Origin of the sequence: Nocardioides sp., from assembly GCF_964229035.1 — a bacterium.
In the GTDB taxonomy this organism is placed as follows: Bacteria; Actinomycetota; Actinomycetes; order Propionibacteriales; family Nocardioidaceae; genus Nocardioides.
Genome location: NZ_CAXRAZ010000026.1, coordinates 1 through 82,815, shown reverse-complemented (window position 1 = coordinate 82,815; position 82,815 = coordinate 1). Strand labels below are relative to the sequence as shown.

General features: G+C 72.9%; 82 protein-coding genes and 1 other RNA gene. 27 read left to right on the top strand and 56 right to left on the bottom strand.

What is annotated here, in order from left to right; translation table 11 throughout:
* Positions 1 to 249 precede the first annotated feature (249 nt).
* The 6 genes from ACERUN_RS08620 to ACERUN_RS08595 all read right to left on the bottom strand — a co-directional run bounded on the left by ACERUN_RS08620 (position 250) and on the right by ACERUN_RS08595 (position 5,759).
* Positions 250 to 2,034, bottom strand: a complete 1,785-nt coding sequence (locus ACERUN_RS08620) for a DEAD/DEAH box helicase (protein ID WP_370289483.1) — start codon at positions 2,032 to 2,034, stop codon at positions 250 to 252.
* Positions 2,031 to 2,330, bottom strand: a complete 300-nt coding sequence (locus tag ACERUN_RS08615) for a DUF3039 domain-containing protein (RefSeq protein ID WP_370289484.1) — start codon at positions 2,328 to 2,330, stop codon at positions 2,031 to 2,033. The genes ACERUN_RS08620 and ACERUN_RS08615 overlap by 4 nt, the downstream gene beginning before the upstream one ends.
* A 39-nt stretch (positions 2,331 to 2,369) precedes the next feature.
* Positions 2,370 to 3,854 (bottom strand): MFS transporter, encoded by a 1,485-nt coding sequence (locus tag ACERUN_RS08610; protein WP_370289482.1) that lies wholly within the window; start codon positions 3,852 to 3,854, stop codon positions 2,370 to 2,372.
* On the bottom strand, positions 3,851 to 4,411 hold the full coding sequence (locus ACERUN_RS08605) for a TetR family transcriptional regulator (RefSeq protein ID WP_370289481.1): 561 nt from the start codon (positions 4,409 to 4,411) through the stop codon (positions 3,851 to 3,853). The genes ACERUN_RS08610 and ACERUN_RS08605 overlap by 4 nt, the downstream gene beginning before the upstream one ends.
* 78 nt (positions 4,412 to 4,489) lie before the next feature.
* Positions 4,490 to 5,077: a YqgE/AlgH family protein gene (locus ACERUN_RS08600; RefSeq protein WP_370289480.1), complete on the bottom strand. Its 588-nt coding sequence runs from the start codon at positions 5,075 to 5,077 to the stop codon at positions 4,490 to 4,492.
* A gap of 127 nt (positions 5,078 to 5,204) precedes the next feature.
* Entirely contained in the window at positions 5,205 to 5,759 is a 555-nt protein-coding gene (locus tag ACERUN_RS08595) for a hypothetical protein (RefSeq protein WP_370289479.1), read from the bottom strand.
* A gap of 188 nt (positions 5,760 to 5,947) precedes the next feature.
* Here ACERUN_RS08595 and ACERUN_RS08590 point away from each other — a divergent pair, with 188 nt between their 5' ends.
* A complete protein-coding gene (locus tag ACERUN_RS08590; RefSeq protein WP_370289478.1) occupies positions 5,948 to 6,832 on the top strand; it encodes a TetR/AcrR family transcriptional regulator in 885 nt (294 codons plus the stop codon).
* A gap of 18 nt (positions 6,833 to 6,850) precedes the next feature.
* On the opposite strand, the gene ACERUN_RS08585 is transcribed toward ACERUN_RS08590, so the two are convergent.
* From ACERUN_RS08585 to ACERUN_RS08565, 5 genes are all read right to left on the bottom strand, one after another.
* The gene (locus ACERUN_RS08585) at positions 6,851 to 7,900 is read right to left on the bottom strand and encodes a DUF3048 domain-containing protein (protein ID WP_370289477.1); all 1,050 of its coding nucleotides are present in this window, start codon (positions 7,898 to 7,900) and stop codon (positions 6,851 to 6,853) included.
* A 257-nt stretch (positions 7,901 to 8,157) separates the two neighbouring features.
* The gene (locus tag ACERUN_RS08580; RefSeq protein ID WP_370289476.1) at positions 8,158 to 8,928 is read right to left on the bottom strand and encodes an SDR family NAD(P)-dependent oxidoreductase; all 771 of its coding nucleotides are present in this window, start codon (positions 8,926 to 8,928) and stop codon (positions 8,158 to 8,160) included.
* An 84-nt stretch (positions 8,929 to 9,012) separates the two neighbouring features.
* A complete protein-coding gene (locus ACERUN_RS08575; protein WP_370289475.1) occupies positions 9,013 to 9,432 on the bottom strand; it encodes an HIT family protein in 420 nt (139 codons plus the stop codon).
* 32 nt (positions 9,433 to 9,464) lie between these two features.
* Complete coding sequence (locus tag ACERUN_RS08570; RefSeq protein ID WP_370289474.1) at positions 9,465 to 10,916, bottom strand: M15 family metallopeptidase; 1,452 nt, start codon at positions 10,914 to 10,916, stop codon at positions 9,465 to 9,467.
* 125 nt (positions 10,917 to 11,041) lie between these two features.
* A complete protein-coding gene (locus ACERUN_RS08565; protein WP_370289473.1) occupies positions 11,042 to 12,274 on the bottom strand; it encodes a glycerophosphodiester phosphodiesterase in 1,233 nt (410 codons plus the stop codon).
* 102 nt (positions 12,275 to 12,376) lie between these two features.
* Between ACERUN_RS08565 and ACERUN_RS08560 the strand changes: the two genes are divergently transcribed.
* The gene (locus ACERUN_RS08560) at positions 12,377 to 13,180 is read left to right on the top strand and encodes a thioesterase family protein (protein WP_370289472.1); all 804 of its coding nucleotides are present in this window, start codon (positions 12,377 to 12,379) and stop codon (positions 13,178 to 13,180) included.
* A gap of 105 nt (positions 13,181 to 13,285) precedes the next feature.
* On the top strand, positions 13,286 to 13,951 hold the full coding sequence (locus ACERUN_RS08555; RefSeq protein ID WP_370289471.1) for an SDR family oxidoreductase: 666 nt from the start codon (positions 13,286 to 13,288) through the stop codon (positions 13,949 to 13,951).
* 89 nt (positions 13,952 to 14,040) lie between these two features.
* Here the strand turns inward: ACERUN_RS08555 and ACERUN_RS08550 are convergent, their stop codons facing one another.
* The 10 genes from ACERUN_RS08550 to ftsE all read right to left on the bottom strand — a co-directional run bounded on the left by ACERUN_RS08550 (position 14,041) and on the right by ftsE (position 24,510).
* Positions 14,041 to 15,831 (bottom strand): sulfatase, encoded by a 1,791-nt coding sequence (locus ACERUN_RS08550; RefSeq protein ID WP_370289470.1) that lies wholly within the window; start codon positions 15,829 to 15,831, stop codon positions 14,041 to 14,043.
* A gap of 171 nt (positions 15,832 to 16,002) precedes the next feature.
* Positions 16,003 to 17,523, bottom strand: a complete 1,521-nt coding sequence (locus ACERUN_RS08545) for a hypothetical protein (RefSeq protein ID WP_370289469.1) — start codon at positions 17,521 to 17,523, stop codon at positions 16,003 to 16,005.
* 167 nt (positions 17,524 to 17,690) lie between these two features.
* Positions 17,691 to 17,912 carry a hypothetical protein gene (locus tag ACERUN_RS08540; protein ID WP_370289468.1) on the bottom strand — a complete coding sequence of 74 codons (222 nt, stop codon included), beginning with the start codon at positions 17,910 to 17,912 and terminating at the stop codon, positions 17,691 to 17,693.
* 119 nt (positions 17,913 to 18,031) lie between these two features.
* A complete protein-coding gene (locus ACERUN_RS08535; RefSeq protein WP_370289467.1) occupies positions 18,032 to 19,138 on the bottom strand; it encodes a TerC family protein in 1,107 nt (368 codons plus the stop codon).
* A 282-nt stretch (positions 19,139 to 19,420) separates the two neighbouring features.
* Positions 19,421 to 19,790, bottom strand: a transfer-messenger RNA (tmRNA) gene (ssrA, locus tag ACERUN_RS08530).
* Positions 19,791 to 19,866: 76 nt separating this feature from the next.
* The gene (locus ACERUN_RS08525) at positions 19,867 to 20,835 is read right to left on the bottom strand and encodes an amidohydrolase family protein (protein ID WP_370289466.1); all 969 of its coding nucleotides are present in this window, start codon (positions 20,833 to 20,835) and stop codon (positions 19,867 to 19,869) included.
* Entirely contained in the window at positions 20,828 to 21,337 is a 510-nt protein-coding gene (gene smpB, locus ACERUN_RS08520) for an SsrA-binding protein SmpB (protein ID WP_370289465.1), read from the bottom strand. Before smpB ends, ACERUN_RS08525 begins: the two co-directional genes overlap by 8 nt.
* A 69-nt stretch (positions 21,338 to 21,406) precedes the next feature.
* Complete coding sequence (locus ACERUN_RS08515; RefSeq protein WP_370289464.1) at positions 21,407 to 22,705, bottom strand: murein hydrolase activator EnvC; 1,299 nt, start codon at positions 22,703 to 22,705, stop codon at positions 21,407 to 21,409.
* A 90-nt stretch (positions 22,706 to 22,795) separates the two neighbouring features.
* Positions 22,796 to 23,743, bottom strand: coding sequence for a permease-like cell division protein FtsX (ftsX, locus tag ACERUN_RS08510; RefSeq protein ID WP_370289462.1), 948 nt, complete (start codon positions 23,741 to 23,743; stop codon positions 22,796 to 22,798).
* 77 nt (positions 23,744 to 23,820) lie between these two features.
* Positions 23,821 to 24,510, bottom strand: coding sequence for a cell division ATP-binding protein FtsE (ftsE, locus tag ACERUN_RS08505; protein WP_370289461.1), 690 nt, complete (start codon positions 24,508 to 24,510; stop codon positions 23,821 to 23,823).
* A gap of 135 nt (positions 24,511 to 24,645) precedes the next feature.
* Here ftsE and ACERUN_RS08500 point away from each other — a divergent pair, with 135 nt between their 5' ends.
* Both ACERUN_RS08500 and ACERUN_RS08495 read left to right on the top strand, forming a co-directional pair.
* Complete coding sequence (locus ACERUN_RS08500) at positions 24,646 to 25,296, top strand: hypothetical protein (RefSeq protein WP_370289460.1); 651 nt, start codon at positions 24,646 to 24,648, stop codon at positions 25,294 to 25,296.
* A gap of 181 nt (positions 25,297 to 25,477) precedes the next feature.
* Positions 25,478 to 27,226 carry a zinc-dependent metalloprotease family protein gene (locus ACERUN_RS08495; protein WP_370289459.1) on the top strand — a complete coding sequence of 583 codons (1,749 nt, stop codon included), beginning with the start codon at positions 25,478 to 25,480 and terminating at the stop codon, positions 27,224 to 27,226.
* A gap of 117 nt (positions 27,227 to 27,343) precedes the next feature.
* On the opposite strand, the gene prfB is transcribed toward ACERUN_RS08495, so the two are convergent.
* The 3 genes from prfB to ACERUN_RS08480 all read right to left on the bottom strand — a co-directional run bounded on the left by prfB (position 27,344) and on the right by ACERUN_RS08480 (position 30,327).
* Positions 27,344 to 28,462 carry a peptide chain release factor 2 gene (gene prfB / locus ACERUN_RS08490; RefSeq protein WP_370289458.1) on the bottom strand — a complete coding sequence of 373 codons (1,119 nt, stop codon included), beginning with the start codon at positions 28,460 to 28,462 and terminating at the stop codon, positions 27,344 to 27,346.
* A 90-nt stretch (positions 28,463 to 28,552) separates the two neighbouring features.
* On the bottom strand, positions 28,553 to 29,839 hold the full coding sequence (locus ACERUN_RS08485; protein ID WP_370289457.1) for a hypothetical protein: 1,287 nt from the start codon (positions 29,837 to 29,839) through the stop codon (positions 28,553 to 28,555).
* 56 nt (positions 29,840 to 29,895) lie between these two features.
* Positions 29,896 to 30,327: a hypothetical protein gene (locus ACERUN_RS08480; RefSeq protein ID WP_370289456.1), complete on the bottom strand. Its 432-nt coding sequence runs from the start codon at positions 30,325 to 30,327 to the stop codon at positions 29,896 to 29,898.
* A 255-nt stretch (positions 30,328 to 30,582) separates the two neighbouring features.
* On the opposite strand from ACERUN_RS08480, the gene ACERUN_RS08475 reads away from it, so the two are divergent.
* Positions 30,583 to 31,185, top strand: a complete 603-nt coding sequence (locus ACERUN_RS08475) for a hypothetical protein (protein WP_370289455.1) — start codon at positions 30,583 to 30,585, stop codon at positions 31,183 to 31,185.
* 96 nt (positions 31,186 to 31,281) lie between these two features.
* Here ACERUN_RS08475 and ACERUN_RS08470 read toward each other — a convergent pair whose 3' ends face one another.
* A complete protein-coding gene (locus ACERUN_RS08470) occupies positions 31,282 to 31,410 on the bottom strand; it encodes a hypothetical protein (RefSeq protein WP_370289454.1) in 129 nt (42 codons plus the stop codon).
* Positions 31,411 to 31,438: 28 nt separating this feature from the next.
* Here ACERUN_RS08470 and ACERUN_RS08465 point away from each other — a divergent pair, with 28 nt between their 5' ends.
* Both ACERUN_RS08465 and ACERUN_RS08460 read left to right on the top strand, forming a co-directional pair.
* The gene (locus ACERUN_RS08465) at positions 31,439 to 31,894 is read left to right on the top strand and encodes a hypothetical protein (protein ID WP_370289453.1); all 456 of its coding nucleotides are present in this window, start codon (positions 31,439 to 31,441) and stop codon (positions 31,892 to 31,894) included.
* A 68-nt stretch (positions 31,895 to 31,962) separates the two neighbouring features.
* Positions 31,963 to 32,595 (top strand): hypothetical protein, encoded by a 633-nt coding sequence (locus ACERUN_RS08460; protein WP_370289452.1) that lies wholly within the window; start codon positions 31,963 to 31,965, stop codon positions 32,593 to 32,595.
* A 17-nt stretch (positions 32,596 to 32,612) separates the two neighbouring features.
* Here ACERUN_RS08460 and atzF read toward each other — a convergent pair whose 3' ends face one another.
* The 8 genes from atzF to ACERUN_RS08420 all read right to left on the bottom strand — a co-directional run bounded on the left by atzF (position 32,613) and on the right by ACERUN_RS08420 (position 41,240).
* Positions 32,613 to 34,403: an allophanate hydrolase gene (atzF, locus tag ACERUN_RS08455; RefSeq protein ID WP_370289451.1), complete on the bottom strand. Its 1,791-nt coding sequence runs from the start codon at positions 34,401 to 34,403 to the stop codon at positions 32,613 to 32,615.
* Positions 34,400 to 35,110, bottom strand: coding sequence for a cysteine hydrolase family protein (locus ACERUN_RS08450; protein ID WP_370289450.1), 711 nt, complete (start codon positions 35,108 to 35,110; stop codon positions 34,400 to 34,402). Before ACERUN_RS08450 ends, atzF begins: the two co-directional genes overlap by 4 nt.
* Positions 35,111 to 35,159: 49 nt before the next feature.
* Complete coding sequence (locus tag ACERUN_RS08445) at positions 35,160 to 35,720, bottom strand: isochorismatase family protein (RefSeq protein WP_370289449.1); 561 nt, start codon at positions 35,718 to 35,720, stop codon at positions 35,160 to 35,162.
* Between the two features lie 22 nt (positions 35,721 to 35,742).
* The gene (locus tag ACERUN_RS08440; RefSeq protein WP_370289448.1) at positions 35,743 to 36,903 is read right to left on the bottom strand and encodes a BMP family ABC transporter substrate-binding protein; all 1,161 of its coding nucleotides are present in this window, start codon (positions 36,901 to 36,903) and stop codon (positions 35,743 to 35,745) included.
* Between the two features lie 78 nt (positions 36,904 to 36,981).
* Complete coding sequence (locus tag ACERUN_RS08435; protein WP_370289447.1) at positions 36,982 to 37,902, bottom strand: ABC transporter permease; 921 nt, start codon at positions 37,900 to 37,902, stop codon at positions 36,982 to 36,984.
* On the bottom strand, positions 37,899 to 38,999 hold the full coding sequence (locus ACERUN_RS08430; protein WP_370289446.1) for an ABC transporter permease: 1,101 nt from the start codon (positions 38,997 to 38,999) through the stop codon (positions 37,899 to 37,901). Before ACERUN_RS08430 ends, ACERUN_RS08435 begins: the two co-directional genes overlap by 4 nt.
* Positions 38,996 to 40,507 (bottom strand): ABC transporter ATP-binding protein, encoded by a 1,512-nt coding sequence (locus tag ACERUN_RS08425; protein WP_370289445.1) that lies wholly within the window; start codon positions 40,505 to 40,507, stop codon positions 38,996 to 38,998. The genes ACERUN_RS08430 and ACERUN_RS08425 overlap by 4 nt, the downstream gene beginning before the upstream one ends.
* Positions 40,508 to 40,511: 4 nt before the next feature.
* On the bottom strand, positions 40,512 to 41,240 hold the full coding sequence (locus tag ACERUN_RS08420; protein ID WP_370289444.1) for a GntR family transcriptional regulator: 729 nt from the start codon (positions 41,238 to 41,240) through the stop codon (positions 40,512 to 40,514).
* Positions 41,241 to 41,407: 167 nt separating this feature from the next.
* Here ACERUN_RS08420 and ACERUN_RS08415 point away from each other — a divergent pair, with 167 nt between their 5' ends.
* Entirely contained in the window at positions 41,408 to 42,079 is a 672-nt protein-coding gene (locus tag ACERUN_RS08415) for an alpha/beta fold hydrolase (RefSeq protein ID WP_370289443.1), read from the top strand.
* Here the strand turns inward: ACERUN_RS08415 and ACERUN_RS08410 are convergent.
* Positions 42,048 to 42,281, bottom strand: coding sequence for a hypothetical protein (locus tag ACERUN_RS08410; RefSeq protein WP_370289442.1), 234 nt, complete (start codon positions 42,279 to 42,281; stop codon positions 42,048 to 42,050). The two genes, ACERUN_RS08415 and ACERUN_RS08410, sit on opposite strands and share 32 nt — an antisense overlap.
* A 179-nt stretch (positions 42,282 to 42,460) precedes the next feature.
* Between ACERUN_RS08410 and ACERUN_RS08405 the strand changes: the two genes are divergently transcribed.
* Together ACERUN_RS08405 and ACERUN_RS08400 are read left to right on the top strand one after the other, a co-directional pair.
* Positions 42,461 to 42,751 (top strand): DUF1778 domain-containing protein, encoded by a 291-nt coding sequence (locus ACERUN_RS08405; RefSeq protein ID WP_370289441.1) that lies wholly within the window; start codon positions 42,461 to 42,463, stop codon positions 42,749 to 42,751.
* Positions 42,748 to 43,251, top strand: a complete 504-nt coding sequence (locus ACERUN_RS08400) for a GNAT family N-acetyltransferase (RefSeq protein WP_370289440.1) — start codon at positions 42,748 to 42,750, stop codon at positions 43,249 to 43,251. Before ACERUN_RS08405 ends, ACERUN_RS08400 begins: the two co-directional genes overlap by 4 nt.
* 50 nt (positions 43,252 to 43,301) lie before the next feature.
* Here ACERUN_RS08400 and ACERUN_RS08395 read toward each other — a convergent pair whose 3' ends face one another.
* From ACERUN_RS08395 to ACERUN_RS08370, 6 genes are all read right to left on the bottom strand, one after another.
* Positions 43,302 to 43,745 carry a Tad domain-containing protein gene (locus ACERUN_RS08395; RefSeq protein ID WP_370289439.1) on the bottom strand — a complete coding sequence of 148 codons (444 nt, stop codon included), beginning with the start codon at positions 43,743 to 43,745 and terminating at the stop codon, positions 43,302 to 43,304.
* Positions 43,742 to 44,161, bottom strand: coding sequence for a hypothetical protein (locus ACERUN_RS08390; RefSeq protein ID WP_370289438.1), 420 nt, complete (start codon positions 44,159 to 44,161; stop codon positions 43,742 to 43,744). Before ACERUN_RS08390 ends, ACERUN_RS08395 begins: the two co-directional genes overlap by 4 nt.
* A gap of 62 nt (positions 44,162 to 44,223) precedes the next feature.
* The gene (locus tag ACERUN_RS08385) at positions 44,224 to 44,610 is read right to left on the bottom strand and encodes a TadE family protein (protein WP_370289437.1); all 387 of its coding nucleotides are present in this window, start codon (positions 44,608 to 44,610) and stop codon (positions 44,224 to 44,226) included.
* Between the two features lie 221 nt (positions 44,611 to 44,831).
* Positions 44,832 to 45,758 carry a type II secretion system F family protein gene (locus tag ACERUN_RS08380; RefSeq protein WP_370289436.1) on the bottom strand — a complete coding sequence of 309 codons (927 nt, stop codon included), beginning with the start codon at positions 45,756 to 45,758 and terminating at the stop codon, positions 44,832 to 44,834.
* Positions 45,755 to 46,621: a type II secretion system F family protein gene (locus ACERUN_RS08375; protein ID WP_370289435.1), complete on the bottom strand. Its 867-nt coding sequence runs from the start codon at positions 46,619 to 46,621 to the stop codon at positions 45,755 to 45,757. Before ACERUN_RS08375 ends, ACERUN_RS08380 begins: the two co-directional genes overlap by 4 nt.
* 7 nt (positions 46,622 to 46,628) lie before the next feature.
* Positions 46,629 to 47,933 carry a CpaF family protein gene (locus ACERUN_RS08370; protein ID WP_370289434.1) on the bottom strand — a complete coding sequence of 435 codons (1,305 nt, stop codon included), beginning with the start codon at positions 47,931 to 47,933 and terminating at the stop codon, positions 46,629 to 46,631.
* A gap of 456 nt (positions 47,934 to 48,389) precedes the next feature.
* On the opposite strand from ACERUN_RS08370, the gene ACERUN_RS08365 reads away from it, so the two are divergent.
* On the top strand, positions 48,390 to 48,716 hold the full coding sequence (locus ACERUN_RS08365; RefSeq protein ID WP_370289433.1) for a DUF4333 domain-containing protein: 327 nt from the start codon (positions 48,390 to 48,392) through the stop codon (positions 48,714 to 48,716).
* A gap of 108 nt (positions 48,717 to 48,824) precedes the next feature.
* Here ACERUN_RS08365 and ACERUN_RS08360 read toward each other — a convergent pair whose 3' ends face one another.
* The 3 genes from ACERUN_RS08360 to ACERUN_RS08350 form a co-directional block, all read right to left on the bottom strand.
* Entirely contained in the window at positions 48,825 to 49,217 is a 393-nt protein-coding gene (locus tag ACERUN_RS08360) for an SRPBCC family protein (protein ID WP_370289432.1), read from the bottom strand.
* Positions 49,218 to 49,227: 10 nt separating this feature from the next.
* The gene (locus ACERUN_RS08355; RefSeq protein ID WP_370289431.1) at positions 49,228 to 49,749 is read right to left on the bottom strand and encodes a TspO/MBR family protein; all 522 of its coding nucleotides are present in this window, start codon (positions 49,747 to 49,749) and stop codon (positions 49,228 to 49,230) included.
* A 125-nt stretch (positions 49,750 to 49,874) separates the two neighbouring features.
* On the bottom strand, positions 49,875 to 53,093 hold the full coding sequence (locus tag ACERUN_RS08350; RefSeq protein ID WP_370289430.1) for a lamin tail domain-containing protein: 3,219 nt from the start codon (positions 53,091 to 53,093) through the stop codon (positions 49,875 to 49,877).
* A gap of 314 nt (positions 53,094 to 53,407) precedes the next feature.
* Between ACERUN_RS08350 and ACERUN_RS08345 the strand changes: the two genes are divergently transcribed.
* Together ACERUN_RS08345 and ACERUN_RS08340 are read left to right on the top strand one after the other, a co-directional pair.
* Positions 53,408 to 53,842 (top strand): SRPBCC family protein, encoded by a 435-nt coding sequence (locus ACERUN_RS08345; RefSeq protein ID WP_370289429.1) that lies wholly within the window; start codon positions 53,408 to 53,410, stop codon positions 53,840 to 53,842.
* Positions 53,843 to 53,853: 11 nt separating this feature from the next.
* A complete protein-coding gene (locus ACERUN_RS08340; protein WP_370289428.1) occupies positions 53,854 to 55,374 on the top strand; it encodes a cryptochrome/photolyase family protein in 1,521 nt (506 codons plus the stop codon).
* Positions 55,375 to 55,387: 13 nt separating this feature from the next.
* Here ACERUN_RS08340 and ACERUN_RS08335 read toward each other — a convergent pair whose 3' ends face one another.
* The 7 genes from ACERUN_RS08335 to ACERUN_RS08305 all read right to left on the bottom strand — a co-directional run bounded on the left by ACERUN_RS08335 (position 55,388) and on the right by ACERUN_RS08305 (position 64,290).
* On the bottom strand, positions 55,388 to 55,996 hold the full coding sequence (locus ACERUN_RS08335) for a MazG nucleotide pyrophosphohydrolase domain-containing protein (RefSeq protein ID WP_370289427.1): 609 nt from the start codon (positions 55,994 to 55,996) through the stop codon (positions 55,388 to 55,390).
* A 3-nt stretch (positions 55,997 to 55,999) separates the two neighbouring features.
* Positions 56,000 to 56,719 carry a hypothetical protein gene (locus ACERUN_RS08330; RefSeq protein ID WP_370289426.1) on the bottom strand — a complete coding sequence of 240 codons (720 nt, stop codon included), beginning with the start codon at positions 56,717 to 56,719 and terminating at the stop codon, positions 56,000 to 56,002.
* Between the two features lie 184 nt (positions 56,720 to 56,903).
* A complete protein-coding gene (mfd, locus tag ACERUN_RS08325) occupies positions 56,904 to 60,485 on the bottom strand; it encodes a transcription-repair coupling factor (protein ID WP_370289425.1) in 3,582 nt (1,193 codons plus the stop codon).
* A 121-nt stretch (positions 60,486 to 60,606) separates the two neighbouring features.
* Positions 60,607 to 62,058: a serpin family protein gene (locus ACERUN_RS08320; protein ID WP_370289424.1), complete on the bottom strand. Its 1,452-nt coding sequence runs from the start codon at positions 62,056 to 62,058 to the stop codon at positions 60,607 to 60,609.
* A gap of 76 nt (positions 62,059 to 62,134) precedes the next feature.
* Positions 62,135 to 62,620: a DUF3817 domain-containing protein gene (locus tag ACERUN_RS08315; RefSeq protein ID WP_370289423.1), complete on the bottom strand. Its 486-nt coding sequence runs from the start codon at positions 62,618 to 62,620 to the stop codon at positions 62,135 to 62,137.
* Complete coding sequence (locus ACERUN_RS08310; protein WP_370289422.1) at positions 62,617 to 63,414, bottom strand: siderophore-interacting protein; 798 nt, start codon at positions 63,412 to 63,414, stop codon at positions 62,617 to 62,619. Before ACERUN_RS08310 ends, ACERUN_RS08315 begins: the two co-directional genes overlap by 4 nt.
* 102 nt (positions 63,415 to 63,516) lie before the next feature.
* The gene (locus ACERUN_RS08305) at positions 63,517 to 64,290 is read right to left on the bottom strand and encodes an isoprenyl transferase (RefSeq protein WP_370289421.1); all 774 of its coding nucleotides are present in this window, start codon (positions 64,288 to 64,290) and stop codon (positions 63,517 to 63,519) included.
* Positions 64,291 to 64,445: 155 nt separating this feature from the next.
* Between ACERUN_RS08305 and ACERUN_RS08300 the strand changes: the two genes are divergently transcribed.
* The 3 genes from ACERUN_RS08300 (at position 64,446) to ACERUN_RS08290 (ending at position 67,303) form a co-directional block, all read left to right on the top strand.
* Complete coding sequence (locus tag ACERUN_RS08300; protein WP_370289420.1) at positions 64,446 to 65,360, top strand: AIM24 family protein; 915 nt, start codon at positions 64,446 to 64,448, stop codon at positions 65,358 to 65,360.
* Between the two features lie 136 nt (positions 65,361 to 65,496).
* Positions 65,497 to 66,237: a hemolysin III family protein gene (locus ACERUN_RS08295; protein ID WP_370289419.1), complete on the top strand. Its 741-nt coding sequence runs from the start codon at positions 65,497 to 65,499 to the stop codon at positions 66,235 to 66,237.
* A gap of 13 nt (positions 66,238 to 66,250) precedes the next feature.
* On the top strand, positions 66,251 to 67,303 hold the full coding sequence (locus tag ACERUN_RS08290; RefSeq protein ID WP_370289418.1) for a CPCC family cysteine-rich protein: 1,053 nt from the start codon (positions 66,251 to 66,253) through the stop codon (positions 67,301 to 67,303).
* Positions 67,304 to 67,306: 3 nt separating this feature from the next.
* On the opposite strand, the gene ACERUN_RS08285 is transcribed toward ACERUN_RS08290, so the two are convergent.
* The 4 genes from ACERUN_RS08285 to ACERUN_RS08270 form a co-directional block, all read right to left on the bottom strand.
* Entirely contained in the window at positions 67,307 to 68,488 is a 1,182-nt protein-coding gene (locus tag ACERUN_RS08285) for a methyltransferase domain-containing protein (RefSeq protein WP_370289417.1), read from the bottom strand.
* A gap of 23 nt (positions 68,489 to 68,511) precedes the next feature.
* Positions 68,512 to 70,005, bottom strand: a complete 1,494-nt coding sequence (locus tag ACERUN_RS08280) for an aldehyde dehydrogenase family protein (protein WP_370289416.1) — start codon at positions 70,003 to 70,005, stop codon at positions 68,512 to 68,514.
* Between the two features lie 72 nt (positions 70,006 to 70,077).
* Positions 70,078 to 70,830, bottom strand: a complete 753-nt coding sequence (locus tag ACERUN_RS08275) for a matrixin family metalloprotease (RefSeq protein WP_370289415.1) — start codon at positions 70,828 to 70,830, stop codon at positions 70,078 to 70,080.
* Positions 70,831 to 70,949: 119 nt separating this feature from the next.
* On the bottom strand, positions 70,950 to 71,768 hold the full coding sequence (locus tag ACERUN_RS08270; protein WP_370289414.1) for a hypothetical protein: 819 nt from the start codon (positions 71,766 to 71,768) through the stop codon (positions 70,950 to 70,952).
* Between the two features lie 226 nt (positions 71,769 to 71,994).
* Between ACERUN_RS08270 and ACERUN_RS08265 the strand changes: the two genes are divergently transcribed.
* The 8 genes from ACERUN_RS08265 to ACERUN_RS08230 all read left to right on the top strand — a co-directional run bounded on the left by ACERUN_RS08265 (position 71,995) and on the right by ACERUN_RS08230 (position 78,874).
* The gene (locus ACERUN_RS08265) at positions 71,995 to 72,417 is read left to right on the top strand and encodes an SAV_915 family protein (protein WP_370289413.1); all 423 of its coding nucleotides are present in this window, start codon (positions 71,995 to 71,997) and stop codon (positions 72,415 to 72,417) included.
* Positions 72,414 to 72,854, top strand: coding sequence for a hypothetical protein (locus ACERUN_RS08260; RefSeq protein WP_370289412.1), 441 nt, complete (start codon positions 72,414 to 72,416; stop codon positions 72,852 to 72,854). Before ACERUN_RS08265 ends, ACERUN_RS08260 begins: the two co-directional genes overlap by 4 nt.
* Positions 72,851 to 73,981, top strand: coding sequence for a hypothetical protein (locus ACERUN_RS08255; RefSeq protein ID WP_370289411.1), 1,131 nt, complete (start codon positions 72,851 to 72,853; stop codon positions 73,979 to 73,981). Before ACERUN_RS08260 ends, ACERUN_RS08255 begins: the two co-directional genes overlap by 4 nt.
* A gap of 4 nt (positions 73,982 to 73,985) precedes the next feature.
* Complete coding sequence (locus ACERUN_RS08250; protein WP_370289410.1) at positions 73,986 to 74,744, top strand: hypothetical protein; 759 nt, start codon at positions 73,986 to 73,988, stop codon at positions 74,742 to 74,744.
* Positions 74,745 to 74,786: 42 nt separating this feature from the next.
* Complete coding sequence (locus ACERUN_RS08245) at positions 74,787 to 75,458, top strand: TetR/AcrR family transcriptional regulator (protein ID WP_370289409.1); 672 nt, start codon at positions 74,787 to 74,789, stop codon at positions 75,456 to 75,458.
* A gap of 125 nt (positions 75,459 to 75,583) precedes the next feature.
* A complete protein-coding gene (locus tag ACERUN_RS08240; RefSeq protein ID WP_370289408.1) occupies positions 75,584 to 77,053 on the top strand; it encodes a flavin-containing monooxygenase in 1,470 nt (489 codons plus the stop codon).
* The gene (locus tag ACERUN_RS08235) at positions 77,050 to 77,919 is read left to right on the top strand and encodes an SDR family NAD(P)-dependent oxidoreductase (RefSeq protein ID WP_370289407.1); all 870 of its coding nucleotides are present in this window, start codon (positions 77,050 to 77,052) and stop codon (positions 77,917 to 77,919) included. The genes ACERUN_RS08240 and ACERUN_RS08235 overlap by 4 nt, the downstream gene beginning before the upstream one ends.
* A 43-nt stretch (positions 77,920 to 77,962) precedes the next feature.
* A complete protein-coding gene (locus ACERUN_RS08230; RefSeq protein WP_370289406.1) occupies positions 77,963 to 78,874 on the top strand; it encodes an alpha/beta hydrolase fold domain-containing protein in 912 nt (303 codons plus the stop codon).
* Positions 78,875 to 79,006: 132 nt separating this feature from the next.
* On the opposite strand, the gene ACERUN_RS08225 is transcribed toward ACERUN_RS08230, so the two are convergent.
* Positions 79,007 to 79,834, bottom strand: coding sequence for an enoyl-CoA hydratase-related protein (locus ACERUN_RS08225; RefSeq protein WP_370289405.1), 828 nt, complete (start codon positions 79,832 to 79,834; stop codon positions 79,007 to 79,009).
* Positions 79,835 to 79,890: 56 nt separating this feature from the next.
* Here ACERUN_RS08225 and ACERUN_RS08220 point away from each other — a divergent pair, with 56 nt between their 5' ends.
* Positions 79,891 to 80,655, top strand: coding sequence for a PaaI family thioesterase (locus ACERUN_RS08220; protein WP_370289404.1), 765 nt, complete (start codon positions 79,891 to 79,893; stop codon positions 80,653 to 80,655).
* Positions 80,656 to 80,678: 23 nt separating this feature from the next.
* Here ACERUN_RS08220 and ACERUN_RS08215 read toward each other — a convergent pair whose 3' ends face one another.
* Positions 80,679 to 82,016, bottom strand: coding sequence for an oxygenase MpaB family protein (locus ACERUN_RS08215; RefSeq protein WP_370289403.1), 1,338 nt, complete (start codon positions 82,014 to 82,016; stop codon positions 80,679 to 80,681).
* A 79-nt stretch (positions 82,017 to 82,095) separates the two neighbouring features.
* On the opposite strand from ACERUN_RS08215, the gene ACERUN_RS08210 reads away from it, so the two are divergent.
* Positions 82,096 to 82,695 (top strand): TetR/AcrR family transcriptional regulator, encoded by a 600-nt coding sequence (locus tag ACERUN_RS08210; protein ID WP_370289402.1) that lies wholly within the window; start codon positions 82,096 to 82,098, stop codon positions 82,693 to 82,695.
* The last annotated feature ends 120 nt before the right edge of the window (positions 82,696 to 82,815 follow it).

Sequence of the window (82,815 nt, the reverse complement as noted above, 5' to 3'; positions counted from 1 at the left end):
AAGGAGTGCGGCGGGCCGGCGGCGGCCGTGGCCAACGCCGAGCAGCTGCAGAAGCGCATCGACCGCATCCGCGAGTGGTCGGTGCGCAAGAGCTCCTGAGGGACGTGGCTGCGGCGCCTTGGTGGGTGCTGAGCGGTCGACTGGGACGACGAAACTGGCACTGGGACGACGGACTTCCGTCGTCCCAGTGCCAGTTTCGTCGGCCCAGTCGACCGCTCAGCACCCACCCAGGCGCCGCAGCCACGTCCCTCAGGAGCTCTTGCGCACCGACCACTCGCGGATGCGGTCGATGCGCTTCTGCAGCTGCTCGGCGTTGGCCACGGCCGCCGCCGGCCCGCCGCACTCCTTGCGCAGCGCGGCATGGGTGATGCCGTGGGCCTGGCCGGTGCGGTGGTGCCAGCTGGCCACGAGGCCGTTGAGCTCGCGGCGCAGCACGGCGAGGTGCTCGTGCGTGGTGATGTCGGCCAGGGCCTCGGCAGCGCGAGCGTCGGCGCGATTGGCGCCTTGGGCGTCGTCCGCGCCCCGTGGACGACGGCGGTCGGCCTGCCGCTGCTGCAGCAGGGCGCGCATCTGGTCGGGCTCGAGCAGGCCGGGGATGCCGAGGAAGTCCATCTCCTCCTCAGAGCCGATGTGCACCTCGCCCTCGTGGCCGAACTGCGCGCCGTCGTAGAGGACGTGGTCGAAGCGCGCCTCGGAGCCGAGGGCCTCGAAGGGCAGCGACTCGAGGTCGGAGGAGGCCGCCTCGCTGGCGTTGGCCTGGTTCATGAGGTCCTCCTCGGCGGCGAAGATGTCGCCGTCGCTGCTGACCTTGCGCTTGAGCACGTGGTCGCGCTGCACCTCGAGCTCGGAGGCGTAGGTGAGGAGGGTCGGCACCGAGGGCAGGAAGACCGAGGCGATCTCGCCGCGCTTGCGGGCCCGCACGAAGCGGCCCACCGCCTGGGCGAAGAACAGCGGGGTGGAGGTGTTGGTGGCCCACACACCGACGGCCAGGCGCGGCACGTCGACGCCCTCGCTGACCATGCGCACCGCCACGAGCCAGCGGCTCTCGCCCGCGCTGAACTCCGAGATGCGCTTGGAGGAGGCCTTCTCGTCCGAGAGGACGACGGTCGCCGCCTCGCCCGTGATCGCCTTCAGCTGCTTGGCGTAGGCGCGGGCGGAGTCCTGGTCGGAGGCGATGACGAGACCGCCGGCGTCCGGCACGTGGCGCCGCACCTCGGAGAGACGCTTGTCGGCGGCGGCGAGCACCGAGGGGATCCACGACCCGTTGGGGTCGAGTGCGGTGCGCAGCGCCTGGGCGGTCATGTCCTTGGTGAGCGGCTCGCCGAGGCTGGCCACGACCTCGTCGCCGGCGCTCGTGCGCCAGGTCATCTGACCGGAGTAGGCGAGGAACAGCACGGGGCGCACGACGTGGTCGGCGAGCGCCTCGGCGTAGCCGTAGGTGAAGTCGGGCACCGACATCGGCACGCCCTCGGGCCCGGGCTCGTAGCGCACGAACGGGATGGGGTTGATGTCGGAGCGGAACGGCGTGCCCGTGAGCGCGAGACGGCGGGCGGCGGGCTCGAAGGCCTCCCGCACGCCCTCGCCCCAGCTCATCGAGTCGCCGGCGTGGTGGATCTCGTCGAGGATCACGAGCGTGCGGAAGCGCTCGGTGCGGATGCGCAGCGCGAGCGGGTTGACGCCGACACCAGCGTAGGTGACCGCGACGCCCACGTAGTCGCTGGCGATCTTGCCCTTGCCTGCCGAGTAGGTGGGATCGATCGGCAGGCCCGCGCGGGCGGCCGCCTCGGCCCACTGCATCTTCAGGTGCTCGGTGGGCGCCACGATGATGAGGCGGTCGACGACGCGTCGTCCGAGCAGCTCGGCGGCGACGGTGAGCGCGAACGTCGTCTTGCCGGCGCCGGGGGTGGCGACGGTAAGGAAGTCACGCGGGTTGCGCGCGAGGTAGTCCGAGAGCGCAGCAGACTGCCAGGCACGCAGCGACGGCGCCGTGCCCCACGCTGCCCGCTCCGGCCAGGCCGGACCGAGCGAGCTCATGCCTGCGGACCGGACCCTCCGTCGGGACCGCCACCGGATCCACCGGGACCACCGGACCCGCCCTCGTCGCCCAGCCCCTCCCAGATCTCCTTGCAGTCGGGGCAGACGGGGTACTTCTCCGGGGCCCGCGAGGGCACCCACACCTTGCCGCACAGTGCGACGACGGGCGTGCCCATGACCATCGCCTCGGTGAGCTTGTCCTTCTCCACGTAGTGGCTGAACCGCTCGTGGTCGCCCTCGTCGGTCGGGACGGTACGGCGGTCCTCCCGGACGTCCGTGCTTGTCGAGAAGCCGATCGTGGTCACCGGGTCACTCTAACCGCCGCGGGCGCGGGATCAGTGTTCGCCGGAGACGTCGAGATCGGCCGGCAGGTCGCGGTGCACGAGGACGGCGACGACCAGCGTGAGCGCGGCCGCAGCCAGGCCCACGACCCCGAAGGCGGTGGAGTAGGACGCCATCGCCGCGGCCTGCACCGGCCCACCCAGGGCGCCCGTGAGCGACTCCACGGCGGCGCTCGGAGCCGTCTCCGGCAGGCCTGCGCGGTAGACGATGCCGGCCAGGCTGCCGAGCAGCGCGATGCCCAGCACACCGCCCACCTCGTACGACATCTCCTCCACCGCGGCGGCCGAACCCACCTGGTGGGCGGGCGCCGCGCCGATGATGAGCGCGGAGGCCAGGCCCAGTGCGGCCGAGCCGCCGCCGATGAGCAGCAGCGAGACGGCCACCGTCGCGTAGGTGAGCTCGCCGGGCACCAGGCCCAGCACGCCCACCCCCGCAGCGAGGACGACGAGTCCGCCCACCAGCACCTGGCGAGCGCCGACCCGCGCGGCCAGCGCCGGGGCGAGTGGCGGCCCGATGAGGCCGCCGAGCGCCATCGGCAGCAGCGCGACACCAGCCATGAGCGGGCTCCACCCGCGCACCAGCTGGAGCCACTGGGCGCCCACGAAGAGCACCGCGACCATCACCGTGCTGCTCACCAGTGCGGTGAGCACGCCGGCGCGGAAGACCGGCAGCAGGAACAGCCGGACGGCGAGCATCGGGTCGCTCTGGCGGGCGCAGCGGCGCACGAAGGCGGTGAGCATGCCGACTCCCAGCACGGCGGTGACGACGGCCAGCGCGTCGAGCCCCTCCTTGCCGAGGTGCTTGATCGCGAACACCGCGAACACCATGCCGCCGACCGAGAGCAGCACGCCCGCGGCGTCCACGCGACCGGGCCGGTCGCTGCGGCTCTCGGGGAGCAGCAGCAGGCCCGCGGGCAGCGCGACGAGCATCAGCGGCACGTTGACGAGGAAGGCGGCGTGCCACGTGAAGGCCTCGAGCAGCGCTCCGCCGACGATCGGGCCGACGGCGCCGCCGACCGCGGCCGTGGAGGCCCAGAGCCCGAGGGCGAACGCCCGCTCGCGCGGGTCGGGGAAGAGGGCGCGGATGAGCGAGAGCGTGGCCGGCATGATGAGCGCGCCACCCATGCCGAGGAGCACGCGCAGCGCGATGACCTCGCCGGGGCTGGTGGCCACGAGCGCGCCGGCGGAGGCGCCGGCGAAGATGCCGAAGCCGACCAGCAGCGCCCGGCGTCGTCCGAAGCGGTCGGCGAGCGCGGAGAACGGGATGAGCAGGCCGGCGAGCACGAGCGAGTAGACGTCGACGATCCACAGCTGCGAGAGCGCTCCGGCGTCGAGATCGGCGGCGAGGTCGGGCAGCGCGACGTTGAGCACGGTCATGTCCATGACCACGACGAGCAGGCTCGCCGAGAGCACGGCGAGACCGGCCCAGCGGCGCGGATCGGCGGGTGCGGTGGTGCGGGGGGTGGTGAGGGCGCTCATCGCGCGGCACTTCCTTCGAAGAACGTGGTGGTGATCAGGTCGACGGCATCGCGACGTGCGATGTCGCCTTCGATGAGGGCGTCGCGCACGGCCACGAGCAGGCCGTAGACGGTGTGCCCGAGCCAGCGGGCGGGCACGTCCGAGCGCAGGACGCCGGTGCGCTGGCCCGCGGCGTAGAGCTCGACCTCGCGCACGAAGATCTGCTCGCAGCGCTCGCGCAGGGCCGGGGCCGCGACGATGTTGGTGTCGGTGAGGGCGATCGCGAAGTCCTGGGCGTCCACCACGAAGCGGGCGAGCATCGCCTCGAGTGCGGCCCGCACCTGCGCGGCGTCCTCGGACGCGACGGCAGCGGCCGCGCCGACGGCCTCGAGGCTCTCCTCCCACCGATCTAGCGAGCCGACGCCGATCTCGTGCAGCAGCTCCTCGCGGGTGGCGAAGTGGCGGTGCACGGTGGCGCGGCCCACGCCCGCGGCCGCAGCGACCTGGGCCATGGACGCCGTGGGCTCGGTGTTGAGCAGGCGGGTGGCGGCGGCGAGCACCGCTGCACGGGTGGACATGGGACCTCCGAGTCTCGAATGAGACATCAATGTCTCACACGAGACAGACAAGTCTCAAACCGGCGCAGGTGTTCGGCGTCAGTTCAGCTCGGGATCGGTCGGGCGGGTGGCGTGGAACGCCAGCTCGCCGGGCTGGCGGCGCATCACGCGGCGCCACAGGTCGCGCACGTCGTCGGAGAAGACGTCGCCGATCTCGCCGCCGACGACGTACCAGCTGCCCTCGGCGATCTCCGCCTGCAGCTGCCCGGGGCCCCAGCCGGCGTAGCCGGCGAAGATGCGCAGCCGGTCGACGGTGCCGGTGACGAGCTCGCGCGGGGTGTCGAGGTCGAGGAGGCCGAGTCGGCCCCACACAGCGCGGAAGCCCGCGGCGCCCTCACCGCCAGGGGTTGCCAGAGCGACGGCGAGGGCGCCGTCGGTCGACACCGGACCACCCTGGAAGAGCACCTCCGGCTCGTCGACGACGTCCTCCCACTCCCCCAGCACCTCGCCGACGGGGAGCACGCTCGGCCGGTTGAGGACGACGCCGAGGGCGCCGCCGTCGTCCACGTCGAGGAGGAGGACCACGGTGTCGGCGAAGTTCGGATCGAGCAGCTCGGGCGAGGCGAGCAGGAGGCGACCGGGCGCGAGCGGGAGCACGTCGCGAGCCACGCGTCGGTCGGAGGCCATGGCCCCATCATGCCGCGCGCCCGCGCTGCAGGACGCGCGGTCCGATGATCCGGACACGCGCGCCCCGCCTCGCGGGCGCGGACGAGTGCTGTGCTGTTGTGGCGGTTGCGCTGGCGTGTTGCTCGGGTCAGGCCGCGAGCACCGCGCGGAGGCGGTCGAGCAGCGTGCGCGGCTCGGCGACCTCCTCGTAGGCCTCCTCGGCGGGAAGCATCGGGATCCCCTTGTGCAGGGCGCGAGCCCGCTCCTCGATCTCGGCACCCACGCGGGCGGCGGCGTCGGCGCCGATCCCCGAGCGGCCCGCCATGACGGCGAGCAGGTGGTGCTCCTTGCCCGTGGCGGCGGCCATGGCGGTGGCCATCGCGTCGTCCACGGGGTGGGCGCGGTAGTGGTCGATGATCAGGCGGATGCCCGGCAGCTCGTGGGCGGTGTTGCTCCACGCGATCGCGACGGCCTCGTCGAGGTCCATCGGCTGGTGGGCGAGCATCCGCTCGATGTGGCCGGAGAGGCGGGTGTGCCACTTCAGCGTGAGCGCGGCGAGCAGGTCGAGCTCGTCGCGGAAGGTGGCGGCGACGCCCTCGACGTCCATCGGGAGGAGCCCGTCGCGGCGCACGGCGGAGGTGGCGATGACGGCGCGGAGGGTCTCGCCGCGGTTGTGGTAGGCCGTCCAGGTCATGGTCAGCATTCCTGTCTCGTGTCGGCGGCTGCCGGTTCAGGGGAGCGCTGCGCGAACCGACATACCGCTGGTACGTACTTCGAGTATGTAGCCCGTAGGGCCCGCTCCACACCCGTGCGAGGCGTGATCCCGCCCACGCCTGCGCAGCGACGTGACCGGGCTCACCCGCGGTGCGCCGGCACGCCTATGCTGAGCGCGTGTCGAAGGCGTCGGTGTCGAAGCTCGTCCCCAAGGTCCCCGGCGTTCCCGGCACGCGGCGCGGCGCCTACTCGGCGTCCACGAAGCGGGCCCTGGTCGACGTGGCCGAGAAGCTCTTCGCCGAGAAGGGCTACGCCTCCACCTCGCTCGACGCCATCGTGGCTGGCGCCCGCGTGACCAAGGGCGCGCTCTACCACCACTTCAGCGGCAAGCAGGCGCTCTTCGAAGCCGTCTTCGAGCGCATCGAGGCCGACTCGGCCAAGCGCATCCAGAAATCGCTGCGCGGTCAGCGCGACCCGTGGCAGAAGGCCACCGAGGGGCTGCGCTCCTTCCTCGACGTGGTGCAGGAGAACACCTACCGGCGCATCGTCATCCAGGACGGCCCGGCCGTGCTCGGTTACGAGCGCTACCGCGAGCAGGAGGAGCGCTCCACCTTCGCCAACATCGTCGAGATCGTGCGCGCCACCCTCGACGCCGGCCACTGGGACCTCGACGAGGAGATGCTCCAGACCTTCTCGCGCATCTTCTTCGGCGCGCTCTCCTCGGCCGGCGAGTCGGTGGCCACCGCCGCCGACCCCGAGGCCGCCGCCCGGCGCGTCGAGGGCGCGATCGGCTTCCTCCTCGCCGGCGTGCAGAGCCTGGTCGAGCAGGGCGCGGACGTCGGCTCGTTGCTCGGCACGCTTCCCACCACCTCTCCCCTCGGGCCCGACGCAGGCGAGGACGACGGGGAGCCGAGCGACGCGGAGGTCGAGGAGATCGAGGGCGTCGAGGACGCCGAGCTGGTCGACGACGTGGCCTCGGACGAGCCGGACGAGGACACCGAGCCGGCCGAGGACGCTGAGCCGGCCGCACCCCGCTCCGGCCGCGGCCGGCGCCGCTCCTGACGCGTCAGGCGCGAGGCGTCAGCGCCCCAGCGTCACCCGACCGCCGAAGCGGTCGGCCGGGGTGAGCTCGATCCAGGTCTTGCCGGCCGGCACGGTCAGCGGCGCGCCGGTGGTGTCGGTGAGGGTGAGCTCGGAGGACTTCTTCGCCTTCGACCACACGGCGTCGACCACGCGGCCGTTGCTGAACAGCTGGGCGCGCCCCTTGCCCACGAACCGGCTCTCGGGCACGAAGTTGCCGGCGGGGTCCTTGTAGCCGGCGTCGACGACGCCGACGCGGATCACGAGCACGTTGGTGGGCGTGAAGCGGTCGCCCTTCGCGGCGTTGGAGTTGGTGTTGACGTAGCGACCGCCCCGGAAGACCCAGTCGGTGCGGTGCCCGCCGCTGAAGGCCACGGTGAAGCGTGCAGCCGGCTTGCCGGCCGGCAGGTCGGCGGCCGTGCCCCAGGGCAGGTAGTCGCGGGGACGCTCGAGCTTCTTGTCCTGGGTCGCGCGGGCGACCTTCTTGAGGCTGGTGAAGAGGTTGTAGGGGGCGTAGCGCCCGCCCTTGCGGTAGAAGCCGGGGCCGCCCTCCTGGAAGAAGGTGATGCCGGCCTTCTTGACGCGGTCGATGGTGAAGCCGGCCGCGCCGCTGGTGGTGATGACACCGCCGGTGGGCCCGACGATGCCGATGTCGGTGGCGCGCATCGAGCGCACCGGGCCGATGTCGCCCGGGAGCTGGGAGTAGTAGAAGGCCGCCAAGCGGGTGATGCCACCCTCGACGAGCTCCTCGACCACGAGATCTGCCTTGCTCAGGCCCACCTGGGGCGAGCTCGCCCGGGAGTTGTCGATCTTCGTCACGATCACCGGGTGGTCGAGCTCGACCGACGTGCCCGCCGGAGCCTGCAGACCGGTGAGCGGCCACGTGGCGGGCGGCGCCGGCGTGGGCGTGGCTGACACCGAGGACGACTCCTTCTTGGACGCGCCGGACGAGGCGTCGTCCCCGCCTCCGCCGCAGGCGGCCAGCGAGAGGCTCAGGCTGAGGGCGAGGAGCGAGGCCGGCAGGGCCCGGCGGGTTCGAGGCGTGCGCACCGCCCCAGTGTGAACGCTCGCCGCCGCGGACGACGAACGCCGCCCCCGCGTGTCGCGGAAGCGGCGTCCGAACGACTGGCTGTACCCAGGACGTCGTCCTCGATACCTCGCCCTGATCGGCCCCTCGCCGTGCGAGCCCACTTGTAACTCGGTGTTCGGTGCACTGCCACGGTGTTGTGACTGGTCACAACACCGTGGTGGACGACCGAACACTGAGTTACAAGCGGCGGCGGGCGGCCAGGCACCCGGCGACGAGCTCAGGTGCCGAGGGAGATGCCGCCGTCGACGTAGAGCGTCTGGCCGGTGATGTAGCTGGCCTCGTCGGAGGCGAGGAAGGTGACGGCCGCGGCGATGTCGTCGGGCAGGCCGACGCGCTTGACGGGGTTGGCCTCGGCGTTGAGGCGGCGGAACTCCTCGACGTCCAGCTTGAGGCGGGCGGCGGTGGCGTCGGTCATCTCGGTGGCGATGAAGCCCGGCGCCACGGCGTTGGTGTTGATGCCGAAGGGGCTCAGCTCGATGCCGAGGGTGCGCGTGAAGCCCTGGATGCCCATCTTCGCGGCCGAGTAGTTGGCCTGGCCGCGGTTGCCGAGGGCGGAGATCGAGGAGATGTTCACGACCTTGCCGTACTTCTGCTCGACGAAGTGCTTCTGGGCGGCCTTGGTCATGAGGAAGGCGCCCTTGAGGTGGACGCCGATCACGAGGTCCCAGTCGTCCTCGGTCATCTTGAACAGCAGGTTGTCGCGCGTGATGCCGGCGTTGTTGACGAGGATGTGGATGCCGCCGAGCTCGGTGACGACGCGCTCGATGGCGGCCTCGACCGAGGCGCCGTCGCTGACGTTGGCGCCCACACCGACGGCCTTCGCGCCGTCGACGAGCGGCAGCTTGGCAGCGGCCTCAGCGGCGGCGGCCTCGTCGAGGTCGACGATCGCGATCGAGGCGCCCTCCTGGGCGAAGCGGGTGGCGGTGCCGAACCCGATCCCTCGTGCTGCTCCGGTGATGACGGCGACGCGCCCGTCGAAACGACCCATCTGATGTGCCTCTCAGTTCGGTGGAGTGCGATCCGGCCCGCTCCCCGTTGGGGTGCGAACCGTCACAGCGGAGCCTACGCAGGCTCACGCCGAGCGCTGGAGGGCGTCCCTCAGGCGGGCGGCGTAGTCGGCGCGCTCCCCCGCGGCGTACTTCGTGCGGGGCCAGAAGAAGCCGCGCAGGCCGTCGCCCTTCGTGCGCGGGACGACGTGCAGGTGCAGGTGCGGCACCGACTGGCTGACCGTGTTGTTGATGGCCACGAAGCTGCCCTGCGCGCCCAGGCCCTCGACCACGGCGGTGGCCAACCGCTGCGCGGCGGCGAGGAAGCCGTCGCGGTGCTCGGCCGGCAGCTCCGGCAGCGTCACGACGTGGGTGCGCGGCACGAGCAGCACGTGGCCCTTGAACACGGGGCGCTGGTCGAGGAAGGCCGCGAACGCCGGCTCCTCGAGCACCAGGTCGGCCTCGAGGTCGCCGGCGAGGATGGAGCAGAAGACGCAGTCGGCCACCGCTCCACCCTAGGCGCCCGACGGAGTGCCGGTCAGTGGCAGACCGGCAGCCCGCACGACGGCGGCGCCATCACCCGGCCGCGGCGCACGGCGGTGTCGAAGTGCTGGGAGTCCGAGACGCCGTAGGTCCAGCGCAGCCCGTGGCGGGCCATGATGCGCACGACGGCGTGGTTCGACGAGCGCCAGGCGTAGCGGGGGTTCGAGTGCGCAGGCCACCAGCCGTTCGGCGTCCACCCGTGGGAGGAGCGGAACGGGTTCTCCCAGGGGTTGATGTCGAGCGCGCGGCCGGACGCGTGCGGGCTCATCACACCGGGGCGGCCCACCACCCAGCGGCAGTTGAAGGCCGAGGTGTTGTCAGCGGCCATCGAGGCGTAGTCGTCGCCCCCGCGAACGCGCGACGAGTAGCCGAAGCGGTCGACGCGGTACATCGAGCGGATGGGCAGCTTGGCGTTGTACATGTCGGTGAGGGCTCGGGCCATCTGACCGATCGCGTTGGCGGCCGCGACCAGCTCGCCGCGGCGGCGGTAGCCGGAGAAGTCCCAGTAGTTGATGCGGAGCAGTCGCAGCGACGAGCGCGCGAGACATCCCGGGCGCCAGGAGCGTCCGACCATCGAGCGCCACACGCTGTCGGGGATCGTCGTGATGCGGGCATCGGCGCCGGGGGTGGTGGCACGGGCCTGCGCGGGAAGGGCCCGCGGGCGCGGCGATCGGGCAGGCAGGACGACGGGCCGCGCCGCGGGCACGTTGTCGACCCGCAGCATCGTGCTCACCGATCCGAGCGCCCACGGCACCGGGCTGCTCACCGCGCGGAAGCGGGTGTCGGTGCGGGGGCGCACCCGCACGACCACGCGGCCGTCGGAGCCGGCGTTGGCGGTGAGCACCCGCACCCAGGCCGAGCCGTTCCAGCGCTGCAGCGTCACGGGGCCGGGCACGCCCACGCCGGTGCTGGTGCGGCGCAGCAGGGCGAGGCTCAGCACCTGCTCGTCGACCACCCGGGTGGGGCCGCCGAGCCACGTGCGGGTGGGGCGCTGGCGCAGCGGCAGCGTGTACTCGGTCGTGGACGCCGCGTGGTCGGCGTCGCCGGCGAAGGTGGCCCGCACGCGGTTGCGGGCGGGATCGCGATCGACGACGACCTCGACATCGAGCGACCCGGCGGCGTCGGTGGTGCCCACCCCACCGGGGCCGGCGGTGGTGAGCGGGGCCCACGCGCTGCCGTTCCACCGCTCGACGGTGACGGCGGCACCCGCGACCGGCTGTCCGCCGTCGGTGAGGACGACGCCCAGCGTGGTCGACTGCCCCGCGAACTGCACCGGTGCGCTCAGCGCCAGCACGGTCGGGGCGGGAGCGGCCGAGGCGGGTGCGACGACGGCGAACACGGCCGCCACGAGGCTCACCACGGTGGCCAGCAGCGCGCCACCGCGCCCGCTGCTCACGACACGACGACGGCGGGCAGGGGCGAGGGGAGGCTGCGACCCGAGTGGCATGGGGGTCATCCTGCGCCCTCCTCGTCCGGTTCGCCGCATGGCAGCGGCGTGTCGTCGTCCACGAAAACGAGGACACCGGCCGCACGCGGCGGCCGGTGTCCTCGCCCGAGAGGGACAGCGGTACCTCAGGCGACCCGGCCGCGACCGCGACGCTGCTCGGCCACCCACGCGTCCCGTGCGGCGACGGCGATGTCCGGCTGGTCGGCGAACACGGCGTCGACCCCGGCGTCGAGCAGCGCTCGGGTCTCGCCGGCCATGTCGCCGTAGGCGTTCGGGTCGGTGCCGCGGCGCAGGTTGGCGGGCAGGAACTGGTTCTCGGCCCGCTGGGTCCAGGTCACCACGCGCAGGCCGGCGCGGTGGGCGTCGCGTGTCACCGCGCTCGGGGCGCCGATCGCGCCGGCAGCGTCACGGGGCAGCAGGAGGTTCTTGTTGGCCGCCAGCCAGGTGGCGTAGCGCGCCGTCGCGCGCAGGCCCGCCGGCGTGACGAGGTCGGCGTAGGTGACGCCGGTGCCGGCGACCACCTGGTCGTACGGGGCGCCCGCGGCGTCCACGAGCTGGGCGAGCGGCACCCGGGTGAGCCGGTGCAGCTGCTTCAGGTTGCCCACCTCGAAGCTCTGGACGACGACCGGCGCGTTCGCCCGGTCGAGCCCGTTGCGGCGCAGCACCTGCACGAGTCGCCGCTCCAGGGGCAGGCCCACGGAGGCGAAGTAGGTGGGGTGCTTGGTCTCGGGGGCGATGCCGATGGTGCGGTGCAGGCGGCGCGACTCGCGGCGGGCGAGGTCGATGACCTCCTGCAACGTCGGCACCTCGAACCGGCCGTCGTAAGCGGTGTTGGCCGGACGCACCTGCGGCAGCCGCTCGATCGCGCGCAGGGTCTTGAGCTCGGCGAGGGTGAAGTCCTCGGTGAACCAGCCCGTCTCGCTCACGCCGTCGACGACCTTGGTGGTGCGACGGTCGGCGAACTCGGGGTGCTGCGCGACGTCGGTGGTGCCGCTGATCTCGTTCTCGTGGCGGGCCACGAGCTGGCCGTCCTTGGTGGGCACGAGGTCGGGCTCGATGTAGTCGGCGCCGAGGTCGACGGCGAGCTGGTAGGCGGCCAGGGTGTGCTCGGGCCGGTAGCCCGAGGCGCCGCGGTGGGCGAACACGAGCGGGCGCACCCGGCCGCGGTCGCGGTCGACCGGCTTGGCCGGCTTGGCCGGTTGCCCCGGCCCGGCGGTCTTCGCGGGGGCCGTCGCCGGACGCGCCGTAGGCGCCGCAGTGGCGGCGGTGGTGCCGGCGCCGAGGGTCAGGGCGGCAGCGGTTCCGAGCAGGACGAGCGGTCGCAGGGCGCGCGTGATCGATGGGTTCCGAGATGTCATGCCCCCACGGCAGCAGACGCAGGTGGCGAGGCGGCGAGCCCGAGTTGAACACTCCTCCCTTCGGAGGTGGGTGCGTGCTCACCCGCACGGCAGGATGCTCCGGTGGCCTACTGGATCCGAACGTCCCCCACCACGCTCGCCCCGACCGCCCACGTGGGCGGCGCGTGGAGCGAGTCGCAGCAGCACATCGCGCCGGCGTTCGGCGTCCTCGTGCACGAGGTGGAGCGGCACCTGGCAGCGCGACGCGAGGCGCCCCTGCCCGTCGTCTCACGGCTGAGCTTCGACATCCTCGGCCCGATCCCGCTCGAGCCGCTCGAGATCGAGGTGGAGGTGCTGCGACCGGGGCGCAGCATCGAGCTGGTGCAGGCCACCGCGCGCCACGACGGCCGTGCCGCAGTGCTGCTGCGCGCCTGGCTGTGCGCCGAGCACGACACCGCGGGCCTCGCCGGCACGCACCTGCCGCCCGTGCCGCGCGCCGACGAGCTCGACGCCTGGGACGGCACCGCCACGTGGCCGGGCGGCTTCATCGCGTCGGTGGAGCTGCGCCGCCGCGAGCTGGCCGCCGGCCGCTCGCACACCCGCGTGCGCACCCACCACCCCCTCGTGGACGACGAACCGGCGAGCCCCCTGGCCGCCACCGTCGGCCTGGTCGACATCACCAACGGCGTCGCCGTCCGCGTCGACCCCCGCGAGGTCGCCTTCCCGAACCTCGACCTCACGATCCACCTCCTGCGCGCGCCGCAGTGGTCGGGGAACGAGCGCACGGAGTCCGGCTCGGGCGGCTGGCTGGGCCTCGACACGCAGGTGTCGTTCGGGCCGGGCGGCCTGGGCATCACGCAGTCGGTGCTGCACGACGACCTCGGGCCCTTCGCCATCTCCGCGCAGACCCTCACCGTGCGCCCGTGAGCACGCGCCCCTGATCCGACTCCCCCGCCCGCGACGTGCGCGGGCTCACCCCGCCGCCGACCGGCGCGGCCGTATCGGTGACCGAGGCGCGGGTACGGCGGGAGCATGCGTATCGCCATCGTCGGAGGAAACGGCCAGATCGCCCGTCTGCTGCACCCGCTGCTCGTGAAGGCCGGGCACCAGCCCGTGGCCCTCGCGCGCAAGGAGGAGTACCGCGCGGACCTCGAGTCGCTCGGCGCCGAGCGGCGCCTGCTCGACCTCGAGAACGCCGACGACGCGGCGTGGGACGCCGCGCTGGAGGGTGCGGACGCCGTGGTCTTCGCTGCGGGCGGTGGCGGCGACGGCAGCATCGAGCGCAAGAAGACCGTCGACCTCGGCGGCTCGCTCGGCGCCATCGCCGGCGCGACCCGCCTCGGCATCCGCCGCTTCGTCCAGATCTCCGCGATCGGCGTCGACCGCCCGGCCGACCCCGACCTCGGCGAGGTGTGGGCGGCCTACGTGGCGGCCAAGCGCGACGCCGACGTAGCTCTGCGCCAGAGCGAGCTCGACTGGACCGTGCTCCGCCCGGGCCGCCTCACCGACGACGCCGCCACCGGCCTGGTCGACCTCGGCCCCGAGGCGCAGCGCGGCGACGTGACCCGCGCCGACGTCGCCGCCACCGTGGCGGCGCTGCTCGAGCGCGACGAGACGATCGGGCGCCAGTGGAACGTGGTCGGCGGCGAGACCCCCGTGGCCGAGGCCGTGGACGCCGCGCTGGCCGCCGACAGTTGAGACTGCACCCGCGCCGGGCCTGCACCGGGCCTGCACCGGGCCTGCACCGGGCTTGACCAGCACACGCCCGATCAGGCAGGGCGGCCGGTTCAGCCGCCGTAGATCCCGGCGATCCCCCGCCAGTACTCCTCGACGAGGTGCGTGGCCTCGGCCGGCGTGGCCGCGAGGTCGTCGGGCAGCGGCGTGCGGCATACCGTGCCCACGCAGTCCTTGACCGCGAGCCAGAGGCGGTCCAGCTCGGCCCGCACCGAGGCGTAGCCGGGGTCGCTGAAGCGGTTCTCGAACTCGCCGGGATCGGCGAGGAGGTCGTAGAGCTCACCCTGACCGTTCATGTAGCGGGTGAAGGAGTAGCGCGGCGTGCGCAGGCCGATCGAGCTGCGTGCGTCGCCGGCGCGGAAGTTCGGGTCGGTGCGCCGCCCGGTGATCGACTTGTAGGCCTCGGTGACCACGGGCGTCGTCCAGCCTTGGTCGCCCTGGACGATGCTGCGCCAGCGCGAGGTGCCGTCGGCGACGTGGGGCGCGCGGGCGCCGGCGATGTCGAGCACGGTGGCGGTGAGGTCGACGGTGGAGATGGGGTCGCTGCGACGCTCGCCGCCCCGGACCCCCGGCCCGGTGACGAGGAAGGGCACGCGCAGCGACGGCTCGTGCGCGAGCACCTTGCCGTCGGGCTTGCGGTGCTCGCCGAGGAAGTAGCCGTTGTCGGAGGTGAAAATCAGCACGGTGTTCTTCCAGGCGCCCGTCCTCTTCAACGTCGCCACGATCCTGGCGACCTGACGGTCGAGCACGTAGACGGCCTCGGCGCGCTGGCGGGTGACGTTGAGCAACGCAGCCCGCTCGGCCGCGTTCGGCTCGGGGAAGCGCGTGAGGTTGGTCGGCTTGTCGCTCATGTCGGCCTCGGCCGGACCGCCGTCCTTCGGCAGGCCCGGGGCCTGGGTGATAACGCCGTTGAAGCGGCCCTTCACCCAGTCGGGGCGGGCGGTCGTGTTGAGCTTGCGCACGTGGTTGTCGGCGTCCAGGAAGGGCGCCGGGTCGTCGGGTTCGCGCGGGCCGCCGTGATGGGGCGCCACGAACGAGGTGTAGAGGAAGAACGGCTGCTTGCCGGCCGCGTAGCGGGTGATGAGCCGCCGCGAGAAGGCGCCGATCACGTCGGTGCCGTACTGACCCCGGTGGGTGTTGTCGATGCGCCCGTTGATGTTGAAGGGCACGTCGAAGAAGTTGTAGGTCGAGCCGTGGATGCCGACCTCCTTGCCGCCGTCGACCGAGGCGTACCAGTCGCTCCACCCCTTCGGCACGTAGGTGTAGGACGGCTTGCCGGTGACGAGGCTGCGCATCGGGCCGTAGCCGTTGAGGTACTTGCCCACGTAGGCCGTGCGGTAGCCGGCCGCCGCGAGCGAGGTGCCGATCGTGCGGGAATCGTCGAAGGCGGCGAACCCGTAGGGCGCGTAGTGCCACAGCACCTTGTGGTTGTGCGCGTAGCGGCCGGAGAGGAACGAGGCACGGGCCGGGCAGCACAGCGGGAAGGGCGAGAAGGAGTTGTCGAAGGTGACACCGCCCTCCCCCAGCACCGTGCGCACCGTGGGGGCGTAGCGCAGGTCGTCGACGCGCATGTCGTCGGCCATGATCACCACGATGTTCGGACGACGCGCCGGGCGCTCTGCTACGGCCGAGCGACCGCCCGAACCGGGGTCGTCGATCGCGGGTGCGCCCGAGGCCTGGCGGGCCGTCGTCCGCGAGGGGGTGGAGCCGCCGTCGGTGCCGAGCACGCCCCCGATGAGCGCGAGGGCTGCGATGAGAGCCACGAGCACCAGTGGACGACGCCACCGGCGGCCGCGCGGGCGGGGAGTCGGGGGCGCCTCCTGGGCGGTCGACTTCTCCTGCACGATGCTCCCTGTTCCCTTGCCCGACGGCCCGGCGTCACTCCGGCCGGGTTGCGGCCCCCAGGGTAGGTCGCCGCGTGCCGCTCACGAAGTCGACTCGGCCGAACCTGTCACCGCGACATCGAATGCGAGGGATCTCCCAGCCGAGCACCGCAACGACCTCGGCGATGATCGTCAGCGCAGGCGCCAGATCCGCCAGTCGCCGAGCACCGCTGCGACTGCGTAGCGCCGTTCGAGCACCCGCTGGGCCTGGTCGGTCTCGACGCCCCAGGTGCGCAGGCTGTCGCCGTGGACGACGATCCACGTGGGCGCCCGCTCGGACTCCAGCAGTGAGGTGAAGCGCGCGAGCTTCGAGTCGCGCACCCGCACGGGCAGGCTCCACAGTTCGCGGTAGGGGCTGTCGAGGCCCGACTCCCACAGGATGTCGGGGTGGCCGAAGGCGACGGTGGCGGTGTCGCCGGGGGCGGCGTTCGCGCGGAGGTAGGCGATGGGTCGGGCGTCGGCGGTGCGCGCGGGCCCCATCCCGTCGGACGACGCGTGGGCGACGACGAGCGAGACGAGGGCCAGGCCGAGCGACACCGCGAGCGCGCGATCGGCGCGGCGGCTGGCCGGGCGCTGGGCGGAGGCGGCCGCCAGCACCACCGACCCGGGCACGAGCAGCAGGAGGTAGTGCAGCCAGTAGCTGCCGCCGAGCACGATGCCGATGCCCTCCCACGCCAGCAGACCCACGCCCAGGTAGCGCAGGTCGACCCACTCGCGCGGACGATCGGGATCCAGCCGTCCCGCGAGCGGGTGGCGCACCCGCCACAGCAGCGCCAGCAGCACGACCGGCAGCAGGCTGAGCACGAAGGCGCCGAACAGGTTGACCGCCCGCCCGCTCACCGCAGGCGGCGCGGACGCGTCGATCACGCGGGAGGCCTCCACGCGGAAGGACACCACGGCGTCCCAGAGGCCGGAGAGATCGGTGCCCCGCCACGCTGCCGCGCCGAGGCCGGCGGCGAGGAAGGCGACCGCACCCGCCGAGAAGGCTGCGGCGAGGCCGAGCACGAAGCGGACCCCGTAGCGGCGCAGCAGCGGCAGCGCCACCAGCACGGCTGCCACGACGCCGTCCACGGCGTTCTGCTTGACGCCGACGGCGGCCACCGCGAGGACGCCGGCGAGCGCCGACCACACGAGGGCCGGGCGCCCCGTTCGGCGACTGGCGGCGAGCAGGGCGAGCACTCCCCCGAGCACGAACGGCGCCGTGAGCAGCTCGCCCGGCACCTCGCTGGCCCCGAAGAGCGGCGTGGAGACCAGCACCGCCGCCAGCGGTACGGGGAAGATCCGGGTCACGGTGGCCGAGCGGTCCTCGCGCGCCGCCATGTGGGTGAGCACAGCGGCCATCGCCACCACTGCCACGGCGCAGACCATGCCGATGACCCGCAGTGCGGTCGTGCCGCCGAGCTGCCCGGCGAGCGCGTGGATCGCGATGATCAGCGGCGGCCGGTCGACCCAGTGGTCGCCGTAGAGACTGTCGCCGCGGTGCCACTGCGAGGCGACCAGGAGGAAGCCGCCCTCGTCGGGCGTGGCGGGCAGGGTGAGGAACGGGACGCGGGCGATCACCACGGCCAGCGAGGCCGCCAGCGTGGCGAAGGCCAGCGGGTGCTCGCGGATCCGATCGCGCCACCGCCGTCGGGCGGTGGCGGGGCTCAGCACGGGGCGACGGTACCCGCGGCGTCACCTCACATTCGCGCTGGCATCGCCGAGGCCCCGTCGTTGAGGCTCAGCGCCGCCGTGCGCGGTCCAGTGCGGGTGTAGACGCCGGTTCCTCAGCGATCCGGACGTGGGGACAGACCGGGTCGGCGGCCGGTTCAGTGGCGAGGTCAGTGGCGCCGACGACGGCGCCCACCGTGCCGGTGCCACCAGCACCACGCGATGCTGACGGCCCACAGCGCCACGACGAACAGATCGTCGCGGTGGACGCCGTGACTGGCGCTGAAGGTGAAGATGACCGGGCCCGAGAGCCGCGAGCTGCCCGCCACCGCCACGAGCGCCAGCGCGGTGATCACCGTGGCGACGAACGCGAAGCGCAGGAACGAGGGCATGCGCTCGAGCCTAGAACGCTCACCCGCGCGTCCGGCGGAGGGCTCCACTCGGGCGGGGCTCGCGCGGTGGCGAGGCGCGAGAGGGCCCGGCCGCCGTCGGGCGGCCGGGACCGGGGTGGTTACGACGTCGCCCCTGGGGAGGACGTCGAGGTCATCGGGTCGAGCCCGAGCCGCTCACGCTGTCGACGCGTGCCGCCGACGATCTCCGCCGGGGTGTCGTCGCCGTACTCCGACTCGTGACCGGCGAGCATCCCGCCGTCCTCGTCACGCACCCGGAAGGGCTGGGCGGTCTCGACCTCCGGCAGGTGCCGGGCCTGCCCGCGGGTCTTACGCAGCGAGAGCGCGATGCTCGTGCCGATGATCGTGGTCACCACGGCGAGGCTGATCGTGGTCGGGATGTAGACGACGTCGATCTTGAGCAGCATCTTGATGCCCACCCAGATCAGCACCAGCGCGAGTCCCGCCTTGAGGTAGACGAAGCGGTGGATGAGGTCGGCCAGCAGGAAGTACATCGCGCGCAGGCCGAGGATCGCGAACGCGTTGGCAGTGAAGACGAGGAACACCTCGTCGGTCACGGCGAAGATCGCGGGGATCGAGTCGACGGCGAAGATGATGTCGGTGACCTCGACGAGCACCAGCACGGCCAGGAGCGGGGTGGCGACCAGGACGCCGTTGCGCCGGATCCAGAACCGCTGGCCGCGGTACTCCCCGATCATCGGGACGACGCGTCGCAGCAGCGCCAGCGTACGCGACTGGGCGGGGTCGATGTGGGCGTCGCGCTGCATCAGCATCTTCACGCCGGTCACGAGCAGGAACGCGGCGAAGAGGTAGAGGATCCAGGAGAAGCTCGCGATGAGCGCGGACCCGCCGGCGATGAAGGCCGCGCGGAAGACGAGCGCACCCAGCACGCCGTAGAACAGCACCCGGTGCTGGTACTCCCGCGGGACGGCGAAGAAGGCGAAGATGATCGCCCAGACGAAGACGTTGTCGACGGCCAGGGACTTCTCGATCAGGTAGCCGGCGAAGTACTGCTGGCCGTACTCGGCGCCGTAGATGCGCCAGATCAGCGCACCGAACGCGACACCGAAGGCCACCCAGATCGCCGACCAGGTGGCGGCCTCGCGCACCGAGATGACGTGCGCGTCCCGGTGCAGGAACAGGTCGAGGAACAGCATCGCGAGAATCACGCCCAGCACCGCGAGCCAGGCCCAGAAGGGGACATCCATGGTTCGACACCTCGTCTCATCGTCAACGGTGAAACGAAGGTCTCCCTCGAGCGGCCCGAGGCTGCTCCGCGACACCGGGGCCGATGGCCCGTAGTGACGATGCCGCGCTGGTGAGGTACTCCCCCTCGATCCGAGGATCACTCCTCGGATGCGGAAAGGATGAAGGATCGACGCTGACTTTTCAAGGCGCGAGGTCCCGCGCAAGCGGAGACGCCGACGGCCCCGGCCACCCGCGCGGGGCGGCCGGGGCCGTCGTCCTCAAGAAGGAGGTGCTGAGAGCAGCGGTGGAGCTGCGGGGAATCGAACCCCGGTCCTCGAGCGCCGAGCCAGGTCTTCTCCGGGTGCAGTCAGTGGTGGCGTTCTCTCGCCCCCGGCGCTCGCACTGACACGTCGCCGACAGGACCAGTCAGGTTTAAGTCCCGATCGACCACCCTGACAGCAGTCGATCAGCAAGTCTCCTAGATGACGCCTGGTTCCGAGCCGGAGACGGATACTCGGTCAGACGGTTCGATCACCGATCAGGCGGCGAGAGCGAACGAACTGCGCTTAGCGTTGGCAGTTATTGGTTTCCAGCGATCGTTTACGAGATGACGCTGGCTCCTCGACCCGCTTCCCCTGGAACAAACGTCCCAAGTCGAAACCGATCAGCCCCTCTTGAGTTGTGAAGCGCTGCGGGCCTGCCCGCAGTAGGTCAACACTACCCGGCGCAACGCGACGGCGCCCACCGGCTATTCCGCGGCGCCGGCCGGCCCGAGGCCCAGGCGGGCCGCGTTGTGCCAGCACACGGCGCGCAGCCAGTCGTCGCCGAGGCCGAGGCGGGCGAGGTCGTCGAGCTGCTGGCGGTAGGCGAAGGGCAGCGTCGGGAAGTCCGAGCCCCACACCACCCGCTCCCCCAGGTCGGCCAGGCGGGGCAGCAGGTCGCGCGGGTACGCGCCGTGCCCGCTGCACCCGGGGCCGTCGGCGAAGAAGTCGGTGAAGGCCATCGAGGTGTCGAGCAGCACGCGCTCGTAGGTCTCGGCCAGCTCGAGGAAGTCGCCGCACTCGGGTGAGCCCATATGGGCGATCACCAGGCGCAGCCGCGGGTGGCGCTCCAGCACCCGCCCCGTGGACGCCGCCCCGGTGAACTCCGTGGCCACCGGACCCGATCCCGCGTGCACGACCACCGGCGTGCCCGCCTCGGCGAGCGGGCCCCACACCGGCTCGAGCAGCGGGTCGTCGAGGTGGAACCGACCCACCTGCAGGTGGAGCTTGAACACCGCGACGCCGTCATCGATGAGCGCGGGCACCATCGCGGCGGCATCGGGCTCGGGGTAGAAGGTGGCCGAGCGCAGCACCTCGGGCACCTCGACGGCGAGGTCGCGGGAGAAGTCATTGAGGAAGCCCGCCACGCCGGGCTTGTGGGCGTAGGGCAGCGTCGAGAAGCGCCGCACGCCGGCCTCGCGCAGGAACGCCACGCGACGCTCGACGGGCAGGCGGTAGCGGATCGGCCAGTCGCGCCCGATCAGCTCGCCTCCGGCGTCGAACTCACGCCACACCGCGCGCTCGATCGGCGGCGGCAGGAAGTGCACGTGCAGGTCGAGCAGGCCAGGCAGACCGAGTTCCTGCCAGAAGGCTCGGACGTCGGCTGCCTCCGCGGCGAGCGTCGCGTCGTCCACGACGACGGGGTTCGGCGACGACGAGGGCGAGCCGTCAGTCACGCATGCCCTTCAGGCGGCGACCGATCGCCTCCTGCTTCTCGCGGTCGGCGGTGCGCTCGGCGATCGCCTGGCGCTTGTCCCAGGTCTTCTTGCCCTTGGCCACACCGATCTCGATCTTGGCGCGACCCTTGACGAAGTAGAGCTGCAGCGGCACCACGGTGTGGCCCTTCTCGCTGACCTTGCGCTCGATCTTGTCGATCTCCACGCGGTTGAGCAGCAGCTTGCGCTTGCGGCGGGCGGCGTGGTTGGTCCACGTGCCCTGGGCGTACTCGGGGATGTGGACGCCGTGCAGCCAGGCCTCGCCGCCATCGATGTCGACGAAGCCGTCGACCAGACTGGCCCGACCGAGGCGCAGGGACTTCACCTCGGTGCCCTGCAGCACCATGCCGGCCTCGTAGGTGTCCTCGATGAGGTAGTCGTGGCGGGCCTTCTTGTTGGAGGCCACGAGCGTGCGCCCGAGGGCGTCCTCCTTCTTGCCCGCCTTCGCCGCCTTCTTCGCCATGGGCTCATCCTCTCAGCCGCGCGCAACGGGGTTGCGCGCGGCTGCGGGTCGGTGGTGCCGAGGGATCGCTCAGAGGTAGGGCGCGGGGTCGACGGCCTCGCCGTTGCGCAGCACGATGAAGTGCAGGTGGCAGCCGGTGGACCATCCGGTCGCGCCGGAGTAGCCGAGGGTCTGGCCGCGCCGGACCCGATCGCCCTGACCGACGACGTAGTTCGTCGCGTGGTTGTAGACCAGCGTGATCGAGGCGCCGTTGACCTTGCCGATGGCCACGTAGAGCCGGTTGCCGTAGACCTCGTCGTAGAACCTGCTCACCACGGTGCCGGATTCGCCGGCCACCAGCGGCGCACCGCAACCGGTGCCGAAGTCGATGCCGTTGTGCAGACCGTAGTAGCCGTAGATCGGGTGGATCCGGTAGCCGTAGGGCGAGGTCACGGGGCCGGGGCCGGGCTTGGCCAGGAAGCCGCTGGTCGAGCCGCTGTAGCTGCCCTTCTGGCGACGCGAGAGCTCGACGATGCGCGCGCGGATCGCGGCCTCGCGCTTCTCCAGACGCTGCAGGGCGGCGCGGTCGGCGGCGCGGGCGCGGGTGACCTGCACCCGCGCGGCGGCGGTGCTGCGCACCAGGCGGGCGATGGCCGCCTCCCCCCGGGCGGCGCGCCCGACCAGACCGGTGATGGTCGCGACGTTCGCGTCGGCCTGGGCCTTGGCGCCGGCCACCTGGTCGCGAGCACGCTGGACGGCGGCCCGGCGCGCGGAGAGCTTGGCCTCGATGGCCTCGAGCTCGTCGAGCGCCTGCTGCTGGCGACCGGTGATGACGTCGTGCGCGGTCTCGTCCATGAGGATGTCCTCGATGGAGGATCGGCCCACGTAGGACGACAGCACCGCGAGGTCGGGACTGCCGTTCGTGGCGAGGGTGATGAGGGTGGCGCGGCTGGCCGCGCGCTGGCCCTTCACGTCGTCCTTCGCCTGCGCGAGCTCGCGCTGGGCCACGACGAGCTGCTGCTGGGCGGTGGCCAGCTGGGTGGCGAGCCTCGCCACCTGCGCGCGGGCCGCGCTCAGCTGCGACTGGACCTTGGCCAGACGGGTCCGGGCGGCCGTGAGCTGCCCCTGGGTCTCGGCCAGGCGGCCGCTGAGGCGCGCGACCGTGCGACTCGCCTCGTCGATCTGCTTCTTGACCCCGGCGATCTGGCCCTGGACCTGGTCCTGCTTGTTGCGCAGGTCGTCGCGGTCGTCGGCCTGGGCGAGCGGCACGGCGAGGCCCACGATCGCGACGATCGCGGCCAGGGCTGTGACCAGCCATTGGGGATGGGCCCACACGGGCACCCGCTCGCGGGTGCGTCGGAAAGCGCGGGCGCTGGGGAAGGAGCGCACGGGGAAGCCTTCGTGATCGATTGTCGGGGAAGAGCCCCGCACGGGCACCGGAGCACCGCGGACGAGACGATCGACGGTAACCGCCGCGGATCAGACTTTGATGTATTTGCGGGTCAGCAGGAGTGTCGGGATCAGCGTCAGCGCCGGCGCGAGGAAGACGATGCCGGGCGGGAATCCGCCGATGAGCGCCTGGGCGTAGTCGCTCCAGTCCACCCAGGGCAGCGCCGCGACCTCCTTGGCCATGCCCTGGTCGACGCCCCAGTACTGGAAGGCCGCCAGCGCACCCCCTGCGAGGACGACGCCCGCCGCCGCCGTCACCAGCGCCTCCAGGAGGAACGGCAAGGTGATGTAGAGCGTCGAGGCGCCCACGAGGCGCATGATCGCGATCTCACGCCGGCGAGCCAGCGCCGCCAGGCGGATCGTGTTGGCCACCTGCATGAGCGCTGCGAACAGCAGGAACGCCGAGGCCACCCACGAGCCGTACTTGAGGATGCGCATGATGCCGAAGATCTGGCCGAGCTCGTCACGCTGGTCGACGATGCGCGAGACGCCGTCGAGCCCCGCCAGGGCGCTGATGATGCCGTCGGCACGATCGGGCGACTTGAGGGTGACGATGTAGGCGGCCGGCCACTTCTCGACCGTGACCACGGGGTTGTCGCCCTCGAAGGCGGCGGCCGTGCCGTTGCGCTTGGCCTGGTCGAAGGCGATCTTGTAGCCCTCCTCCTTGGTCTGGAAGCGGGCTCCCGCGACCTCGTCGCTGCCGTCGATCTCCGACTGGATGCGCTCGCGCTGGGCGTCGTTGATCTCGCCGCTCGCGCAGTTGGGGCTGCCGGTCGGGTCGTCGACGGTGCAGAGGTTGACGCGGATCTTGAGCTCGTTGCCCAGCTGGCGGTTGGTGAGCTCGGCCTCGCGCTGGATGAGGATGCCGAGCCCGGCGAGGCTGAGGGAGACGAACAGGGTGAGGATCACCGCGAGGTGCATCGACAGGTTGCGGCGCAACCCGGTGCGGAGCTCGGTGAAGACGTAGCGCAGCTGCATGGGGTGGTTCTCTCGCTCCTCGGGGGGCGGGTGGGATGTCGACGAGCGGGGCCGACGGGGCGGACCTGACGGACGGCCTAGTGCTGGAAGCCGTAGCTACCGGCGGCCTCGTCGCGCACGACCTTGCCGTGCTCGAGCTCGATGACGCGCTTGGTGAACTGGTCGACGATGCCGTGGTCGTGGGTGGCCATCACCACGGTCGTGCCGTTGGCGTTGATCTCGCCGAGCAGGTTCATGATGCCCACCGACGTCTGCGGGTCGAGGTTGCCCGTGGGCTCGTCGGCGATGAGGATCATCGGCCGGTTGACCACGGCGCGGGCGATGGCCACGCGCTGCTGCTCGCCGCCGGAGAGCTCGTCGGGCATGCGGTCGCCCTTGCCCTTGAGCCCGACCATCTCGAGCGCGGCCGGCACCGTGGAGCCGATCTCGCGACGCGACTTGCCGATCACCTGCTGGGCGAAGGCGACGTTCTCGGTGACCGTCTTGTTGGGCAGCAGGCGGAAGTCCTGGAAGACCGTGCCGATCTGGCGGCGCAGCCGCGGCACCTTCCACCCGGCCATGCGGTTGATCTCCTTGCCGGCCACGATCACGCGACCGGTCGTGGGGCGCAGCTCGCGGAGCACGAGGCGCAGAGCGGTCGACTTGCCGGAGCCGGACGTGCCGACGAGGTAGACGAACTCGCCCTTGTCGATGTCGACGCTCACCTGGTCGAGCGCCGGGCGGCCGGGCCCGGCGTAGCGCTTGCTGACTCTCTCGAAGCGAATCACCGGCACGACGGTACGCGACCGCGGGCCGGGCGTCGCGCAGGGTCGGCCGGTGCGTCGCGACGCCCTCGTCACAGCCCGCGGCGGCGCCCAGCAGCCCCCGGCGGCGCGGACGAGACCGTGCCCTAGGGTGGCGGGGTGTCGACGGCCGTGCGCGCGCTGCTCCTCGCAGCGCTCCTGACCCTCGTGCCGGTGGCCGTGGGCGTCAGCGTGGCCGACGACCCCACCACCGCCCCCGCGCCCGTCCCCTCCTACGTGGCGACGCCGCTCAGCGCGTTCGACTCCACCGCCGCCGTCGTGCGCCGTGCGCCCTTCTGCACGGTGGTGCCGGCGGCCGCCGCGAAGCAGGCCCTGGGGGTGCCGGCGGTGGCCACCGCCTACGGCAACGGCCAGACGTTGCCGTCGCTGCGCTCGCTCCCGCGAGGCGACGTCGCCCACGAGTACGGCTGCGTCATCTCCCCCGCGGAGCGCGGCGCCCCGGCCGAGGCGCGCGCCTGGGTGTTCGTGCCGCCGGTCACCACTGCCCGGGCCCGCTCGCTGGCGGCCGCTGCGCGGGCCGAGCGGGGCTGCACCCCGGCCACCGGGGCCCCCGCCTTCGGCTCCCCCACCGTGGCGCTGCTGTGCACCGCCGGCACCACGCGGACGGCGTCCTATCGAGGTCTGTTCGGCGACGCCTGGTTCTCGTGCAGCCTGACCCTTCCGGTCTCCCTCCCGCCTGCCGATCTGCTCGATCGGGCCGGCACCTGGTGCGTCGCGGCGGCGCGCGCGGCCGGCCGCTCGTCGTCCTGAACCGGGGGCCGAGGGCCAGCTGAGGGGCGCGGGGCCCCTCGGTCGCGGCGGCGCTTCCTCCGCGCGTCGCGAGGTCCCGGGACCACCGTCCTGAGGGCCGGGTCCTGAATGTGGGCCTCCCGCCCACAAGGGGACCCGGTCCCGCCTCAGCCCCGGCGAAAGCAACGCCGATCCAGGGCACATGACGCCCCTGCTCCGCTCCTCGGCCCTCGCCCTGGCCTGCCTCGCCGTCGGCGCGGCCGCCGTCGTCCAGCCGGCCTCCGCCGACGCCGGACACGACGACCGTGGCGCCGGCACCGCCGCCCACGCCACGGACCTGAAGTCGCTGGCCGCCGCCGCTCGCCCCGCCCACTCCGACCGGGCCGTCACCCGGCGTGCACACGACGGGACGCCGTTCGTGATGGACCAGTGGGCCGAACCGGCCGACGAGCCGACCACGGACGACGAGGTGCTGACCGCCGCGCAGGCGGAGGCCGTGACCGGCGCTGCACTGGCCGACACCTTCGCGCTGCACAGCAAGCCGGGATCGAGCCGCACCATCTACCTCGACTTCGACGGCGGATCGCTGCTGTCGACGAACTCGTGGCTGCTCAACGGCCTCAGCACGCTGCTGTTCCCGGGTTGGAGCATCGACTCCTCCTCGTCGTTCAGCAGCACCGAGCGCGCGATCATCCAGGAGGTGTGGGCCCGCGTGGCCGAGGACTACGCGGCCTTCGACGTCGACGTCACCACGGAGGCACCCCCCGACGGCGCCCTGTGGCGCTCGAGCAACTCCGACACGACCTTCGGGACGCGGGTGGCCTTCACCAGCGGCACGCGGGTGCAGACCGCCATCTGCGGCGGACCCTGCGGCGGCATCGCCTGGATCGGCGTGTTCGACGCGATCACCAAGGGCGAGACCAGGTCGCCGGCGTGGGTCTTCCCGGTCTCCCTCGGCAACCGCGCGAAGACCATGGCCGAGGCCGCCTCCCACGAGGCGGGGCACAACCTCGGGCTCACCCACGACGGCACGACCTCGGAGAGCTACTACTCCGGCACCAGCCTGTGGGGTCCGATCATGGGCAGCCCCTACAACGCGGCCATCTCGCAGTGGTCGCGCGGCTCCTACCCCTCGGCGAACAACAGGCAGGACGACAACGCCACCCTCGTCAGCAGCGGCATCCCGCTGCGCACCGACGAGGCCGGCGACACCGTGGCCACCGCCGCGCCGCTCACCTCGCTGCCCAACCACCGCGGCTACATCACCCGCAGCACCGACGTCGACACCTACTCCGTCGACCAGTGCTCGGGGTCGGTCACGGTGCACGCCTCCGGGGCGCCGGTCGGGCCGAACCTCGACATCGGGCTCGACGTCCGCACCGCCGACGGCCGGGTGCTGGCCTCGGCCGCTCCTCCGACCGAGCGCACGGCCAACGGCGTGAGCGGCATGGACGCCGCCGTCACCCTGCCCCTGAACGGCGGACCGTTCTACATCTCGGTGCGCGGCACCGGCTCCGGCAAGCTGTGGACGTCGGGCGGCTACGACTCCTACGGCAGCCTCGGCTCCTACACCCTCTACGCCAACGGCTGCCTCGGCTCCCCCGCGACTCCCCCGCCGGGGATCGGCGGCGCCGGCAGCAGCAGCGCCCGTCCCAGCCGTCCGGCCCGGCCGCGGGTGGCGTCGGGTCCGCGCGGTGGTGCGCGCACGCTCAAGGTGGCGTGGAGCCCGGCGGTGTCGCGCAGCGGCCCGATCACCGGCTACCGCCTCGACGCCTACCGCATCGGGCGCAGCGGTCGGGTCATCGCCGTCCGCTCGAAGGTGGTCTCGCCCCGGGCGCGCACGGCGCGCCTCGTGCTCGGCACGGGCCGCTGGTCGGTGCAGGTGCGGGCCCGCAACCAGGCGGGGTGGAGCGCGCCGAGCGTGCGATCGGTCGGCGTCCGAGCCCGCTGAGGCGACCTGCCCGCAGACCTGGGGCCCCGTCCGTCGCGCACCGCCCGGTGCGGCGGGCGGGGCTCCCAGTCGTTCAGGGCCAGAGGCTCAGGGGGGCAGAGGCTCAGGGCCGGCTGATCAGTTCTCGTCGGCCTTGTCGGTGCCACGGCGCCAGCGGATGCCGGCCTCGAGGAAGCCGTCGATCTCGCCGTCGAAGACGGGCTGTGGGTTGCCGGTCTCGAAGCCGGTGCGCAGGTCCTTGACGATCTGGTAGGGGTTGAGCACGTAGTTGCGCATCTGGTCGCCCCAGCTGGCAGCGACGTCGCCCTTGAGGTCCTTCTTGAGCGCAGCCTCCTCGGCCTTCTTCACCGCGAGCAGCTTGGCCTTGAGCACCACCATCGCCGAGGCCTTGTTCTGCAGCTGGCTCTTCTCGTTCTGGCAGCTGACCACGATGCCGGTGGGGATGTGGGTGAGTCGCACCGCGGAGTCGGTGGTGTTGACCGACTGACCGCCCGGTCCGCCGGAGCGGAAGACGTCGACGCGGATCTCGTTCTCGTCGACCTCGATCTCGTCGGTCTGCTCGAGCACGGGCACGACCTCGACGGCCGCGAAGGAGGTCTGGCGCCGGCCCTGGTTGTCGAAGGGGCTGATGCGCACGAGGCGGTGGGTGCCGACCTCGACCGAGAGGGTGCCGTAGGCGTAGGGCGCGTGGATGGCGAACTCGGCCGACTTGATGCCGGCCTCCTCGGCGTAGGACACGTCGAAGACCTCGACGGGGTACTTGTTGCGCTCGGCCCAGCGCGTGTACATGCGCATGAGCATCTCGGCGAAGTCGGCGGCGTCGACGCCACCGGCGCCGGAGCGGATGGTGACGATGGCCTCGCGCTCGTCGTACTCCCCCGAGAGCAGGGTGCGGACCTCGAGCCCCTCGACGGCCTTGCGCACCCGACCCAGCTCGGACTCGGCCTCGGCGAGGGTGTCGGCGTCGGACTCCTCCGCAGCGAGCTCGACGAGGACGGCGAGGTCGTCGATGCGCGCCTGCAGCCCCTTGAAGCGGTCGACCTGGCCCTGCAGCGCCGAGAGGCGGCCGGTGACACGGGTGGCGTTGGCCTGGTCGTCCCACAGGTCGGGGGCGGCCACCTGCTCACCGAGATCGGCGATGTCACGCTCCATCTGGGGCAGGTCGAGCACCTGCTCGATGGTGTGCATCGTCGCGTTCAGCTGCTTGATCTCGGCATCGAAGTCGGTTCCGGCCACGATGGAGCAGCCTACGCGTGCGCGGAGCGGGGCACGAACCACGGTCGCGCCCCGCTCCGGACGCTGGGAGGAAGGGTGCCGTCGGCGTCCTCAGTCGAGGACGCCGGGCGCTGCTCCCTCGTCGTCGATCCAGTCGCGACCGTCGTCGAAGAGGTCGCGCTTCTCACCCCGCTCGTCGTCACGCTGACGACCACGCGAGCCGCCCCCCGCTCCCGCGCCGCCGCGCCCGGCAGCGCCTCCGCGACCTCCGGCACCGCCTCGGCCGCCCGCGCCTCCGCGGCCACCGGCCGATCCAGCGGCGCCGCGACCGCCGGTGGATCCTGCAGCGCCGCGGCCGCCGGCCCCGGCCGCGCCACCGCGACCGCCCACGCCGCCGCCCGCCGAGCGGGCACCGCCCGCGGTCTCGCCCGCCCCCGAACCGACGCGGCCCAGCGAACCGGGACCGCCCGTGCGACCGGTGGCGCCGATCGCGCCGGCGCCGCTGCCGCCGCGGGAGATCAGGTTGCGGATGCCGTCGACCATGCGGGGACCGCCGAACACGCCGGCGCCGAGCGCACCGGCGCCGGCCGCGCCGGCCGCGATCACGCCGGGGTGGACGCCGCCTCCGCCGCCCGTGCCTGCGCCGACCGTGCTCTCGCCCGTGCCCTCACCCGTGCCGCCGCCGGTGGAGGTGCCGCCTCCGGATCCGCCGCCGTTCCAGCCGGTGCCCGAGCCTCCCTCACCGGTGCCTGACCCGCCCTCGCCGGTGCCGCCGGCGCCGGTGCCCTCGCCGCCTCCGGAGACCCATTGGCTCCCCCCGCCACCGCCGCTGACGTAGGCGGTGCGGGTGGTGCCGGGCGCGCCGCCGCCGCGTCCACCGATGGGGGCGCCGCCGGTGCCGGACGGGTCGCCGTAGGGGTCGCGGGGATCGCCGTGGATCTCCTGCATCACGGCAGACGCCTCGGTGTAGCTGGTGCGCAGCTCCTCGATGGCCTGGCGCGCCTTCTCGTCGGCGTCCGCGTAGGCCGACTCGGCCCGACGGTGGCTCGCGGTCTGCGCCGCGAAGATCTTCAGCGTGGTGACGTCGTCCTGGTCGTCGCCGGTGGTGGGCGGCATCGTGGGAGCGGGACCGGGAGCATCCGGCACGTTCTGCGCCACGTTGTGGGCCTTCTTCATCGAGAAGTAGACGTCGTTGAGACGATTGCCCGCCTTGTGCAGCTGGGCCTGCCGATCGGAGATCTTCGTGGCGGTGGAGTCGAACGCCGCGTGCGATCGTTCCCCGATCTCCGAACCCGCGCCGAACCCCTCGCGCAGCTTGGGGGCCGCCCCGCGCAGCGCCTGGGCCACGCGATCGAGTGCGAGGGCTCCGGCTTCCCAGGCGTCCCGGCTGACGCTCACGTCACCGGAGTCCATCCCAGCCGTGCGCCGCCTGAGATCCTGGATGTGCTGGCCGGTCATCGGACGGCCCCCTCGTCGGTGCCGCTCGCCGGGGGCCCCGGCGTGACGACGGGCTCGTCGTCAGCACGGTCGAAGCGCTCGTCGTCGACCGCCACGGTGTCGCGGTGGGCATACTGCGACTCCGCTTGGGCCCGGGCGCCGAGGTCGAGCGACTCGGTGGTGGACATCAGCTGAGTCATCTCGGCGGCCGCGGCCTCGTCGGAGCGACGCACGAGCTCACGCGCCTCGCGGACCGAGTCGCGGAACGCCACGAGGTCGCCGATCATCTCCTTGAGCGTGTCGACCACCACGCCGTAGGCGCGTGCGTGGTGATAGGTCAGCTGCTCGGCGACGTCGCCCGCGCCCAGCGACGCGGTGCCGATGTGGGCTTTGGCCTCGAAGTCGATCTCCTTCAGCGTGCCGATCTGGGTGGTCAGCTCGGCGATCACCTCGGCAATGGTCGAGTCGACCAGGTCGAGTCCGGTCGCCTCCGTCCCGGCGAGGTCCTCCGGTCGGATCGAACGGACGAAGTCAGGTGGAAACATGCAGGGCCTCCGGTTCCCGAGTGGCGCGTGGGCCCCGCCTACCCCCGAGACCCCGCGTCGAAACACCATCGAGACGGTGGGCTGCCGGCTGAACCGCGATTCCGAGGTTCGACCCGACGGGCCAGCGGGTCGGGAAGGCCCATGATCTCGCGTCGTGCCGTGGCACCCGTCGTCGTGATCCTGGCCCTGAGCCTCACCAGCGCCTGCGGCAGCCAGGACGAGCCGACATCTCGGGAGGACTCGACCGGCGCCCCCACCGGCTCCGCCGAATCGTCCTCCACGTCGCCCTCGCCGTCATCCAGCCCGGCGGCCACGCCCGGAACGCCGATGACCATCCCCGCCGCCTCCCTCACCCTGCCCGAGGACGACGGCCTCCGGTGGACCGTGACGGGCACGCCCACGCTTCTGCAGGCCAGCGGCGAGACGACTCTGGCCGATGGCAGTCCTGCCTACGTCGACGTGTCGTTGCGTCAACCCAAGCTCCAGCCCGGCACCACCTTCCGCCAGTACGCCGCCATCAACGCCGACGCGACCTACGGCACCATCAAACTGCGCCCGGCCCGGGACCGCGTCGTCGACGGCCGACTCATCTTCGTCGTCACCGGATCGGAGGCCGACGAGAGCGCGACCGAGGCGGGCACCGTCGTGGACCCCGGCACCGGTCTCGTGGTCAACATCAAGGTCTCCTCCCTCGACATCCCCGCCGCCGAGTACACGTCGGTGGTCGACTCGATCCTCGAAGGCATCAGGTGGACCGAGTGAGCCTCACAGGCCGGAACAGCCGAAGGCTGTCCCCGAGGTTCGCCCGGGCGGCTGAGCGGGTAGTTCTGAGCCCATGAGGTCCTCCATCACGATCCGTCAGGCAGCGGTGTCGGCGCTGAGCGTCGTCCTGCTGAGCACCGCGAGCGCCTGCAGCAGCGGCGACCGAACCGGCGAGGCGGCCCCGGCGCCGACGAAGGGATCGGCGTCGGCATCCGCGTCGAGCACCGACGGACCGCCGTCCAGCCCCGCACCGGTGGCCGACGGACCGACGCTGACGATCCCTCAGGCGACGCTCACGCTGCCCACCGACGGACCCGATGCGGACGGCTGGCAGTTCACCCGCAGCTCGCGCCTGCAGCTGGCCTCCGCCGCCTTCACCCTGCCCGACGACGACATCGCGAGCGTCAGCGTCACCCTCGACACCGCCAACATCGGCGGCCCCCTCACCCTCGCCGACTTCGCGGAGCGCGACGACGAGAGCGTGGGCGGCATCGCGCTGCGCCGCCTCGACGACCGGACGGTCGACGGACGCCTCATGTACGTGAAGACCGGCGCGGACGGCGACGAGCGGGTCACCGAGGCCGGTCGGGTGGTCGACGAGGCCGCGGGAGGCATCGTCGGCGTCTCCCTGACGACCCGGCGACTCCCGGCCGCACGGCACGACGCGCTGGTGGACGACCTCCTCGACTCCCTCACCTGGTCGGAGTGATCACCGCGAGCAGGGCGACGTCACCGCACCGCCGACCCGGGGTAGGGCTGCGACGACCAGGTGACGACGTGGGGAACCGGAACGCGCTCGCGACGGCGGCCGTCGTCCTCAGTCTCAGCCTGCTGGCCGGGTGCGGCGGCGAGGAGCCCTCGTCGCGTCCCGAACCTGCTGGCAGCTCCCCCGCGACTGCGGACGCGTCCGGGACCGCGGGATCGGCGGACCCGTCGTCCGCCGCCCCGAGTGTCGCGCCGGGAGAGACGCTGAAGGTCGACGCGGCCAGCCTGACCCTTCCGGCGGACATCCTCGGCGGCATCACCTGGAGGGTCACGAGGGCGCAGAGGCTCCAGCTCGCCTCGGGGACCGCCTCGCTGCCCGACGGCACGCGGGCGCCCATCAACGTGTCGATCGGCCAGCAGAACGTCGTCCGCAACGTCACGCTGCGCGACCTCGCTCGGGTCAACGCGGGCTCCGGCGGCGCCACGGTTCGTCTTCAGCCCCGACCCGACCGCATCGTCGACGACCGCCTCTCGTACGTGGTGGCGGGCGCGGACGGGCCCACCATCGCGACGAGGATCGGCACCGTTCTCGACAGCGGGTCCGGTCTCGTGGCCACCATCGACATCGACTCGGTCAACCTCGACGCCCAGCAGTTCCGGGAGCTCAGCGACGCGGTCCTCGCGAGCGTCCGATGGGCCGACTGAGCGAGTGAGGGCAGGGCTCAGCTCGCGCCCCCTGCTACGTAGGCCCTCCAACCGCCGAGGCCGGTGATGTCGTCGGCGTCCTCGAGCGCCCAGGGTTCGCACACGAAGCCGTGGACGACGGAGCCGTCGGCCAGCTCCACCTGGCCGATGCCGAGCGGTGCGACGACGGTGCTGAGGAAGCTGCCTACGCTCGCCAGGGGCAGTCGGTAGACCTCCACCTCGATCGCCGCTCCCCCGTCGCGCACCCGCCGCAGCCCCGGCTTGGGCGGCGTCGTCCCGCGCAGGGCGTAGAACCGGTAGGCCGGCGCGGTGGCCGTGCGCGCCACGAGCTCGGCTCCGCGATCGACGAGGTCGCGGTGCAGCGGCATGCCTTCGAGATGGGCGCCGACCACGGCCAACTCCAGCCAGTCGTCGCGCCGCGTGGCAGTCGAGGCGATCGTGGACGACGCCCGCCCCCCGAGAGCGTCACGCACGGCGATCGCCACCCCGGCCAGTGCGGCGTCCCGGCCGGCGGAGGCCTGCAGCGTGAGCCCGAGCGGCACGCCGAACGGGGTGCCGTCGGCTGCGACTCCGGGCAGGGACACGGCGCAGAGGTCGAGCAGGTTCGTGAACGTGGTGAAGCGGCCGAGCCGACTGTTGAGAGCGACGGGATCGGCCTGCATCTCGGCGATCGTGAAGGTCTCGGTGACGGTCGGGGCGAGCAGGGCGTCGACGCCGTCGAGGAGGCCGCGGACGACGCGCCGCAGACCCTGCATCCGGTCGAGCCCGGCGAAGATGTCGACGCCACGCACGGACGCCGCCCCGGCGAGGATCTCGCGCACCGGCGGCCACACGTCGTCCGCGTGGTCGTGCAGGAAGAGCTCGAGGCCGTCGAGGCGTTCGGCGACCCAAGCGCCGGAGTAGAGCTGGTCGCCCGCCTCGAAGAAGGCGGCCATCGGGACCGGGACGAGCTCGACGCCGGCGGCGCCGAGACGCTCGAGGCAGGCCTCCCACGAGGCCTGCTCGCCCCGTGATCCCCAGCAGTCGATCGTGTCCGGGACGGCCAGTCGCAGGCCGTGCGCGGGCGTCGGGGGCGGTGTCGCCACAGGCGCCGGCAGCGCCCGCGACCAGGCGTCGTCCTCGTCGACGCCGGCGATCACGGCGAGCACCGCTGCGGCGTCCTCGACGCTGTGGGCGAAGACCGACGGGCAGTCGAGCGAGCGGCAGGCGGGCAGCATGCCGCGCCCCGACACCAGACCCACCGAGGGCTTGAGCCCGACGATGCCGTTGAGGGCCGCCGGCACCCGGCCCGAGCCGGCGGTGTCGGTGCCGATGGCGAACGGCACGATCCCGGCCGCCACGGCCACCCCGGAGCCCGAGCTCGACCCGCCCGGGATCAGCGCGGGATCGCCGACGCTGCGCGGCACCCCGTAGGGGCTGCGGGTGCCGTTGAGCCCGGTGGCGAACTGGTCGAGGTTGGTCTTGCCGATCAGCAGCGCGCCGGCCGCGTGCAGGCGCCGCACGAGCTCGGCGTCCTGCTCGGGGTGGTAGGCGAAGGCGGGGCAGGCGGCGGTGGTGGGCAGGCCGGCGACGTCGATGTTGTCCTTGAGGCCGTAGGGCACACCCCACAGCGGGAGCCGCTCGCGATCGGCCGGGTCGAGAGCTGCGGCCGCGGCGCGCGCCTGCTCGATCGGGAGCACGGTGATCCACACGCCGTCGTCGCCTCGGGCGGCGAGGCGCGCGAACACCTCCTCGACGACGTCGATCGGCGACTCGCCGGCCGCGTAGCGCTCGCGCAGCGACCCCAGCGTGAGGGCCGCCGCCGTCATGCGGGTGCGGCCAGGGAGCTGGCACCCATCGCCGACAGCAGGGCGTCGGAGGGCGCGATGGCGCCGAAGACGCCGCCCTGCATGGTCACCATCTTCAGCGCGGCCTCGTAGTTGCCGCGGTCGGTGGCCCCGGTGCAGTCGGTGAGCAGCAGGCACTCGTAGCCGCGGTCGTTGGCGTCGCGCATGGTGGTGTGCACGCACACGTCGGTGGTGATGCCGGTGAAGATCAGGTGGGTGATGCCGCGCGTGCGCAGCAGCAGGTCGAGGTCGGTGGCGTAGAACGATCCCTTGCCCGGCTTGTCGATCACGAGCTCGCCCTCGATCGGCGCCACCTCGGGCACGATCTCCCAGCCCGGCTCGCCGCGGGTGAGGATGCGCCCGCACGGGCCGTCGGAGCCGATGCCGGCGCCGATCTGCTGGCTGCGCCACAGCTTGTTGGGCGGGCAGTCGGCCAGGTCGGGTCGGTGCCCCTCCCGCGTGTGGACGACGAACAGGCCCGCCTCGCGCGCCGCCGCGAGCACCCGCTGGGTGGCGGGCAGCCCGGCACGGGTGAGGCTGAGGTCGTAGCCCATGCGGTCGACGTAGCCGCCGGGGCCGCAGAAGTCGACCTGCCAGTCGATGTTGATCAGGGCGGTGGTCGCGGGGCTGAAGCTGCCGTTGTAGGGCCAGGCGTAGGGCTCGGCCTCGACGGGTCCGAAGGTGGTCATCGCGGGTTCCTCTCGAACGAGGGTGGCTGGGGGTGGAGGGTTGCAGTGGTCAGGCGAGTGCGGCCGCGACGTCGGCCAGCGAGCCGACCGCGCCGAAGATGCCGCCCGACATCTCGATCTGGGAGCGCGCAGCAGGGACGAGCGCGGGGTCGTGGGGCACGCAGCCGTCGAGCAGGAGCAGGCACTCGTAGCCGCGGTCGTTGGCCGAGCGCAGCGTGGAGTGCACGCTGGTCTCGAGCCACGCGCCGGCGAGCAGCAGCTGGTCGCACCCGGCTCGACGCAGCACCGCGTCGAGGGGAGAGCCGAAGAAGCCGTCGGTGCCCGTGGCCGCGACGTGATGGTCGGCGGCGAGGCCCGGCACCGGGGGGTCGGGAGGACCGGCCTCCCCGACAGCCCCCGGGGGGCGGGCTGTCGGGGAGTGCCGCGGCGGGGCGGTCGCGACCTGCACGACCGTCCCGCCGTCGTCCTGGAGGCGGGTGGCGAGGTCGACGACCGCCGCCGGCACCGGGGGCGCTCCCTGGGTGCGCACCACCAGCAGGGCGGTGCGCACGGCGGTGAACGCGGCGTCGTACGGCCAGGCGTACGGCGTGGTGGCGGCGACGGTCGTCATCGTGAACCTCCGTTCCCGGGCGCTACTGGGCGAGCTTGCCGACGACGCCCTCGACGAAGAAGTCCATCGCGTCGTTGTCGGCGTAGCTGGGCACGGTGCCGTCGGGGATCTTGACCGCGCCGGACTGGTCCTTCACCGGGCCGACGAAGGGCGAGCCCTTGTCGGTGCCCAGGAAGGTCTGGGCCTCGTCGATCTTGGCCTGGGTGTCGGCGGTGACGTCCGGCCCGTACTTCGCGAGCACGAACGGGTTCGTGCCGGTCTTGTAGCCGACGCGGTAGTTGTCGTTGAACTTGCTCCCGATGAAGTCGCCGGCGACGACGGTCTTGACGATGTCGGTGTAGAGCGGACCCCAGTCCCACACGGCGCCGGTGAGCCAGCCCTTCGGGGCCAGCGACGAGGCGTCGGCGTGGTAGCCCACCGTCATGGCGCCGGCCTTCTCGGCGGCCTGGATCACCGTGGCGGTGCAGTCCTGGTGCTGGGTGAGCACGTCGACGCCCTGGCTGAGCAGGCTCTCGGCGGCAGCCTGCTGCTTGCCCGGGTCGCACCACGACGAGGTGCTGACGGTGATCGTCTCGGCCTTCGGGTTCACCGACTGCGCACCGCGCTCGAAGGCGTTGATGTTGGCGATCGTCTGCGGGATCGGGAAGGCGTAGACGTAACCCAGCTTGTCGCTCTTCGTCGACGCACCGGCTGCGATGCCGGCGAGGTACATCGGCTCGTAGACGGTGCCGAAGTACGTGCCGGCGTTCTTGGGGATGTCGGTGGTGATGGTGTTGCCCTGCTGCACCACGACCACGTCGGGGTGCTCCTCGGCGACCTTGAGCGCGGCGTCCAGGTGGCCGTAGCTGGTGGCGAAGATCAGCTTGGCGCCCTTGTCGATCATCTGCTCCATGGTGGTCGCGGCGGTGTCGTCCTCGGGGACGTTCTCGGCCGTGAGCACATCGAGGTCGGGGAACTCCTTCTTGATGACCTCGCTGCCCTCGTAGACGGCCTGGTTGTAGCCGTAGTCGTCCTTGGGGCCGACCATGATGAAGCCGACGGCGGCGGTGTCCTTGCCGGGCGCGGAGCTGCCCGAGCTGTCGGTGCTGTCCGAGCTCTCGGTGGCCGAGGAGCACCCCGCCAGGGCGAGGGCCAGCGCGAAGGTCGCGACGACCGTCCGGCCGGTACTGTGGCGAATCGACATGGATTTCCTTTCGTGTCACGCGCCGCGTCCCGCTTCGAGTGCCAGCTCCGTCGGGGCGCGGTGCGCTGTTGCGGGGGTTCAGCCGGTCGAGGGAGCGTTCTCGAAGACCCTCTTGAGCTCCGCGGGCGAGGACGACAATGTCCGGCGCCCGAGGACGGTGAGCACGACGAGGGTGAGCACGAAGGGCACCGCGTCGAGCAGGAACTGGTTGATGCCGTAGCCGCGCGCCTGGAGGGCGGGGCCGAGGGCGATCGCGCAGCCGAACAGGTAGGCGCCGCCCATCACGCGCCAGGGGCTCCACACCGCGAAGATCACGAGCGCCACGGCGATGAAGCCACGACCCGAGACCATGTTCTCGAACCACGCGTTGGCGTAGGCGGTGGAGAGGTGGGCGCCCCCGAGGCCGGCGAGCATGCCACCCACCGTGACGGCGGCGGTGCGGGTGCGCCGCACGTCGTAGCCGTGGACGACGAGCGAGTCGGCCCGCTCCCCCGCCGTGCGAACGAGCAGCCCGGCGCGGGTCTTGAACAGCACGAACCACACGGCCGGCACGAGTGCGAAGCTCACGTAGAGCAGCGGGTCGTGCTGGAAGAGGACCGTCCCGAGCACCGGGATGTCGCTGAGCAGCGGCACGTCCCAGGTGCCGAAGCCGACCACCGCCTGGCCCACGTAGGTGGCGCCGAAGAGGGAGGTGAGGCCGAGGGCGAGGAAGAGCAGGCTGAGGCCGGAGGCCATCTGCGAGGCGCCGCGGTAGACCACCAGGAAGGCGTGGACGAAGGCCAGCACGCCGCCCGCGATCGCGCCGGCGAGCGCACCGGCCCAGGGGTTGCCGGTCTCCACGCCCACCGCGTAGGCGGTGAGGGCGCCGACGAGCATGGAGCCCTCGACGCCGAGGTTGATGACGCCGGAGCGTTCGCTCACGGTCTCGCCGAGGGCGGCGTACATGATGCTGGTGCCGCCGGCGACACCGCCGGCGACGACGTCGACTGCGAGGCTCATGCGGATGCCTTCTTCCGGGTCGCGGTGAAGCCGAGCACGGCCACGAGGATCAGCGCGGTGAGCACGTTGACCGAGGCGGCGGGCAGCCCGGAGTCGAGCTGCAGGGAGTCGCCGGCCACCGAGAGCGAGGCGAAGACGAACGCGGCGACGACGATGAACGCGGGGCGGTGACGCGCCAGCCAACAGGCGAGGAAGGCGGTGTAGCCGAGCTGGGCACCGAAGCCGGGGCGCAGCTTGTACTCCACACCGGCGAACTGGATCATCCCGGCGAGCCCGGCCAGCGCCCCGCCGATCATCAGTGCCGAGAGCACCAGCACCCACACCTTGAGGCCGGCACGGCGCGCCGCCTCGGCGTTGCCGCCGGCCACCGAGATGCGGAAGCCCCAGCGGGTGCGGTTGAGCAGGTAGGCCACCACCACGACCGCGACCAGCGCAACGATGATGCCGATGTTGATGCGGGTGCCGCTGAGCACCGACAGCTTGGCGGGGTCGGCGAGCTCCCTGGTGGTGGGCTGACCGACGGGGTTCTCGCGCCAGGGCTGGTAGATGAGGAAGAGCAGCACGTCGAGGGCGACGAAGTTGAGCAGCAGCGTGCTGATCGCCTCGTTGACGCCGGTGACCAGACGCATCGCGGCGGCGATGCCCGCCCACAGTGCGCCCGCCACGGCCGCGGCCAGCAGCATCGCGACGAGCAGGAGACCGGGCGCGGCGTCGTCCCCGAGGAGGAGGAAGGCACCGCAGGCGGCGACGGCGCCGATGATGATCTGGCCCTCGCCGCCCACGTTGGTGAGGCCGGCGCGCGCGGGCACGGCCACCGCGAGTGCACCGAGGATGAGCGGCGTCATCTGGACGACGATCTCCTCCAGCGAGCGCTGGCGCTGGAAGGTGGAGGCGAACATGCCCTGGTAGGTGGCGACCGGGTCGGCGCCCTTCATCGCGAGCAGGATGCTGAAGATGATGAAGGCACCGAGCAGGGCGCCGATCCAGCGCAGTGCCGGGGCGACGGGTGCCAGACGGGCGCGCAGGCTGGCCAGGCCCGCCTCGACGGCGTCGGTCGCATCGGGGGCTCCGGGGGCTCCGGGGGCGGCGGCGCTCATGCGGCACCTCCGATCATCAGCTCGCCGATGGCCTGGCGGTCGAAGTCGGCGATGGTGACCTCGCCGGCGATGTGCCCGTCGTGCATGACGACGATGCGGTCGGCGATGCTCATCAGCTCGTCGAGGTCCTCGCTCACCATGAGCACCCCGGCGCCGGCGTCGCGGCGCTCGAGCAGGATCTCCTGGGTGCGGCGCACGTTGGCGATGTCGAGGCCGCGGCTGGGGTAGGCGGCCACGACCAGCGTCGACTCGATGGCCAGCTCGCGGGTGAGGACGACGCGCTGGATGTTGCCGCCCGAGAGCTCGCTGACCTTGCGGTGCTGGGCCGCGATCTTCAAGCCCAGGCGGCCGTCGCTCTCCTCGGTGCGCCGGCGGACCTTGCGCCAGTCGATGCCGAGACGCCGGCTCGGGAAGCGGCGTCCGTCGAGCACCATGTGGCCGGTCACGTCGAGGCGGCCCACCACCGAGTCGGCGACGGGGTCCTCGGGGATGCTGACGGCGCCGGCGTCCAGGGCCTGCGCGGGGGTGCGGACCTCCGCGCCGTCCACGCGCACGGTGCCGGACGACGGCCTGCGCAGGCCGAGAGCCACCTCGCACAGCTCGCGCTGACCGCTGCCGGCCACCCCCGCGACTCCGACCAGCTCGCCGGGGCGGACGACGAGGTCGACGCCCTTGAGCGCGAAGTTGCCCTTGTCGCCCACGCAGTCGACGCCGCGCAGCTCGAGTGCCGGGTCGGCGGCCGCACTGGCACTGGGCGTGGCGACCGTACGGTCGAGGTCGGCCACCGAGCGGCCCACCATCGCCTCGATCAGCTCGGGGTTGGTGTAGTCGGCGGGGTTCACGTTCGACAGCACGGTGCGCCCGCCGCGCAGCACGGTGGCGCGGTCGGCGATGGTGCGCACCTCGTCGAGCTTGTGCGTGACGATCACGACGCCAAAGCCCTGCTGGCGCAGGTGGTCGACGACCCTGAAGAGCGACTCGACCTCCTGGGGAGCGAGCACGCTGGTGGGCTCGTCGAGGATCACGAGGCGCGCCCCGGTCATGAGCACCTTGAGGATCTCGACGCGCTGGCGCTCGCCGATGGAGAGCTGGCCGACCTTCACGTCGGGGTTGACCGAAAGGCCGAACTCGCGGCTGGCCTCGCTGATGCGCGCGGCGAGGCGGCCGAGCTTGAGCGTGATGCCCTCGGGTAGGGCGAGGGCCACGTTCTCGGCGACGGTGAGGGCGGGGACGAGGCGGAGATCCTGGAAGACCATGCCGATGCCGCGCTTGCGGGCGTCGGCGGGGCTGGCGATCACCGCCTCCCTGCCGTCGACGAGCAGCTGCCCGGAGTCGGGGTGGTAGACGCCGTAGATCATCTTGAGCAGCGTCGACTTGCCGGCGCCGTTCTCGCCCACGAGCGCGTGCACCTCGCCGGGCCACAGCTGCAGGCTGACGTCGGTGTTGGCCTTGACCTCGCCGAAGTGCTTGGTGAGCCCGAGGACCTCGAGCAGGGGTTCAGGGCGCATGGGATCAGGCCTCCCGGGTGCGGCGGCTGCGCAGGGAGCGCTGCCGCATGGCGTCGGCGGCGCGCTGCTCGACGATGTCGAGGGAGGCGCCGATGTGCTCGCGCAGGCGGTCGGCGGCGAGGTCGATCTCGCCGGCGAGCAGCGCCCGCACGATGTCGAGGTGTTCGCCGATCGAGGAGGTGATGCGGTCGGCGCTGAGGAAGTCGTAGGTGCGCACGGGGCGGATGCGCACGTTGATGGTCTCGAGCATCTCGGCGAGCGCGAGGTTGCCCGAGGCCCGCAGCAGGCTGAGGTGGAAGCTCTCGTCGAGCTCGATGAACGAGCCGTCCGGCGCCGGCGGGTCGAGCCGGATGCCCTCCCACTCCTCCTGCAGCTCGACGAGCGCGTCGCGGTCGTGGTCGATGCCGACCTCGTGCGCGCGGGTGATGCCGCGCAGCTCGAGGGTGAGGCGCAGCTCGTAGAGGTCGCGAAGGTCGAACAGGTCGATCTCGGCCACGTAGTAGCCGCCGTCGGAGTAGCGCTTGAGGAGGCGGTCGGCGTGCAGGCGGACGAACGCCTCGCGCACCGGGGTGCGCGACACCTGCAGCTGCTCGGCGATGGCCTCCTCGGTGAGGCGCAGGCCGGTGGGGATCTCGCCGAGCATGACCATCCTCCTCACCTCGGTGTAGGCCCGCTCGCGCAGCAGGTGCGCCGCGGCGGTGCGGGTGCGCGGGGGCGGTGCGGTCGTCGTCATGGAGTGCGTCCCTGTCGTCCCGAGGCCGATGTCGGTGTGCCCGGCGCCGGTGTATCCGGCGCTGTATACGAGGCTGGACCCCGAATGTTTCGCCGGTGCGGCGCGCTCGGTTACGAACGCTCGACAGCACTCCCCGGTGCGTTTCGGGCGCCCTAGGCTCGCGGCTCGTGAGCCATCCCCTGCACCCCCGCCTCGTGCTCGTGCACGGCACCGCCACCACCCCGACGATCTGGGACGACGTGGTGCCCCTGCTGCGCGCCGCCGGCTGCGAGGTGGTCGCGCCCGAGCGCCCGCGCACCGGCGACCTGACGCGGGAGCTCGCGTGGCTGGCCGATCTCTCCTCGGGCGCGTGGGTGGTCGGGGTCAGCGGCGGAGCGACGCTGGGGCTGGCCGCCGCCTGCGCCGGCCTGCCGCTCGCCGGAGCCGTGCTGCACGAGCCGGCTGTCGGCTCGCTCGTGCCCGACCTCCTCTCCCCCGTGGCCGCGGCCTTCGCCGAGGGCGGCACGGCCCGGCTCGGCTCGGTGCTCTACGGGCCGCGATGGTCGCTCGGCAGCGGTCCCGAGGGGGACGACGCCGTCACCGCGCGCGAGCTGGCGATGTTCCGCGGCTTCGAGCCTGCTCCCCTGCCTGCGACTGCAGGGCGGGTGCTGGTGACCTACGGCGGGCTGTCGCTGCCGGTGCGGGAGGCGGCCGCGGCGGCCGCCGGCGGGATGGGCGCCGCGGTGCGCGAGCTGGAGGGCGTGGGGCACCTGGCCCCGGTCGAAGACGCCGCGGGGTTCGCGGGCGTCGTCCTCGGGTGGGTGGCGTCTAGTGCCGAGGGTGGGCCGATCGCTTCCTGAGGGCAAGAGCCGGTAGCCACCAGGCGAGCATGATGAGGCCTGTCCCGGCGTACAGCCACACCCGCACAGGATCGGACGGCGGGGTCAGTGCAGCCGCGCCCAGGAACGCCGCGGCACTGGACGCGATCACCAGGTCGTAGCTGGCGCGCCAGAACGCGAAGCCGGCGAAGATCGTCCACCCGGCAACAGCGGCGATCACCACGGTGCGCAGAAGGCCGTCGGTCTCGACGGTCGCTGCCGTGCGGCACTCCCCACGGAGCGCGAGCGCTCGGCAGCATCGTCGCACCGTTCCTGGTGACCGGGGGCGGGTTCACCTGCGTGCTCTGGCGACGGATCTGCTGTGACCGTCGGCGGTGCGTACAACGGGCGTACACTGTACGCATGACCACCGCCCCTGAGGACGCCAGCCGCAAAGAGGCCCGCCTCGCGGTGCGCCTCACCGCCGAGCAGAACGCTCTGATCCGTGACGCTGCGGCAGCGCGCGGGCAGACGCTGACGCAGTTCGTCATGGCCGCCGCCGTCGCACGCGCGGAGGACACACTCGCTGATCGCCGCCTGTTCCGACTCGACGACGCGGCCTGGACGACGTTCACCGCCATCCTCGATCGCCCCGCCGAGAAGATTCCAGAACTGACCGACCTGCTTCATCGATCCGCCCCCTGGGACACGTGAGTCCTCAACGGCCTCGACCGATCGCATCGGGCGACCGGACAGCCGGCTTCGACTCGGGCGAGGAGTCTCTCGACCGCTATCTCGTCGATCGCGCTCTGACCAACCACCTGAACGACCTGGCGCGCTGCTACGTCACCGTCGATCGCGGTACCGACAGGGTGCTCGGCTACTACACGCTGTCGGCCGTCGCGATCGCGCGTGCGGACGTCACCGGCAGGGCGCGACGCAACGCGCCGGACCCGGTCCCCGCGGTGCTGCTCGGACGTCTCGCGGTCGACATCTCAGCCCAGGGATCCGGTCTGGGGAAAGCACTCGTGCGCGACGCGATCCTCTCCACGCTTGCCGCCGCCGACACGATCGGCGTCCGCCTGCTGCTCGTGCACGCCCTGCACCAGGCCGCGGCCGACTTCTACGCCGCCCTGGGGTTCCGGCCCTCGCCGACCGATTCGCTGCACCTCTACCTGCTGCTGGCCGACGCCCGGAGTTCGTTGCTCCCCTGAGCCGCTCGACGATCGGCGATCCAGCTCGTCCGCCCCGACAGCGCCGGGAGCTACTCGAAGTCGGGATCGACCGCCGCCGAGCCGACCGCCCCGACCTGCGGCCGCGAAGGTGCACCCGGCAGCTCGATCGGCAGGTCCAACGGCGCCGAGAGCCGGACGACGACCCGGCGCCCCTCCACGCGCACCTGCGCCCGCAGCCCCGGGTGGGCGCGGGCAGCGCCGACATCCCGCAGATAGGCGTTGACCGCCCGCTCGACATCGCGGCGCAGCACGGGCAGGTCGCGTTCGTCGTCCAGACCTTCGGTGTAGACGGCCGTGCCCTGGGCGCCGAGATCGGCACCCTGCAGCGCAGCACCGTCGGCGAGGGTGTCAAGGCGCTGACGCATCAGGTAAGCGGCGCTCGCATCGACCACCGCACCGATCAGCAGCAGCAGGAGCGCCATGAAACCGACCACCAACGGCGCCGAGCTCCCCCGCACCCCAAGCCGCCTCATCGGGCGTCACCGCCGTCGCCGGTGACCTGCAGGAAGCGGCCGATCGGCACCGTGTGCTCCGAGCGCAGCGCGAAGCTCGGTGCACCCGACCCCAGCACATCGGGCAGCAGCGGCAGCCGCACCGCCGAGCGCAGCCGCACCGTGATCACCGACGTGCCGCTGTGGCACGTGCGCGGGAACGGGGTGCACGAGACCTCGACGTCGAGCGGTGCGTCGTCCAGACCCTGATCACCCAGCGCCTGCCGCGCTGCCGCAGCCGCCCGCTGCTCGCCAGTGGCGTCGTCGGGGGCCAACGCGAACGCGCGAGCCGCAGCGCGCGAGGCCGCGCTCACACCGAACGATCCGCGCTGCACCTCGAACACCGACAGCAGCACCCACACCAGCGGCAGGAGCAGCAGGATGCTGAGCCACACCACCTCGACGATCCCGCTCCCCCGCTGCGAACGCCACCGCCACCGCCTCCACCTCTGCTCCCGCGTCATCGCGGCAGCTCCTCGACCGCCCGGCCACGCACGGTGAGTTCCACCCCCGGCCCGCCGAGGCCGAGCGCGGGCACCTCCGCGTGGACGACGACCTCCACCCCCGGAGCACCGCGCACCGCGACCCGACGCACGTCGACATCGCGCGCGAACCGTCCGGCGAGGGCTCCGGAGATCTGCTCGCGCGTGCGACTCAGCCCCGCACCCGGATCACGGTCCGCGGTGGCGGCGTAGCGGGCGCCCTCGGACGCCGCCGCGGCCAAGGTGGCGCGCACGTGCAGCACCAGCGCCAACTGCACGATGCCGAGCACGACCGGCACCAGGATCATCACGACGAGCACGAAGTCGACCAGCGCCGACCCGCGCTCACCGCGCCTCCGACTCACCGCACCGTGGCGAGCGCCGACTGCAGCAGCCCGACCAGCTGCGGCTGAGCGATGCCCCACAGCGCCATGCCGATGCTGAGCGTCATGACGGTCACCATCACCCAGCCTGGCACGTCTCCGCGCTGATCGGTGAGCGCTGACGCCCATCGACGGCGGAGAAGTCCGGGGCGGCGGATGCGCTGGTCGTTCATGGTGGTTCCTTCCCGAGAGGTTGAACGAGGTCAGTAGCTGAGGGAGAGCCCGATGAAGCCGGGCCAGAACGCGAAGAGCACGGTCACGGGGAGGATCAGGAAGACCACCGGGATCATCATCACGACCTCCTTGCGCGCGGCCCGCTCGATGAGGTCGCGTCGTCCTGCCTCGCGGACGTCGGCCGCCTGGGCGTGCAGGACGTCGGCCAGCGGCGTGCCTCGCTCGACGGCGACCGCGACGCCGTGCGCGAAGCGGGCGACCACCGGCAGGCCGGTGGTGGCGGCGAGGCGGTCGAACGCGTCGGTGACCGGCTCGCCGGTGCGGATGCGTGCCAGCACACCTGCGAGGTCGCGGGAGAACTCCCCGCCGCTGCGCCGCACGACGCGGTCGAGCGCGGCGACCGGCCCCTCGCCGGCTGCGACGCTGAGGGCGAGCAGCTCTGCGACGGCCGGCAGCTCGGCGACGATCGCGGCCTCGCGCGACTTCACCTGCGAGGTGAGCCGGTTCTCGCGCAGCAGCACGCCCGCGACGAAGGCCCCGACGCAGGCGAGCACCGGGGTGACCGGGTCAGGGCTGCCGGTGATCGATCGGAGGAGGCCCCACGCCACCGCCGCGAGGAGCCCGGAGAGCCCCCAGAGCACCTGCTGCACCCGGAAGTCCTGGACCGTCATGTTCAACCCGGCGCGCAGCAGCCGACGCCGGATGGAGACGCTGCCGCCGAGCACCTGGTCGACCAGATCGGCCGCCCTGCGCAGCGCCGGCGTTGCGAGCGCCCCGACCCGCCCACCGGGGACGACGCTCGCCGACCGCGCCCGATCGGGATCGAGGTCGCGCAGGTAGGGCACCACACGGATCTGCAGCGCCGGACGCCGCAGCTCAGCGACCCGGGCGACGACGATCCAGCCACCGACCGCGCCGAGCAGCCCGAGCAGACCGCCCCAGACCGGCGACGTCATCGCAGCACTCTCCGCTCAGCAGGCAGCCTCCCGAGGCGCAACATCAACCGGTAGGCGACGACGCAGCAGGCGGCACCGACGACGAGCACGATGGTCCCGCCGGTCGACTGGTACCGCGCGATGACGCTCGGCTGCGTCGACATCACCAGCAGAACGATCCACGGCGCGGCCGCCGCGACACGGGCGCCGTTCACCGCCCACGCCTGACGGGCCTCGAGCTCGGAGCGGGTGCGGAGATCCTCGCGCAGGTAGCCCGAGAGGTTGCGCAGGAGGCGTCCGAGCTCGCCGCCCCCGACCTCGCGCGCGATCCGGATGCCCTCGACGACACGGTCGCCGACCGGGTCGGAGAGTCGTGCCTTGAGCCGGTCGAGGCAGTCGCCGAAACGGCCCGACACCTGGTAGTCCAGCGCGAACGCCTCGAAGGCCGGCCGCAGCGCGTCCGGGCCGCGGACGGCGAGCGCAGCCACGGCGTCCGGTAGCGACATACCGGCGCGGACGGCGGACGCGAGGTCGTCCACCGCCTCGGGCCAGACCTCGGCGAACTCGCGGCGGCGCCGCCTCGCCCGACCTCCGAGCACCGCGAAGGGCAGGTAGGAGGCGGCCGCGCCCGCGACGACGCCGATGGGCAGGACGCCGGTGGCACCGGCGGCGACGATCAGCGTGAGGGATCCGGCAGCGGTGCTCAGCGCCAGGAAGGAGCGCGGGGCGACGTGAGCCAGACCCGCCTCACCGAGCCTCCGCTCGACCAGTCCGGGAGATCGCGGCGCGGGCGCTTCGTCGTCCACGCTCGCCGGTGGACGACGCAACGCCGTCCAGATCAGCAGCAGCCCGACACCGACGCCCAGGCCGACGAGTGCACCCACGCCGCGGTCACCTGGCCTCGTTGAGGAGCCGCGCGACGTCGATGCCGAGGCGGGCGAAGCGCTCCGGTCGGGGCGGGAGCCCGAGGCTGCGGGTGAGGCGGCCCTCGCGCCACTCGAAGATCGGCTCCGTCTCGATGACGTCGCCCTCGATGCGACCGGGAACGGCGACGATCTCGACGACGCGTCGCATGCCGCCGGGGTCGAGCGCCAGGTGGACGACGAGGTCGACGGACGCTGCGACCGTGGGGACGACGAACTTCGAGCTGATGTTCTCCCCTGCCAGAAGCGGAAGAGTGCACATCTTGGTGAGCGCCTCCCGGGCGCTGTTGGCGTGCAGGGTGCACATGCCGGGGAGCCCCGAGTTCAGGGCCAGCAGCAGGTCGAGACACTCCTCGGCCCGCACCTCGCCGACGATGATCCGGCTCGGCCGCATGCGCAGCGCCTCCTTGACGAGGTCGCGCAGGCGGACCTCCCCGGTGCCTTCGAGGCCCTCCTGCCGGGTCTGCATGGCGACCCAGTCAGGGTGGGGGAACCGGATCTCGAAGACCTCTTCGGCCGAGATGATCCGTTCGCCGCCCGGCACCGCCCCGGCCAGGCAGTTGAGCATCGTGGTCTTGCCGGCCTGGGTCTGACCGGTGACGAGGATGTTGAGGCCTGCCTTCACCGACGCCTCGAGGAAGCGCGCAGCGGGCGCCGTGAGCGAACCCATCTCGACCAGCTGCTCGAGCCGCGCGGCGCGCACCACGAACTTGCGGATGTTGACCGCCGAGAAGCCGCGCGAGATCCCGGACAGGACGACGTGGAGTCGATGTCCCGCCGGCAACATCGCATCGACGAACGGTCTGCTGAGATCGATGCGGCGCCCGGTCGACTTCAACATCCGCTCGATGAGGTCGGCCACCTGCGCCTCGCTGAGCACGATGTTGGTCAGCTCGTGCCGACCAGCCCGCGCGATGAAGACGCGGTCGGGAGAGTTGATCCAGATCTCCTCGATCGAAGTGTCGTCAAGTAGCGGCTGCAGGGGCCCCAGGCCCGCGACCCGCGCCATCACCTCCCCCACCGTCGCAGCCACGTCGGCGAGCCCCGCGACCGCGCCCGTCAGCGCACGCTCGTCGTGCGCGAGGACGACGTCGCGCACGATCACGCGGACGTCGTCCACCTGGCGCTGCGGGTCGAGACCGGCCGAGCGCACCTGTTCGCGCGCCTGCGCCTCGAGGGCGTCGAGCACCGGACCGGGAGGCAGTGGCGGGGTGGTCGGCGGTGCGGCCGAGGAGGCGGGCAACGGCGGGCGGGCAGGGATGACGGCGGACACGGGCGGCCTCCTTCCCGAGATGACTGAGGCGTCCGAGTGCCAGCACGGTAAGTCGGCGTCGCGAGCGCAGACCACCATCTGCGGATGGGCTGTGGACGGGTGCGCTCGTCGCAGCGGCGGGCCGGCCAGCTGATGTAACACGTCGTCCACCCGACTGGTTGCCGGAAGTCAGGCGCCGACGGCCCAGAATCGACCCTCAAGCGACTGAATCGAGCCAGGTAGACGGGTGGACGGCGTGTTACATGTCGCGGAGGCGAGGGCGGCGCGCGGCGCGCGGCGCGCGGCGCGCGGCGTGCTGGCCGCTGGCCACCGAGCGGGCGCGGGGACGAACGTCCCGTCGCAGGCCGCGCATCCGCCTCAGGGTCAGACGCACGAGCGGAGGGTCGGGCGGAGCCGAACGAATGTGAAAATCCGGATCCACACACCTGGCGCGGGCGGATCTGCTGAGATTTCCCGGTGCAGATTCGTATCAAGACGGGCGCCGTCGCCCTCGCATTCGCCGCCACCGCCGCCCTGACCGCCTGCAGCGCCTCGGTCGAGGTTGGCGGCCCCGACACCTTGAAGCAGGCCGACGTGGAGGAGACCGTCGCTCAGAAGTTCGAGGAGCAGACGGGTGGCACGGCCGACGAGGTCAGCTGCCCCGACGACCTCGAGGCGAAGGCCGACGCCAGCATGACCTGCGACCTCACCTCCGGTGGGGAGACCCAGCAGGTCAAGGTGACCATCACCTCGGTCGAGGACGGTAAGGCGCAGTACAACATCGAGTCGGTCGTCCCCGAGTGAGCCTCGTTCCGCTCGCCTGACCCGACGCACCTGTGCCCTCACGAGGCCGCGCCGCCCGACCATCTTGCGGGCGTCGCGGCCTCGACGGCTTCCGGGGGCGCCGCCGGTTCAGCGCACCGCGCGGCGCAGCGCCCACCGCGCCACCGGCGCGTACCCGGCCGCGAGCGGCAGCGGGAGGTGGAGCTTTACCCAGGCGCGCGAGCCGTGGCCGCCGGCGACGGGGTCGACGCCGTGGTCCATCGTGATCGAGGCGGGGCCGACGCCGACACGCCAGGTCCAGCGGCGGGTGCGCTGGTCGACGTCCACGATCTCGAAGGGGATGCGCACCAACCCCGGCCCGTGGACGACGCCCCGCACCCCGGCCTCGATCGGCTGGTCACCGGCACGCCCCTCCACCGTCACGCGGCGGATCTGCGGTGCCCACTGCGACCAGAGTTCAGGACAGGTGTAGCGGCGCCACACCTCGTCCACGTGGGCCGCACCGACGGCCTCGACCTTCACCGGTCGGCCGTCAGTTGAGCACGACGACGCCGGCGTTGAGCGCCGTGGCGAAGCCGACCCAGGCCAGGTACGGCACAAGCAGCCAGGCGGCCGCCTTCGACGTGCGGGCGAACACCACGATCGTGGCGACGACAGCGACGAGCAGCGCAACGATCTCCACGAGCGCGACGCCGCGCAGCTCCCAGGCGAAGAAGAGCGGGGTCCAGGCCAGGTTCAGCACCAGCTGCACCGCCCAGACGGTGACGGCCGGGCGCCCTCCCCCGCTGCGCCAGGCCAGCCAGCCGGCGATGGCGATCATCACGTAGAGCACGCCCCACACCGGGCCGAACACCCACGACGGCGGGGCGTAGGGCGGCAGGTCGAGCGCGGCGTAGGTCTCCCGCGAGGACGACGCCGCCAGCCCGCCGACGCCGGAGACCACGGCCACCGCCAGCACGAAGGGCAGCAGCATCAGCAGCCCGCGGCCGCCTCGGGCCGTCGCCGGGGTGGCGGAGGCGCGATGGGAGGTGCGGGTGGAGGTGGGGGCGCTCATGCCTCCATGGTGCCCGCGGGGCGGTGGCGCAGACGCCCCCGTCGTCCGCAGGAAGGGGCCGGCCCCCGGACCGACGTGGGTGGTGTCGGGCCGGGGGCCGGCAGGTGCCGCTGTGGCGACTGGGGTCAGCGGGTGATGCTCACCTTCACCGCGTCGCTGTGGACGACCGTGCTGCCGGGCTGCGCGATGCGCAGTCGGTAGAGCCAGCCGTCGCGCGCGAGGAGCGCCTTCTCGGTGTAGGCGGAACTCAGACCGGTGAGCACGCCGCCGGTGTTGCGCCACGTGGTGCCGCCGTCCGAGCTGACCTGCCAGCGCAGCTGCGGGGCAGGGTCGGCGTCGACCACCGCGTTCAGGGCGAAGGTCGTGCCGGCCTTCACCGTGACCGGTTCGGGCTGGGTGATGATCGAGACGGGCCGGACCGGGATGGTCTTCACCAGCGCCGTGCGACCGACACCGGCGGCGTTGACCGCGGCCACCGTGAACGCGTAGGCGCGCCCGTTGGTGAGGCCGGTGGCGGTGCAGGTGAGCGGGGCGCCCGCCGGCACGAGGCACTCGGTCGTGCCGGTGGTGGCGGTGAGGCTGTCGAGACGGGTCACCACGTAGCCGGTGACCGGCGCCGGACCGTTGGCGAGCGACGGAGCCGCCCAGCTGAGGCTCACCGTGCCGTCGCCGCGCACCGCCGTGAACTTGGCCGGGGCCCGCAGCAGGCGCGACACGCTCAGCGTGGCCGACTGCGAGGTGGCCGAGCCCTTCTCGTTCGAGACGACTGCGCGGTAGCGGTAGCCGTTGAGGTTCGCCTTGCCGATGACCGTGAGGGTGGTGGAGGTGGCGCCGGGCACCGTCGTCCACGAGGTGGTCTTGGGTGCCTGCTGCTCCCAGCGGACGACGAGCGGCGCGGTGCCGGCGGCGTCCACGGTGAAGGTGGCCGTGCGGTCGTCCATCACCGAGGCGTCGACCGGCTGGGTGGTGATCGACGGGGCGATGATCGGGTCGCAGGTGATCGTGCCGGCGCGCAGCGAGTAGCCGTCGGTGTCACCGTCGTCGGTCCACACCACGCGCTTGGAGCCGTTGTCGCAGCGGCTGCGGGGCGCGATGGCGAGGCCCTCGTTGTTGAGGTTCGCCATGCCGACCGGGCGGTCGTAGGCCTCGGCCACCGTGAAGGTGCCGCTGGCGAGCGAGAGCAGCGAGAACTTGCCGTTGCAGCTGTCGTCGCACAGCGCCCACAGGCGCTGGCGCTCGGGGTCCCAGGTGACGTCCATGACCGACGCGGGGCCGGCGTTGGTGAGCAGCTGCGGGTCGGCGGTGGCGATCAGGTGCGCCTGCTCCTGCACGGCGGAGGTCTGGTCGAGGGCGAAGAGGTAGAGCTTGCCGGTGCCCTCGACGCCCACGACGTAGAGGCCGGAGCCGTGTGCCGGGTAGTCGGCCGGCCGGTAGGCCTTGCCGGTGGAGGAGTCGATCAGACCGCCGGCGGTGAGCACCGAGTCGGGGATGAAGGTGACACCCTCCAGGCCCAGGTTGGCGCCCACGGTGGGCAGGAGGGCGTTGAGGTTCCACTCGTCGGTGGCGTTCATCGACGTCTCCGGGTCGTAGCGCAGCACGGTGTTCTTGCTGATGCCACTGGCGGCGTTGTTGCGCTCCGAGGCGAGGTAGACGGCGCCGTCGTGGCCGATGGTGATGCCCTCGGTGTCGGGGTTGCCGGTGCCGTCGGCGTAGCGGGGGGTGCGACCGGGCGAGTAGCCGGGCGCGGGCACGTAGCCGTCACCGCTCTCGACCATCTTGACCAGCGTGCCCGCCTTGTTCTGCGCGATCCAGAGCACGGAGGGGTCGGCCGGGTCGAAGACGGCGCCGGAGGCGTCCTGGCCGAAGGTGTCGATCGGGTCGACCGTGCGCACCAGCTGGGAGCCGGGCCAGGGCTTGGTGGCCAGGCCGGGGCAGACGTTCACCGCGCCGCGGGTGGGGCGTGCGGTGGTGGCGAAGGCGCCCACGCCGTCCTGGCAGCGGCCGAGGGTCTGGGTGGAGTCGGCGGTGTAGGCGACCGCGTCGATCCCCTTGCCGGTCGCGTCGTTGAGGCCGATCGTCTCGGCGCTCGCGAGGCCCTCGGGGGCCTCCACGACGAGGTAGCCGTTGGCGGGCACGGTGGACCCGGCCGGCAGCGCGGCGAGGGCCGGTCCGGCGGTGCGGGTGACCTGCCAGCCGGCGACGTCGACCGGGGCGCCGGAGAGGTTGACCAGCTCGACCCACTCGCTCTGGTCGGCAGCGCCGGCCGCCGGGGCCGACTCGACCTCGTTGAGGCGGATCGGGCTGCAGGCGTTCGCGGTGCCGCGGGTCGGCGTCGTGGTGGTGCGCCACTCACCGGAGCCGTCGGGGCAGCGGCCGTAGGTGGTGGCGGCGTGCGTCGTCCACGCGTAGGTGTCGACGACGGTGGTGCCGTCGGCGAGGTAGAGGGTCAGGGAGTCGGCGACGCCGAGGCCGAAGCCCGGCGGCGGGAACTCGGTGTAGAAGGCCGCGATCTGCCCCGGCGCCAGGGTGGTGTTCGCGGGGATGAGGACGGCGGGGTTGGTGGCGCCGTTGTCGCGCAGCTGCCAGCCTCCGATGGCCACCGGCGTCGTGCCGGTGTTGATGAGCTCGAACCAGTCGCCGACGACGTCGCCGTTGGACTCGATCTCGTTGAGCCGGACACTCGGCAGCGCCGGCGGCGGGGTGACGGGGCCGGCGCTCGGCTTGCCCGGCGGGTTGCCGCCGAGGGTGCTCGTGCCCGGCGAGCCGAAGAAGCCGCCCACCGACTTCCACGAGCCCTCCGCGTCGTTGAGCGTCGAGAGCGTCCAGGTCGCCGGCGTGGGGTCGGCCAGCGCGGCCTTGGTCGGCGCCCAGGCGCTGGCGACGTCGGTGCGCGGCCCCTGGGCGGGCACGGCCTGGTCGTTGTAGGTGAGCCGGTCGACGAGGTTGTTCGCCGCGTCGTAGATGTTGATCTCGTCGGAGCGACCGAGGTTCTGGTTGTTGGAGCCGGCGATCTTGATGCGCGCGGGCAGGTCCCACTCGGTGCGGAAGGCATCGGCGCCGACCTCGGTGATGAGGGCCGACTCGCCGGGCGCCAGGGTGCCGATCGAGCCGATGGCGAACGAGCCGGGGGTGCGGCTGCTGTCGTCGAAGCTCCAGCCGGTGAGGTCGGCGGCGGCGTCGCCGACGTTGGTGATCTCGGCGAACTCGGAGCCGTTGTACTCGTACTCGGTGATCTGGACGTCGGCGGAGGCCGCGCGCGCAGGCGCGGCCGGACCGAGGACGGCCGGGGCGAGGCCGCCGGCGAGGGCGGCGGTGGCCAGCACGGCGAGCGGACGGGACACCACGGGGCGCGAGCCCGGGGGTGTGAGGGAGCGGCGTAGACGCACGGGAGCAGTCCTCGAGGAGCGGGCCGGACCCGAGCGCCGGCGGAGCGGGCGTGACGACGCCGTCGCTGCGCGCCGCGGCACCAGCAGGAGAGCGGGAGCAGCAGGAGCCGGAGGGAGCAGCGTCGGCGTCGCACCGAACCCTCCTGCTCCTCGGGAAAATTCAGATGAACCGCTCCCGAATCCGGCGCCAATTGCGGTTGCACGGTCGCCGCCGGACGACTGCGGCCCTCGCGACCCGGTTGCCGCAGCCGCCCGCTGGCTACTGTCGAAGCATGCTGATCTCCCGCACCGTCGAGACCTCCGCCTCCCCCGATGCGGTCTTCGCCTACCTGAGCGACTTCACCAACACCACCGAGTGGGACCCCGGCACCGTGGAGACCTCGCTCGTCTCCGGCGACGGCGGCGTCGGCACGGTCTACCGCAACGTGAGCGAGTTCAACGGCCGCAAGACCGAGCTCACCTACACGGTCGTGCAGCACAACGCGCCCACCCTGTTCGTTCTCGAGGGCACCAACAAGACGGTCAACGCCACCGACCGCATGGAGATCGCGCCCCACGGCACGGGCACCAAGGTCACTTACAGCGCCGAGTTCAAGTTCAAGGGCATCGTGAAGCTGGCCGTGCCGTTCCTCGGCGGTGCCTTCAAGAAGCTGGGCGACGAGGCCGAAGAGGGCCTGCGCGACGCCCTCGCCAAGCTCCCCGCCTGAGCCAGCCGGCCGTGAGCTCCGCCGTCCGCTGGATCTTCGGCGACCAGCTCGGGCCGCACTTCGTCGACGACCACCGCGGCCCCCTGCTGATGGTGGAGTCGCGAGCCGTGTTCGCCCGGCGCCGCTACCACCGCGCCAAGGCGCACCTGATCCTCAGCGCCATGCGTCACCGCGCCGCGGAGTTCGGCGACCGGCTCACCTACGTGCGCACCGACGGCGGCTACGCGCAGGCGGTCCGCGAGCACGTGGGCCAGCGGTCGGTCGAGGTCGTGCACCCCACCACGTGGGCCGCTCGCCGCTTCGTCGACCGCCTGGCCGACGACGGCCTCGACCTCACCGTGCTCGACGCCCGCGGCTTCGCCACCCCCCGCGCCGACTTCGAGCGCTGGGCCGAGGGTCGCAAGAGCGGCCGCCTGCTCATGGAGGACTTCTACCGCCGCGCGCGGCAGGCCCACGGCGTCCTCATGGACGACGGGGAGCCGGCCGGCGGCCGCTGGAACTTCGACCACGACAACCGCGAGTCGCCGCCCAAGGGCGCGACCACCCTCGGCGTGCCCGAGCCGAGGTGGCCGAGTGAGAGCGACATCGACGCCGAGGTGCGCGCCGATCTCGACAAGTGGGAGCGCGACGGCCACGTCGAGTTCATCGGCCGCGACAAGCCCCGCCTCTTCCCCGCCACCCGCCGCGAGGCGCTGGCGATGCTCGACCACTTCATCGCCGAGCGCTTGCCCCTCTTCGGGCGCTTCGAGGACGCCGTGCTCGAGGGCGACCCGTGGATGGCGCACTCGCTGGTGTCCGCACCGCTCAACCTCGGCCTCGTGGAGCCGCTCGAGGTGGTGCGTCGCGCGGAGGATGCCTACCTGGCCGGCGACGCCCCGATCGCTGCCGTGGAGGGCTTCGTGCGGCAGGTGATCGGCTGGCGCGACTACGTGTGGCACCTCTACTGGAACCAGGGCGACGACTACCGCCGCCGCAACGAGCTGGACGCGCGCGAGCAGCTGCCGAAGTGGTTCGCCGAGCTCGACGCGAAGGCCACCGACGCCCGCTGCCTCAGCCACACCCTCGACCAGATCGCCGAGCACGGCTGGGTGCACCACATCCCCCGCCTCATGGTGCTCGGCTCCTACGCCCTGCAGCGCGGCTGGGCGCCCGAGCAGGTCACCGACTGGTTCCACCGCGCGTTCGTCGACGGCTACGACTGGGTGATGGTGCCCAACGTGGTGGGGATGTCACAGCACGCTGACGGCGGCGTGATGGCCACCAAGCCCTACACCTCGGGCGGTGCCTACATCTCCTCGATGACCGACCACTGCAAGCCCTGCGCCTTCGACCCCAAGAAGCGCACCGGCGAGAACGCCTGCCCCTTCAGCGCCGGCTACTGGTGGTTCCTCGACCGCCACCGCGCCCGCTTCGAGCCCAACCACCGCATGGCGCGGGCGGTGAAGGGCCTCGACCGGCTCAAGGACCTGAACGAGCTGATCGAGCAGGAGGATGCCCGGGGCAACCGGCCGCCCACGGTCGGCCGCTCCTGACGTTGCCGCAGCCTCAGAGCCGGGCGCGGACGGCGTCGCGCAGGGCCTGCTCGGGGTCGACGCCGGCGCGGCGGGCGTCGTCCACGAGGGCGAGCAACCGCTCCCCGATCTCGGACGACGCCGGGTCGGGCGCCGCGGGGGTTCCGGCGCGCTCGAGGCGGGCGAGCACCTTGTCGGCGTAGACGAGGGCCGAGAGGGTGGGGCCGATGCCGTCGTCCGCGCGCTCGCGGGGCTTCTCCTGCGCCTTGATCCGCTGCCACTGGGCGTCGACCTCGGCGGCGTCGAGATCCCCGGCCGCCGCGCCGGCCTCGGCGCTGAAGACGTGCGGGTTGCGTCGGATCATCTTGTCGGTGATGCCGCGGGCGACGTCGTCCAACGTGAAGTCGCCGCGCTGCTCGGCGATGACGGCGTGGAAGACCACCTGCAGCAGCAGGTCGCCGAGCTCCTCGCCGAGGTGGGAGAAGTCGCCGCTCGCCTCCCCCTCGTCGATGGCGTCGACGACCTCGGCGGTCTCCTCGAGCAGGTAGCGCACGAGGGAGCGATGGGTCTGCTCGGCCTTCCACGGGCACTCGGCGCGCAGGCGCCGCATGACGGCGGCGAACTCGGCGACCGGGTCGGTCACCCCTCAGCCGCCCGGAGCAGGCGCGACCGGCGCGGCCGGAGCCGCCGGAGCCGCCGGCCCGCAGCGCTGCGTGGCCGGCAGCGCGGCCAGCTGCTCGGCGGAGAGCTTGAGCGGGTCGTCGTTGGCCCTCGCCTCGCTGCTCACCGGGATCGACAGCAGGTCGCCGCCGCCGAAGCCGCCGGTCTTCTCGTCGAAGGTGCCGAAGGCCGGGTTGAGCACGAGGTCGTTGTCGTCGAGCCAGCTGAGCACCCGCTCGTTGCCGGCGCGCAGCGCAGCCTCGCCGGCGACCGCCTGCCCGGACTCCTGCCCGACCTTCGTGCCGAGCTGTTCGAGAGCAGGACCCAGGCGCTGCTGCAGCCCGCTGAGCCAGGCGAGGGAGTCGTAGTTGTCGTCGGTGACCGACCCGGACCGCCCGAAGTCGGCCTCCACCACGCTGCGCGTGACCGGCGACGGCGGCAGCTGGACGCCGTACTCCCCCGCCAGCGCGTCGACCGCGCGCGCCCGGGCCCACCCGAGGGCGAAGTTGGCGCGGACGAAGGCCCGGGGCGCCGCCTGCGCCTGCGGATCCTGCGCGAGCAGCGCGCAGTAGTCGTCGACCACGCGGTCGACCTTGGCCAGGCCGAGATTCAGGCCGTCGACCTTGACCGCGAGGCCGGGCTCGGTGGCGGCGTCCGGCGTCAGACCGCAGCCGGCGAGCAGGGCCGAGGTGGCCACAGCGGCCACGGAGGTGATGAGAGGGACGAGGCGACGACGACGCACACTCACTCCTGAGGTCGGGGATCGCGGGCTCGGTGCCCGCTGCTCTCGCGAGGTGACCTGGGTCACCACGAGCCCATTCAAGCAGCCCCCGACGCCGCCGTGCCGCCCACCCCGCCCGACCCGTCGCCACCGACCGGACGACGCGCGCTCACTCCTTCGGGTCGATCACCGAGTCGAGCACCTGCCGTGCCCACTCGAGCACCGCCACGCCCTCGATCGGCGTGCCCGTGCGCCCGGGGATGCCGGGGCGCGGCACGAGCACCGACTCGAGCTGGTGCTTGATGATCGACTTCGGGTAGAGCCGGTTGAGCCGCACGACGCGCGAGTCGGGCAGCACCACCGGGTGGAAGCGCACGTTCTTGCCCACCGTGGTCACCTCGCGCACACCGGAGGCCCGCACCCGGGCACGGAAGCGCGCGACCAGCAGCAGGGCGGTGACCTGCTCGGGCGGCTCGCCGTAGCGGTCGACCATCTCGGCGATGATCTCGTCGACGTCCGCATCGGAGCGCACCTCGGCGAGGCGGCGGTACATCTCGAGGCGCAGCCGCTCGCTGGGGATGTAGTCGTGCGGCAGGTGGGCGTCGACCGGCAGCTCGATGCGCACCTCCTCCAGCTGCTCGGGCGCGCCGCCGTCGTCGCGGAAGTCGCGCACGGCCTCACCGACCAGGCGCACGTAGAGGTCGAAGCCGACGTCGGCGATGTGACCCGACTGCTCGCCGCCGAGCAGGTTGCCCGCACCGCGGATCTCGAGGTCCTTCATCGCGATCGCCATGCCGCCGCCGAGGTCGGAGTGCTGGGCCAGCGTGGCCAGCCGCTCGTGCGCGGTCTCGGTGAGCGGCTTCTCGGTGGGATAGAGGAAGTAGGCGTAGGCGCGCTCGCGCGAACGGCCGACGCGACCGCGCAGCTGGTGCAGCTGGCTCAGGCCCAGGGTGTCGGCGCGCTCGATGATCATGGTGTTGGCGTTGGAGACGTCGATGCCGGACTCCACGATGGTGGTGCACACGAGCACGTCGAAGCGCTTCTCCCAGAAGTCGACCATCACCTGCTCGAGGGCGTGCTCGCCCATCTGGCCGTGGGCGGTGGCCACCCGCGCCTCAGGCACGAGCTCGCGGATCTTCGCCGCCGCCTTCTCGATCGAGCTGACCCGGTTGTGGATGTAGAACACCTGGCCGTCGCGCAGCAGCTCGCGCCGCACGGCCGCCACCACCTGGCGGTCCTCGTAGCCGCCCACGTAGGTGAGCACGGGGTGGCGCTCCTCCGGCGGCGTGGTGATCGTGGACATCTCGCGGATGCCGGTGATCGCCATCTCGAGCGTGCGCGGGATCGGCGTCGCGCTCATCGAGAGCACGTCGACACTGGTGCGCAGGCGCTTCATCGCCTCCTTGTGCTCCACGCCGAAGCGCTGCTCCTCGTCGACGATGATCAGCCCGAGATCCTTGAAGCGGATGTCGGCGTTGAAGAGCCGGTGCGTGCCGACCACCACGTCGATCGAGCCGTCGGCCAGACCCGCGATGGTCTCGTTCGACTCCTTCTCGGTCTGGAAGCGGCTCAGCGCCTTGAGCACCACCGGGAAGCCGCTCATGCGCTCGCTGAAGGTGGCCAGGTGCTGGTTGACCAGCAGCGTCGTCGGCACGAGGACGGCGACCTGCTTGCCGTCCTGCACGGCCTTGAACGCCGCGCGCACCGCGATCTCGGTCTTGCCGTAGCCGACGTCGCCGCACACGAGGCGGTCCATCGGCACGGTGCGCTCCATGTCGGCCTTGACCTCGTCGACCGTGGTGAGCTGGTCGGGGGTCTCGTGGAACGGGAAGGCGTCCTCGAGCTCGCGCTGCCACGGGGTGTCGGACCCGAACGCGTGGCCCTGCGTGGCCTGGCGCGCGGCGTAGAGCTTGATCAGCTCGGCGGCGATCTCGCGCACCGCCTTGCGGGCACGGTTCTTGCGCTTGGTCCAGTCGCCGCCACCGAGGCGGTCGAGGCTCGGCTGCTCGCCGCCGACGTAGCGGGTGACCTGGTCGAGGGCGTCGGCCGGCACGTAGAGCCGGTCGGGCGGGCCGCCGCGCTTGGAGGGGCCGTACTCGAGCACGAGGTACTCGCGCACCGCGCCCTGCACCTCGCGCTGCTTCATCTCCACGAACCGGCCCACACCGTGCTGCTCGTGCACCACGTAGTCGCCGGCCGTGAGCTCGAGAGGGTCGATCTGGCGCTTGCGCCGCACCGGCATCGCGCCCTTGTCGCGGGTGGAGGCCTTGGCCCCCACGACGTCCTCGCCCGTGAGGACGACGAGCCGCGCGGCGTCGTCCACGAGGCCGTGGCCGAGGGCGCCGCAGGTGACGGTGACGACGTCGGGGGCGATCTCGTCGCCCGCCGCGAGGGAGTCGACCAGGCGAGCGGGCACGTCGCGCTCGCTGAGCGCCTGCACCATGCGCGAGGCCGGCCCCTGCCCCGCGTGGACGACGACCACCCGGTAGCCCTCGCCGTGCCAGCCCTTGATGTCGGCGAGCGCCCGCTCGACGTCGCCGCGGTAGGCGGGCGCGGGGCGGGCGGCGGGGGCGTCGTCCTCGCCGGTGCCCGGCGCCTCGGCCTCGGCATCGGCCTGGGCCTCGGCTGAGGCGAGGTCGAGGCCGAACGGGCTGAAGGTCCACCACGACTGGCCGAGGCCGAGCGCGTGCTCGCGCACGTCGCCGAGCGACTGGTAGGAGGCGGCCTGGAGGTCGATGGGCGCCTGGCCGCCGCTGGCCGCGGTGGCCCACGACGCGGCGAGGAACTCCTCGCTGGTGGCCACGAGGTCGTGGGCGCGGGCGCGGGCGCGCTCGGGGTCGAGCACGAGGATGCGGGCGTCGCGGGGCAGCAGGTCGACGAGCAGCTCGAGCTCGTCGACGAGCGCGGGGATGAGCGCCTCCATGCCCTCCACGGCGATGCCCTGGCTGAGCTTGTCGGTGATCTCGAGCAGCTGGGGGTGGGTGCGGCCGAGCTCGGCGGCGCGCTCGCGCACCGCGGGCGTGAGCAGCAGCTCGCGGCACGGCGGCGCCCACAGGCGCTCGACGGGGGCGATGGTGCGCTGGTCGGCCACGGCGAAGGAGCGGATCTCGTCGACCTCGTCGCCGAAGAACTCCACGCGGAGCGGGTGCTCCTCGGTGGGCGGGAAGACGTCGACGATGCCGCCGCGCACGGCGAACTCGCCGCGCTTCGACACCAGGGCGACGCGCGAGTAGGCGGCGTCGACGAGGCCGGTGACGACGGCGTCGATCTCGGCGGTGGCGCCCACGGTGAGCTCGACGGGCACCAGCTCGCCGAGGCCCTTGACCTGCGGCTGGAGGATCGAGCGCACCGGCGCCACGAGCACCTGGATCGGGCCGGTGCTGGCGTCGTCGCCGGGGTGCACGAGGCGGCGCAGCACCGCGAGTCGGCGGCCGACCGTGTCGCTGCGGGGGCTGAGCCGCTCGTGCGGCAGCGTCTCCCAGCTCGGGTAGTAGGCCACGCCCGCGGGCTCGAGCAGGTCGCCGAGCTCGGCCACCAGCTGCTCGGCCTCGCGGGTCGTGGCGGTGACCACGAGCACCGTGCCGCTCTGGCGGGCGAGCCCGGCGGCGAGGAACGGGCGCAGGGCCTCGGGGCCGGTGAGCTCGCCTGCGCGCGCGGCTGCCGGATCGGTGGCGGCGGCGAGTGCGCGGGCGAGGGGCGGGTCGGCGAGGACGGCATCAGCGAGGCCGGCGAGGGGCACGACGGAGGTCACTTTCGGTACGGATACGAGTGCGGGAACAGCGCGAGAGCCCCCGGTCTCGTCGCGACCGGGGGTACCTCGCCAGGGTACCCAGCGGCGCCGACAGCGCCTGGCCCGCTCGTCGGCGCCCGCGTCAGAGCGTGGGGTCGCTCACGCGGCCGAGGAAGAGCGGCACCCCGCTCGCGGTGTCGTGGACGACGTAGAGGAACGGCCGGTCGACCACGACGGTGTCGGTGACCAGCTGCGCGGAGAGGCCTTCGACCACCACGGCCGTGGCGGCGGCGGCCTCGGTGCCCTGCTCGTCGACGGCGAGGTGGGCCTGGTGCAGCACGTCGCTGACGCGCAGCCGCTCGCCCGGGCCGTCGGTCATGGGCGAGAGGTCGGCCGCGGGGGTGAACGCGGCGCGCACGCCGAGCGCCTTCAGGGTGCGCTTCAGCGAGACGCTGGTGCGCGTCGTCCACGAGGGGAGGATGAGGTCGACCGCGACCTCCGGAGACCCGAGCGGGAGCACCGCTCCCAGACCCCGCTCCTCCACCAGTCGTTCGATCGAGGCGAGGTCGACGCGGGGTCCGCTTCGCAGGTCGAAGGAGGGCGCCGGGCCGGGGAGCACGATCGTCATCGCCAGTCCGTCGCCCGCTCCGGCGACACCCGGAGGGCGGCCGGCGTAGGGCACCGTGACGGAGCGGAAGCGGGCGTCGTCCCTGAGCCGCACGCGCAGGTCGGGGCGGTGCATCATCGGCGCCTGGACGACGCTCCCGTCGTCGCGGCGGAACAGGCCCGGCCGGGTCAGGCTCGGCTCGAACGGCAGGCGCCACGGCGCCACGAGGCGCAGTGCGTCGACCAGCACCAGCCGGGAGTCGACGTCCAGTGCGCCGTCGGGGAGCAGGTCGACGATGCGGTCGTCGGTGTGCTGCTCGACCCAGCGGTTGATGAGGGTGCGGGCGGCCTCGGGGTCGGCGGCGATGTCAAGCTCGACCATGCCGGCGCCGTACTGGGCGGCGAGCAGGTCGAGGAAGTCCCGGCCCCAGGCCACGCCACGCTGGCCGAACAGCTGGTCGGCGCTCGTGAGCACCAGCCGCGCCCGGGAGCCGTCGTCGCGCCGCACCTCGCCGGGCAGCGCGGCGAGGTCGCGGCGCAGCGCGTTGAGGCCGCGGTGCCAGCGCTGGCCCAGGTCGCCCACACCGAGCACCTCGGCCAGCTCGTCGCGGGTGCTGCCGCCTGCACCCGCCATGGTCATGCCGAGCGCCACCAGCACCGAGCTCGGCGAGGTCACGACGTTGGCGCCGCCGGCCTCCTGCACCACCTGACGGTGCAGCCGGGCCGCGAAGGTCTGGAGACCGGCGACGACCGACGGCACGGCGGTGGGGTCGCCCGTCGTCCGCGAGGTGGAGGCGGCCACCTGGCGCAGGCCCGAAGCTCCCGCAGCGGCACCGGCACCTCTACCGGCCCCGCTACCCGCGGGCGGCGGCGGGCGGTCGTCGCTGCACCCGGCCAGCAGCCCACCGCTGCCGCCGGCCAAGGCGGAGGCGAGGGCGACACGGAGCAGGTCGCGGCGGGCCGGCAGGTGCGGGTGGGTGCGCGTCACGCACCCTCGGACGACGCAGCGTCCCGACCGGTTCCACCGGTTCCACCGATTCCGCCCCGGCCGGTGCCGACGACGGCTACTTCTGGAACGGCGGCCCGACGATCAGGGCGATCAGGGTCAGGCCCGCGACGACGGCGGCGCCCACCGCGGCGCCGCGCACCGGGTTGCGCAGCAGCCACGCGATCGTGCGGTCCGGCGCACTCGTGCCGGCGCCCTCGGGCAGGCGCCACGAGTCGCCGAGCCAGCCCTGCTTCACCGCGCGCCGCTCGAACGGGACCGTGGCCAGCGGCGGGATCGCGCAGAAGAGGGCGAGCATCGCGCGCCCGGCACTCCAGCGGCGATCGACCGCGACCACCACGGTGACCACGCAGTAGGCGACGAACGCGATGCCGTGCAGCATGCCGAACACGCGCACACCGAGCTCGGTGGTCTCGGTGACGTACTTCAAGAACATGCCGATGAGCAGCAGGGTCCAGGTGATCGCCTCGGTGATCGCCACGGCCCTGAAGAGCTTCGTGGGGGTGAAGCGACCCGTCGTCGGTCGTGCTGCCGTGGTGCTCATGCGCCCTCCTCGGCCGCGATCGCGGCCTTCCACTCGCGGAACGCCTCTTCGGTGCGCCCCTTCTTCCAGTACGCGGAGATCGACACGTCCTCACGCGGCACCCGGCGCTCGGCGAGCAGGTAGGGCCGTACGCCACGCATCACCGCCTCGCCCTCGCCGTGCACGAACGCCTGCACGCGGCCCTCGGGCCACGGCAGCGCGCGCACGGCGTCCGCGAGGCCGGGGGTGGCGGCGTCGCTGCGGTGCAGCCACGTGACCTCGACGTGCTCGGGCGTGGGCAGCGGCTGCTCGTGATCGGGCCCCTCCACCTCGAGGACGACGCGCCCCCGCGCGTGCGGCGCGTGCTCGACCAGGTGGGCGAGCGCCTGCCGGATGGCCGGGATCGCGGCCTCGTCTCCGGCGAGGAGGTGCCAGTCGGCCTCGGGGTCGGGTGTGTAGGCCCCGCCGGGCCCGCGCACGACGATGGTGTCGCCCGGCTGCGCTGCCGCGGCCCACGGCCCGGCGATGCCCTCGGCGCCGTGGACGACGAAGTCGATCGCGAGCGTGCCGGCCTCGACGTCCGCGTCGAGGGCGGTGTAGGTGCGCAGCGTGGGCCGCCCACCCCGCTCGAGCTCGGCGGGATCGCCGAAGACGAGCTTCACGTAGCGGTCGGTGAAGGTGTTCGTGGCGAACGAGGCGAGATCACCGCTGAACCGCAGGCGCACCATGCCGGGCGTCAGCTGCTCGCGACTCGTCACGGTCAGCTCGGTCAGGGGCTTGGCCGGCTTGGCGGCAGCCGCGGGCGGGGTGCTCACGCGGTCGAGCCTAGACCTGTGACACAGCCGACAGGGCGCGCGGGCGGCGTCGGGGGCAGCAGCGCGACCGACCCGGCGCGGGTCGTGGAGGCCGGAAGCGCCTCAGGCGCCGTGGCGCCGCTCGCGCAGCGCGTAGGCACGGATCGCGCGCAGGAAGTCGACGCGGCGGAAGTCGGGCCAGTAGGCCTCGCAGAAGTAGAACTCCGACTTCGCGCTCTGCCACAGCAGGAACCCGCCGAGACGCTGCTCGCCGGAGGTGCGGATGACGAGGTCGGGGTCGGGCTGGCCCTTGGTGTAGAGGTGCTCCTCGATGTGGCCGATGTCGACCTGGCGGGCCAGCTCCTCCATCGAGGTGCCGCGCTCGGCGTGCTCGGCGAGCAGCGAGCGGACGGCGTCCGCGATCTCGCGCCTGCCGCCGTAGGCGACGGCGACGTTGACGATGCTGCCCTCGACCTCCGCGGTGGCCTCCGCCGCTGCCTTGAGCCGCTTCGCCGTGGCCTCGGGCAGCAGGTCGAGGGCGCCCACCGGGTGGAGTCGCCAGCGGCGCTGGTCGGCCAGGGAGTCGACCGCGTCGGCGATGATCTCGAGCAGCGGTTCGAGCTCGGACGCCGGCCGGTTCAGGTTGTCGGTGGAGAGCAGCCACAGCGTGACCACCTCGATGCCGACCTCGTCGCACCAGCGCAGCAGCGGTTCGATGTTCGCCGCTCCGGCCCGGTGCCCGTGCGCGGTGTCGCGACCGACCGCACGCGCCCAGCGGCGGTTGCCGTCGAGCATCACGCCCACGTGCTTGGGCAGGTTGTCGGGCATCCGGCGCAGCATGCGCGCCTCGTACGCCGGGTAGAGCACCCGCCGCGCGCCTCGCTTCCAGTCCGCCACGACGCTGATCGTAGGTCACCGCGTGCCTGCTCGGCGTGCACCCGACACGGACGAGCGCCCACCGGCGCCCTGACACGATGGGCGTCACGAGGGCGTGCGCGATCGCTCGCCGCAGCGCCCGCAGCAGGTTCCCCCGCCACCGAGGAGAGGCCCCCATGACCGAAGCCGCTTGGCACCCCGACCCGACCGGCCGCCACGAGCTGCGCTACTACGACGGCACGCGCTGGACCGAGCACGTCGCCGACGGCGGCACCACGTCGGTCTCCCCGATCGACGGGCCTGCGCCCGAGCCAGCCGCCCAGCCCGCTGCCCAGCCGTCCGCACAGCCGTCCGGCCAGCCCACCGGTCAGCCCACCTACGCCTCCACCGGCGGACAGCAGGTGCCGGCCGACGCGTTCGGCGGGATCAGCGGCGAGCTCATCGACGGCCGCTTCAGCGAGGTGACGGGCCAGGGTGCGGTGCTGCAGAACAAGCGGCTGCTGCGGGTGCGCATCACCGAGCCCTTCATGGCCCAGCAGGGGTCGATGGTGGCCTACCAGGGAGCGGTGAACTTCGCCTACCAGGGCGGCGGCGCCGCGAAGTTCCTCAAGAAGGCCTTCACCGGCGAGGGTCTCTCGCTCATGCGCGTCGAGGGCCAGGGCGACGTCTTCCTCGCGGACTCGGCTCGCGAGGTGCACATCCTGCAGCTCACCAACGCCGGGCTCTCGGTCAACGGCAAGAACGTGCTGGCGTTCTCGGCCTCGCTGGAGTGGAACGTCGAGCGGGTCAAGGGCGGTAGCATCGCGGCCGGCGGCCTGTTCAACACCACGCTGCGCGGCACGGGTTGGGTGGCGATCACGACCGACGGCGACCCCGTCGTCCTCAACCCGGCGGAGGCGCCGACCTTCGCCGACGCCAATGCGCTCGTGGCGTGGTCGACCTCGCTGCAGACCTCGATCCGATCCACCATGTCGGCCGGTGCACTCATCGGGCGCGGCTCGGGCGAGGCCTTCCAGGTGGCCTTCCAGGGCCAGGGCTTCGTGATCGTGCAGCCCTCCGAGGGTGCCGAGGTGCCGCCGCACACCCACTGAGGGGCAGGCGCGGCACCGATCTCGGGTGACCGCCTGTCGAACGACACGCGAGGGGCTCGTCCGGACTAGACGAACAGTCCGGACGAGCTCACGCGATCTCGGGAGACTCACAGGTTGCGGCACTAGGCTCGTACCCATGAACCAGGCCCTCCACGACGCCAACGACAGTGTGCGCGGCAAGCTGGACGACCTCGGGGAACAGATCAGCGACGTCGTCGCCGAGATCAAGCCCAAGCTGCGCGGCTGGATCCACCTGGCCTCGACCCCGCTCGTGCTCGCCGCGGGCATCGTCCTGATCTGCCTGTCGCCCACCGCGACCACCAAGATCGGCTCCGCCCTCTACGCCCTCTCGGCGCTCCTGCTCTTCGGGACCTCCGCCGTCTACCACCGCGGCACGTGGTCGCCGAAGGTGTGGCAGATCCTCAACCGCTTCGACCACTCCAACATCTTCTTGTTCATCGCCGGCTCCTACACGCCCTTCGCGCTGATCCTGCTCGAGGGCCCCGCGCGCGTGATCATGATGTCGGTGGTGTGGTCCGGCGCGCTGCTCGGCATCGGGTTCAAGCTCTTCTGGCCCACCGCTCCGCGCTGGCTCTCCGCGCCCATCTACATCGCGCTCGGCTGGGCCGCGGTCTTCTTCATCCCGGCCTTCTTCGACGGCGCCCTGGCCCTCGGCCTCGGCATCGGCGTGGCGATCTTCGTGCTCATCGTCGTCGGCGGTGCGCTCTACACGATGGGCGGCCTCGTCTACGGCTTCAAGTGGCCTAACCCCTCGCCCCGCACGTTCGGGTTCCACGAGATCTTCCACGGCTTCACCGTCGCCGCCTTCGTGGCGCACTACGTGGGCGTCTCGCTCGCCACCTACTCGCTGCGCTGATCAGCAAGGCGACGTGAACGGTCGACCGGCACCGAGCTGGCCCTGCCCCTGCTGCGGGCGCGTCACCCTCAGCGAGGGCCCCGGCGACTACGACTGGTGCGTGGTCTGCGGCTGGGAGGACGACGGCGGTCAGCTGCGCTACCCGATGCGGGCCGACGGCGCCAACGGCATCAGCCTGGTCGAGGCCCAGCAGCGGTTCGCCCGGCGAGGGGGCCGGGCGCGGCGCACGCACGGGCACGCCGATCCCGAGCGCTTCCCCCTGGACGACGGCTTCCGACCCTTCGATCCCGAGCGCGACTGGCAGCACCCGCACCTCGAGAGCGACCGGCACCCGGTGAACCCGGCGGCCCTCTACTACTGGCGAGCCACCTACTGGAACGGCGACCAGCACCGCCTGCCCGCCGAGCCGCGGCCCCGCACCACCGCCGACGCCTTCCTCGACCACCTGCGCACGGTGCCGGACCTGGCCGAGACCATCGCGGCGTCCGAGCAGCAGTGGGGTGAGGCCTCGGCGTTCGACGTGTGCGGTCGCGCCCGCGCTGTCGTGATCGAGGCCTACCGCGGCGGCGACGTGGAGCGCGCGGAGCGGATCCTGACCGCGCTGGCTCGGGGCACGGAGGACGGAGGACCGCTCGACGGTGGGAACGCCGTGGTGATCGGCTTCCTCGAGGACCTCGATCCCCTTCTCGAGGCGGCCGGCGACCTCGTCGAGAGGTGGCCGGAGCCGCTCCTCGCCGAAGTGCGCGAACGGCAGCACCACTCGGTAGAGGCCGAGGCCTCCATGGCAGCGCGCCACGATGCCTGGCGCGACCTCCTCGCGCACGCCCGCGACCGACCGCTCCACGAGGTGGTCGAGCAGCTCCGCGCGCTGCAGGGAATCGGCGACGCCCGGTCGGACGACCCACGCACTCTCCTGGGCGTCGAGACCGCGGCCCGGTTCCTGGTCGACCCTCGCTGGCTCTACCGGCACCCGCTCGACTCGGCCCGTCTCGCCTGGCGCTACCGAGCGGTGCGGTCGCCGGTGGGCACGATCGCTGCGCTGCGTCGTCCACGGTTCGCGGGGTGAGCCTCAGCCGACGCGACGCAGCTGCACCAGCACCTCGGCGTGCGGGGTCTGCGGAAACATGTCGAGCAGGCGGGCGCGCACGATCTCGTAGGAGCCCATCGTCCCCAGGTCGCGGGCGAGGGTGACGGGGTTGCAGCTGGAGTAGAGGACGTGGGGGACGCCGCTCGCCTCGAGCCGCTGCGCCAGCACGTCCCCGAGGCCCCGCCGGGGCGGGTTGACGACGACCAGGTCGGCTTCGTCGACGAGGTCGGCGTGCTCGGGGGCGGTGGCGTCGCCGGCGACGAAGCGCAGCTCGCCGGGGAGTGAGGCGTCCGTGGCCGCGCGGCGGGCGAAGCCGACGGCGTCCTCGCTGACCTCGACGCCCACGACGCTGCGACCGGGCGCGGCGAGGTGGAGGGCGAAGCCGCCGACCCCGCAGTAGAGGTCGAGCACGCGCGCGGGGGCCAGGTCCGTCGTCCACGAGCGGGCCTCGGCGTAGAGGGCGCGGGCGACCTCGGTGTTGGTCTGGAAGAAGCTGCGCGGGCCGAGGTGCAGCGTGATGTCGCCCAGACGCATCGGGAGGGAGTCGCCCTCGGTCAGCACGATCTCGCGCTCGCCCTCGAGGACGGCGCGGTGCTCGGGTTGCACGTTGATGGTGAGCACCCGCAGCGCGGGCAGCGCCTCGCGCAGCCACGGAAGGTGCTTGACCACGCGCGCCTGCAGCGCGGTGGAGCGCAGCACGAGCCGCACGAGCAGCTCGCCGTCGGGCGAGGAGGTGACGAGCACGTGCTTGAGCTCGCCGCGCTGGGCGACCGGGAGCGGGCTGGCCACGTCGTAGGGCGTCAGCCCGGCGCGCCGCACGAGCTCGGCGAGCACCGGCAGCGCATCGGCGATCGGCGCGACGTGCAGGGCGCAGCCGCGGAGGTCCACTCCCCCGCCCGTCTCGTCGAGGATGCCGAGGGTCGGGTGCTCGACCGTGCCGGCGGCGACCATCTTCGCCTTGGTGCGGAACCCCGCCGGCGCGCTGGGCACCGGCGCGAGCCAGCGGGGGTCGTCGACGTCGAGCCCGAGGCGGGCGCGAGCGTCGTCGTCCTTGCGCGCCAGCTGCGCACCGTAGGGGTCGCCGAGCCACGAGCAGGAGCGGCACTCGCCCGCTGCGAAGTAGGCGCAGTCGAGCACCTCCAGGGCGGTGGACGACGCGAGCACGCGCCCCATCGTAGGAGCGGACGCTACTTGGCTCCGCGCCCGTAGAGCCCGCGCACGACCTTGAGCAGCTGCTCCTCCTGCTTGGCGGAGCGGCGGAAGGTGGTCAGCGCGATCGGGGCCTTGAAGCGCTGGCGGGCGATGGCGTGCGGGTAGCTGAACTCGCGCAGGCCGTCGGGGCCGTGGATGCGACCGAAGCCGGAGTCGCCGATGCCGCCGAAGGGCAGCGTCGGGATGCCGGCGAAGGAGATCACGCCGTTGATGGCCGTCATGCCGGCGCGCAGCCGCTCCGCGATGGCGGGGCCGTTGGCCTTGGAGAACACCGTCGACCCGAGGGCGTAGCGGGTGCCGTTGGCCTTCTCCACCGCCTCGTCCATGTCGCGCACCTTCGTGACGGTGACGGTGGGGCCGAAGGTCTCGTCCTGCACGGCGAGCGAGTCCTCGGGCACGTCGACGAGCACCGTGGGCTGCACGAAGCGCGCACCCTCGGGCACCGGGCCGCCGACGATCGCGCGCCCGCCGCGGGCGAGTGCGTCGTCCACGTGGCGGCGGATGACGTCGACCTGCGAGGGCATGGTGATGGGGCCGATCTGGCCGCCCGGGCGGGCCTCGAGCTCGCGGGCCTGGGCGACGAGGCGGGCGAGGAAGTCGTCGTACACGCGCTCGTGCACGTAGATCCGCTCGACGCCGGCGCAGGTCTGGCCGGCGTTGGCGCAGGCGCCCCAGAGGGCGGCGTCCGCGGCCTCGTCGAGGTCGGCGTCGGCGTCGACGAGCAGGGCGTCCTTGCCACCGGCCTCGATGACTACGGGGGTGAGCGTCTGCGCGCAGGCGGCCATCACCCGCTTGCCGGTGGCGGTCGATCCGGTGAACGCCACCTTGTCGACACCCGCCTCGCACAGCGCGGCGCCGGTAGCACCGAAGCCGGTGACGACGCGGAACACCGGGCGACCGACGGCCTCCAGGAACCGCGAGGCCAGCCACTCCGCGACCCCGGGGGTGTACTCCGAGGGCTTGAACACCACGGCGTTGCCGGCGGCGAGCGCGTAGGCGATCGAGCCCATCGGGGTGAAGACCGGGTAGTTCCACGGCCCGATCACGCCGATCACACCGAGCGGTCGGTACTCCACGCTCGCGGCCTGGTTGGCCATCAGCAGGCCGGCCGACACCGAACGCCGCCTGAGCACCTTCTCCGCGTTGGACGACGCCCACGCCAGGTGGTCGACCGCCAGCGCGGCCTCCATCAGCGCATCACCCACGGGCTTGCCGGTCTCGCGCGACATCAGCGCCGCGAGCTCGTCGAGTCGCGCGGCGAGCAGCTTGCGCCACGCGGTCAGCGCCGTGCGGCGCCCGTCGTGGCCGAGCTCGCGCCACCACCCGGCCTCGTGGCGGGCGCCCTCGACCACGGCGCGCACGTGCGCCGCGTCGTGGATCGGGTGCGTGCCGACGATCTCGCCGGTGGCGGGGTCGAGGGAGGTGAACGTGGTGGCGGCGGACGTGGGGCGCGCGTCGGTGGCGGTCACCGTCCGATCATACGGTTTTTGGCGCCGCGACGACGCGGGGCCCGGGGGCCGAGGCCGAGGGCCGGGCGGGCGTCAGCGGCAGGGCAGGCTGCCGAGCCGCACGAGACCGTTGAGGTCGCCGGTGCCGAACGTCGTCCGATCGGTCGTGTCGGGGTACATCAGCTCCTCGCGGGAGTCGACGTGCCCGAGCCCGACGACGTGCCCCAGCTCGTGGAGCACGAGGGCGCGCTGCTGGTCCTCGCCGTTGGGGGTGCGGCGCAGGTCGTCCCAGGCGTCGACGTCGAGGGTCAGCCCGCCCGTCACGTAGCGCACGCGGCCTCCCGCGCCGTCGTCCACCGCGACGGCGCCACCCACCCCGGCCACGTTGCCGGCCAGCTCGCGCACCTCGCGGGCGTCGGCCCACGAGATCAGGACGGGCTCGTTGCGACCCACCGGCACGAAGCGCGCCCGCCACTGTGGACGACGGTCGGTGGTCCCCTCGTAGGAGAAGCGGAGACCGCTGATCCGTGCCACCTCGTCGACCGCCTCCCGCACGATCGTCAGCGCGCGCTCGTTCGAGCCGGGCGCGCCGGCGGTGTTGACCTCGTAGCGGATCTCACGGCACGGATCCCAACCGACGGGGTCCTCGTCGTCGCGGGGCTGGGTCTGCAGGTAGGCGTAGACGCCGCCGGGCTCGACGTCGGCGGGATCGGCGAGTCGGTCCTCGCCGAGGCCGATCGCCCTGCGCAGTGCGGCGACCTCGTCGCCCGGACCGAACTGCACCACGACGCCCAGCAGCACCAGACTGAGCACCAGCGCCAACCCCGAGCGCCAGCGCTCGCTCATCGGCCGCCTGCGCCGTGGGTACCCGCTCACCCGCCCAGTGTTCCTGGAACGACCAACCGCCCTCCTCCACCCGAGGGCCGAGGAGGGCGGTGGTCGCCGCGCAGGCGGCGATGGGTCGCTCAGCCGCCGAGGAGGCCCCCCAGACCTCCCAGGCCGCCGAGGCCGCCGAGACCGCCACTGCCGCCGGAACCGCCGGTCAGGCCGCCGAGGAGCCCTCCGAGGATGCCGTCGAGCACGGTGCCGAGGCCGAGCAGCTGGTTCGGGTCGAGCAGGGTCACCACGCCCTGCAGGTCGAGCGGGTTCGCACCGGCGCTGCCCGCGAGGGAGAGCATCGAGTTGACCAGGTCGGTGAGCTGGTCGGCGCCCAGCAGGCTGACGAGCTCGGGCACGGCCATGGTGTTGACGAGGTCGGCGACGCCCAGGGTCGTCAGCAGGTCGGAGGCGCCCAGCGCCTCGAGGAGGTCGTCGACCATCGGCCCGACGGTCTCGGCCGACTGGCCGCTGACCAGCGCGTCGCACAGGCTCTTCACCGAGGACGCCGCGTTGACGTCGTCCACGCGCGCGAGGTGGGTCGCGCGCGCCTTGGCCAACGCGGCCTTCGCGGCGGTGAGCTTGCGCTGGGCCTCGCGACGCGCCTTCGGGGTGCGGGCCTTCTTCAGCGCCTTCTGGAAGACGGCGACGCGCTGCACCTGCTGGCTCACGGCGCGGGCGGCGGCCGCGCGCGACGACACGGTGCTCGAGACCAGGCTCATCGCCGCCGTGCACGAGGACGGCGGAGTGCTCGCGGCGGCCACCGGCGCGGCGGCGACCGGGGAGGCGTCGGCCGGCGTCGCGGAGAGCGCCAGCGTCGGCACCATCGCGAGGACGACGATCGCGCCTGCGCGGCGCGACCTCGGGCGGGCCGCGGCGCGGCGGGACGGGACGAGGGGTCGGGTCATGGTGTCTGCTCCTGAGGGCGGGTCGAGGAAGCACGACCCGTCGGGGAGCAGTCCGGGGCCGTCGCCCGCATGGCGCGGGCTCGTGCAGGGCTCCGAGACGTCCACTGCGTCGATGAACGTATCGGCCGCCGGCGCCCGTGCACAGGCGAAAGGAGAGAAACAGGAGGGGGTCCCACGCCTCGCGGCCCAGGTTTCGAGCCGTCCGTGCAGGGCAGGCTGGGCCGACGTGACCACGTCCGACCGCGGCACCTTCTCTGTGCCCGCCGCTCGCCCGTCGTCCACGCCTGCCGGGATGGGTCTCCAGGATCGGAGCACCCGCACACCCGACGGCCTCGAGGCGATCGGCCGGGGGGCGATGCAGCCGCCCGTGGCCTACCTGCCGTGCCGCCTCGACGAGGACGGCGCTCTCGACGAGGTGCTGCTGGTCGAGCTGGCCGACGGTCGCATCGCGCTCCTCGGCTACACCGCGCTCGACCGCTTCGTGGCCGCCTGCGGCGACGCCCATCCCTGGGTGCTGTGGCGCACCGAGCGGCTCCCCGATCTGCACGCACTGCGGCCCTACGACGTCGCCTACCTCGACGTGGCGCTGCCCGCCGTCATGCGACGCGACGGCGCCGACCCGGTCGACACCGCCGAGGCGAAGCGGTGAACCAGGCGGCCTCCGACGGCGGCGGTGGCGGTGCTGACGCCGGGGCGCTCGAGCTCAGCGGCGAGGCGGCCACCACGATCATCGCGGCGCACGAGCGCGCGGCCAGACGCATCACGGAGCTCGCCGGCTCGGTCCCCGACATCGACGCCGGCGAGGGCGGGGAGGCCCTGCACGCGATCCTCACCGCGGTGCTGCGCGCCGGCGACACCCTGGCGCGCGTCAACACCGTGACGGCCGCGCAGGTGCAGGCGGCGCGCGACGACTACGCCGCCACGGACGCCACGGTCGCCGGCACCTTCACGATCAGCCCGATCGAGATGCTCGCCGGTGGCGGATCGTCCTCGCCCTTTCCGTTCGGCTTCTCGGGTCTGCCCGGCCCGAGCAGCCTCCCGGGATCGCCGGCCCCTGTCACCGACGGCAGGAGCCAGACACCGTGAGCAGCTTCGACACATCGGTCGAGGGATCCCCCGAGAGCGTCCGATCGGCGGCCACCTGGCTGCGCGACTCCCTCGGCGCCGCGCTCGGATCCGGCGGCGACGACGTCGCGGCGGCCCGCTCGGCCAGCGGCTTCGACGGTCAGGCCGGGGAGGCCTACCGCAGCTACACCGCCACGATCGTGGGTCATCTCGACGACTCCTCCGACGACGTCGACCGCGCCGCCGGTCTCCTCGACTCCTACGCCACCCGCCTGGGCGAGCACCGGCGTACCCTCGCCGGCATCCGCGACTCCGCGCGGCAGGCGGAGCTCACTGTCGTCGGCACCGTGGTGCTGGAGCCACCGGCCGCCGCGGCCGTCGCCGCGCTGCCGGCCGGCGCCACCCAGGAGCAGCAGACCCAGTACGACCGCGACATGGCGGCGCACGCCGAGGCCGCTGCGAAGATCACCGCCTACGACGACCTGGCGAGCAGGGCGAGCACCGAACGCGAGTCCTTCGCCGACTGGATCCAGACCAACCTCGTGGCTCGCACCTCCGAGTTCACCAACGTCCTCCTCGACCGGTTCTGGGGCTATCTGCAGGAGAACGCCGGGAACCTCCTCCTCGCGACCGGTCTGGAGAAGGGCACCGACCTGCTGGAGAAACGCGCGAAGGGCCTGGCCGACGAGGCGGAGGACCTCCGGTCCGCACGTCGCTCGGGCAATCCGGCGCGGCGCGCACTCGGCCTCGATCCGGAGACTCCGGGGCGCATCTCCGACCTGCTCGAGGAGTCGCGCTGGCTCGGCCGGGGCGGCAAGCTGCTCGGTCCGGTCGGCACCGCCTACGACTCCTACCAGGCCCTCGAGAGCGACGAACCTGCCGGCGGCCTCGTCGCGGCGGGTGTGGGGATGGCGGCCACGGCCGGCACCATCGCCTACATCGCGGGGGCCCCGGTCACGGTGCCCGCGACGGTCGCCATCGTGGCGGGCGTCGCGGTGGGCGCCGGCGCGAGCTGGTTGGTGAGCGAGGGCTGGGACGCCCTGCCCGACGGCTTCACCGACGCCGCCGACGATGCGGTGAAGGATGTGTGGGACGGCGCGAAGGACCTCGCCTCCGGCGGGGTGGACATGGTGAAGGGATGGTTCTGAGGCGATGAGCGCGACGAGACGGCCCGCCCGGGTCGGCGGACGACGAGTGCACGGCGCGGACGGCGACCCCGACGCCGCCCTGCGCTCCCCCGGCCGGCGGCTGCTCCTGACCTCGAGCGCACTGGTGTCGGCGGTCGGCCTCCTGTTCCTCGTGGTCGGCTCGGTCGCAGCACCCGACCCCGACGAGTCGCGCAGCGCCGTTCCTGCGGTCGTGGGCGCGATCCTCCTCGCGACGGGGCTCAGCGCCACCGTCTCCGCGACCCTGCCGGGCGCCCGCGTCCGGATGCTGCCGGCGACGACGGTCGACGGCGGTATCGAGCTGCCCCTGCGCCCCGCCCACCGCTACAGCTCGATCGGTTCAGGCGTCAGCGTGCTCCTCATGGGCGCGGCCATCGTCGTCCTCGGCGACGACGGCGCGGCGCGCGCGCTCGGCGCCGCCCTCGCGATCGGGGGCGCGGCCCTCACCGTGCTGACCGCACGCCACCGTCCCGTCATCCGGCTCGACCCCGACGGCCTGACCCTGCCGTCCGGCCCGACCCGCAACGCACCGATCGCCTGGCGCGACGTGGTCGAGGTGGCCGCGGTCGGCGGGTGGCGGCCCACCCTGGTCGTCACGTGGCGCGGCCCCGGCCTGTCGGCCTGCTTCCTCCTCCCCCAGGCGTGGGCGCCGTCCCGGCTGGTGGCGGTGATCGAGCACTTCCGCACCCACGCCGCGGACCGGTCGAGGCTCACCGACCCGACCGTGCTCGACCGGATCGGTTGAGCGGGCCCACCGCGCCGCGCGGCGTCGTGCTGCAATAGCGCCGTGAGCACCGGGCGGATCTACGCGGGCGAGAGCGCGGCCGATCGCGACGCGCGACGCCGTCGCCAGCTGCTCGACGCGGCCCTGCACATCTTCGGTGAGCGCGGCTACGCCCAGGCCACCGTGCGTGGGATCTGCCGCGAGGCGCACGTCGCCGATCGCAACTTCTACGAGTACTTCCCCACCACCGAGGACCTCCTCATCGCCGTCTACGACGAGTGCTGCGACCGACTCGAGACCGCCGCCACCGAGGCCGTGCTGGCGGCCCGCGAGGGTGAGCATCCCGGTGCGGTGCCCGTGGCCCGCGCCGGCCTCGACGCGTTCCTCACCGTCGTCCGCGAGAACCCGGCGCTGGGGCGGGTGGTGTGGCAGGAGGTGCTCGGCGTGTCGCCGCGCGTCGACGCCACCTACCAGGAGCGCGAGGAACGCTTCGCCGCGATGCTCCTGGCCCTGGCGCCCGTGCTCGAGGACGCGAAGGTCGCGGCGCCGCCGGCGCAGCGTCGTCTCGAGGACGCCGACCTGCGCCACCGCCTCGTCGCGCTGACCGGCGTCGGCGGCGTCAACCAGGTGGTGCTGCGCTGGGTGGTCGGCGGCTTCAGCGAACCGCAGGAGACGATCGTCGGGGTGCTCGTCGACCACCTCACCGGCACGGCCGCCATCCTCGCGCGCACCTGATCGCGCACCTGCGACCCGACGACGGCCGCCGACCGGTCGGCACGTGAAGGCCGTCACGTCAGCATGCGGAATCGATTCTCATCACTTAGTCTGATGAGACCGATCATCACTTCTTGGAGGCTCCGGTGACGACCACCGACGTCCGCACCCACACCGCCGTCGTCATCGGCAGCGGCTTCGGCGGCCAGTGCGCCGCGATCGCGCTGCGCAAGCGCGGCATCGACGACGTCGTGCTGCTCGAGCGTCGCGACTTCATGGGCGGCACCTGGTGCCAGAACTCCTACCCGGGCGCCGCGGTCGACGTGCAGTCGCCGCTGTACTCGATCTCCTCGGAGCCCTACGCGTGGTCGCAGATGTTCGCCGAGCAGAGCGAGCTCGAGGAGTACACCGAGCACGTCATCGCCAAGCACGGGCTGCGCGAGCGCACGGTCACGGGCGCGAACGTCACCGAGGTGCGCTGGGACGACGACGCCTGGCTGATCACGACCGAGGCCGCCGGCACCTTCCGCGCCCAGTTCCTCATCAACGCCTCCGGCCCCCTGTCGACACCCGTGGTGCCGCCCTTCCCCGGCATCGAGGAGTTCGAGGGCGCGACCTTCCACACCAACAACTGGGACCACTCCTTCGACCTGGCCGGCAAGAAGGTCGCGATCGTGGGCTCGGGCGCCAGCGCGGCGCAGGTGATCCCGGCGATCCAGCCCGAGGTCGGCGAGCTGCACGTCTTCCAGCGCACCCCGCACTGGGTGATGCCGCGCCCCGATCGCACCTTCACGCCCCTGCAGCGGCGACTGCTCGGCGTCCGGGCGGTGCACCGGGCGGTGCGGACCTGGACCTACTGGTCGCTCGAGACCCGCATGATCGGCTTCAAGTACTCCGAGCGGATGCTCAAGCGCGTGGCGCAGCGCTCGGCACTGGCGCACATCGAGCGGCAGATCGCCGACCCCGAGCTGCGCGCGAAGGTGACGCCCGACTACACGATCGGCTGCAAGCGGATCATCTTGTCGAACACGCTCTACCCGGCGCTGGCCGCCGAGAACGCCACGCTGCACGACAAGCACGACGGCATCGACCACCTCGACGCCACCGGCATCGTCACCGCCTCCGGCGAGCACCTGGACCTCGACCTGATCATCTGGTCGACCGGCTACGACGCCACCGACGGCGTCATCTCCTACCCCGTCGTCGGTCGCGGTGGACGACGCCTCGCCGACGTGTGGGAGACCTACCCCCGCGCCTACCTCGGCACGGCCGTGCCCGACTTCCCGAACCTGTTCATCGTCACGGGCCCCAACACCGGCATCGGGCACACCAGCGCGATCTTCGTGATCGAGTCGCAGATGGAGTACATCACCCGCGCGATCGCCGCGGTGCGCGACGCCGGCGCCCGCTCGATCGAGGTCACCGCCGAGGCCGAGGACGACTACACCTCGATGATCCACCGCGAGATGGATCGCACCGTGTGGAAGCGCGGCGGGTGCCACTCCTGGTACCAGTCGAAGTCGGGCCACGTGATCGCGATGTTCCCGGGCTTCTCCTTCACCTTCCGCGCCCTCGCGCGACGCTTCCGCCCCGAGCACCACCGGATCGCGGCATGAGCGCCGTCCCGGGAATCCGGGCCCTGCGCCGGCGCGGGGGGATCGACTCCTACCGCGACCGCGTCGTCGTCGTCACGGGCGCGGGCTCGGGCATGGGCCGCGCCTACGCCCGAGCGCTCGCAGCACGAGGAGCGGTGCTGGCCCTCAACGACTACGACCCCGCGGCCCTCGCCGAGACCGTGGACCAGCTGCCCGCCGGCACCCGCGTGCTCACCGAGGCCTACGACGTCGCCGACCGTGCGGCGTCCTACGCCTTCGCCGCGACCGTGCGCGAGCAGCTCGGCGGCGCCGACGTCGTCATCAACACCGCCGGCATCGAGGGCGGCGTGCAGCCCACCTGGGCGCTCGGCGACGCCGACTACGAGCGCGTGATGGCGGTCAACTTCAGCGGCGTGCTGCACGGCACCCGCGCCTTCCTCCCCCACCTGCTCGAGCGCGGCAGCGGGGCGATCGTCAACGTCTCGAGCATCTTCGGCCTCGTCGGCACGCCCAGCCACAGCGACTACTGCGCCAGCAAGTTCGCCGTGCGCGGCTTCACCGAGGCGCTCGCCGCTGAATTGGTCGACACGCGCATCGGCGTCCACCTGGTGCACCCCGGCGGCATCGCCACCGCGATTGCGCGCAAGGAGAACAGCCAGGCGTTCGCGGCGAAGTACCTCAGCACCAGCGCCGACGAGATCGCCGAGGTCGTGCTGGACGGCGTGCTGGCCGGTCGCAGCCGCATCGTGCACGGCCACTCCGCCGGGCGCACCTGGCTCGGCGCCCGGGTGCTGCCCATGCGCGCGATGGCCTGGCTGACGCACCGCGACATCGGGCCGACGCTCGACCGCTCCGCCTACGCGGCCCTGCGTCGCGCTCGGGGCTGAACGCACCGCCCGGCGCTTCGCCGCGCCTGGTTGGATGCCTGACATGAGCCTGTCGCGTTCGGTCCTGCGCCCCGTCGTCCGCTCGGTGGTGCGACCGGTGCTGGGCACCCGGCTGAAGCCGCCCGCCCAGCGCCGCGCCATCGACACCCTCACCGCGCTCGCCGTGCTGCCCAAGGGCACGCTGCACCGTGCCGAGCGACTCGGCGGCGTGCCCGGCGAGGTCGTGACGACGCCGGCCAGCTCACGCACGCGCGTGCTGCTGTACCTGCACGGCGGCGGCTACACGGTGGGCTCGCCGCAGACCCACCGCGCCGCCGTCGCCCACCTCGCCCACGCCGCCGGCGCCACCGCGCACCTGCTCGACTACCGCCTCGCCCCCGAGCACCCCTACCCCGCAGCGGTGGACGACGCGCTGGCCGCCTACCGCAGCCTGCTCGACGCGGGCACCCCCGCGGGCAGCATCGTGGTGGCCGGCGACTCCGCCGGCGGCGGCCTGTCGCTCGCCCTGGCGCTGCGGCTGCAGCAGGCGGGCCTGCCGCAGCCGGCCGCGCTCGGACTCATCTCGCCGTGGGTCGACCTTCGCCTCACCGGCCTCCTCGAGCTCGACGACCCGCTGCTGACCCGCGCCTGGCTCACCCGCTGCGCCAGCGACTACACCGGCGGCGACACCACGCTCCTCGACCTGCCCGAGGTCTCCCCGCTCCTCGCCGACACCGCCGCCCTCGCCGCCCTGCCGCCGCTGTTCGTCCACGGCGCGAGCGACGAGATCCTGCTCGCCGACATCGAGCGCTTCGTCGACGCCGCCCGCGCCGCCCGCGCGACCCCCGCCGACGTCCGCTACCGCCGCCTCGAGGGCCACTGGCACGTCACCCACCTCTACGCCGGGCTGATGAGCGAGGCCACCGCCGTCGTCGGCGAGATGGGTGGCTGGCTCGGTGAGGCGCTCGGCGGCTGAGGGCGCGGCGGGTCGGGATTCACCGGTTGACCGGCGAATCACCACCTTCTCGGCTGAAACTTCAGCCGACCAGCACGAGATTCAGCCGACCAGCAGCCCCGAGGACGACGGGCGCCCCGCGCCGCAGAACGCTCACCGTCCCCGCCACTGCGGCGAGCGACGCTCGCGGAAGGCGGCGACGCCCTCGGCCAGGTCCTCGGTGTGCAGGAGCCGGCCGAGAGCCTCGTGACTGCGGTCGAAGTCGTCGGCCTCCGCTGCGCCGTTGATCTCGCGGTTGGCGAGCGCCAGCGTCTCGCGGACGGCGACGGGCGCGTTGCCGCAGATGGTGGCGGCGAGCCCCAGCGCGACGTCGAGCGCGAGGCCGGGTTCGACCAGGCGGTTGACGAAGCCGAGCCGCTCGGCACGGTCGGCGTCCATCGTCTCGCCGGTGAGCAGCAGCTCGCGGGCGACGTTGGCGGGCAGCACCCGCGGCGCGCGGAAGACACCGCCGAAGTCGGCCAGCAGACCGCGTCGGACCTCCGGGAACCCGAAGGTGGCCTCGCGCGAGGCGACGACGAGGTCGCAGGCGAGCAGCAGCTCGAGCCCGCCACCGAGCGCGGCGCCCTCCACGGCGGCGATGAGCGGCTTGGTGCGCCGGCGCTCGATGATCCCGGCGATACCGCCGCGCGGGGTCGGCTCGCCCACCCCCTCGACGAGGTCGGCACCGGCGCAGAACACCGTGGGGCCGCCGGCGAGGACGGCACACCAGAGGTCGTCGTCGTCCTCGAGCAGGTTGAGGGCGGCGTCGAGGCCGCGGGTGACGGCCGGGTTGATGGCGTTGCGCTTGGCGGGACGATCGAGTCCGATCACCAGCGTGCGGTCGACGCGCAGAGTCTGGACCGCCGTGCCGTCGCCCTCGCCAAGGGTGGACGACGGGTCGCCGCCGCGTTCGGCGCCCGGGTCGGTGCTGTGCTCGCTCATGTCGCCGACCCTAGGTCGCGCGCACACACGCTCCGCGCGCGTGGCAGGTTGGGCGCATGAGCCAGCCGCCCCAGGTGCCCATCAACTTCGCCGAGGACCCCACCCCCACGGTCGAGGTCGATCGGCGCGAGGCGGTGACGGCGGCGCTCACCGAGCAGGTGCGCGAGCTCGTCGACGCCTGCATCCGCACCACCGTGGACGACGACGAGGTGCGCGCCGTCGAGGCCGAGGTCGCCACCCTCGTCGCGCGCCTGCGCGCCAGCCAGCTGCCGGGGCCCGCGGGCGTCCGCTACAACAGCGAGGGGCGATCCTGGGGGTGGGGCAACGCGGTCGTCGGACGACGCAACGCCGTCGCGCCGCCGCTGACCATCGTGCACCCCGACGCGGGCAGCGACCCGGGCGCGCCGTCCTACGCGGAGGTGGTGCTCGGAGCCGCCTACGAGGGGCCGCCCGGCATGGTGCACGGCGGGGTGTCGGCCCTGCTGCTGGACCAGATCATGGGCGAGACGGCGAGCGGCTTCCGCCGCCTCACCATGACCGGCACCCTCACGCTGCGCTACCGCAGTCCGCTGCCGCTGGGGCCGGTGCGCCTCGAGGCCCGCATCGTCCGCGAGGACGGTCGCAAGGTCACCGTCGAGGCGACGATCGGGCCGCACGACCCTGCGGCCGCCCCCGGAGCCGCCCGCACCGTCGCCGTCGAGGCCACGGGCCTGTTCCTCGTGCCGCGCTGGGCGATGGAGCAGGACCCCGAGCCGGAGCCGGCCGCCGACCTCCGGCCCGGTGAGCGCTCGATCGTGTGGCGGCGCTCGGCGGAGGGCTGAGCCGGCGCCCGCGAGTCACCTACTCAGACCGCGAGACCTCCGACGTCCTGCTGCTCGCCCGCGAAGTAGGTGGCGAGCAGGTGGTCGGCGCGTGCCTCGCCCCACGCGATGCGTCGCGCCCGACCGCCGGGGAGCCGGTCGAGCACCCGGTAGCGCAGCGTGTTGAGCGGCACCAGGTAGGCGTGGGCCCACGGCGGCCGCACGCCGAGTCCGAGCTCGCGCATGCTGCGCGGCCCGAGGAAGACGGTGAGCATCGAGAGCAGGCGCTCGCGCTCGAACCGGGTCCACAGCGGCTGCAGCACCGCCGGCAGCCGTGGACGACGGCGCTCGGCCTGCATCGCCACGACCGCCTGGGCCAGCTGCCGCCCGGCCTCGCTGAGCGGCGCCTGCGCGAGCAGCAGGTGGTAGTTGATGCGGTGCCGCTCGCGCTCGGAGTCGACGAGGAAGTCGTCGTCCACGCCGAGCAGCCAGCCCACGTAGCGCCACAGGTGCATCACCGCGCGCGCGTCCGCACGGCTCACCGGCACGCCGAGACCGCGGGCACCGAGCAGCAGCACTCCGTCGAAGAGGCCGAGGGTCGAGGCCTGGTCGGCCTGATTGATCGGCAGGCCCCACCGCTCGACGTCCCAGCGTGAGGGCTCGGACTCGAAGGCGTGGTTCACGAGCGCGTGCATCACCCGCACGTGGGTGGTGAGGCGCCAGCCCTCCCCCGCCGGTCGGCCCGGCGCGGGCGGCAGCAGCGCACCGGCCCGGCCGATGACGGCACCCCAGTGCTGGGTCTCGGCGAGCCGACGCCGCGTGGTGGCTCCGGTGAGCCCGCCGGTGGCGACGAGCAGGTCGGTGGGCCCCGCGAAGCGGTAGCCGCCCACGAGCGAGAGCTGGAGGAGGACGTCCTGCGCGTTGGAGCCGAGGGCCCGCATGAACCGGCCGCCCCGTTCGAGCAGGTCCCGGTCGAGCCAGGGGGGATCCTGCTCGAGCGGGGCCAGCAGCTCCACGAGCGCGGGCGGCGCGTCGGGGACGCTCGCCACACCCTCGCGCAGCGCTCGGCGGACCTGCCCCATGCTGACGCGTCCCGGCTCTCCTGCTCGCGATCGCATCGCCTTCGCCAGCCGCGCCCCGGGCTCGTCGCGCTCGCGCATCGCCTGCGCGATGCGGGCGAGCAGGGCGTCGTCCTCGTGCTCGATGCGCGCCACGAGGCGCAGCGTGCGCCCGATGCGGCGGTTGCGGTCGATCCCGGAGGCGAAGCGGGCGGGAGGTCCGGCGGGAGTGCTGGCGCCGCCGGGGTGGGCTGCAGCGGCGGTGCTGGCGGCGGTGCTGGCGGAGGTGCTGGCGGAGGTGCTGGCGGACGGGGCGCTGGTCATGCCACGATGCTGATGCGAGCGATCGCTCGCTTTCAAGTCGCGATCCAGGCCGGGTCGACGGAGCCCAGGAGGTGGGCCGGTGCGCAAGGAACCACGCCAGGCGCGCTCGCGCGCGATGGTGGAGCGGATCGTCGAAGCCGGCCGGCGCACGCTGGTCGCCGACGGCTACGACCGCTTCAGCACCAACCGCGTCGCCCAGACGGCCGGCATCAGCCCCGGCTCGCTCTACCAGTACTTCCCCGACAAGACGGCGCTGCTCGACGTCGTGGTCGAGCGCTACTGGGACGACGTCAGCGACCGTGTCGCCGCCTCCCTCGCCGACCGCATCAGCGACTCCGGGCCCGCCATGGCGCGCGCGGTCGCCGAGTCCCTCCTCGACGCCCTGGACGCCGACCGTGCACTGCTGCGCGTGGTCGCCGAGGAGCTGCCCGCCCGTCGCAGTCGGCAGCGCCGCGCCGCCCTCGAGCGGCGCGTGCGGGAGCTCGCCACGGCCTACCTCGCCGCCCGCCCCGACGCCAGCCGACGCCCCTCACCCGCGGTGGCGGCGTGGATCGTCGTCCTCGCCGTGGAGAACCTCGCCACCCGCTGGGTGCTCGATCGCCCGGAGCGTCCCGACCGCGAGGAGCTGGTCGAGGAGATCGCCGCGCTCGTCTCGGGCTACCTCACCTCGCCCGGCTGACCCGTGCGTGGCGTGGGCCATGGTGGCCGGTGGTGGGCGGTGGGGCGGCGGCCGGTCGCGGGGTGCGTCGATTGGTGCCAAACCGCAACAAAAGCCCGGCAAATGTTGCGGTTTGGCGCC

Coding starts and splice junctions, on each gene's coding strand:
- ACERUN_RS08620 (WP_370289483.1), bottom strand. CDS start 2,034: ATGAGCTCGCTCGGTCCGGCCTGGCCGGAGCGGGCAGCGTGGGGCACG.
- ACERUN_RS08610 (WP_370289482.1), bottom strand. CDS start 3,854: ATGAGCGCCCTCACCACCCCCCGCACCACCGCACCCGCCGATCCGCGC.
- ACERUN_RS08605 (WP_370289481.1), bottom strand. CDS start 4,411: ATGTCCACCCGTGCAGCGGTGCTCGCCGCCGCCACCCGCCTGCTCAAC.
- ACERUN_RS08600 (WP_370289480.1), bottom strand. CDS start 5,077: ATGGCCTCCGACCGACGCGTGGCTCGCGACGTGCTCCCGCTCGCGCCC.
- ACERUN_RS08595 (WP_370289479.1), bottom strand. CDS start 5,759: ATGCTGACCATGACCTGGACGGCCTACCACAACCGCGGCGAGACCCTC.
- ACERUN_RS08580 (WP_370289476.1), bottom strand. CDS start 8,928: ATGGGTCGTTTCGACGGGCGCGTCGCCGTCATCACCGGAGCAGCACGA.
- ACERUN_RS08570 (WP_370289474.1), bottom strand. CDS start 10,916: ATGCCACTCGGGTCGCAGCCTCCCCTCGCCCCTGCCCGCCGTCGTCGT.
- ACERUN_RS08565 (WP_370289473.1), bottom strand. CDS start 12,274: ATGACATCTCGGAACCCATCGATCACGCGCGCCCTGCGACCGCTCGTC.
- ACERUN_RS08555 (WP_370289471.1), top strand. CDS start 13,286: ATGCGTATCGCCATCGTCGGAGGAAACGGCCAGATCGCCCGTCTGCTG.
- ACERUN_RS08540 (WP_370289468.1), bottom strand. CDS start 17,912: ATGCCCTCGTTCCTGCGCTTCGCGTTCGTCGCCACGGTGATCACCGCG.
- ACERUN_RS08535 (WP_370289467.1), bottom strand. CDS start 19,138: ATGGATGTCCCCTTCTGGGCCTGGCTCGCGGTGCTGGGCGTGATTCTC.
- smpB (WP_370289465.1), bottom strand. CDS start 21,337: ATGGCGAAGAAGGCGGCGAAGGCGGGCAAGAAGGAGGACGCCCTCGGG.
- ftsX (WP_370289462.1), bottom strand. CDS start 23,743: ATGCAGCTGCGCTACGTCTTCACCGAGCTCCGCACCGGGTTGCGCCGC.
- ACERUN_RS08495 (WP_370289459.1), top strand. CDS start 25,478: ATGACGCCCCTGCTCCGCTCCTCGGCCCTCGCCCTGGCCTGCCTCGCC.
- atzF (WP_370289451.1), bottom strand. CDS start 34,403: ATGACGGCGGCGGCCCTCACGCTGGGGTCGCTGCGCGAGCGCTACGCG.
- ACERUN_RS08450 (WP_370289450.1), bottom strand. CDS start 35,110: ATGACCACCTTCGGACCCGTCGAGGCCGAGCCCTACGCCTGGCCCTAC.
- ACERUN_RS08445 (WP_370289449.1), bottom strand. CDS start 35,720: ATGACGACCGTCGCCGCCACCACGCCGTACGCCTGGCCGTACGACGCC.
- ACERUN_RS08440 (WP_370289448.1), bottom strand. CDS start 36,903: ATGTCGATTCGCCACAGTACCGGCCGGACGGTCGTCGCGACCTTCGCG.
- ACERUN_RS08435 (WP_370289447.1), bottom strand. CDS start 37,902: ATGAGCCTCGCAGTCGACGTCGTCGCCGGCGGTGTCGCCGGCGGCACC.
- ACERUN_RS08430 (WP_370289446.1), bottom strand. CDS start 38,999: ATGAGCGCCGCCGCCCCCGGAGCCCCCGGAGCCCCCGATGCGACCGAC.
- ACERUN_RS08425 (WP_370289445.1), bottom strand. CDS start 40,507: ATGCGCCCTGAACCCCTGCTCGAGGTCCTCGGGCTCACCAAGCACTTC.
- ACERUN_RS08420 (WP_370289444.1), bottom strand. CDS start 41,240: ATGACGACGACCGCACCGCCCCCGCGCACCCGCACCGCCGCGGCGCAC.
- ACERUN_RS08405 (WP_370289441.1), top strand. CDS start 42,461: ATGACCACCGCCCCTGAGGACGCCAGCCGCAAAGAGGCCCGCCTCGCG.
- ACERUN_RS08395 (WP_370289439.1), bottom strand. CDS start 43,745: ATGAGGCGGCTTGGGGTGCGGGGGAGCTCGGCGCCGTTGGTGGTCGGT.
- ACERUN_RS08380 (WP_370289436.1), bottom strand. CDS start 45,758: ATGACGTCGCCGGTCTGGGGCGGTCTGCTCGGGCTGCTCGGCGCGGTC.
- ACERUN_RS08355 (WP_370289431.1), bottom strand. CDS start 49,749: ATGAGCGCCCCCACCTCCACCCGCACCTCCCATCGCGCCTCCGCCACC.
- ACERUN_RS08345 (WP_370289429.1), top strand. CDS start 53,408: ATGCTGATCTCCCGCACCGTCGAGACCTCCGCCTCCCCCGATGCGGTC.
- ACERUN_RS08315 (WP_370289423.1), bottom strand. CDS start 62,620: ATGAGCACCACGGCAGCACGACCGACGACGGGTCGCTTCACCCCCACG.
- ACERUN_RS08300 (WP_370289420.1), top strand. CDS start 64,446: ATGACCGAAGCCGCTTGGCACCCCGACCCGACCGGCCGCCACGAGCTG.
- ACERUN_RS08295 (WP_370289419.1), top strand. CDS start 65,497: ATGAACCAGGCCCTCCACGACGCCAACGACAGTGTGCGCGGCAAGCTG.
- ACERUN_RS08275 (WP_370289415.1), bottom strand. CDS start 70,830: ATGAGCGAGCGCTGGCGCTCGGGGTTGGCGCTGGTGCTCAGTCTGGTG.
- ACERUN_RS08270 (WP_370289414.1), bottom strand. CDS start 71,768: ATGACCCGACCCCTCGTCCCGTCCCGCCGCGCCGCGGCCCGCCCGAGG.
- ACERUN_RS08250 (WP_370289410.1), top strand. CDS start 73,986: ATGAGCGCGACGAGACGGCCCGCCCGGGTCGGCGGACGACGAGTGCAC.
- ACERUN_RS08235 (WP_370289407.1), top strand. CDS start 77,050: ATGAGCGCCGTCCCGGGAATCCGGGCCCTGCGCCGGCGCGGGGGGATC.
- ACERUN_RS08230 (WP_370289406.1), top strand. CDS start 77,963: ATGAGCCTGTCGCGTTCGGTCCTGCGCCCCGTCGTCCGCTCGGTGGTG.
- ACERUN_RS08225 (WP_370289405.1), bottom strand. CDS start 79,834: ATGAGCGAGCACAGCACCGACCCGGGCGCCGAACGCGGCGGCGACCCG.
- ACERUN_RS08220 (WP_370289404.1), top strand. CDS start 79,891: ATGAGCCAGCCGCCCCAGGTGCCCATCAACTTCGCCGAGGACCCCACC.
- ACERUN_RS08215 (WP_370289403.1), bottom strand. CDS start 82,016: ATGACCAGCGCCCCGTCCGCCAGCACCTCCGCCAGCACCTCCGCCAGC.